Below are 112442 nucleotides of genomic sequence, written 5' to 3'. Positions count from 1 at the left end.
GATCACCTCCTCGGTCACGGTGATCAAGTCGAGCAGGTCACCGCCGCTGCCGCCGACCGACTCGGGAAAGCCGATGCCGAGCAGGCCGAGCTTCGCGGCGGTCGCGTGCAGGGCCCGGGGGACCTCGCCGGCGCGCTCCCAGTCGTCCAGGTGCGGCAGCACCTCCCGGGTGACAAAGGACCGGGTCAACTCGCGCAGCTGCCGCCGCTCCGGAGTGTCCACGATGCTCACGGGTGCACTCCCGCGGGAAGGTCGACGACCCGGGCGCGCAGCAGCTCACCGAGGGCCTTGGCCTGCGGATCGAACCGGGTGGACGCGGCCACCCCGGCCCCGAGCAGGCCCTCGATCACGAAGTTGACCGCGCGCAGGTTCGGCAGCTCGTAGCGCCGCACCGACAGCGACGCCGTCTCCGGCAGCAGCTCGGCCAGCCGCTCGACTGTCAACCAGGCGCGCAGCCACGCGTACCCGGCCTCCGACCGCGCCCAGACACCGAGGTTGGCGTCGCCGCCCTTGTCACCCGAGCGCGCGCCGACCAGTTCGCCGAGTGGGCCGCGCCGGGTCGGGCCCTCGACCGCAGCGTCGCCGCCCGGGGCGCTTTCGTGCTCGGCGGTGGGGGCGGTCCGGATCGGCGGGGGGATCGGCACCCGCTCGCCGCCGGGCAGCACCGCGACGTGCGCCACCGCGTCCTGCGGCACCGCGCCGGCGGTGAAGACGCCATACGGTGTCGCGTCCCCCGGGAGGGTGGTCAGCGTGCAGCCCGGGTACGAGGCCAGCGCCAGCTCCACCGCGGCGGCCGAGAACGCCCGCCCGGCCCGCACCCGGTCGCTGTCGCGCAGGTGTACGTGCAGCAGAGCGCTGGCCGCCTCGGTGTCGGCGGCGTCCGGATGGTCGGTGCGCGCCAGGGTGAACTCGAGTCCGTCCTTGCCCACCGCCTCCTCGATCTGCCCGCGCACCAGCGCCGCCTTCGCCTCGATGTCCAGCCCGCAGAGGACGAACGTCATCGAGTTCCGGAAGCCCCCGAGATTGTTGACGCCCACCTTCAGCGTCGACGGCGGCGGTGTGCCCCGGACGCCGGAGATCCGAACCCGGTCCGGACCGTCGGGACGAAGCGTCACCGAGTCCAGCCGGGTGACCACGTCCGGCCCCAGGTACGCCGGCCCGCCGATCTCGTAGAGCAGCTGGGCGGTGACGGTCTCCACGGTGACCGCGCCACCGGTACCCGGATGCTTGGTGAGCACGGACGAGCCGTCGGAGTGCACCTCGGCGACCGGGAATCCCGGGCGGTGCCCACGGTCGGGCAGTTCGGTGAAGAAGCTGAAGTTGCCGCCGGTGACCTGCGCGCCGCACTCCAGGAGGTGCCCGGCGACGCTCGCCCCGGCGAGTTCGTCGAGGTCGTCGCGCCCCCACCCGTACCTGGCGATGGCCGGGCCGACCACAAGCGACGCGTCGGTGACCCGGCCGGTCACCACCACGTCCGCACCGGCGTCGAGGCAGGCGGCGATCCCGAACGCACCCAGGTAGGCGTTCGCGGTGAGCGCGTCGGGTCGCTGGAGCGCGTCGCCTTCGACGTACCCCACCCGGGCCGACAGGCCCAGACGGCCGGCGAGCGCCTCGATGGCGGCGGCCAGACCGGCCGGGTTCAATCCGCCGGCGTTTGTCACGATCCGCACCCCCCGGTCGAGGGCCGTACCCAGACACGTCTCCAGTTGGCGCAGGAACGTCTTCGCGTAGCCGAGATCGGGGTCGCGTAGCCGGTCCCGGCCGAGGATCAGCATGGTCAGCTCGGCCAGGTAGTCGCCGGTCAACACATCCAGCTCGCCGCCGTCGAGCATCTCCCGCCAGGCGGTGAACCGGTCGCCGTAGAAGCCTGAGGCGTTGCCGATGCGGATCACGCCGGAACTCCGCCCCGGCCGGCCGGTTCGCGCCCGCTGCCCGGCGGGCCGGCGAACGCCTGCGCCACGTCGAGCCACTCGTCGGCGACGGGACCGGTGGCCAGCAGGGCGAGGTCCGCGCGATGCCGGCGGCGGGTGACGAGCAGACAGAAGTCCAGGAGGGGACCGGTCAGGCGATCGACGGACTCCGCCGGACCCCAGCTCCACGTCTCCCCGCCAGGTCCGGACAGCTCGACCCGGACCGGCGCCGTCGGCACCGGCCGGCCGTGGGCGGCGAAACCGTGCCCGAGAGTACGCACACCGAGGTGCGCCACGTGCCGGAGGCGATCGGTGGCAGGGCGGACGACACCGAGCGCGTCGGCCACGTCCTCACCATGCGCCCAGGTCTCCATGATCCGGGCGGTCGCCATCGAGGTGGCCGACATGCGGGTGCCGTACCAGGGCAGCTTCTCGCCGGCCGGGACCGCGACGAGCGCCTCGCTGAGCGCCGCCCGTCCGGCCCGCCAGCGAGCGAGCAGGTCGACGGGCGGGGCGAGGAACGCCTCGGCGCCGGCGTCGACCATCCGGGTCGGGTCCGGTGCGGCCGTCACCGTCGCGTAGAACGCCTCGGCGTCGGTAGCGGCCAGCAGCGCCACGTGATCGGTCCAGGCGAGGTGGGCGATCTGGTGCCCGATGCTCCAGCCCGCCGCCGGTGTCGGGCGGGCCCAGTCGGCCGCCGACAGCGGCGCCACCAACGCGTCCAGGCCGGCGGACTCGTCGGCCAGATCCCTGAGCAGGTCACTGAGGTCGACCATGGTGCCTCCGATCGGTGCTGGGCCGGTGTGGCCGGGGTCAGGGCGTGAGGAGGGTGGCGAGCTGGCGCTTCCAGGTGCCGAGCAGGGCCGCACGGCGGGCCGAGTCGTCGCTGAGCAGGTTGGCCACCCCGAGCCCGCGCAGCAGGTCGAGGGTGGCCTGCACGGCCTCGCGCACGCCGGGACGACGCTCGTCGACCCCGAGCAGGGCAACGGTGAGTCGGTGCATCTCCCGGCCTACCGTCGCCTCCAGCGGCACCAGGGCGTCGCGAAGCTCCCGGTCGGTGCGGGCGGCCACCCACAGTTCGAGCGCGGCAACGAACAGCGGCCCGGTGAACGCCACCCCGAGCAGGTCGATCACCCGATCCAGTCGCTGCGGGCCGGCCGGCAACGCCTCGGCCTCGGTGCGCAGCTCGTTGGCCCGGCGCTCGGCCAGGTGGGCCACGGCGGCCGTCACCAGCGCGGCCTTCGTGGGGTAGTGGTGCAACTGCGCGCCTCGCGAGACACCGGCTCGTGCCGCCACGACCGTGGTCGTGGTGCCGGACCAGCCGTGCTCGATCAGGCAGTCGACCGTCGCCTCCAGCAGGCGGGCCTGGGTGGCGCGACTGCGCTCCTGCTGGGGAACGCGGGTCGATGCGGCGGACGTCGATGCGGCGGACACGGCAACAGCCTGCGGCCTCCGAAACAAACAGTCAAGACTGACTTTTTATGGCTGGTCCGCGATTCGTGCCCAGGTCGGGCTGACCTCGACTGCCCTCCCTGGCCCCTGTAGACCTGCCCCACGAGTGGGGCGGCGGCGATGCCGTCTGCGCTCTCCTCCTCGGCGGCCGCCGTCTCCGCGGCCGCCGTCTCCGCGGCCGCCGTCTCCGCGGCCTCCGTCTCCGCGGCCTCCGTAGAACCTGCCTCCAGGACCGGGCCAACCAGCGGCGGCGCTTCGTCTGCCCCAGATCTGGGGCAGCTCTACAGGCAGCAGGGGAGGTCCTCCGGCCGCAGCTGGTTGGCCCGGCGCCGGCTCTCGGCAGCCAGCCGAGGCCGTGCCCAAACGGCGAGGCCGCGCGCAGTGTCGAGGCCGTGCGCAGTGTCGAGGCCGCCCGCTGCCTCGAGGCGCTGAAGGTCAGCGGCCGTCGCGGGGGCCGAAGACGGCGAGGGCGTCGGCGTCGCTGTGCTGGGAGCGCAGGTACTCGTCGGCCCAGGCGGCGGCGTCGGGGTAGGTCGACTCCGCGGCCACCCGGGCGCAGGCCGCGTCCACGTCGAATGCGGTGCGGCGCAGCTGTACGCCCGGCCCGAGCAGTGCCCACCACGCGCCCGCGCCCCCGTACGGCATGCCGATGCTCCCCGGGTTGACCACCAGGCGCCGGTCGACCAGCCGGGTGAAGGGCATGTGGGTGTGGCCGCAGACCACGGTCGCGACCTCGGCCGGCAGGCCCGCGAACACCTCCGCCCAGCGTGCCATCCGGGAGTCGACGAGCACCACCTCCTCGTCGTCCCGAGGCGTCGCGTGGCAGAACAGCGTCGGGCCGAGGCCGTCGATCTCCAACCTCACGGTCGCCGGCAGCGCGGCGAGTCGGGCCACCTGATCGTCGCGGAGTTGCCCCGCGGCCCAGTTCGACACCTCGATCGACGCCGGCTTGCCGGCCCGCGCCTCAACCAGCTCCCGTTCGCAGTTGCCGCCCACCCAGCAGACGCGCTCACCCAGCTGGGCGAGCAGATCCAGCACCTCGACCGGCTGCGGGCCCGTCGCGATGTCGCCGGTCAGCACGATCAGATCGGCGGCGGCGACGTCCGGCTCGGCCAGAACGGCCTCCAGCGCGGGGAGTACGCCATGGATGTCGGAGAGCACGGCAACGCGGTTCGGCATTGCCCCACCCTCACCCCAGCGGCGTCCACGCACCAGCGATTCTGCGCCGGGCAGACGGAAACGCCGGACAGACGGAAACGCCTGGTAGACGAAAACGTCCCCGCCTGCCGTCGGTGACGGCAGGCGGGGACGGGACGTACCACTCAGACGCGGGCGCGGCGGGCGAGGCGCTCCGGGTCCAGGATGATGATGCTCTTGCCGTCCAGTCGCAGCCAACCGCGCGAGGCGAAGTCGGCCAGCGCCTTGTTGACCGTCTCCCGGGAGGCGCCGACGAGTTGGGCGATCTCCTCCTGCGTGAGGTCGTGGGTCACGCGCAGCACGCCGCCGTCGCGCGTGCCGAACCGGCCGGCCATCTGGAGCAGGTTCTTCGCGACCCGGCCCGGCACGTCCGTGAAGATCAGGTCGGCGAGCGAGTCGTTGGTCCGGCGCAGCCGCCGGGCGAGCACCCGGAGCAGCTGTTCGGCGATCTCCGGGCGGTTGTTGAGCCACGGCCGCAGGGCCTGCTTGCGCAGCCGCACCAGCCGGGTGTCGGTCACCGCGGTGGCGGTCGCCGTACGCGGACCCGGGTCGAAGAGCGACAGCTCACCGACCATGTCCGACGGCCCCATCACCGCGATCAGGTTCTGCCGGCCGTCCGCTGCCCGACGGCCGACCTTGATCTTCCCGGACAGCAGGATATAGAGACTGTCGCCGGGCTCGCCCTCATTGAAGACGATCTCGCCCTTGCGGACCTCGATCGTCTCCATCTCCTTGGCGAGCGCCTCGGCAGCTTCCGGGTCGACACCCTGGAAGATCCCGCTGCGGGCCAGTACCTCATCCATCGCGCACCTCCGGTTGCGCGTGCCGTCCGTCGGCCGGGGCCGCCGTCCGCTGATCCCCTCGCGCGCCGCCAAGTCTAGGCGCACGTGAGCACGAATCAGAGGTCGCCCCTGGAATCTTGATCGGTGGGCGTAACCTGCCCGACGTGCTGAGCGACCCGACTCTGACCAGCCGCGCCGAGAATGGGCGGCGCATCCCGCTGCTCGTCTGGCGGGCCGACGGGCCCCTGCGGGCGGTCAGCAGCGGCCCGCTCGGCGGTGGCGTCGGCGTCCGGCACTGGGTGCTGAATGCGACAGTGTCGATGTCGTACGACCGGGACGACCCCGCCGCCCACCTGACCGCGCTCGCCGCGAGCCTGGCCCTCGACGGGCCCGGGGTGGGCCTGCTGACCGGCGTCGACGTGACCGAGGTGGTCGCCCGGACCGACACCGGGGTGCGGGCCTGGGCGACGGTCGGGCTCGGCACCCCGGTGCCCGCCGCCGCACCGGAAACGGCGGCGCTCACCCAGCGGGTGGGCACGGTCAACATCGTGGTGTACGTGCCGGCCCGACTCTCCGACTCGGCGCTCGTCAACGCCGTCGCCACCGCCACCGAGGCGAAGACCCAGGCGATCGCCGAGCTGGGGTTGCCGGGCACCGGCACCCCCACCGACGCGGTCACCGTGCTCTGCCCGGTGGACGGGCCGGAGGCCGCGTACGGTGGGCCGCGCTCCACCTGGGGTGCCCCGCTGGCCCGCGCCGTCCACGCCGCGGTGCGCGCAGGCGGCGATCGGCCGGTAGTGCCCTGGTCAGAGCGGCTGGCCGGCTGAACTTCAAGCCGATCGGCTGTCGTCGGGGCGTTTACGGCCCGGTAGGGTCGCGGACGATGTACGCTTCCGCCCCCCTCGCGCCCCGCCCGTTCCGCCGCGTCGCCCTCGGCCTCGCGGCGCTGCTGGCCGCCCTGCTCGTCGCCGGCTGTGCCGACAGCGGGGAGGACCCCGTGTGGCAGCCCGGCGCCGGTGGCGGTGGCACCGGAGCGCCGGTGACCACGTCCGGCCCGAAGGCCAGCGCGGGCGCCTCGGCCTCCGGCGGGGGCGGTGCCATCTCGCTCTCCGCCACCGGCGACATCATCATGGGCAACGCGCCGAGCCGGCTGCCCGCCGCCGGCGGCAAGGGCTTCTTCGACTCGGTCACGCAGGCGCTCAAGGCCGACCTGGTCATGGGCAACCTGGAGGAGCCCCTGACGGTGGACACCGGCACCGGCAAGTGCGGGGCCAACTCCACCCGCTGCTTCCAGTTCCGTGCCCCACCGGAGTACGCCGCGCACCTGCGCGACGCCGGCTTCAAGGTGCTCAACCAGGCCAACAACCACGGCTACGACTACGGGCCGAAGGGCTACACGAACACGCAGAAGGCGCTGGAGAAGTACGACCTGGAGCACACCGGCGCCCCGGACGAGATCACCGTGGTCGACGTCAAGGGTGTCAAGGTCGCCGTGGTGGGTTTCTCGTCGTACGTCTGGTCCAACAGCCTGGTCGACATCGCCGAGGCGAAGACCGTGGTCGCCAAGGCCGCCACCATGGCCGACCTGGTCGTGGTCCAGGTGCACATGGGCGGCGAGGGAGCGGACAAGACCCGGGTGAAGCCCGGCACCGAGATGTTCCTGGGTGAGAACCGGGGCGACCCGGTGAAGTTCTCGCACGCCATGATCGACGCTGGGGCCGACCTGATCGTCGGGCACGGCCCGCACGTGCTGCGGGGGATGGAGTTCTACCAGGGGCGGCTGATCGCTTACAGCCTGGGCAACTTCGCCGGCGGCGGCAACTCGCTGAGCAACACCGGGCGGCTGGGCTGGGGCGGTGTCCTGAAGGTTTCGCTGAAGCCCGACGGGAGCTGGGCCGGCGGCTCGTTCACCTCGACGTACATGAACTCCGCCGGCAAGCCGACGATGGACCCGGACGACCGCGGCCTGGGCCTGGTCACCGAGCTGAGCCGCAGCGACTTCGCGAAGAGCGGCGCCCGGCTCGACGGGCAGGGAAAGATCACCGCGCCGACGGCTGGTTGACCCGCGGAGGAACGTCCGAGCCGCGACGTAGGCTGACCGTCGTGACCAGTAGCCCTCCCGGTGCCAGCGAGACCGACCTCGGGCGCACACGCCGTGCCCGCAGGATCGGCCGGGTGCTGGCCGAGACGCACCCCGACGCGCACTGTGAACTGGACCACTCCAACGCCCTGGAGCTGGCCGTCGCCACCATCCTCTCGGCGCAGTGCACCGACAAGAAGGTCAACGAGGTCACCCCGAAGCTGTTCGCCCGCTATCCGACCGCCGCCGCCTACGCCGGGGCCGACCGGGGCGAGATGGAGGAGCTGATCCGGCCCACCGGCTTCTACCGCAACAAGACCGACTCGCTGCTCAAGCTCGGGCAGGCCCTCCTCGACAGGTACGACGGTAGGGTTCCCGGCCGGCTCGTCGACCTGGTGACGCTCCCCGGGATCGGCCGCAAGACCGCCAACGTCATCCTCGGCAACGCCTTCGACGTCCCCGGCATCACAGTCGACACGCACTTCCAACGGCTGGTCCACCGCTGGAGGCTGACCACCGAGACGGACCCGGTCAAGATCGAGCACGCGGTCGGCGCGCTGTACCCGAAGCGCGACTGGACCATGCTGTCGCACCGGATCATCTTCCACGGTCGACGGGTCTGCCACGCCCGCAAGCCCGCCTGTGGCGCGTGCACGCTCGCCAAGCTCTGCCCCTCGTACGGCACCGGCCCGACCGAGCCGGCCGCCGCCGCCAAGCTGCTCAAGGGCCCTCGGGCACGTGACCTGGCGGTGGCCGCAGGCGTCGACCCGGACCTGGTGCCCGCCCAGGCGATCGCCGCGGAGGTGCCGTGACCAGGCGTCTCGCCCTCGTGGTCCTGCCGCTGCTGCTGGCCCTCACCGGCTGCACCAGCGGCACGGCCGACGACGACCCCGCCCCCCGTCCGGCCGCCGCCGAGCGTCCATCGCCCTTCCGGGACTGCTCCACACTCAGCACAGCGCCCACCGCCACGTCGCCTGGCTCGGCGACCCCCACGCCTACCACCCCCGGCACGCCCGGCCCCGCCGGAGGAGGGCAGGCACTGCCGGAGCTGACGCTGTCCTGCTTCACCGGCGGCGCCCCCGTCGCGCTGCGGGACGTGGCCGGCCCTGCGGTGATCAACGTGTGGGCCTCCTGGTGCGGGCCGTGCCGCAAGGAACTGCCCGCCTTCCAGCGGCTGAGCGAACGGACCGCCGGCCACCTACAGGTGGTCGGGGTCAACACCCAGGACAGCCGGGGCGGCGCCCAGTCCATCGGCGAGGACTTCGGCGTACGGTTCCCGATCCTCGTCGACCAGGGCGACGCGCTGCAACGGGAACTGAAGCGCAAGGCCTTCCCGCTGACCCTCTTCGTCGACGCGCAGGGCCGCATCCGGCACATCGACGCCACCGGCGCGCTCGACGACGCCCAGCTGGCCAAGCTGGTCCGCCAGCACCTCGACCTGGCGGTGCCGGCGTGACCCGCCGACCCCCCGAGTGGATCGAGCCGCTGCTGACCCGGCTGGGCAGCGCCCGCGCCGAGGACTTCACCCGCCTCACCACCCCAGCCGAGGGCGGCCGGGAGAGCGCCGTGCTGGTGCTGCTCGGCGAGCAGCCCGGCGTGGGCCCGGACGTGCTGGTCCTGCAACGGGCCGCCACCCTGCGCAATCACGCCGGCCAGCCGGCCTTCCCCGGTGGCGCTGCCGACCCGGAGGACGCCGACGTCCGCGCCACCGCGCTCCGCGAGGCGAACGAGGAGGTCGGCCTCGACCCGGCCAGCGTGACAGTGCTGGCCGAGCTGCCGAAGCTGTGGATTCCGGTAAGCGACTTCGTGGTCACCCCCGTGCTGGCCTGGTGGCACGATCCGCACCCGGTGCACCCGCGGGAGCCGGCCGAGGTGGCGCACGTGGCGCGACTGCCGGTCCGCGAGCTGGTCGACCCGGCCAACCGACTGCGGGTCCGTCACCCCAGCGGTTGGGTGGGGCCGGCGTTCTCGGCGCGCGGCATGCTCGTCTGGGGCTTCACCGCCGGGGTGCTGGCGACCCTGCTGGAGATGGGTGGCTGGGCCCGTCCGTGGTCGCCCGGCCGGCTGGTCGAACTGCCGCCCACGGGAGCCGCTCCCGCGCCGTCGGCAGGCACCGAAGAGGTCGACGAGACAGTCGTACGCTGACCACGCGGTCACCTTCCGCAAGCGATGGTCATCCGCTGGGCGCGCTGCCCGTACGCTGGACCCCGTGTCCGTCGTGGATCTCGTCCTGCTGCTGCTCATGCTCGTGTTCGCGATCAGCGGATACCGCCAGGGTTTCGTCATCGGCATCACGTCGCTGTCCGGCTTCTTCCTGGGACTGCTGCTCGGCCTGCAACTCGGGCCGCTGTTCGCCAGGCAGTTCGTGGACGCCGGCACCCGGGTGCTGATCTCACTCGTGGCGATCTTCGGGTTGGCCGTCATCGGGCAGGCGCTGGCTGGTTGGCTCGGCTCGCACCTGCGCAAGACGATCACCAGCGACGTGGGTCGGCGGATCGACGACATCGGCGGGGCGTTCGTCTCGCTGTTCGCGGTGCTCCTGCTGGCCTGGCTGGTCGCCGTACCGCTCGGGTCGTCGTCGGTGCCCTGGCTCGCCGCCGCGGTGCGCAACAGTGCGCTGATCACCGTGGTGAACGGGGTGCTGCCGGAGGAGGCGCACCGGCTCTCCACCGCTCTGGAGGACACCGTCGACACCGACGGTTTCCCGGACGTCTTCGGGGGTCTCGCACCCACCCGGGCCCGGCAGGTCGAGCCGCCCGACCCGGCTCTGGCCGGCTCGCAGGTGGTCGTCAACGGCAAGCGGTCGGTGGTCAAGGTGCTCGGGTCCGCGCCCAGCTGCTCGCGCCGCATCGAGGGCTCCGGCTTCGTGTACGCCGACGACCGGGTCATGACCAACGCGCACGTGGTCGCGGGCACCCGCTCGGTGTCGGTGGAGCTGGACGGCGAGCGGTACGACGGTGAGGTGGTGGTCTACGACCCCAACCGCGACCTGGCGGTGCTGCTGGTGCCGGGGCTGCCCGGCCCGTCACTGCGGTTCGCCGCCGGCAACGCGGGCAGCGGCTCGGACGCCATCGTGCTCGGCTTCCCACTGGACGGCCCGTACAACGCGCAGTCGGCGCGGGTCCGCGACGTGGACCGGATCAATGGCCCGGACATCTATGCCTCGTCGAAGGTGACCCGGGAGATCTACACGATCCGGGCCCTGGTGCGCAGCGGCAACTCGGGTGGGCCGCTGCTCTCCGCAAACGGCCTGGTGCTCGGCGTGATCTTCGCGGCGGCGGCGGACGACCCCAACACCGGGTTCGCGGTGACCGCCGCCGAGGCCCGCTCGGTGGCGCTTGCCGGCGCCGAGCGCAACCGGGCCGTCGCCACCGGCGAGTGCACCTGAGCGTCGCGACGGATCAGGTCCGGGCCGGCGCGACGACTGGCAGCTTCGCCCGACCCCAGCGCAGCCCTCGGTCCAGGACCGCCCGCGCCATGATCGCGACGCAGGTGCCACCGTTGAGGAAGGACGCCGCCACGTCGCTCGGGTGGTGCATCCCCCGGTACATGCGGGTCAGCGCCACACCCAACGGCACCATCAGCAGCAGCGTCCACCAGGCGACCTTCGCTCCGGTGCTGCGCGCCCGCAGAGCCAACAGCACGGCGATACCGACGTAGAGCGCCACCGCCGCCGAGGTGTGCCCGGACGGGAAGCTCGACGTGGGCGGTGACGTGTCCATGTGCTCCACCGCCGGCCGCTGCCTGTCGATCACCATCGTGGTCAGCAGGAAGACCAGCGCCTGGGCGGTCACCGCCGCGCACAGGAACAGGGGCTCCCGCCAGCGCTTCAGCCAGAGCCGCAGCGCCAGCGCCACAAGCACGGTGACCACGACGATCATCTGGGTGCTGGCCAGCGTGCTGAACACCAGCGAGACGTTGTTCCAGCCGCCGGTGCGGTCACCGGCGAACTCCCGGTTCACCGCGTCCTCGACGGTGAACGGCCAGGTTCGGGCGAGCACCCGGGTGACAAGCACTCCGAGCAGCACCATGACGCCGAACAGGAGGGACACCGGCAGGAGCACCCGCCGGACGATCTGGACCACGGTGTCGGGCATGAGCCCGCCAGTACCCGTTCGGCGTCGTCGGCACGCCTCAGGTCGCGTCCGGGTGCCGCTCGACCTCCGGCGCGACACCGTCGCGGGCCGGCCGGACCGGCCGGAGACCGGTGTGCGCCCGCCAACTGGTGAACGCGGCGGTGGTCGCCGCGACCACCGCCACGCCGAGCAGCCAACCGCCGAGCACATCGCTTGTGAAGTGCACACCGAGCGCGACCCTGCTCAGCCCGGTGACCACGGTGACCAGCAGCGCGGCGACCCAGAGCGTGACCCGCGAGGCCCAGCGCCCGACGTACGGCAGGAACACCAGCAGCAGCACCCCGGCGGCCAGTGTGGCGTTCAGCGCGTGCCCGGAGGGGAAGGAGTATCCGGCGGCCCGCGCCACCGGGTCGAGCAGCTCCGGCCGGTCCCGGCCGACGAGCAACTTGAGCAGTGGACCCATCAACCCGCCGACCACCATGGTGGTGGCCACCCAGAGGGCCAGCCGCCGAGCCTGGCGGCGCAGCAGCCAGATCACCACGAGCAGAGCCACGACCCGCAGCGGCATCGGCGCGAAAACGGCGCTCCAGACGCGCATCAGCGTGACCCAGGCCGGGTGGTCCACCGCGTGGTCGTGCAGCGCGTCCGTGATCGCCGTGTCCAGCTGGTGCAGCGGCGCCCACGCCCCGAGCACCAGCAACGCGAGCAGGGCGAACGGCACCAGCACCAGGAACGCCGCCGTCGCCGCCAGGGTCAGCCGCAGGCCCAACGAGTGGTCCGGGTCGAGGCGGCGACGCCGCCAGGACGGGTGCCGGGTGGTGTCGAGGGTACGCGCGGCGGGCGTGCTCATGCGGACGGTTCTACCCCACCCACCGGGCAATCAGACCTGTCGCCGCAGGTGTGCGTGCCGGCGCGGGTCGTGGCGGCCGCCGCTCGGTCAGCGAGTGCGCTGGCGGAACCGGCGCACCAGCAACGCCGCACCGGTCACCAGGGCGGCGAAGAGCGCGACCCCGGTCCACAGTTGCTCCGGCGCGGACTCGTCCGGTACGCCCGCCCCCCGGGCCGTCCACCCCGTCTGCTGTCGTGGAGCGGTGAAACCGAGCGGGTCCCCGCCGGCGCCGCTGACCGGGTCACTGTCGCCCGACCCCGGGGCCGGACCGAAGCCGACCACACCCGGCGAGGTCAGATCGTCAAGCGGATTGACGGTGACCGGGGGAACGTCCGCGGTCAGTGCCGCCACCGGGTCGACCACCCCGTACCCGAAGCGGTCGTCCCGGCCGGTCGGGCCGATGTCACGGGCGGTGGCCAGCAACCGGTTGACCACCTCGCCGGCGGGCATGTCCGGGTAGCGGGACCGAACCAGAGCGGCGGTGGCGGCCACCAACGGCGCCGCGAAGCTGGTGCCCTGCACCCGCCAGTACCCGTCGGCCGGGCGGGCGCCGACCAGGCCGGTGGCGGGGGCGGTGAGCACTGTCGCCCGGCCGGTGATCGACCCGGACCACAGGTTGTCGCTGCTGCGCTCCAGCCCGGCGACCGCGATCACGCCCGGCTCGCGGGCCGGGTACCAGACCTTGGAGTCGGGCGACGTGGCCAGGTTGCCGGTGCAGGCGATGACCACCACGTCGCGGGCGAACGCGTAGTCCAGAGCCGCGGCCAGGGCCGGGCTGTCACCGCTGCCGCCCAACGACAGGTTGATCACCCGGGCGCCGTTGTCGACAGCCCAGCGGACGCCCTTCGCGACGATCAGGGCATCGTCGTACTTGTTGCGCTCATCCAGCACGCGGACCGGGAGGATCCGGGAATCCGGCGCCAGGCCGACCACGCCCCGTTTGTCGTCGTTGCGCCCGGCGATCAGGCCGGCGACAGTGGTGCCGTGACCGACCGGATCCGGGCCGGCGCCGCCGGCGGGCCCGACCAGGTCGAGGCCGGGCAGCACCTGGCCGGTCAGGTCGGGATGGTTGGCGTCCACACCGGAGTCGATCACCGCGACCGTCACGCCCCGGCCGGTCGAGCTGCGCCAGGCGGTGTCGGCCCGCAACTCGTCGAGCTGCCACTGCTCGTCGCGGACCTGGTCGGTGCGGGCGACGCTGTCACCGGGGGCCAACGCCGTCGGCGCGCCGGCGAGTTGGCCGCCGCTGCTGGGCGCGGCGACGGGTGCGGCGGTCGGAACCGCGACGGCGAGCATCGCCGCCACACCGAGCAGTGCCCGGCCGGCCCGTCGGGCCACTGCCGGTCCGCTGTCCCGAACCCCTGTCACATCCTCAGCCATTCATCCCGACGGAACCATGACGATCGGAGATTACCGGTTTCCCCACCCGTCACGGGAGGAACCACGGAGACAGGTCACGGTGGCGGCAGATGTGCGAGCTGAACGAGGCGTACCCCCTCCCGTCGGGTGACCAGTCGACCACGGCCCACCGGCAGCGGACCGGGTCGCACCGGACCGACGAGCGCGCCCTCCTCGGGGCTGCCCGCCATCACCAGCCCGGAGGTGGAGAGCTCCCGCAGCCGCTGCACGATCGGCTCGTACTGGGACCGTCCCGCGCCCCCGGAACGGCGGGCCAGCACCAGGTGCAGCCCGACGTCGCGGGCGTGCGGCAGATGCTCCTCCAGCGCCCGCAACGGGTTCGCCGGGCCCGCCGCCACCAGGTCGTAGTCGTCGACAAGCACGAACAGCTCCGGCCCCGACCACCAGGAGCGGTCCCGCAACTGCTGCGGCGTGACCTCCGGCCCCGGGGCCCGCCGCTCCAGGTATCCGGCGGCCGACTCGACCAGGTCGGCGGTGTGCGCGGCGGCGGTGCCGTACCCGATGAGGTGCGGCGTCTCGATGGCGCCGAGCAGGCTGCGCCGGTAGTCCACCAGGATCACCCGGGCCTCCTCCGGCGTGAACCGGGTGGTGATCGAGGTGGCCAGCGCCCGCAGGAACGTCGACTTGCCGCACTCCGCGTCCCCGAAGACCACGAAGTGCGGCTCGCTCGCGAAGTCGAGCAACACCGGCCGCAGGTCCGCCTCGGCGATCCCGATCGGCAGCCGCAGCCCGGTCGTCGCCGCGAGATCCAGATCGGCGTACGGCAGCACCGGCGGGAGGAGCCGGACGCGGGGCGCCACCGGACCGGCCCAGCTGTCGGCGATCCGTTTGACGAGGTCGGCGGTGCCCGCGTTCGGGGTGGCGAGCTGCGGAAGCGCGGTGAGGAAGTGCAGGCTCTCCGCCGTAACCCCCCGACCGGGGCGCTCCGGCACGTTCGCCGCCGCCCGCCGGGCCACCAGGGAGTCGGACGGGTCGCCGAGGCGCAACTCCAGTCGGGAGCCGAACAGGTCTCGGATCGCCGGGCGGAAATCCAGCCAGCGCAGCGCCGTGGCGACCACGTGCAGCCCGTACGACAGGCCCCGGGTGGCCAGGTCGGTGATCAGCGGTTCCAGGTCGTCGTACTCGCCGCGGAGGGTGCTCCAGCCGTCGATCACCAGGAAGACGTCACCGAACGGGTCGGTGCCCGGCTGACTGGTCGTTCCCGCCGCCGCACGACGCTGCCGGTACGCGGCCATCGACTCCACGCCCAGCTCGGCGAAGCGGCGCTCCCGATCGGCCAGCACCGTCGTCATCTCGCCGACCGTGCGCCGCACAGCCGTCGGATCGGCGCGGCCGGCCACCCCGCCCACGTGCGGCAGATCGCGCACCGCCGCGAGGCCACCGCCGCCGAAGTCGAGACAGTAGACCTGCGCCTCGGCCGGGGTGTGGGTGAGCGCCAGCGCGCAGATCAGCGTGCGCAGCGCAGTGGACTTGCCGCTCTGCGGCGCACCGACCACCGCGACGTGCCCGGCCGCGCCGTCCAGAGTCAGCCAGAGCAGGTCCCGGCGCTGCTCCAAGGGCCGGTCCACCACGGCCACCGGCACACCCAGCGCGCCGTGCAGCTCGGGGTTGCCCACGCTGAGCCCGCGCGCCGGGTCCACCTCGACCGGGCCGAACAGCTCGTCCAGGGCAGGCGGCTCACCGAGCGGCGGAAGCCACACCTGGTGGGCGGGCGGGCCCTGCCCGACGAGCCGGTCGACCAGCAGGTCGAGCAGGGTCTCCCGGCTGCTCTCGTCCTCGGCGACCATGGGCAGCGCCGGGGTGGCCGGCTCGGGCAGCGGCACGGCATGGGTGGTGAACGTGAGCAGACGAGCGCCACCGCGGGTCGCCGCACCCGCCGTCGCGGCCCGGCGGCGCACCGCGCCGGAGACGTACGCGGCCTTGAACCGGGCCAGCGGATCGGTGCCGGCGCGCAGGTAGCCGTGGCCCGGCGAGCGGGGCAGCTCGTGCGCGTCGGGCACACCGAGCACCGTCCGCGACTCCAGCGCGGAGAAGGTGCGCAACCCGATCCGGTACGACAGGTGGGTGTCGAGCCCGCGTAGCCGGCCCTCCTCCAGGCGTTGGCTGGCGAGCAGCAGGTGCACGCCGAGTGACCGGCCCAGCCTGCCGATCTGCACGAACAGGTCGATGAAGTCGGGCTTGGCGGAGAGCAGTTCGGAGAACTCGTCGCAGATCAGCAGCAGCGACGGCAGTGGGGCGAGTGGGCTGCCGGCCGCGCGGGCCCGCTCGTAGTCGCGCACGCTGGCGAAGTTGCCGGCGCGGCGCAGCAGCTCCTGCCGGCGGACCAGCTCCCCGTTGATCGCGTCCACCATCCGGTCGACGAGGGGCAGCGCGTCGGCCAGGTTGGTGATCACGGCGGCGGTGTGCGGCAGACGGTCGAACGGCGCGAAGGTGGCACCGCCCTTGAAGTCGACGAGGACGAAGTTGAGCTGCTCGGAGCTGTGCGTCGCCGCCAACCCCAGCACCAGCGTGCGGAGCAGCTCGGACTTGCCGGAGCCGGTGGCCCCGATGAGCAGGCCGTGCGGGCCCATCCCGTCCTGGGCGGACTCCTTGAGGTCCAGCTCGATGGCCCCACCGTCGACACCCACCCCGATCGGCACCCGCAGCCGGTCCCGGGCCGAGCGTGGCGCCCAGCCCTGCTCGGCGGTGAAGCTCTCCGGGTCGCCGAGGCCGAGCAGCTCCGGCAGGCCCAACTCGACCTGGAGTGGGGCGTCCGGGCCACGGGCCGCGCCGGCCAGCCGCAGCGGCGCCAACCGCCGGGCGACCGCCTCGGCGTCGGCGAGGTCGAGGCGGTCGGCGGTGCCCACCTCCGCGTGCCCCTCAGCCGACCACGAGTGCAGCCGCCGGCCGCGCAGCTCCAACAGCAGCGCGTACCGGTCGAGCACGCGGGGCGGCGGGGTGTCCAGGTCCAGCACGGTGACCGCGTCGATGCCGCCGTCACCGGTCAGGTCGGAGGCGCCGGTCAGGTCACCGCCGTCGAGGACCACCACCACGTGCGGACCGTCGGTTGCCGGCCCCGCCGGGCTGAACCGGGACCGGCTGGCCAGCACGTCACCGAGCAGCCGTTCCAGCTCCGCAGCCGACGAGGTCACCAGCCGCACCGTCCCGAGCGCGTCCGTGCGGGAGGGGTGGTGCGCGTGGGGGAGCCACTTCACCCACTCCCACTCGGCGCGGCGTTCCGGGCCGGCGCAGACCGCGATCAGCAACTCGTCGGGGGCGTGGAACACGGCCAGCTGGGTCAGCACGGCCCGGGCCAGGGCCTGGGCGGCCGGGTCGCCGGTGGGCGGGCCACCGGTGGTCGGACCGCCGCCGGCAGCGGCCCGCACGTGCACGCGGGCGAAACTGCGCAGCGACAGGGCCACCGGCAGCTCCGGCACCACGGAGTACGCGTCGAGGAAGCGGCGCAGCGCGCCGGCGGTCATCGGCTCCAGCTCCTCCAACGGCCGGGTGACCGGGCCGACGAGCGGGGTGGCCAGGGTCTGCGGGCCGACGGCGACGCGTACCACAGCGAAGTCCGGGTCCCCGGGACGGCGTTCCCAGACCCGGCGGCTGTCCACCGTCGACCACAACCGACCCGGGTCGGGGTGCCGGTAGTAGAGCCCGGCCCGCTGCTGACCAGCCGTCTGCCGGACCCGGCGGCGCAGTGTGGCCAGGTGGCGCAGGTACTCCCGGCGGGCCGCCATCATCTCCGACTTCTTCGGGGTGCCCGAGGCGCTGCCCCACGAGGTGACGAGCATGGCCAGCGACGAGAGCCCGAACATCCCGCCCACCACGTACGAGTACGCGCCGCCGCCCCGTCCGAACATCATCGCCATCGCCACCGTGCCGCCGAGCATGGGCAGCACCATCAGCGCCTGCTGCCACCGGCCACCGGCCACCGCGGGGATCTCCGGCGGCGCCTCGACGGGCAGCTCGCCGACGGGGATCTCCGGCGCTGGCCGGCGCGGCGGGCGCTTGATGACGACTGTGGACACTCGGCCTCCTGACAGCGCTGGGTAACCCGAGCCTGGCTCATCGTAGGTAAAGTCCTGTCGTCCGCGCAGCCTCCGATCCCCCTCGATATGGAGACCACTCGATGACAACCGGGCTGGCCCGCGTCACCATCAGCGCGCCGCAACGGCGGGTCGACGTCGCACTGCCGGAGCAGGTGCCCCTGGCCGAGTTGCTGCCCGACGTGCTGCGCCACGCAGGCGAGGGCCTGGCCGACGACGGCGAGCGGCACGGCGGCTGGGTGCTGCGTCGTACCGACGGGGCGCTGTTGGCTACGGCGCAGGCGCTGCTGCCGCAGGGGGTCCGCGACGGTGAGGTGCTGCACCTGGTGCCGGCCCACGCCCACTGGCCCGAGCTGGAGTACGACGACGTGGTGGAGGCGATCGCCGACGGTGCCCGCCGACGGGGTGGGGCCTGGTCCTCCGCCGCCACCCGGGCCGCCGGTCTGGCCGGTGCCGCCGTGCCGCTCGCCGTCGGGCTGCTCGCCCTGCTCGCCGGCGGTCCGACGCTACGCAGCGGCTGGTTCGCGGCGGCGGTGGTGGCGCTGCTGCTCACCGTGGCCGGCGCGGTCGCCTCCCGCGCCAACGGCGACGGCGCCGCCGGGGCGACGCTCGGCGGCTACGCCCTGCCGTACGCCTTCGTGGCCGGTGCCCTGGCGGTCGGCTCCGGCGATCCGGTCGGGCCGTTCGGGCCGCTGCGCTGGGTCGGCGCGCCCGAACTGCTGACCGGCTCGGTGGCGTTGCTGCTGGTGGCGCTGCTCGGGCTGCTCGGGGTGGCCAGCCGACTGCGGGTCTTCGTGGCCGGCGTCACGGTCGGTCTGCTCGGTGCCGGCGCGGCGCTCGGCGCGCTGCTGTTGAGCCCGGCGAGCACGGCGGCGGTGCTGCTCAGCGGGCTGGTCTTCGCCCTCGGGGTGATCCCGCTACTGGCCATCCGGTTGGGCAAGCTGCCGCTGCCCCCGATCACCCTCCCGGCCACCGCGTCCGGCCCCGAGCCGGAGCGTCCCCGGGACCTGCCGGACCGGGGTCGGGTGCACGCGGCCGTCACCCGCACCGAGGAGGTGCTGACCGGGATGCTGCTCGGGCACGCCGTGCTGGCGGTGGGCGCGGCGGTCGTCCTCGGGCTGGCCGGTGGGACACCCGGCGTGGTGCTGGTGGCGGTCGTGTCGGCCGTGCTGCTGCTGCGGTCGCGACTTTTCGTGGCTCTGCGGCACCGGGTGCCGACGGTGCTCGCCGGGCTGGTGGGCTACGCGGTGCTGGGCGCGGTGCTCATCGACCGGGCCGACGACACCGGCCGGCTGGCGCTGGTCCTCGGCGGGGCGGCGCTGGGCCTGGTGACCGTGACCGCCGGCACCGGGTACGCCAGGCGAGCGGTGTCGCCGTACCTCGGTAGGGTCGCCGACCTCACCGACACGGCCCTGGTGGTCGCCGTGGTGCCGGTCGCCTGCGCGGTGCTCGACCTGTACGACAGGGCCCGGGGGCTGCTCGGTTGAGCGGCTCCCGGGCCCGGCCGGTGAACGTTCGTCAGTGGGTGGACTCGCCGCGCGCCTCGGCGTCGCGTGCCCGCTGGTAGGAGGCCCGGATCTCGGCCTCGGCCTCGGTGCGGCCGACCCAGGTCGCGCCCTCGACCGACTTGCCGGGCTCCAGGTCCTTGTACACCTCGAAGAAGTGCTGGATCTCCAGGCGGTCGAACTCGCCCAGGTGGTGGATGTCGCGCAGGTGCTCCTGGCGGGGGTCCTCGTAGGGCACGCAGAGGACCTTGTCGTCGCCGCCCTTCTCGTCCGTCATCCGGAACATGCCGATGGTCCGGCAGCGGATGAGGCAACCCGGGAAGGTCGGCTCCGGGACCAGCACCAGCGCGTCCAGCGGGTCGCCGTCCTCGCCCAGCGTCTCCTCGATGAACCCGTAGTCGGCCGGGTACTGGGTGGACGTGAACAGGGTGCGGTCCAGCCGGATCCGGCCGGTCTTGTGGTCCACCTCGTACTTGTTCCGGTGACCCTTGGGGATCTCAACCGTCACGTCGAAATCCATCTGCACGCTCCCTCGTCTGCCCACGCTGGCTAACGGAACCACTGGCGGCCCTCCGGACAGGTGAATGCCCACCCGCCGACTCCGGCCGCCGCATAGTCTTCGGACCGAAGTAGTGTCACCCAAGCCGATTTTCGCTGGGGGAGGAGGGGGTCGTGGGGAGGGAAGATTCACACTACCGCCCGGACGGGGGCACCGCGCGTGGTACCGGACGATCCGGCTCCGGCGGCGCCACCGGGCGGGTGCCGGTGCCCGACGCCCACCTTCCCCGGGCGCCCGACATGCCCACCTCGACCGGCCACGCCCCGGTCGGAGCCGCCCCGACCAGTCCCGCCCGGGGTGGCACGCCGTCCGGTGACGGCCCGACTGTCCGCTTTCCGACCGGCGTACCCCCGCTCGGCCCGCCCGTCTCCGCGCTGCCGTCGTCGGCCGACGACGAACCGCCCTCCGCACCGCCGACCCCGCCGCGCCGCCGGGGGCGGCTGACGGCCGTGCTGGCCGTGGTGGTGCTGCTGGTGTTGACCGGTGTCGGTGTCGTGGTGATCCGACCGGGCCCGGTCGCCGCCTGGTTCGGCGAGGATGCCGCGTCCACGCCGACCGCGGGCGCCCCCGCCGCGGAACCCGACCCGGCGGACGTGTTGAACGGGCCCGACCCGAACGCCCCGCTGCCCGCGCCCGACGGGGTGCGAGCCGCGCTGGACCCGCTTGTCGGTGTGCCCGCCCTGGGCGACCGGGTGAACGTCTCGGTGGCAGACGTGAGCACCGGTCAGACCCTGTTCGCCAAGGGGGCGGACGACGGGACGGTGCCCGCCTCGGTGACCAAGTTGGCGACCGCGGTGACCGTGCTGGCCGCCCGTGGCCCCGGGTACCGGATCCCCACCCGGGCGGTGGCCGGCACCAATCCCGGCGAGGTGGTGATCGTCGGTGGCGGCGACCCCACGCTCGCGGTGGACAAGAAGGGCTACTACCCCGGCGCGGCACGCCTGGACGACCTGGCCGCGCAGGTGCGTACCGCGCTCGGCGGCACCGCCCCGACCAGCGTCACCGTCGACGGAACGATCTACTCCGGCCCCGTGTACGGCCCCGGCTGGGACGACGACATCCCGACCGGCGGGTACGGCGGCGCGGTGACCGCTCTGATGACCGACGGCGCGCGCAAGGACCCGAAGGCCGAGGCCGGCGGCGCCGAGCGGGTCGCCGATCCGGACCTCGCCGCAGGCCGGTCCTTCGCCCGGCTGCTCGGCCTGCCGGCCAGCGCCGTCAAGCGGGGCACGGCACCCGCGCTGGCGACCGCCGCCGGTGGCACGCCGCCTCCCGGTACGGAGTTGGGCGCGGTGCAGTCACCGCCGATGATCCGGCTGGTCGACATCATGATCAGCGAGAGTGACAACCTGCTGGCCGAGGCGTTGGCCCGCCAGGTGGCGCTGGCCCGCAGCCAGAAGGCCTCGTTCGGCGGCGCCGCCGCCGCGATGGACGCCGAGGTGGCAGAGCTGGGCCTGCCCGCCGACGAGATCACCCTCTCCGACGGCAGCGGGCTGTCGCGTCTCAACCGGATCAGCCCGTCCCTGCTCACCGACCTGATCCGGCTGGCCGCGAGCCCGGACCACCCGGAGCTGGCCGGCGTCTTCGGCGGCCTGCCCGTGGGCGGCTGGTCGGGCACGCTGGGCGAGCGTTACCGAGGTGCCCCGGGCACCGCCGCGGGGGCGGGCGCGGTCCGGGCCAAGACCGGCACCCTGACCGGGGTGCACGCCATCGCGGGCCTGGTCACCACGGCCGACGGCCGGCTGCTCACGTTCGCGGTGCTCACCGACAAGGTGCCCGGTGGGACGGACACGGCCCAACCGGCGCTGGACCGCATCGCCGCCGCGCTGGCCGGCTGCGGGTGCCGCTGACGGCCGTCGAGGCGGAGGGCTCCGGCCCGCGACCGACGTCGATCGCCGACGCGAGCCCGGGCCGGGGTGTCGCGACGCGGGTACGGTGGGTTCATGGCGCAGTTCGTGGACTGGGATCTGGCCGCCGCCACCGCGGGGGCGTTGAGCAAGTCGGGCCCCCGGGTGTCGTACTCCGAGGCCACCGACGTGGTCGGTGACCTGCGTCGGCTCACCGACGAGGCGGCCGGGCACGTGGCCGACTACACGGGGCTGCGGGCGCAGGTGGCGCACCCGCCGGTGCGGGTCGTCGACCGCCGGGACTGGGCGGCCACCAACATCGCCGGCCTGCGTGAGGTGATCACCCCGCTGGTGAGTCGGCTGTCCGGCGACAAGCAGCCCGGAGCGCTCACCGAGGCGATCGGGTCCCGGCTGACCGGTGTGCAGGCCGGCACCGTGCTGGCCTACCTCTCCGGCCGGGTGCTCGGCCAGTACGAGGTCTTCTCCGCCGACCCGGGCCAACTGTTGCTGGTGGCGCCGAACATCGTCGAGGTGGAGCGCAAGCTCGGCGCCGATCCCCGGGACTTCCGGCTGTGGGTCTGCCTGCACGAGGTCACCCACCTGACCCAGTTCACCGCCGTGCCGTGGATGCGGGCCTACTTCCTCGGCGAGGTGCAGGCGTTCGTGGACGCCTCGTCCAGCGGGAGCGAGCATCTCGTCGAGCGGCTGCGGCGCGGGGTGGCCACGCTGTCCGAGGCGGTCCGTGACCCGGAGAGCCGCACCAGCGTGCTGGACATCGTGCAGACCCCGGCGCAGCGTGCGGTGCTCGACCGGCTCACCGCGCTGATGACCCTGCTGGAGGGGCACGCCGAGTTCGTGATGGACGGTGTCGGCCCGCAGGTGATCCCGAGCGTCGAGCGGATCCGGGCGTCGTTCAACAGGCGCCGTGAGGCGGGCAACCCGCTGGAGAAGGCGATCCGCCGGCTGCTCGGGGTGGACGTCAAGATGCGCCAGTACGCCGAGGGCCGCAAGTTCGTGCACGGTGTGGTCGAACGGGTCGGCATGGACGGCTTCAACTCGATCTTCAAGTCGCCGCTCACTCTGCCCCGGCTCAGCGAGTTGGGCGACCCGGACGCCTGGGTGGCCCGGGTGCACGGCCCGGCCGGCACCGTACCGGCCGCCGGCTGATCACCCGCCGGTGGCCGCGCTCGCCCCGCCGGTGGCCGCGATCCGGGTGGCGGTCCGCCGCGCGCTGACCGGCCTGCCGTCCGGCGGCCCGGTGCTTGTCGCCTGCTCCGGTGGGGCCGACTCGCTGGCCCTGGCGGCGGCGACCGTGTTCGTGGCGCCCCGGCTGGGTCGGCCCACCGGCCTGGTGACAGTCGACCACGGCCTGCAGTCCGGCTCGGAGCGGCGCGCGGAGGCGGTGGCCGCGTGGGCCCGCGAGGCCGGGTTCGCGCCGGTGCTGGCGGTGCGGGTGCGGGTGGCCGGGCGTCCGGGCGGCCCGGAGGCGGCGGCCCGGGAGGCCCGCTACGAGGCGTTGACCGAGGCGGCTCGGCAGCACCAAGCGGTCGCGGTGCTCACCGGGCACACCCGCGACGACCAGGCCGAGACCGTACTGCTCGCACTCGCCCGGGGCGCCGGCCCACGTGGGCTGGCCGGGATGCCCGACCGGCGGGACCTGGGCGGGGTGCCACTGCTGCGTCCGCTGCTGGAGATCGGTCGGGAGCAGACCCGCGCCGCCTGTGCCGCGCTCGGGCTCGACCCGTGGCAGGACCCGCACAACACCGACCCGTCGTACGCCCGCTCGCGGGTGCGGGCCGATCTGCTGCCGGCGCTGGTACGGGCGCTCGGGCCGGGCGTGGTGGACAACCTCGCGCGGACCGCCCGACTGGTGGCCGCGGACAACGCCGCGCTCGACGAGTTGGCGGGTACGGCGCTGGCGGCGGCCCGGTGCCCCGACGGAGGGCTCTCCGTGCCCGTGCTGGCCGACCTTCCGCCCGCCGTGCGCGGTCGGGTGCTGCACTCCTGGGCGCGTGAGCTGGGGGCGCTGCCGGGCGCGCTGTCGCACCGGCACGTCGTCGCTCTGGACGCGCTGGTGACGGGCTGGCACGGTCAGGGCCCGACCGACCTGCCGGGTGGTCGCCGGGTGCTCCGCCGCGCCGACCGGCTGGCGCCTGCCGATTCCGACTGATGGAACCCATCAACTGATGCCTCGCGTCAGGGGGTGTGCGCCCGGTCCCGGAAGGTGGTCCGGTAGCTGTGCGGGGTGGCGCCGACGCGGCGGCTGAAGTGGTGGCGCAGCGCGGCCGCGTCGCCGAAGCCGGCCTGGTCGGCGACGGCCTCCACGCTCAACGGGGTCTCCTCGAGCAGCCTCCGGGCGAGCAGCACCCGCTGGTTGGTGAGCCAGTCGTGCGGCGTGGTGCCGGTCTCGGCGCGGAACCGGCGGGCGAACGTGCGCGGGGCCATGCCGGCGCGGGCGGCCAGCTCCTCCACCGTGATCGTCCGGTCCAGGTGGCCCATCAGCCACTCCAGCACCGGCTCCAGGGTCGGCGCCTCGGGGGCCCGGGGGATGGGTGCCTCGACGTACTGCGACTGGCCGCCGTCGCGGTGCGGTGGGACCACCATCCGCCGCGCCAGGCGGGTAGCGGTGGCCGAGCCGTGCACCTGGCGGATCAGGTGCAGGCAGGCGTCGATGCCGGCCGCCGTGCCGGCGCTGGTGAGCAGCCGGCCGTCCTGCACGTACAGCGAGTTGCAGCGCACGCGGGCGCGGGGGTGCCGGTGTTGCAGCTCGTCGACGTAGCGCCAGTGGGTGGTGCACTCCCGGTCGTCCAGCAGGCCCGCTGCGCCGAGCAGGAAGGCGCCGGAGCAGACGCTGAACAGGTACGCACCTCGCGCGTCGGCGCGGCGCAGCGCGTCGAGCACCGGGTCGGGAACGACAGTGCCCTGACCGTGCGCGGGGACGGCCACCAGGTCGGCCTCCTCCAGCGGGCCGAGGTCGGCGTTCGGGGTGAGGCGGAAGCCGGAGGACGTGCGTACGGCGGCACCGTCGGGGCTGCACACGTCGAAGCGGTACGCGGGGAAGCCGTCTGCCGTCCGGTCGGTGCCGAACACCTCGGCCAGCACGCCGAGCTCGAAGGGAGCGACCTGGTCGAGGGCGAGGACCGCGACGGATCGGAGCATGTGACGAGGGTAACCCGAGGGATGGCAGTAAATCGATGCCCAGTGGCATTCCTGCCACTGTCCGAGCGGCGGGAGCCGGCGCAGACTGGTCTCAGTCCGGTGCGCGCCGGCGGCGAAACCGACAGCAACCATGCGAAAGTGAGCGCCGCCATGGAGTTCCTGCTCTTCCTCCTGTTCCTCATCCTGCTCGTCGCCGCCTCGGCGGCTGGCCTCACCGTTGACAGCCGAGACTCGGCCGACTGGAAGCCCAGCGAGGATGGCCGCCGCTGGCGGTCTCGTACCAGCTGATGCGTTTGGCCTCTTTTGGACCGAAAATCTCCGGCGGGACCGTGCCGAAAGGTGCGGCCCCGCCGACGAAGGCCATCCGACGTACGGCAGGCTAGGAGTCATGGCTGACGGCTCCTGGTACGACGCCGACATCGACCACGTGATCATTTCCGAGGCGCAGATCCGCGAGAAGACAGCGGAGCTGGCCAAGCAGGTCTCCGCCGACTACGCCCACGTGGGCGACGGACTGCTGCTGGTCTGCGTGCTCAAGGGCGCGGTGATGTTCATGGCGGACTTCGCCCGGGCGTTGGGTCGCAACGGCCCCCCGGCCGAACTCGACTTCATGGCCATCTCCTCCTACGGCCAGGGCACCACCTCCTCCGGGGTGGTCCGCATCCTCAAGGACCTCGACCGGGACATCGCCGGCCGGCACGTCGTGGTCGTCGAGGACATCGTCGACTCCGGGCTGACGCTCTCCTGGCTGCTGCGCTACCTGGAGTCGCGCTCGGCGGCGAGCGTCGAGGTGGTCGCGCTCTTCCGCAAGCCGGACGCGGTGAAGGTGCCGGTCCCGGTCAAGTACGTCGGCTTCGACATCCCCACCGAGTTCGTGGTCGGGTACGGCCTCGACTTCGGTGAGCGGTACCGGGAGCTGCCCTACGTCGGGGTGCTCAAGCCCGAGGTCTACGCCCGGTCCTGACGCCGGACCCCGCCCGTGGGTGCGGTGACGCGCCGACTCGAATCGGCGTTCATCAAGCCGACGTTCAGCGGGCTCTCAGTTCTTCCGGTTACCGTGGAGCCCGGTGGCGCGGAGGCAACTCCGCGCCCGGCCCCTCGACCGCGTGACCGGCGTGCGGGTGGCCGGGCCGGATTCCCCGCCACGCCGGTTCTTGCCCGAACCCGCCGTACGTCTAGCGCGGGGCCGGCGAGGCCGTCCACGGAGCCCGTCGTCAATGGCGATGGAGAGCCGGGGGCGGGGCTCGCAGGCTCGCTCGTCGCGTACACGGGCTTTTGATTGGTACACGACTGCGGGGCTCGCAAGCTCACTCCTCGCGTACACGGTGTACCGTCGAATGACCGCGGCGCGGCAGTTTTCGCGCCTCGGGGTCGAGGCCGGCCCGCACGGCGGCTCCGACGCCGCCCAGGGCGGCGACACCATCAGACGGTCAGGACGTCGATCAGGAGGATGCGGGCGCTCCGGCGCTCGACAACAGTATGGAACGTACGCGTTTCTTCCGCCGACCGGTGGTCTGGATCATCCTGGTCATCCTCGGCGCCGTTGTGCTCAGTCAGCTGTTCACCGCTGGTCCCAGCTACCACCGCGTGGACACTTCCGTTGCGCTCGACCAGCTCCACACCGCCCAGATCAACAAGGTCGTCTTCCAGGACAAGGAGCAGACGCTCCAGCTGGACCTGAAGAACAAGACCAAGTTCGGTGACACCAACACCAACCGGATCGAGGCCCAGTTCCCGTACCAGGCTGGGGACGAGATCTGGAACCAGGTGCTGGACGCCAAGGCGGCCAACCGGGTCACCGGCCCGGCCGACGCCAAGGTCTCGTCGGACAGCATCTGGGTGAGCCTGCTGGTCAACCTGCTGCCGATCGCGCTGCTCGTGCTCCTGCTGCTGTTCTTCATGTCGCAGATGCAGGGCGGCGGCTCCCGGGTGCTCAACTTCGGCAAGTCCAAGGCGAAGATGATCACCAAGGACACTCCGAAGACGACTTTCGCGGACGTCGCGGGTGCCGAGGAGGCCGTCGAAGAGCTGTACGAGATCAAGGACTTCCTGCAGAACCCGGCGAAGTACCAGGCACTGGGCGCCAAGATCCCGAAGGGCGTGCTGCTGTTCGGCCCGCCCGGCACCGGCAAGACGCTGCTGGCCCGCGCGGTCGCCGGCGAGGCCGGGGTGCCCTTCTACTCGATCTCCGGTTCCGACTTCGTGGAGATGTTCGTCGGCGTCGGCGCCAGCCGGGTCCGTGACCTGTTCGAGCAGGCCAAGACGAACGCCCCGGCTATCGTCTTCGTCGACGAGATCGACGCCGTCGGCCGGCACCGTGGCGCCGGCATGGGCGGCGGCCACGACGAGCGGGAGCAGACGCTCAACCAGCTGCTCGTCGAGATGGACGGCTTCGACACCAAGGGTGGGGTCATCCTCATCGCGGCCACCAACCGGCCGGACATCCTCGACCCGGCGCTGCTGCGCCCGGGCCGGTTCGACAGGCAGATCCCGGTGGACGCCCCCGACATGGAGGGCCGCAAGGCAATCCTGCGGGTGCACGCCAAGGGCAAGCCGTTCACCCCCGACGTCGACCTCGACGCGGTGGCCCGTCGCACGCCCGGCTTCAGCGGCGCTGACCTGGCCAACGTGATCAACGAGTCGGCCCTGCTCACCGCCCGTAAGGAGCAGCGGGCGATCAGCAACGACTCGCTCGAGGAGTCGATCGACCGGGTGGTCGCGGGTCCGCAGCGACGGACCCGGGTGATGAGCGACAACGAAAAGAAGATCACCGCGTACCACGAGGGTGGCCACGCGCTTGTCGCCTGGGCGTTGCCGCACGCCGCGCCGGTGCACAAGGTGACGATCCTGTCCCGTGGCCGCTCGCTGGGCCATACCCTGGTGCTGCCGACCGAAGACAAGTACACCCAGACCCGCGCCGAAATGATCGACACCCTGGCGTACGCGCTGGGCGGCCGGGCCGCTGAGGAACTGGTCTTCCACGAGCCGACCACCGGCGCCGGCAACGACATCGAGAAGGCCACCCAGCTGGCCCGCGCGATGATCACGCAGTACGGCATGAGCTCGAAGCTCGGCGCGATCAAGTACGGCACCAGCGGGGACGAGCCGTTCCTCGGCCGCAACATGGGCCACGAGCGGGACTACTCGGACTCGGTGGCCGCCGAGATCGACGGCGAGATGCGGGCACTTGTCGAGCTGGCGCACGACGAGGCCTGGGAGATCCTGGTGGAGTACCGGGATGTCCTGGACAGCATCGTGCTCGAGCTGATGGAGAAGGAGACTCTCTCCACTGCCGACATGGCGCGGATCTGCGCGCGGGTGGTCAAGCGTCCGCCGCTGGCTCCGTACAACGGCTTCGGCAAGCGCCAGCCGTCCACCGAGCCGCCCGTGCTCACCCCCGCGGAGAAGGACAAGCTCAAGGCGCAGGCCCAGGCCGACGGCGCGCAGGCGTCGGTCGGCGGCGGGACGCCGTCCAACAACTCGGACGGCACGCACTGAGCAACGACCCGACGGCCAGCTCCCCGCACCGGGAGCTGGCCGTCTCCGCGACCGAACCCGACGGCGACGACGAGCTGGACTACGTGGCCGCGCGGCTGATCAGCGGCAAGCTGACCGGCCGTCCGGTCGAGGACGCGGTAGACCTCGGCCGGATCGAGAAAGCCGTCCGGGAGATCCTGATCGCCGTCGGCGAGGATCCGGACCGCGACGGACTCCAGCAGACCCCGGCCCGGGTCGCCCGCGCGTACGCCGAGCTCTTCGCCGGCCTGCGCGTCGACCCGGCCCAGGTGCTCAGCACCACCTTCGAGGCCAACCACGAAGAGCTGGTGATCGTCCGCGACATCGACGTGATGAGTCTCTGCGAGCACCACCTGCTGCCGTTCCGCGGCAGCGCGCACATCGGCTACATCCCCGGCCCGGACGGGCGGATCACCGGCCTGTCCAAGCTGGCCCGCCTCGTGGAGGTCTTCGCCCGGCGACCCCAGGTGCAGGAGCGGCTCACCTCACAGGTCGCCGACCTGCTGATGAGCAAGCTCGCCCCGCGCGGCGTCGTCGTCGTGCTCGAATGCGAGCACATGTGCATGGCGATGCGCGGGATCCAGAAGTCCGGTGCCAAGACCATCACCTCGGCGGTGCGCGGCATCCTCCAGTCGGACTCCAAGTCGCGGTCCGAGGCGATGGCGTTGATCATCCCCCGCTGACCTCCCGAACGCCACGACGGCCGGTCGGCCCTTGCAGGGACGGCCGGCCGTCGCGTCTGCGGTGCTTTTCTGGGCCGGGACGTCTTCGGCCCGGCCCGCTCGTCAGCCCGCCAGCAGGGCCAGCAGCAGGCCGGCCGTGACCAGCACCGCCGGCACCAGGCAGACCAGCGCGCCGAAGCGCGTCGTGCGGTCCACCCGCTCGTCGGGGCTGCCGCGGAACGCCCGCCCGACACCCACCCAGCCGACGCCGAAGGCGACCGCAGGCATCGGCAACCCGGCGATCAGGGCCGTCACGCTGGCCGGGCCCGTACCGGTCGCCGCGTACACCACCACCTGGATCAGCGGCACCAGCAGCGCCAGCGGCCCGTACACCAGGAGGTTGCGCGCCCGCGCGGGCCAGGACGCCGTCCGGAGGCCGCGACGAGCAGCCAACGCGGCGTCCGCCGCCTCGGCCCGACCCCGCGCGGCCCGCAGCGCCGCCAGCACGGCGGCCGGGCCGCCGGTCATCGACCGGGCCGCCTCCGTCAGCTCCGGCGGCGACGGCGCCAGCGAGATCGCGGGTACGCCACGCTCCCGCAGCCGCTCCTGCTGACTCGCCAGCCCGGCACGGACGACAGTCAGTTCCTCCCGGGCGGCCTCCGCCGAACGGGCCTGCTCGCCGGCGGCCGCAGCCGCCCCGCGACGGATCGCGTCCAGCTGGCGCGCCGCCGCCAGGTAGTCGGCCCAGCCGACGACGGGCTCCGCGGCGGGCACCGTGCTCTCGCCGTCCGAGCCGGCGGTCCGCTGCCGCCCCGGCCCCGTCACCGTCGCGTTCGACCCCACCTCGACACCTCCCGCCCGCACCGTCCGCTCACCCCATCCCGTCGGCGAACGGCACCAGGACGGTGCCCCGCTCGTCCGGACCGTCCCACAGCGCCGCCCGGTCCGGGTGCGCCCGCCACTCCACCGCTCGGCCGAAGACAGCTGTGAGTTGCGCGGCCGGTACGTCCAGCACCACGACGGCGGCGAGCTTGTCGACCTCGCCGTCCGGCTCGAGCAGCGCGGCGAACGGCGGCACCGCCCGCCACCAGCCCAGGAGGTGCCGGCCCGTCGGTGGCCCGTCCCGCAGCAGCGCGCGCAACCGGTCCGCCGGCAGCTCCCGTGGCCCCGGCCGATCCAACCCGAAGACCACCAGGTACGTCGGCAGCTCCCCGTCGGTGTCCGCGAGAAGCGTCGGCACGTCCACCAGACGGGCCGGATGGCGGGCGGCCAGCTCGGCCGTCAACGCCTCCGCCAGCGGGCGTGCCCCCTGGTCCGGCGCGGCCACCAGGAACCGGGCGGTGCCCGGCGCATGGTGGGCCGCGGTGCTTCGGGCCGCCGTCGCCAAGAGGCCACCCGCCATCGGCCCCGAGCCCAGCACCGCGAGGTTGCGCCCGGCCGCCGGCCCCAGCGGAACGGCAACAGTCGTACGGGCCACGTCCACCGCCCGGCCGAGCAGAGCGGCCGGCCCGTGTGCCTGGCCCGCGAGAGCCGCCCGGTGACGCGGGTCGTTGTTCAGCAGCGGGCGAGCGTACCCGGCGAACACCACCGGCGGCGTCGACCCGGCCGGCCGGGCCGCCCACAGCTCGTGCCGCAGCTGCTCGACGACCTCCGGATGGTCCAGCGGATCCGGATGCCGGATCAACCGCTCGTGGCCACGGATCGCGCCCCGGGGACCACCGAGCCCTCCTGCGGTGTTCACCACCGCGCTGCCCACCGGTAGCCCCGCGGCCGAGTCGTTTGTCGGCTCCAGCACCGGGCTGCCGCCCGGCAACGCCACCCGCACCGGGAACTGCCCGAGCACCGAATCCCGGTGCCCCGCATCCGCGCGGGCACTCAACCCCAGCTCACCCGCGCCGGCCAGCACCAGGTGCACGCCGTACGCCCGGCCGGCGCGCGCCAGCCCGTCCACCTGCACGGTCAACTCGGCGGCCAGCCGATCCCGCTCGGCGAAGAGCAGCGGCGCATTGTCCACCACACAGACGATGCGAGGCATGGAGCGGTGCTGGCGCAGCTCCGCGAAGCGCTGCCCACCGGCCCGCTCGGCAGCCTCCGCGCGGCGCTGCACCTCGGCCGTCAACTCGTCGAGCAGGTCCCGGACATACTCCCGGTCGGCAGCCATGGCCGCGGCCCGCACCTGCGGGATCCAGGAGCGGTCCCGCTCGGTCTGCAGGAACTCCACGAACGACTCACCGTCGCCCAGATCCGCCAGGTAGAGCGCCAGGTCGTCCGGGCCGTAGCGGGCGGCCAGCCCGAGCAGCGCGGTGGTCAGGAACGCCGCTCGACCCGCCCCGGACCGGCCGCTGACCAGCCAGTGCGGGGTCAACTCGGTGAAGCCCAGCGGCACCGGACGGCCCCCGGCGTCACCCACCATCGTGGTCAGACTGTCCGTGGAGTCCGCCTCCCAGAGCCGCTCACCCGTCGCCGGCAGCAGATCCGCCAACGCCAACCGGGAGCCCGCCTCCACCTGGGCGGCGAGCCGACGACAGACCGCGTCGACGAGATCCGCAGGCGGGTCCGCCTCCACGAAGACCGGTGAGTTCAACCCGCCCGGTGGCTCTGCCCCGGGGTTCGCGAACGACGCCCCCGGCGGGTCGCCGAGCAGCGCGTACGCGTTGCGCAGCACCAACGACGTGGCCTGCGGCAACGGCGGCCGGGACGCGTACGGGCCCGGCGGCGGCCAGCCGGCCACCACCAGGTGCAAGCCGGCCGACGGCCCCTGCTCGGCCAGCGCCTCGATCCGCGCCAGCTCGGTCGGGCCTGTCGACTCCGGCAGTGCGGCGACCACCAGCAAAAGGGTGCGATCGTGGCGACGACGCCCGCTCGCACCCGGGGTCACCCACTGCTCCGCCTCCGTCAACACCGCCCGCAGGCCCTCGACGTCCACCGCCGGTGGCGGCAACAGCCCGGCATCGGCCAGCGCGCCGAACGGTGTAAGCACGGCACCTGTGGCATCCACCGCCCGCACCAGCAGCGAACCCGCAGGCGTCCCGCCCAGCAGTCGCAGCAGCACCGCCCGCAGCAGCCCCGCCACCCGGGGCTCCCGCGCGTCGGCATCGACACTCAGGTGCCCGGTCCCGATCAACGGTACGAGCGCGGGAAAGCGAGCGTCATCCAACGGCGTCGCCGTACCCACCCGCACAAAGGGCGGCGGGCCATCACCCGCCGGAGAATCCACGGTGAGCGAGTCCAGACTGTCACCCGACCAGCCCGGAGCCAGCCGCGCGGCAACCCCCCGCAGTCGGTCGGCCAACTCGTACTGGCGGCGCTGATCCGCGGGGGCCGGTCGCGTCTCGTCGAGGATGCCGGCGGCGGCTGTCACGACCGCTGCCGCCCGCCTGTGCAGCGCCGCAGCGCGGTTCGTGCGTGCCTTCGGACCGGCCACCGTGTCCACCCCCTCACCCGAGGTCGGCAACCCCTCCCCGAGCAGTGACGGTATCCCAGCCAGGGCCGCTCCTCCGGGAGGTACCGCGGCGGTGCGCCGGTGTTGTCGCGGATCTCACCGGTGGGGAGGGATCCGTCACGATCCGCTGGATCTGAGGCATTGGCTCCGGGCCCTCCAGCGGTTAACTTCAGGAGGTGGAATCAGTGCAGCCCCCCGCCGGTTCCCAGGTCTCCCGCGTACCGGCCCAACGGACCCCGTCCGAGCAACTGCCGCCGGCCCCACCAGCGCCGGGGCCACCACCACCGCGCCGCCGCCGACTGCGAACCGTGCTCACGGTGATCGCTGGGGTGCTCGCCCTGCTCTGCCTCGGTGCGGTGGCGACGGGGTACGTGCTGTACAACCGCGCGGCCGCCCCGGACCGCAGCGCGCCCGACGTGGTCGTGGTCAACTACCTACAGGCGGCGCTTGTGTCTCGCGATCTTCAGAGGGCCAAGTTATTCACCTGTGAAGGTGCAGTTCCGACGGTCGATGAGTTTGGCGCACAAGTGGCCCAACGGCAACGAGAACTGAATGTATCGTTCTCGATCAACATCGAAGGCGTGGCTGTTTCCAAGGTCAGTCCGAGTGAAGCCTCAGTCGTAGCTATTATTCGTCGTAGTGCATCAATCGATGGAGTTCATCAAAGTTTGGCTGACACCTGGCGGTTCGACGTTGAGGACAGAGATGGCTGGCGGGTATGTGGGGGCACGAGAGTCAGCTAGACGTCACTCGATCCACAGCAGATGGACCGGGACTTCCAGAGTGGTGGGTGACTGGCCCCGCCAGGCCCAGCGATACCACTCCACCTCGGGCGTGATCCGCACGCAGATGTCGCCCTCGGCGCCGGAGTAGGTCTCGGTGACGGCCCGCATGTCCCGGTGTTCCACTCCACCATCGATGTGCACCACCCGGCGTCCGGTGACCGCGTCCGCCTCGAAGACGGGTGTGGGGGACCGGTGGGACGGCCCGTCCAGCGAGACCAGCCGGATGCCGGTGTCCCGCTCACCGTCCGATCCGGGCCGTTCACCGACCGTCTCCACCCAGACCCGCTCCACCGGCACCAGCGGCGCGAACACCTCGACCTGGTCGGCCTCGGCTCGGTACCACTCGTGTTCGGGGATGACCGGCACGTAGGTACGGGCGCTCTGCACGACCCGGTCGTCCGCGCGCAGGTCCCCTCGCCAGCCCAGCCCAGGCAGACCGACAAGCACCCGCTGCCCACGTAACTCCACGCGCCCGGTGGCGGGCACGATGGCGAGTGGGCGCGGTGGCCGGGGCGCCCAGTCGGGCTGGTCGGCGAACGGGTCCGGCAGCGGTCCGGTCATGCCGGTGACAGCCTCACTCCGCGGCGCGCAGCGGGGCACCCCGCTCGCGCATGAACGGAATCGGGTCGACCGCGCCCCGGCTCGACCGGTCGTTGCGCAGGTGCACCTCGAAGTGCAGGTGCGGTCCGGACGAGTTGCCGCTGCTGCCGACCTGCCCGATCACCTCGCCGGCCGGCACGATCTGATCGGGTGCGACCCGTGGATGGACCACCATGTGGCAGTACCGGGTGATGTAGCCGCCAGCGTGCAGCACGTCGACGAACCATCCGCAGCCGCCCTTGCCGGGGTACCCGTCCACGTCGCAGTTCCGCCGTCCGCGGTTGTCCGGGTCACAGCGGGCGACAAGCACCCGACCGGCAGCCGCGACACGGATCTCGGTGCCCTTGGCGGCCCCGATGTCGACCCCGTTGTGGCTGGGGCGGTCGGCCGTCCGGAAGCCCGAGCCGACGTCCCCGGAGATGGGCGCCGTCCAACCCGAGGCGGCGATCTCGCCGCGCTCCGCGGCGTCGCACACGGCCTTGCCGTTGATCTCGACGGTGCGGGCCGCGCCTCCGGCCAACGCGTCCACGATCTTGCTGGCCAACTCCTCGTGCTTGGCGTACGCGTCCGGATAGGCGCTGACCTGGACCTGCTGGGCCACGACGGTCAGCGGTCGGCGCTGCCAACTGCGGACCTTCACGAGCTTCTCGTAGAACTTCCGAGCCGTGTACGCGGGGGTCATCCGCTCGGCGACCGAGCCCCATCCCGGCCGCTGCTGGAACAGACCCAATGAGTCGTGGTCCGCGCCGACACCCTCGTGCGGCAGGGCCAGAGAGGCGGGCACGCCTGTGTTCGCCAGGTTACGCAGCGCGGACTCCTGCATCGCGGTGGCGAGGGCGATCACCCAGCCACGCGAGGGCACCCCCATGTCCTGACCGACCTTGATGATGATCGCGGCGTTGCGGATCTGAGCGTCGCCGTACTCGCTGAATCGGGGCAGGTCGCCGACGATGTCCACCGGACGCACAGGTCCGCAGCCCCAGCCGGCCATGGTGTCCCCGTTCTCGGTGTCGCCGCCGAGACCGCTGAGAAAGAACGCCGCAGTGCCCCCGGTGCAGCAGAGCAGGAGCAGCACGCCGGTGAGCACGGAGGCGATGACGCCGACGCGGATCGGCCGGCGAAGAGCACGCCCTGCGCGCCCGGTCGTCACTGTCGCTCCCAGTCGACCACGTCGACCAGCCAACCCTCGTCGGCCACCACCAACTCCATCCGGAGCCGTCCGGTGTCGAGCGGCAGCAGCACCTCGACGAACGTGTCGGTGCGCGACCGCACCGACGGTGGGCCGGTCACCTTCTCGGCGGGTACTCCGCCCGGTTCGGCGCCGGCCAGCTTCTCGGTCAGCGCCGGGGTCGACAACGGACGCAGGCCGGCCTGCCACTGGTCGGCGGCCATCCCTGGTCGGCCGAGCCAGGCCGAGGCGAACCGGCCGGCGGTCTGCTCCGGTGTGCGGGCACCGGGCCGGGTCACCGGCGACGGCGGGGCCTCCGTCGAGGTCACTCCGTCGTCACCGGCCGTCGGGTCGACGGTGGTGATCGGGCGGTCCGGCCGGCTGCTCAACCCATCCGCCGGGTTCATCGGCCCGGACGCCAGGCGTGCCGCACCAATCACACCGAAGACGAGCACCGCGATCACCACCGCCACTCCCAGCCGGGACCGCAGCGCCCGGGTGAAGAGAAATTCCAGGACCCGTCGCATCGCCGTCACCGAGCCTCGGAGCGCACCCGCGGTCCGGTGCGGTCCGGCGCACGTTCGCTGGAGCCCGGTCGGTAGACCACGAACGACGGGTTCTCCGACGGCACGTCCGGTTCGGTCCAGGTTGCCGGCTGCCGTCGACGGGGCTGCGGCGGCACCGGGCGACCCCGGTTGCCGGTCTCCGTCGTCGGCGCCTCGTCGGCGCGTTCCTGCCCGTCCGGTCGGCCGTCGCCGGCGCGTCGGCTCGCCGCCGGGGTCGGCGTCGGTGCGGGGGCCGGGTCCTCCCGGCGCGCCTCCGGGCGCAACCGGGTCTGCTCGGCGTCCGGCGACCGGCGGCGTCCGCCCACCGGCTCCAGCGTGCCTCCGGGCTCGGCCACGTCGAGCCGGGCCGCCGTTCGCATGTCCCGGAAGAACCGGCGGTGCCAGGACCCTGCTGAGCTCACCGCCTCGCTGCTGTCCTTGCCGCCGAGCTGTGTGATGCGCCGGTACGGCCGTAGTAGCAGCCAGCCGACCACCCCGCACAACCACATCAGCACCACCTGGAGCCAGCCGGGCAGTGTGGGTGTACTCATGATCAGATCGACCGCGAAGAGGTAGATGGCGGCCCCGGTGCCGAAGATGGCGATGTTGAAGATCGCGGCGACCACGGCGTTCGCGAGTCGCCGCAGGCCTGCACTCGCCGGCCGGAGCAATCCCACCGTGCCCAGGATGGGCGCCGCGATCACCGCCCACCGGAAGATCAGGAAGCCCAGCAGGACCAGTAGCGACGCCGTCAGGTCGAACATGGCGAACAGCACCGAGGCCAGCACCGCGATGAATCCGGCGCCCACCCGGTCCATGTCCCGGACACCCTGGAGATACTCGTACGCCTCCGGATCCTCTGTCTGGATCTGCTCGGCCACCCGCGCCCACTGCTGCTGCTTGGCCTTGATCGTCGCCTCCCGGGTAGCCGGGTTGGCGCGCATGGACCGGGCTTCACCCCATGTTAGGGATCGCGCGTCGTACAGCGCCGGCCCGTACTTACGGGCCGTCTCACTGTCCGCCGAGCCGAGCACACCCCGGACCCAGTTCCGGTAGAGCATGGTCTCCGTGGCAGTGTCGCTCGCACGGACGGCCGGGGTTCTAAGGTCCTTGCAGCGATCTGGATCGATGCAACGACCGGGTGCTGGTTCCTTCGCTTGCGGACCCACCGCGTCATGCACCACGCCCAGTGACGTGACCAGAGTGCCGTCCGCGATGTTCGCGGACTTCACCGGCCAGGCGGCGAGCGCGGTGACCGCGACCATCACCAAGAGAGCCCAGCCGGCGGTGGTCATGGCGTTGCTCATGTCCGACTGCCGGGATCGCCAGAGCAGATAGAGCCCCACCACACACAGCGTGATGATCCCGAAGACGCTGAACACCTTCTCGTAGACGGACTTGGTCGCCTTCTCGACCAGCGGGTCGGCCCAGCCCCACATCGAGCCGGGATCCCAGGCACGTTCTCGGAGCGCGTTGGAGGCGCCGACGACCGCGGTGGCCACCATGAACTCTCCGTTCGCCACCGTCGTGGTGAACTTGTAGTCCGGATGGAGGACGCTCGACGCACAGCCGCCGTCGATGTCGTAGGTGTTGTAGCTGTAGCCCGCGTATCCGTAGAGGCTGTACCGACCGGCTACTCCGTTCGCCGCCTCGTCGGGGGGCGCGGCGGCGAACCAGCCGGCCAGGCCGGAGTCAGGTGTGCCTGGGGTTGGCGCGTTACGGCACTTGACCTCGTCCTCGCTGACCGCCTGAAGTTTCCCTACACAGGCCCGGAAGTCGGCCTGCCACTCCGCAGTCGTGCAGAGGTCGGCGCGGGCCTGGGCGACGGGTGGGGCGGCCGCGGCCGCCTCCGCGCCCAGCAACGGCCAGCTGAGGGTGGCCCCGGCCAGCACGCCGAGCGCGAGCAGGAACGACGTGATCCGTGCCCGCGGCCCAGCCATGTCACGCCTCCAGATCCGGCAGGGAAATGCTCGGCAGGACTCCGGCCGCCGCGGCGATCGCGGCAGGCGTCGTGTCGAGGTGGTCCAGTAGACCTTCGACATACGAGACGTCGACGCGGACCTTCTGCACTCGGCCGTCGACGTCGCGCATCACGAACTCGCGGAAGCCGAGGCGGTTGGCCGAGTTGGTGTCGGCGGCCGAGAGTGACGCCAGGGTGGCCTCGTACCCGTCGTTGACCGGCACCCGCAGCAGCCGCAGCGCTTCGGAGGCGATCTCGGCGTCCTCGGCGATCCGGCCGACGAAGACGGTGGAGACCAGGTTCTGCACGTCGAGGCCGAGGATGTCGCGGGGGTTCTGCGAGGCGACCAGCGCGGCGAGGTTCCACTTCCGGGAGTCCCGGGCGAGCCGGACGAGGAACGAGCGGCCCGACCGCCAGCCCTCCATGAAGTGCGCCTCGTCGAGGCCGACGAGCTTGCGCGACGACATGGACCCGCCGTAGCAACGGCGGACGGCGAGCCGGTGCGCGGTGTGCAGCATCGGCAGGGCGAGCGCTTCCTCGGCCGACCAGTACTCTCTTTCGATCTTGAGGTCCGGCAGCCGGAGCCCGGCCATCGTGATCACGGTCAGCGCGGCGTCGGCACCGAGCAGACCCTCCGGCGGCCGACCGAAGAAGAGCATGGCCAGCGGCATCTCGGCGGTGTCCAGAAGGAGGTTCGCCAGTTCCTTACCGGCGTCGTCGTCGAGTCGCCCGAGGCAGCTCACCACGTCGTCCAGGGTGGACGTCTCCTCGGCGGGGACCTGCCGGACGGCGTGCCGGAACAGGGTGGCGGTGGATGCCTCCCGGGCCACCTGCGGCGGCACGAGCATCATGCAGATGTCCTGGACCAGCATGCGCCGCTCAGCACGGGCGTTGGAGACCGCGATCTCGAACTCGCGGTCACCGGCGGCGCCGGTGGCGAACTCGCTGCGCAGCGGCGTGGGGATGAGTGAGTAGGGCGCCAGGGTGCCGTGCTCCGAACCGGTCAGGTTCAACACCCGGGAGTACGGCCGCAGCTCGGGCATGGCGCAGAGTCGGGCCAGCGGCCCGGAAGGGTCGAGCAGGGTCACCTGGACCCCTCGCCGGGCGGCGAGATAGCCCAGCGCGCCGAGCAGGGTCGACTTGCCACCACCCGGCTCGGCCACGAAGACCGCGAGCCCGGAGCGTTCGCGTACCTCCATGGGGAAGTGCAGGTCGAGGAAGACGGGGCGGCGGCAGGTGCCCGCGGTACGCCCGATCAGGTCGCCCCGCCGGTCTCCGACGGTGGAGGCGGCCTGGGGGAGCGCGGCGGCGAGCAGCGGGACCGGCATCCGGCGGACGTAGCCGGTGTTGGCGATCGGCTCACCGGGGATGAACTCGCGGGCCAGCCAGTCCTGGTTCTTCGGGTGCTGCAGGGAGATGCGCAGCTCCCGGGAGTAGAGCTGGATGAGCCGACGGGCCCGCTCCAGGCACTCCTCCCTGGTCCGGCCGCCGACCGCGATGCGGTGCCAGCCGTGGGCGCGGGCCGAGTCGACGGGAAGCCCGGTGGTCATCTCGTCGCCGATCACCAGCGCCCGCTTGGCGAGCCGTTCCAGCTCCGGGGGAGCGTCGATGCCGTGCTCGGCGTAGTCGAGCTGCTGGGACCGGATCATCCGTAGCCGGTGTTCGAGGTTGCGGAACGAGTCGCCCGAACCGAGGATGTCGACCCGAGTGGAGATCTCCATCGGCCAGGGCAGTCGTTCGTGGAAGTGCAGCCAGGGCTCGTGGCGTTCCGGGATCTCCAGCGGTTCCATCCGGCCGACGGCGAGCACGGCCACGTGCCGTTCCTCGCCGGTCATCCGGTTGACAAGCTTCACCGTCGAGCCGTACGGGGTGCGGTAGCGCTCGACCTGCTCCGTCAGTGCGAGCAGGTCACCGCGTTCCCAGCGCCCGTCGGTCACCGGCGAGAGCCGGCCCGGGGGCGCCATGCACAGCGCCACCGAGCGGTAGAGCAGCCACTCCAACTCCTGGGCGGTGACTCGTCGACCACGCATGCCGAACGCCCCGAGAACCTCGTCGAACTGCTCCACGGTGCGGCCCAGTTTGCGGCGCTCGCCGTCGGCGGTGCCCCGGCCGAAGGTGCGGAGCAGTCGTTCGGTCATGGAGTCGCCGAGGGAGCGGCGGGCGAAGGTGACGCCCAGGTAGGTCTGCCCCTCGGCGTGGTTGACGGCCATGAGGTGCCGCTGGGCGGCGACCAGGTGGTCCGCCCAGCCGGTGGTGCCGGCGACGTCGGGCAGCGGCGCCGGGGTGTGCGTGTCGATGGTGCGCGCCCACTCGTCGGCGGGGAAGGGGCGGGTGGTCCGCCGCAGATGGAGCCGGAAACCGGCCAGGCCCGCGTACTGCTCGGAGATCGCCGACAGCAGCGCCTCGCGCTCGGCGTCCGGGCGGAAGGCCCAACGAACCTCGGGCAGCCAGTACCAGGCGGTGACCGTGTGCGGGGTGAAGGTCAGGTGGCCGGCGATCTCGGTGATGGCCAGCTCGACCGACGGATCCCGGTCCCCGAATTTGATCTTCGGGGCGCGGACCCGGGTCGGCTTGATCGGCCGGTCCTGGCGGCTCGCGGCCCGCTGGCGGGGTGGTGCGACCTCTTTCCCGGCCTCCGTGGATCGCTCCGACCCGGGACGGCGGGGTGCCCGCTCCAGGGCCGGTCGGTCGCTCGGAGCGGCGCTGGTCGACAGTTCCGCCGGCGCGGTCGATCGGTCTGCCGGGACCGTCGGGGCGTTCGGTCGCTCCACCGGTGCCGTCGTCTGACCGACGGGTGCGGCGCTGGAAGGGCCGGCGTCGGTGTCCGCGCCCCGCAACCGGCGGTGGGTAGCCGTCGACGTGGACGCATCCGTGGCCGTCGGCTGGGGGTCCGCGGGGTGCCGCATCGGTCGTCGCTCGCCCACCTGGTGCGGCACACGAGAGTCACCGGCCGGGTGGGCGACCGCCCGCCCATCGCCGGTGGGCCGGTCGTCGGGCGTCCACGGTGGCTCCAGCTCGGGAGTCGGACGTTCCGGCGCCGGAACGACCGCGGGTGGCTGCTGCGGGATCGTCGGCTGCTCCCGGGTCGCGGGGCCTGCTGTCACAGCACGCTGACCACCGGGTCGCGCGCCACCGAACAGGTCCAGGAACGGTGAGTCGATGTCCGCGTTCTCGCCGGCCGAGACCGCACTGGGCTCGGCGGCCGGCGCTCGGCGGGTGACCGGGCGAGGCGCCTGGAACACGCCGACCGCGCCGTGGCCGGGCGAGGTCACCAGCGCGGGGTCGAGTGCCACCTCGTCCTCGGCTTCGGGGTAATCGAATGACTGCGCACGGTGACCAGCCGGCGCCGCCGGGCGGCCGGCCGGGGGACCCGGCGTGGAAGAGCGACTCATGCCACCTCACCCGCGTCGTGCGACGGACCGCTCGGCGTACGCCCGGTCATGCCAGCTCCTCCCGGATCCTGATCCGGCTGCCGACCAGGCGCGGGTCGCGCTGCTCGATCGCCGGCTCCCGGGTGCGTCGCCAGTCGGTCAGCGCGGTGCGGATGACCACCCGCGCCGGCCGGTCGGGGTCGACGTGCCGGAAGATGAATGACGTGGTCACGATGGCGAGCGCGATCTCCCAGGCGGGGAACAACTCGACAGTCAACGTGAACAGCCAGTGGATGAACATGTAGAGGGGCACGAGCAGCATGAAGAGCCCGTACTGGGCGTAGGGCAGGTGGACCGGAAGGGTGTAGCCGGGCGGCCCGAGGTAGACCAGGCGTGCCCGGTAGATGTCGTCGTCGGTGCGCAGCCGCATCTGGTGAACGCGCCTATTCGAAGATCAGGTCGATCAGGTAATCGCCGACGAAGAAGAGTGTTGCCGCGCCGGCGATGAACGCCAGCCCGACGATGGCGATCGCGGAGCTGGTCAGGACCTTGGAAATCTCGCCGCGGCTGGCGCGACCGATGAAGATGACGCCCAGGACGGCGAGCAGGATCGGCGCGATCTTGCTGGCGAAGAAGGTGACGACACCGCTGGTGTCGATCCCCTTCGGTGCCGGCTCGGCGAGCGGAGCTGACGCCAGGGTGGAGAGCGCGTGGGCGACGCCGGACGACGCCGTCTCCATGAGCTCGAAGGCGATCACTGGAACCTCCCCATATCGCGGCCGGCGGTGCCGCGGCGGTGCAGTAGGCAAGCCTGGCGGGAAATGTGCGCGCAGGGCGCTGCGTTCTCGACCCTGCGTTCGTTACTCACCACGGAGCGTGGCGAGCTTTGGGCGGTTTTTCCCCGCTTCGGCCCTCCCTCCAGGCTTCGCCATCTCGATGCTGGCCAATTCCAAAGCGTACGGGCCGCCCCGGATTGCGACAAGCCGCGAACGGGCTGCCCGTTACTGCCTGGACGACCGATCGTACACCTGTTCTAACAAGCACGTCAGGGGTGGTGGACCCGGGCCGCCGGGTGCCGCCGCCGCGACCGGTACCGTCTAGAGGTGACCGATCTGGTACGGGCTCCGGGCCCGGTGGTGATGGGCGTCCTCAACGTCACGCCGGACTCCTTCTCCGACGGCGGACGGTACGCCGACCTCGACGCGGCCGTCGGACATGGCGTCCGTCTGCGTGAGGCCGGAGCGCACCTGGTCGACATCGGCGGCGAGTCGACCCGTCCGGGTGCCGAGCGGATCGACGCGGTGACCGAGGCCGAGCGGGTGCTGCCCGTCATCCGCGAGCTGACGGCCGCCGGCGTGCCGGTCAGCATCGACACCAGCCGGGCGCGCGTGGCCGAGGCCGCGGTGGGTGCCGGCGCGGCGGTGGTCAACGACGTCTCCGGCGGGTTGGCCGATCCCGACATGGCGCGAGTCGTCCGGGACGCCGGCTGCCCCTGGGTGCTGATGCACTGGCGTGGCCATTCCCGGCAGATGCGCGACCTGGCCAGCTACACAGACGTGGTGACCGACGTGCGTGGCGAGCTGGCCCAGCGGATCGACGAGGCGTTGGCCGCCGGGGTCGCCCAGGACCGCATCGTCATCGACCCAGGCCTCGGCTTCGCCAAGACCGCCGCCCACAACTGGGAGCTCAGCGCCCGCCTGCCGGAGCTGCTGGACCTCGGGTACCCGCTGCTCTTCGGCGCCAGCCGCAAGTCCTACCTCGGCCGACTGCTCGCCAGCGCCGACGGCGCACCGCGACCCACCGCCCAGCGCGAGGCCGCCACCGTGGCCACCAGCGTGCTGGCCGTCGCGGCGGGCGCCTGGGGCGTACGCGTGCACGACGTGCGGGCCACCGTGGACGCGCTCGCCGTCTGGGCCGCCACCGGCAGCCCGCGCCTGGTCCCGGCCCGCGCCGGCGACAGGCAGCCCGGATGAGCAGCGCACGCGTCACCATCGGGCGCCGGCGACAGGCAGCCCGGATGAGCAGCCCACGCGCCACCACCGCGCGCCGGCGACAGGCAGCCCGGATGAGCAGCCCACGCGCCACCACCGCGCGCCGGCGAGGAGAGGGGGAGCGATGACCGACCGGATCCAGCTGACCGGCCTGCGGGCCCGCGGCCGGCACGGGGTGTACGACTTCGAACGGGCGCAGGGGCAGGACTTCGTGGTCGACGCCGTCCTGGAGTTGGACCTCGCCCCGGCGGCGGCCAGCGACGACGTCACCGCCACGGTCCACTACGGCGAGCTGGCCGAAGGTCTGGTGGCGGTGGTGACCGGCGAGCCGGTCAATCTGATCGAGACCCTCGCCGACCGGCTGCTCGCCGTCTGCCTGGCCGACGAGCGGGTCGTCGCCGCCACTGTCACCGTGCACAAGCCGGAGGCGCCGGTGCCGCACACGTTCACCGACGTGGCCGTCACCATGACCCGGACGCGGACCCGATGACCCGGGCCGTGCTCTCGCTCGGCAGCAACCTCGGCGACCGCCTGGAGCACCTCCGGACGGCCGTCGCCACGTTCGGCGACTCCGTGCTGGTGATCTCCGGGGTGTACGAGACTCCACCGTGGGGTGACGCCGACCAGCCCGCGTACCTCAACGCGGTGCTGCTGGCCCAGGACGCCGCCGCCACGCCGCGCGACTGGCTGGAGCGGGCCTGGGCCGCGGAGCGCGCGGCAGGCCGGATTCGCGACCCGCTGCGACGGTTCGGGCCGCGCACCCTGGACGTGGATGTGATCGCGGTGTGGGGCGATGACGACGAGCCGGTGCTCAGCGACGAGGAGGAGCTGACCCTGCCGCATCCCCGGGCGCACCTGCGCGCGTTCGTGCTGCGACCGTGGATCGACATCCAGCCGTACGGGCGGCTTCCCGGCCACGGCTGGCTTACCGACCTGCTCACCGCGGGCCCGGCCGCCGACGACGCGCTGGAACTGCGTCCCCGGCCGGAACTGGCGTTAGAGTCGACGGCATGACCGAGTGGAGCCGGCCGGCATGACGCAGGCGAAGTCCCCACCACCGGGCGGGCCGGGCCCGGACCGGTCGCGGATGGGCCCCACCCGGATCTCGACCCTGGTCGTGGCCGCCCTGGGTGCGGCGGCGGTGGCCTGGCTGCTGATCAGCACCCTCTACTACAGCGGCATCCCACGGCTGCCGTGGCTGCCGGTGGTGACGCTTGCCGCGCTCGCGGTGCTGGAGGCGTACGCGGCCGTCAACACCCGTGGTCGCATCGAGCGCAAGCCCGGCCGTGATCCGGTGAACCCGCTGATGGTCGCCCGGTTCGTGGTGCTTGCCAAGGCGTCCGCGCTGGCCGGGGCCATCTTCGCCGGTTTCTACGCCGGGCTCGGCGGGTGGCTCTTCGTCGAGACCACCCGGGCCGCCATCGAGGACCGACCGGCCGCCGGGGCCGGGCTGCTGGCGTCGCTGGCGCTGGTCGGGGCCGCGCTGTGGCTGGAGCGTTCCTGCCGGGTCCCGGAGCGCCCGGACGACGAGCACGAGCCCGACCAGCGCCAGAGCCGCCCCGGCCAGCGCTGAGCAGGGGGTTACGCCTGGCTCCGGGCGCGGGTACGGTGCCTCCGATCGGAGAGCAACGGCCGCCCCCGATCCGTCCGTGCGCCGGACCGGGACGGCCGGCCACTGGGGAGGCGGCGCCATGGGGTACGGAGACACGGGCCGGGACCGGTCGGTCGAACCCTCGTCCGGGGTTCCCGCCGCCGTCCTGGAGAACGTCTTCGACGATCCAACCCACGGCGAGCCGGGCCGGGACCGCGTCGGCGTGCACGTGTACTGGGAATTCCTGCTGTTGGTCGGTCTCGTCGCCCTGGGCTGGCTGCTCTGGCGGGCCGACCCGGACGCGCTGCGCGGCACCGGTCTGCGTGCGTTGCTGGTCGGCGCGGTCGGCCTCGGACTGCTCGCTCTCGCCGCCGGGCTGAGCCTGCGCGCCGCCGTGCCCAACCTGGCCGTCGGACCGATCGCGGTCGCCGCCGCGCTGCACTACGCGGAACAGGGCGACAGGGGTCTGGCGGCGTCCGTGGGGTCGGCCGTCGTGGTCGCCGCGGTGGGTGGTCTCGTCTTGGCGCTGGCCGTGGTGGCGCTGCAGGTGCCCGCCTGGGCGGCGAGCCTGGCCGGAGCGGCCGGAGTCGTCGTGTACATCGAACGCCGGTCGACGTCGATCCTGGTGCAGGGGGACTACGACCCGAGGCCCACGGCCGGCTATCTCTTCGCCGGGTTCGCCGCCGTGGCGGTCCTCGGCGGTCTGTTCGGCACGATCAGGTCGATCCGCCGGCTGGTGGGTCGGTACCGACCGGTGGCCGACCCGGCCCGCCGCCGGGGTGCGCTGGCCGCCGTTGTCGCCGCCGTCGCGTTGGTCGGCTCCACGGTGCTGGCCGCGCTCGCCGGTGTCCTGCTCGCGGCCAACGGCCCCGGGGCGGTCACACCCACCTCCGGGCTGGACTGGACCGTACTGGCCATCGGCGTGTCACTGCTCGGCGGCACCAGTGCGTACGGCCGCCGTGGCGGGGTGTTCGGCACGGTGCTGGCTGTCGGCCTGGTCACCGTCTTCCAGGAGTACGCGCCGGAGCGCGACCTGACGGTGAGCCCCTGGACTGTCGGTGGCGTGGCGCTCGGCGTCGGGTTGCTGGTGACCCGTCTGGTCGAGAGGTTCGGGCGGCCCCGGCCGGACAGCGTGGAGAAGCCCGAACCGATCGGTGACGGCACGATCAGCACCGGCTGGAACGTGCCCCAACCGCAGCCGGCCGACAACTGGCCTCCGACGCTGCCGACACCGCCCGCCCCGGAACCGGCCGACCCGTGGCGTGACCCCCGCTGGGAGACCGGCCCACGGCACTGGGACGCCGACGACAGGTGAGCCGTGTCCCGTCCGCCGAGCCGTGGCTGATCTCGACCGTTAGGCTCGCCGCATGACCGACACACCTGCCGCCACCCCCGGCGGAACCTCGTTCGAGGAACTCGACGCGCTGTCCACGGAGGAGCTGCGGGAGCGGGCGTTCGCCCGGGCCCGGGAGCGTCGCGACGTGGGGTTCTACTGGTCGGTGCTGCGGCACCTGCCGAACGCGGACGAGGCCACGGTGCTGGACGGCGCGCCGAACTCGATCGGCCCGACCATCGACGAGGCGAACGCCCTGTGGCGGGAGCTGACCGGGCACGGCTACGAGGAGTCGGCGCCGTTGCTGCGGGCCGCCTTCATCGACTACCTGCTGAAGCACTGAGCCGTTCGGTGCAGCCCAGGTCGACCCGGCCGGCCGGCACGGGACCTGGGCGGATCATGGGGTTCTTCCGTGCCGGCCCGGTCAGCGGCTACGGGACGGCGGCCGGCACCGGCGCGCTCGCGGCACTGCTCCTGGTGGGCATCTGTGGCAGCCCGGCGTACACCGGGTGGGCCGCCGCGACGCTTACCGACCCGGACTCGGCCGGTGGCTTCTACCTGCGCCTGCTGGCCTGGCCGGCCTGGCGGCGGGACGCGGACGGGCAGGCCGGTGGCCTGTTCGCCGCCGACCTGCGGGCCGTCGCGCTGGTGCTCCTCGCGGTGGCCCTGCTCTATCTGCTGCCCGCCGCGCAGGTGGCCCGCGTGCCCGGCCCGGTGAGCCAGTTCTTCTCCGGCTGGGCGGCGTACGTGCTGGCCGGCGGGCTCGCCGCCGTGCTGGCGGCGCTGCTCGGCCCGGACCCGTCGCTGCTGGCGGCGCTGCGGGACGCCAGCAGCGGTGCCGGCTACGGCTTCCTCACCGGCTGGATCATCGGCACCGCGAGCCTCGGCGGGCGCGCCTGACCGGACGCCGTCAGCGGGAACTGCCGCCGCCGGGTCAGGAGCTCAGGGGCCCGGGTCAGCCCGTCGAACGGCCCAGATCGAGCAGGCGCTGGCGGCTGAGCGCGCCCACCGGGCGGCCGTCGTCGGTCACGACGAGCCGGTCCCGTCCCGACGTGAGCAGCACCGCAAGCGCGTCGTACGCCGTGCCGTCCAGCGCCACGGTGGGCAGATCCGCGGGCGCGTCACCGGGCACCGGCTCCAGGGACTCCCGGTCCAGCGGGGTGACCACCAGCCGGCGGATGCCCCGGTCCGCCCCGACGAACTCGCGGACGAACGGGGTCGCCGGGGCGCCGAGCAGGGCGGCCGGCGTGTCGTACTGCTCAAGATGCCCGCCCTGGGAGAGCACGGCGATCCGGTCACCGAGCCGGACGGCCTCGTCGAGGTCGTGGGTGACAAGCACGATCGTCTTGCGGACCTCGGCCTGGAGGCGGAGGAACTCCTCCTGCAGACGGGCCCGGACGATCGGGTCCACGGCCGAGAACGGCTCGTCCATCAGCAGCACCACCGGGTCGGCGGCGAGCGCGCGGGCCACGCCGACCCGCTGTCGCTGCCCACCCGACAGCTCGTGCGGGTAGCGGCGGCCGAACTGGGCCGGGTCCAGGCCGACCAGGTCGAGCAGCTCATCGACGCGGGCCCGGGTGCGGTCCCGGGACCAGCGGAGCAGGCTCGGGACGGTTGCCACGTTCGCCCGGACCGTCTGGTGTGGAAAGAGGCCTACGTTCTGGATCACGTAGCCGATCCGACGGCGTAGTCGCACCGGGTCGACGTCTGTGACGTCCTCGTCGCCGAGCATGATCCGCCCGGCCGTCGGCTCGATCAGCCGGTTGATCATGCGGAGCACTGTCGACTTGCCGCAGCCGGACGGACCGATCAGCACCACCAACTCGCCGGCCTTGACGTCCAGGCTCAGCTCCCGTACGGCCTCGGTGCCGTTCGGGTAGCGCTTCTGGATGCCCTGCAGGGAGATCGACGCCGCGCGAGGGGATTCGGCCACGCCGGCAGCCTCCGGGGTAACGTCCACGTATGTCCTTCCGCCTGAGCTACCGGGCCGACCCGGGTAACCCCTGGTTCTCCTGGCAGTACGTGCGGGACAACTCTGACACGATCCTCGCCGCCGTGCGTGAACACGCCTCCCTCACGGGCCGCGCGGTGTTGATCGCGGTGCTGATCGCCCTGCCGTTGTCCGTGCTCGCGTACTGGGTCCGCCCGCTGGCCGGCCCGATCCTCGGCGTCACCGGTGTGATCTACACCATCCCGTCACTGGCGCTGTTCGCGTTCATCGCGCCGTACCTGGGCACCGGCGCCACCACCGTGCTGGTCGGGTTGGTCCTGTACGCGCTGCTGCTGATCGTCCGCAACGTGGTGGCCGGGCTCAACCAGGTGCCGCCGGAGGTCGGTGAGGCCGCCGAGGGCATGGGCTACGGACGGTGGCGGCGGCTGTTCCGGATCGACCTGCCGCTGGCCATCCCCGGCATTCTGACCGGGCTGCGACTGGCCACCGTGTCGACTGTCGCGCTGGTCACCGTCGGGGTGCTGGTCGGGCATGGCGGCCTCGGCCAACTGATCTTCGCGGGCTTCCAGAACAACCTCTACAAGGCCGAGATCATGACCGGTACGGTGCTCTGCGTGGCGCTCGCGGTGCTGCTGGACCTGCTCCTGGTCCTCGTCGGCCGGCTGGTCACCCCCTGGTCCGCCCGGGGCGCCCGGTGAGCGCCGCGGCGAACCCCGTGCACCAGGCGGTGCTCTGGCTCAACGACCCACTGAACTGGAGCAACCCGGGCGGCATCCTGGACCGGCTCGGCGAGCACCTGACGATCTCCGCCCTGGCGGTGGCGCTGGGCTGCCTGGTGGCCTGGCCGGTCGGGCTGTGGCTCGGGCACGCCGGCCGGGGCGGCGGCCTGGTGGTGCTGGTGTCCAACGCCACCCTGGCCATCCCCACCCTGGCGCTGCTGACCATCCTGCCGCTGACGTTCCTCGGCTTCGGGCGTACGCCGGTCGTGGTGGCGCTCGCCGTCTTCGCCGTCCCACCGCTGCTGGCGAACGCCTACACAGGCGTACGTCAGGCCGACCCGGAGGCGCGCGACGCGGCCCGTGGGATGGGCCTGTCCGGTGGGCAGTTGCTGCGTCGGGTGGAGTTGCCGCTCGCGGTGCCGTACCTGGCGGCCGGCTTCCGGACCGCCGCCGTGCAGGTCATCGCCACGACCGCGCTGGCCTCGTTCGTCAACGGTGGTGGCCTCGGCGAGATCATCCGTACCGGGTTCGGTCTGAGCATCGCCGCCGGTGGTGGGCAGATCGTGGCCGGTGGTGCGCTGGTGGCCGGGCTGGCGCTGCTGGCCGAGCTGCTTCTCGGGCTCGTCGAACGCCTGGTCACTCCCCGTCCCCTGCGACGCGGGCGACAGCGGGCGGGCCGCGTCCGGCCCGCCGACGCCACCGGCCGCGCCTGACGCGCCGTCGACGGGTGGTCCGTCCGGGTGAGTGGCCGCCGAAGCGGCGACCAGCGACGGGCCGGTCGGTGACGATGCGGTGACGAAGCCCATCTCAGGTTGTCGGTCGCTCGCGGACCATGTTGGGTGGAAGTTGCGGGCGGCCGACAGTCAGGATCGCCCGTCGGACACGCGGCCGGCCCGGGACGGGCCGCGCCGGGACACGGAAGGCGGGCGGCATACATGCGCGCACGTACACGTCTGGCGATGGGCGCCATCGGCGCCGTCGCCGGGGCAGCACTCCTCACCGGGTGCGGTGATGCCGGCTCGTCCGGCACCGACGCCCCCCAGACGAGCGCCTCCGGCGCCGGGTGTGCCCCGGTCGCCGGTCAGCAGCTCATCGCCCTGACGGACGACAAGAAGCTCCAGAACTCCGACAACGTCATCCCTGCGGTCAACAGCAAGGTGGCCAACCCGCAGTTGATCGCCGCACTGGACAAGGTCTCCGCCGCGCTCGACACCCCGAAGCTGATCCAGCTCAACAAGGCCGTCAACGAGGACCGCAAGACCGCCAAGGTAGCGGCCGAGGAGTTCGCCAGCGCCAACAACGTCACCGCGGGCATCGCCAAGGGCCCGGGCGGCGACATTACGGTGGGCGCCGGAAACTTCGCCGAGAGCCAGATTCTGGGCGAGCTGTACCGGGTCGCGCTCACCGCCGCCGGTTACCAGGTCAAGGTGCAGCAGATCGGCAACCGCGAGCTGTACGAGCCGGCGCTGGAGAAGGGCGAGATCCAGGTCGTCCCGGAGTACGCGTCGACAATGGCCGAGTTCCTGAACACCAAGGCCAACGGCAAGAACCCCCCGCCGGTCTCCTCGCCCGACATCAACACGACGGTGACCAAGCTCAAGGCCGAGGGCGACAAGGTGGGCATCACCTTCGGCACCCCGGCCGCCGCGCAGGACCAGAACGCGTTCGCGGTCACCAAGGAGTTCGCCGACAAGTACGGCGTGCGGACCCTCTCCGAGTTCGCCGCGAAGTGCTCCGGCAGCGCGACGGTGCTGGGCGGCCCGCCGGAGTGCCAGCAGCGTCCGTTCTGCAAGCCGGGCCTGGAGAAGACGTACGGGCTCTCGGTGGGTTCGTTCTCCTCACTGGACCAGGGTGGGCCGCTGACCAAGAACGGGCTGCGTGAGGGCAAGATCAGCGTGGGTCTGGTCTTCTCCTCGGACGGTGCCTTCGCCACCAGCTGAGCCGCCTTCGGGTGTGTCGTGGATGCCCCCTCTCCCTCGCGGGGAGGGGGCATCCACGCGTCCGGGGACCCGTTCCCTCCCGTAGGGATCGTCGGTAGGCTGCACACCCATGCCAGCCCCGGTCACCCCCGACGCCCGGCGTCAACCGCTGCTACTGACAGTGCTCTTCTGGGGTGGCGTGGCCCTGGCTCCGGTGGCGGCGCTGATCCTGCTGGTAGCTGACGGTAACGGTCCGCTTCGCTTCGCGGCGGTGCTCGCCATCGTGGCGGTGGTCCTGATCGGCCTCTCCATCGCGTTGCGCCCCGACGGTGACGACGCTCGGGCCGACGAGCTGGCCGACGAGATCGAGGAACTGCGCCAGGAGCTGCGCGCCGAGATCGTGGCCGCCGCGCAGCGCGGCAACCAGGCACTCGACCAGGCGCAGCGAGCCCAGGAGGGGATCATCGCGGTCCGCCGCCGCCTCGACGCCACCGGCGCGGCCCTTGCCGGGGCCGCCCCGCCGGTCGAGCCGGCGGGTGCCGGCCGTGCGCGGGTGCCGGCCGCCGAGCCGGTGAACGAGACTCCGGCCTCCCGCAGCCGGGTCCCGGCCGCAGGCGACGCTCCGGCCGCCCGGGTTCGGGACGAGGTCGCCGGACGGTGGGGCCGCGACGAGCGTGCCGACGACGAACCGGCGTACCGCCACCGCGCCGCCGCCGACGCGCCTCCCGAGCCAACCGCCGGCGGCATGTACGGCGCCGCTCCCCGGCCCGGTCAGCACGACCGCCCGCGAGACAACGACCGCCCGCGTGAGAACGATCGCCAGGAGCCGGCGCACCGGCCGGTCGGCGTGGTCCGGCACACCGAGACCGTGCACGTCACCACCCGGCACACAGTCGTCGACGGGGGGCCGGCCGAGCCGGGCGGACACTACGGCGGTGGGTACGCCGGCCAGTGGACCCCGCCCGCCCAGGAGTGGACCCGGGGTGGCGGCACGGAGGGACGTGCCCGAGCGGCGGACCGCTCGTGGGGCGACCCCGCAAACCCGCGGTCCCCGTACGTCGACGACCGGGGCCGCCCCGACGACGACCGGGCTCGGCCCGCCGACGACAGATCCTGGGGCGCGCAGCCGGGTGCCCGAGGTCAGGCCGCGCAGAGGGGTGGACGGGACGGCTCGGACCGGAACAGGCCCGACGAGCAGCCGGGCTGGACGCCTCCCCGCGACGAGCCGGAGTGGACCGGTCAGCGCGACGCGTACGCCCGGGCCGACGAGCCCGCCCGGCGCGGCCGACCGCAGCGCGACGACCGTGGCTGGTCGGAGCGGGCCGAGCCAGACCACGTCGGTGCGCCGCAACCCGGTCCGGCTCTGCGGGCGGACGACACCGGCGAGTACTGGTCGCAGCTACGGGCCGGCGACCGGTGGGCGGCCGTCCGGGACGACGAGAACGGCCGCGAGCTGCACGTCGGGGAGCGCCGGGCCGAGGTGCACGCCGACGCAACGGGCACCGAGTACCGGATGGCGGACCGCTGGGCTTCCGTCCGCCACGAGGACCCACGCCGGCACGAGGACCCACGCCGGCACGAGGACCCACGCCGGCACGAGGACCCACGTCGGCACGAGGACCCACGCCGCCACGAGGAAGCACGCCGCCACGAGGACCCACGCCGGCCGGACGACCGCGAGTCCTATCACCGGTCCGAGCCGGACGGACGGCCGGCATTGCCGGTCGGCGGAGTGCCCGTGCCGGACGAGTGGCGCCCGCCGCGTCAGCGCGGCCACGAGCCGGAGCCCGCCCCCGAGCGGGCCGGCCGCCGCCGTGTCGAGGAACGGTACGGCTACCCGCCGCAGGACGACGCGCCGCGTGCCGGCGGCGCCCCGGTCACCGACCGCTGGCGCTGACCCGCACAACTGCCCCGGTCACTTGTCGATGTCGCCGACCACGAAGAACATCGAGCCGAGGATGGCGATCAGGTCCGGTACGAGGCAGCCGGGGAGCAGGGTGGCCAGGGCCTGCACGTTGGCGTACGAGGCCGTGCGTAGCTTCAACCGCCAGGGCGTCTTCTCGCCCCGCGACACCAGGTAGTAACCGTTGATGCCCAGCGGGTTCTCCGTCCAGGCGTACGTGTGCCCCTCCGGCGCCTTGAGCACCTTCGGCAGGCGGGTGTTGATCGGCCCGGTCAGCCGGTCCACCCGGTCCAGGCACTGCTCGGCGAGATCCAGCGAGACGTACACCTGGTCCAGCAGCACCTCGAAGCGGGCGTGGCAGTCCCCGGCGGTCTTCGTCACCACCGGCACGTCCAGCTCGTCGTACGCCAGGTAGGGGTCGTCGCGGCGGAGGTCCAGGTCGAGCCCGGAGGCCCGGGCCACCGGGCCGGACGCGCCGAACGCGGCGGCGTCGGCCGGGGACAGCACGCCCACGCCCACCGTGCGGGCCAGGAAGATCTCGTTGCGCCGGATCAGGTGGTCCAGGTCGGGCAGCCGCCGGCGTACCTCGCCGATCGCCGCCCGGGCCCGCCCGGTCCAGCCGTACGGCACCTCCTCCTTCAGCCCGCCCACCCGGTTGAACATGTAGTGGATCCGGCCACCGGAGACCTCCTCCATCACCGCCTGGATGGTTTCCCGTTCCCGGAAGGCGTAGAAGACCGGCGTGATCGCGCCGATCTCCAGCGGGTAGGAGCCGAGGAACATCAGGTGGTTGAGCACCCGGTTCAGCTCGGCGAGGGCCATCCGCAGCCAGGTGGCCCGCTCCGGCACCTCCATGCCCATCAGGCGTTCGACGGCGAGCACCACACCCAGCTCGTTCGAGAACGCCGACAGCCAGTCGTGCCTGTTGGCCAGCACGATGATCTGCCGGTAGTCGCGTACCTCGAAGAGCTTCTCCGCGCCCCGGTGCATGTAGCCGACGATCGGTTCGCAGGCGATGACCCGCTCGCCGTCGAGCACCAGCTTCAGGCGCAGCACGCCGTGCGTCGAGGGGTGCTGCGGGCCGATGTTCAGCACCATGTCGGTGCCGAGCTGCTGATCGCCGGTGCCGGCGACCAGGCCGGCCCCGGTGCCGACGGTCAGTTCACGGAGGTCCCCGGCGTCGGTGGTCATGCCCGTCATCGTGCCACGGCCGGCGGGAACGGGATGCCGACCGGTTGGCGCAGCCACAGGTGTCCGCCGAGTCCGGCCGGGTCCGTCAGCTCGGCCACCGCCGACGCGGCGGCCAGCGCCCGCACGTAGCCGGCCGGGTCAACCCCGGCCAGGCTCAGCGGCGGTCGCCCTCCGTCGGCCCCGAGCGCCCGCAGCGCCTCGGCCTGCGAGATCAGGGAGTACGCACACCTGGCGACCGCCGCACCGGCGGAGGCGACGGAGTCCATTGCCACGTGGGCTGTCACGTCACTCGACCCGTCCGGCACCGGAGGCACCTGCCGTCCACCCCGATACCCGGTCAACGTCCCGTCGACGGGCCTCCCCTCCCGCAGATGCCCGTAGTCCACCGCGACCGCCAACCCTCGGCTCATCTTCCGGATCGCGTTCGCCCAGGCTTCGTCTCTCGGTCTGCCGATCTCTGCTCGGTGGTCGCCGTGGGGGGTTTCCGGCTGGCCGCTGTGGGGGGTTTCGGGGCAGCCCGGCCGGCTCCGGGCGGTCAGGCTTGATCCCTGCGCCGGCCGGGCTGCCCCGAAACCCGACTCGCTTCCGCTTGTCGTGGCCGTCTCGGTCAACCCCGAGGTCGAGTCGTAGTCGCCGATGAGAGGGCTCGTGGTGCCCGAGGTCGGGTCACCGTCGGCGGTGGCAGGGCTCGTGGTGCTGGGCCACCAGGTGGTCAGCCAGTCGAGGTCGGCAGCGTCGACCGGCTCACCAACAGACTCGACGCCGCTCTCCGGGTCGACCAGCACATATCGCCAGCCGTCCTCGGTATGCACCGCGACGTCCAGGGGGACGTTGTCCAGCCACTCGGTGGCCAGGAGCACTCCGGTGATCCTGGTTGGGATCTCGGCTGTCCAGTTGATCTCTTCGGGCAGGTTCTCGGGGCGGTGGGCGTACTCGACCGCTGTGAAGCGGACCCGCTCCGCAAGCGGCGGGCGGGCGGCGACCGACGACGGCTCGTTGGGCGACGGGCGGGCGGACGCCGTGGGAGTCGGGGTTTCCGGGGAGCCCGCCCGCGCAGGGATCAAGCCTGACCGCCCGGAGCGGGTGGGCTCCCCGGAAACCCCCACCGCAACCCCGACGGCCTGGTGGATCGCTCGCAGCAGTTCTCCTCGCCCCGCACCCACATCGACCACGTCGAACCGTGGCGGGTGGCCGAGTGTCGAGTCCACCTGCGAGATCAGGCGCAGCAGGGCGCTCGTGAACGCGGGTGAGGCGTGCACGCTGGTGCGGAAGTGGTCGGCCGGCCCGGTGCCGGCGACGAAGAAGCCACCCGGCCCGTAGAGGGCTCTGCTCATGGCGTCCCGCCAGGCGATCGACATCCACCCACTCCGATTCCGGCCCCACGTCACGATCATCCGCGCCCCGCTCGGCAGCGGAGGGCGCGCGGTGATCAGTTGCTGAAAAGTAGGTCAGGAAAGCTCCCGGTACCTACTTTTCATCATTTGATCAAGGTGGGCTCCCCGGAAATGTGTTCAGGCCTGGAAGTAGTGCCCCTCGTTCAGGTCGGCGATCAGGTCGGGGTGGACAGGGGACCAGCCCAGCAGTTCGCGTGTGAGCGCGGATGACGTCGGGTTGTCCATCTGCGCGAACGACCCGAGGAAGCCGAAGAAGTTGTCTGCCTCGTCGGGGCTGATGCTTCGGACCGGGATGTCCAGGTTGCGCCCGATGGCGGTGGCGATCTGCCGGAAGGAGACTCCTTCGTCGGCGGCTGCGTGCAGGCGTGCACCGGCCGGGGCCTTTTCCAGGGCGAGCCGGTAGAGCTCGGCCGCGTCGAGCGTGTGCACGGCCGGCCACCGGTTGGTGCCCTCGCCGACGTATGCGGCGTACCCGTGCTGCCGGGCGGCGGCGATGATGGCGGTGATGAAGCCGTAGTGGTCGAGCGTGCTGTGCACGGTGGGCGCAAGCCGGACGATGGAGGAGCGCACACCGCGGGCGGCGAGGTCGACGACGAAGTTCTCCGCGTCGATCCGGTAGCCGCTCGGGAAGGCGTCGCGCTCGGTGCCGGGGCGACCGACGATGCCGCCCATCGCGAGCATGGCTGTCCCGCTGGTGCCGACCAGGGGTTTACCGGAGCCGTCCAGGCCGTCGGCGAGTGCCCCGAGGGCGGCCAGGTCGGTCTCGGCTGCGCCGGCCATGTCGCCGTTGATCATGAGGTCGTGGCGGAACGCCAGGTGGATCACCCCGTCGGAGGCGGCCGCCTCCTCCCGAAGGACGTCGAGGTCGGACAGGTCGCCGCGGCGTACGTCGGCGCCGAGCTTCTCGATCGCGGCGGCGGACGTGTCGGAGCGGGCCAGACCGACGACGTCGTGTCCGGCGGAGAGCAGGTTCGGCACGACCGCGGAGCCGAGGTGGCCGGAGGCGCCGGTGACGAATACGCGCATTGCGGTTCCTTTGTGAGATGGGCATGTCGCCTTGTGACATCACCGTATCTCGCCATGTCGCGTTGTGACATGGCTCGGCCGGAAAGAATGTCGCAACGTGACATCGGATACCATCGCCGCATGGCCCGCTGGCAACCCGACGCGCGCGGCCGCCTTGCGGCGGCCGCCTTCGAGCTGTTCCGCGAGCGCGGCTTCGAACAGACCACCGTCACCGACATCGCGGCCCGTGCGGGCCTCGACAAGCGCACCTTCTACCGGCTCTTCGGCGACAAGCGCGAGGCGCTCTTCAGCGGCGGCGAGCAGCTGGAGGAGGTGCTGGTCAAGGCGGTGACCGAGACGGCCGCCGGGCCGTTCGAGGCGGTCGTCGCCGCCTTCCGCCGGGTGGCGGACGAGATCTTCGCCGACCGCCTCGAGCTGGTCCGGATGCGTCAGTCGATCATTGCCAGCAGCGCCGAGTTGCAGGAGCGCGAGCTGCGCAAGATGAGTTCGTTGACGGCCGCGGTCGCCGCTGCCCTGCGTGCCAAGGGCCTCAGCGAGACGACCGCCGCCCTGGCGACCGAGTCCGGCGTCACGGTCTTCCGGGTCGCGTACGCCCGCTGGATCGCACCCGACAGCGATGCCTCGCTCGCCGACCTGATCACCGAGGTGGCCACCGAACTACGCGCGATCACCTCGGCCCCGAACTGAGCCTTTCTGCGGTGGTGAACGTTTTCACACCTCCTGTTTCGGCCCCGTGACGCGGGCGCATACTTGCGATCGACCGGTACCCCTTCTCGAGGACTGGATCGTCGTCATGAGCGCACCGCTGCGCCCGCGCCCGGCCGCCCAGTGTGGGCCTGCCACACCGCGGGACCGCGCCGTCACCGGCGCCCCTCCTTCCCGTCTGCTCACCGTCGGCGTCGTCGGCGCTGGCCGGGTCGGTGCCGTCCTGGGCGCCGCGCTCGCCGCCGCCGGGCACCGCGTGGTGGCCGTCGCGGGCGACTCCGGGGCCAGCCGCGCCCGTCTCGCCCTACTGCTGCCCGAGGTGCCGCGCAGCACGGCCGCCTCCGTCGCACGCGTCGCCACCGACCTGCTGCTGATCGCGGTGCCGGACGATGCGCTGGCCGGAGTGGTCGCCGGCCTCGCCGGGCAGGGAGCCCTGCACCCGGGCCAGGTCGTCGCGCACACCTCCGGCGCGCACGGTCTCGCCGTGCTGGCGCCGGCCGCCGCGGTCGGCGCCCGGCCGCTGGCCCTGCACCCCGCCATGACCTTCACCGGTACGCCTGACGACCTGCCCCGGCTGGCCGGCATCTCGTACGGGGTGACCGCCCCGGCGGACCTGCGCCCGCTGGCCGCCCGGCTGGTCACCGACCTCGGTGGCGTGCCGGAGTGGGTGGCCGAGGCGGACCGCCCGCTCTACCACGCCGCGCTCGCGCACGGCGCGAACCACCTGGTGACCCTGGTGAACGAGGCGACCGACCGGCTGCGGGACGCCGGGGTGGCCCGTCCGGAGAAGGTGCTCGCCCCGCTCCTGCGGGCCGCCCTGGAGAACGCGTTGCGCCTCGGCGACGACGCGCTTACCGGTCCGGTGTCCCGGGGCGACGCGGGCACTGTCGAGCGGCACCTGGCCCGGCTGGCCGCCACCGCGCCCGAGTCGGTCCCCGCGTACCTGGCGCTGGCCCGGCGTACCGCCGACCGGGCGATCGCCGCGGGCCGGCTGCGCCCGGTGGACGCGCAGTCGCTGCTCGGTGTGCTCGCCGAGACGAGCCGGGAGGTGGCGGCATGACGCAGGTGGTGCACACGCGCACCGAGCTGGCCGAGGCCCGCGCGGCGCTGAAGGGCACCGTCGGCGTGGTGATGACCATGGGCGCGCTGCACTCCGGGCACGAGACGCTGCTGCGCGCGGCCCGGGAGCAGGCCGACCACGTGCTGGTGACGATCTTCGTAAACCCGTTGCAGTTCGGGCCGAACGAGGACTTCGACAGGTATCCGCGCACCCTCGACGCCGACCTGGAGGTGTGTCGGCGAGCCGGCGCCGACCTCGTCTTCGCGCCGTCGGTCGCCGACATGTACCCCGACGGCCAGCCCCGGGTACGCCTCGACCCGGGTCCGCTCGGCGGGGAGCTGGAGGGCGCGAGCCGCCCCGGCTTCTTCCACGGCGTGCTCACAGTCGTCCTGAAGTTGCTTCAACTCACCCGTCCTGACCTGGCGTTCTTCGGTGAGAAGGACTACCAGCAGCTCACCCTGGTGCGGCGGATGGCCCGCGACCTGGACGTCCCGGTCGAGGTGATCGGGGTTCCTACCGTCCGGGAGCCGGACGGGCTGGCGCTGTCCAGCCGCAACCGCTATCTCAGCGAGCCCGAGCGGGCGGCGGCGCTGAGCCTGTCCGCCGCCTTGCGGGCCGGGGCCCGGGCTGCCGACGACGGCCTGGACGCGGGGGAGGTGCTGTCCGCCGCGCACGCTGCGTTCGGCGCCGGTACGCCCGGCGCTCAGCTCGACTACCTGGTGCTCACCGACCCTGAGCTGGAGCCGGGGCCGGTGTCCGGGCCGGCCCGGCTGGTGATCGCCGCCTGGGTCGGCGCCACCCGGTTGATCGACAACGCCGCGATCCACCTCGCGCCTCGTCCCTGACCCGGCGCCCACCACCATTCTTTTCGCGAAAGGCCAGCCTGATGCTGCGGACCATGCTCAAGTCGAAGATCCACCGAGCCACGGTGACCCAGGCCGACCTGCACTACGTCGGTTCGGTGACCGTGGACGAGGACCTGCTCGACGCCGCCGACCTGATCCCCGGCGAGCAGGTCGCAATCGTGGACATCACCAACGGCGCCCGACTGGAGACGTACGTCATCCCGGGCGAGCGGGGCAGCGGCGTGATCGGCATCAACGGCGCCGCCGCGCACCTCGTGCACCCCGGTGACCTGGTCATCCTGATCTCGTACGCGCAGATGGACGACGCCGAGGCCAGGTCGTACCGGCCGCGTGTGGTGCACGTGGACACCGACAACCGGGTCGTCGAGCTGGGTGCGAACCCGGCGGTGGCGGCCCCGGGCACGGCCGGCGACCCGATGCCCAACCCGTACGCCGTGTCCGGAGTCTGATCTCGCGGGACGCGATTCCGGTCTGTCACCGGAAGGTCATGTGCGGTTACCCTGGGCACGCTGGCGGAAGCCGGTAGGTGGCTGGGGGAGGCCGCGATGCGCCGTGCCATGACGACCCTGTTCGCCACTGCCGTCACGGCAGTGTTGCTTGTCGGCTGCGCCGGGTCCGGTGGTCTGGACGGCGACCTGACCGACGACTGGGCGGCGCTGCCACCGGCCACGGCGTTCACGCCGGCCGTCGGGGTGTGTCAGGCCGCCGACTTCGTCGAGGTGGTCACGCTGGCGGCCTATCAACCGATGGACTGCGCCGGCCCGCACCGGGTGGAGACCGTGCACGTGGGGGCGTTCCCGGCCGAGCGGGCCGCCGCCCCGGCCAACGGTTCGGTGGAGCTGCGCGGCGCGTTCGCCGCGTGCGACACCCGGGCCTCCGCGTACGTGGGTGACGACTGGCGGGCGGGGCGACTGCGGCTGTCGGTGGCGCTGCCCTCGGGGCCGGGCTGGGCGGCTGGTTCCCGCTGGTACCGGTGCGACCTGACCGAGCTGACCACTGTCGAGGCGGCAGCCACTGTGGTGGTCCGGTCGGGCAGCCTGCGGGACGCGCTGAAGGGGGCCTCCGGGCTGCGGTTGGGCTGTCAGCAGACCCGCGCCGGGGCGGGGCGGGGTGTGCAGACGCTGGTCCCGGTGGAGTGCGGCGGTCGGCACGACGCCGAGTTCGTCGGGGTGTGGCGTGCGCCGGACCGGCCGTACCCGACCAGGGACGCCGACTGGGCGCCGCTCTACACCGGCTGCCGCAGCGTCCTCGGCCGCTATGTCGGCGTGCCGGACGACTCCGACCTGCGGTTCCGCAGCGGCGTGGTGGTGCGCCCGCCCGGAGCGGGGCGTTGGCGGGTCGGTGACCGGGGGGTCCGCTGTTACCTGTGGCTGAGCGACCGTACGGTGACGGCGTCGTTGAAGGGCGCGGGCCCGGCCGGCCTGCCGGTGCGGACGAAGTGAGCACGGCCGTCCGGTCGGCGCGGCGCGGTCCGCGCCGGACGGCGTAGCCCAAACCACTCGTCCCGCCCCCGCCGCCCCCGGCGAGGATCGTTCGGGTTGACTGGTGGGATGGACCAACCGACCGTCGACCTGCCGGCCCTGCCCAGACTGCTGGCTGCGCCCGAGCCCGGCTGGGTGGAGACCACTGACGTGATCGTGGTGGGGTCCGGGGTGGCCGGGCTGACCGCCGCGTTGCACCTGCGTGAGGCGGGCCTGCACGTCACGGTCGTCACAAAGGTCAACATCGACGACGGCTCGACCCGGTGGGCGCAGGGCGGCATCGCCGCGGTGCTCGACCCGGCGGACACCCCGGCGGCGCACGCCCGGGACACCGAGATCGCCGGGGTGGGGCTCTGCGACCCGGCCGCGGTCCGGGTGCTCGTCGAGGAGGGGCCCACCCGGCTGCGGGAGCTGATGCGGATCGGCGCCGAGTTCGATCGCCACCCCGACGGTTCGTTGATGCTGACCCGGGAGGGTGGGCACCGCGCGGACCGGATCGTGCACGCCGGCGGGGATGCGACAGGCGCCGAGGTGCAGCGGGCCCTGCACGCCGCCGTGCAGCGCGACCCGTGGATCCGGCTGGTCGAGCACGCCCTGGTGCTGGACCTGCTGCGGGCGCCCGGCGACGGCCCGGACGGGCTCGGTCCGGCCTGCGGGATCACCCTGCACGTGCTCGGTGAGGGCAGCGAGGACGGCGTCGGCGCGCTGCTGGCCCGGGCGGTGGTGCTGGCCACCGGCGGGATGGGCCAGATCTTCGCGGCCACCACCAACCCGGCGGTCTCCACCGGCGACGGGGTGGCGCTGGCGATGCGGGCCGGCGCGGCGGTGACCGACGTGGAGTTCGTCCAGTTCCACCCGACCGCCCTGATCACCCCGCCGGGCGCGGGAGTGCCCGGCGCCGGGCACGCGCAGCAGCCGCTGGTCTCCGAGGCGCTGCGCGGTGAGGGCGCGTACCTGGTGGACTCCGACGGCAAGCGGTTCATGGTGGGCCAGCACGAACTGGCCGAGCTGGCCCCCCGGGACGTGGTGGCCAAGGGCATCCACCGGGTGCTGCTGGCCACCGGCGCGGACCACGTCTTCCTCGACGCGCGGCACCTGGGCGGGGACTTCCTGGCGGGGCGGTTCCCCACCATCGTGGCGTCCTGCCTGGCGATCGGCGTGGACCCGGCGACCGACCTGATTCCGGTGGCGCCGGCCGCCCACTACGCCTCCGGCGGCGTCCGCACCGACCTGCGCGGTCGCACCTCGATCCCCGGCCTGTACGCGTGCGGCGAGGTGGCCTGCACGGGTGTGCACGGCGCGAACCGGCTGGCCAGCAACTCGCTGCTGGAGGGTCTGGTCTTCTCCCGACGGATCGCCGAGGACATCGCAGCCGGCCTGCCCGAGCAGGTTCAGCCGGCGGACACCGGCGCGTGGCGTGGTGGCGCGGGCTGGGTGCTGCCCGCCGAGGTGACGCCGACCCTGCAACGGGCGATGACCCGGGGGGCCGGGGTGCTCCGATCCGCGGCGACGCTGGCCGGGACGGCCGGGACGCTCACCGAGCTGGGCGCGGCCCGGGGCCGACCGCGGACCGCCGACTGGGAGGCGACAAACCTGCTCACGGTGGCGTCGACGCTTGTCGCGGCGGCGTACGCCCGTGGTGAGACCCGCGGCTGCCACTGGCGGGAGGACTTCCCGACGGCCGACGAACGGTGGCTGGGCCACCTGGTCGGGTCGATCGGGGCGCAGGGCCGGGTGACGGAGCAGTGGGAGGGGACATCGTCATGACCGAGTTGACGGAGACGGCGTTGCGGGCGGCCGGGTTGGATCCGGCGCACGTACGGCAGGTGATCGAGGGCGCGCTGGTCGAGGATCTCGGGCCGGACTTCCTCGACGTCACAAGTGTGGCCACCATTCCGGCGGAGCAGACCGACACCGCCGACCTGGTGGCCCGCGCCGACGGGGTGCTGGCCGGGCTGGCCGTGGCCGCCGCCGTGTTCGAGCTGGTGGGCGAGGTGACCGGCTTCGGTCGTACCGTCGAGGTGTCGCAGCTGGCCCGCGACGGTGAGCGGGTGGCCCGCGGCGACGTGCTGGCGACGGTGACCGGCCCGACCCGGCTGCTGCTCACCGCCGAGCGGACGGCGCTCAACCTGCTCTGCCGGATGTCCGGAGTGGCCACCCACACGCGCGCCTGGGCGGACGCCCTGGCCGGCACGAAGGCGATGGTGCTGGACACCCGCAAGACGACGCCGGGCCTGCGGGCGCTGGAGAAGTACGCGGTGCGCGCCGGCGGGGGCACCAACAAGCGGATGGGCCTTTACGACGTGGCCATGATCAAGGACAACCACAAGCTGGCGGCCGGAGGCATCACGGCTGCCTACCGGCGGGTCCGGGAGGCGTTCCCGGAGGTGCCGGTGCAGGTCGAGGTGACCACCGTCGCCGAGGCCGTGGAGGCGGTCGAGGCCGGGGCGGACTTCCTGCTCTGCGACAACATGACCCCGGAGGTGCTGGCCGAGGCGGTGGCCGCCGTGAGCGACCGGGCGGAGCTGGAGGCGACCGGCGGGCTGACCCTGGAGGTGGCCGGCCGGTACGCGGCCACCGGCGTGGACTTCCTCTCGGTGGGCGCGTTGACCCACTCGTCGCCGATCCTGGACATCGCGCTGGACCTGCGCACCGAGTAGTTGTCTAGGCTGCGTGCGTGCTGCTCTGCATCGACATCGGAAACACCAACACCGTGCTGGCGACCTTCGACGGCGACAAGCTGGTGCACAACTGGCGGATCAAGACCGATGCCCGTTCGACGGCGGACGAGCTGGGTCTGATGTTCCGGGGTCTGCTCGCGGGGGACAACGTCGAGATCACCGGCGTGGCCGCCTGCTCCACCGTGCCGGCCGCGTTGCGGTCGCTGCGGACGATGCTCGGCCGGTACTACGCCGACCTGCCGAGCGTGATCGTCGAGCCGGGTGTGCGGACCGGGGTGCAGTTGGCGATCGACAACCCGAAGGAGGTGGGCGCCGACCGGGTGGTGAACACGCTTGCCGCGTACACCCTCTACGGCGGGCCGTCGATCGTTGTCGACTTCGGCACCACCACCAACTTCGACGTGATCAGCGGCCGGGGTGAGTTCCTCGGTGGCGCGTTCGCCCCGGGCATCGAGATCTCGTTCGACGCGCTGGCCGCCCGCGCGGCCCAGCTTCGTAAGGTCGAGGCGACCAAGCCTCGCTCGGTGATCGGCAAGAACACCGTGGAGTGCCTCCAGGCCGGCCTGTACTTCGGTTTCGCCGGGCAGGTGGACCGGATCGTCGAGCGGATGACCGAGGAACTGGGCGAGGTGAAGGCGGTGATCGCCACCGGTGGCCTCGCCTCCCTGGTGATCAACGAGTGCCGCAGCATCACCCACCACGAGCCGATGATCACGCTGATCGGCCTGCGGATGGTCTACGAACGCAACCTCTGACCGGCGGTTCAGCGCCGTCGGGAGCGCAGCACCAAGGTCCGGTACGGCAGCTCGACGGTCTCCCGGCCGGCCAGGGTGGGGTGGGTGGCCAGCAGTTCGGTCAGCTCCTCCTCGACCCGTCGCCGATCTGCCTCGGTGGCGGTGAGCCAGTAGGAGCGGGTGCGGATCATGCCGCGTAGCTCGTCCGGGGTGAGGGTCGTGCGGTGCGTGAACTCGCGCGCCTCGATGACGCCGAACGACGGACCGAAGTCCGCGTCCTTCACGACGGTCTTGCCCGACTTGTCGTCGAGGTGGGCGATCCGGCCCAGTTCCGCCACCCACTCGACGCTGTCGTCCCGGATGTTCCAGATGGGGGCGAACGTGCCGCCGGGGCGCAGCACCCGGGCGATCTCGGCGTGCGCCGGCTCCCGGTCGAACCAGTGGTACGCCGTGCCGACCAGCACCGCGTCCGCCGCCGCGTCGGGCAGCGGCACGGCCTCGGCGCTGCCCGCCAGCGCCGTCGTGCCCGGGGTGCTGCGGGCGAGCTGCGCCCGCATCCCCGGATCGGGCTCGACGGGTACGACCTGGTGGCCCAGGGCCTGGACGTCGCGGGTCAGGATGCCGGTGCCCGCGCCGAGGTCGACGATCCGGGCGTCGTGCAGCCCGTCGAGTGCCCACCGGATGGCGGCCTCGGGATAGCGGGGGCGGAACCGGTCGTAATCGCTCGCCGCGGCACCGAAGGACAGGGCATGAGTGTGATCGACCATGACGGGCAGGTTATCCGGTAACAGCCCCCCGAACGCTTGAGTACGCTCGGGCCTGACCCCCTGTATCTCCCGTGACGAGGAAGCGTGCCGTGAGCGAGCAGAACGCCGTGCCAGTGGACCCCGCCGATGACCTTCCCGAGCAGATGAAGGTCCGCCGGGAGAAGCGGGACCGGATGCTCGCCGAGGGCGTCGAGCCCTACCCGGTGGGCTTCCCCCGCACCACCACCCTGGCCGAGATCCGGGCCCGCTACGCGGACCTGCCCACCGACACCGCCACCGGCGACGAGGTCTCGGTCACCGGCCGGGTGATCTTCGTACGCAACACCGGCAAGCTCTGCTTCGCGACCCTGCGCGACGGTGACGGCACCGAGTTGCAGGCCATGCTCTCCCTGGACCGGGTCGGTCCGGAGCGCCTGGAGGCCTGGAAGCGCCTGGTCGACCTGGGCGACCACGTCGGCGTGACCGGTGAGGTGATCACCAGCCGCCGGGGCGAGCTGTCCGTGCTCGCGCAGCGGTGGGAGATGACCGCCAAGGCCCTGCGGCCGCTGCCGGTCGCCCACAAGCCGCTCTCCGAGGAGGCTCGGGTCCGGCAGCGCTACGTCGACCTGATCGTGCGGCCGCAGGCCCGGCAGATGGTCCGCACCCGGGCGACGGCGGTGCGTAGCCTGCGCGACTCACTGCACGGCCAGGGCTTCATCGAGGTGGAAACTCCGATGCTGCAACTCCTGCACGGCGGCGCGGCGGCCCGACCCTTCGTGACCCACAGCAATGCGTTGAGCACCGATCTGTATCTGCGAATCGCTCCGGAACTGTTTCTGAAGCGCGCGGTCGTCGGCGGCGTGGACCGCGTCTTCGAGATCAACCGCAACTTCCGTAATGAGGGTGTCGACTCCTCGCACTCGCCCGAGTTCGCGATGCTGGAGACGTACCAGGCGTACGGCGACTACGACACGATCGGCGAGCTGACCCGTAATCTCGTGCAACAGGCGGCGATCGCGGTCAGCGGTTCGACGGTGGTGACCCACGCCGACGGGCGGGAGTTCGACCTGGGCGGTGAGTGGCGATCGGTGACCCTGTTCGGGGTCCTTTCCGAGGCGCTCGGCGAGGAGGTCACGGTCCGCACCGAACGTTCCCGGCTGGTGGAGTACGCGGACAAGGTGGGATTGGCCGTGGACCCGAAGTGGGGCCCTGGCAAGCTCGCCGAGGAACTGTTCGAGGAACTGGTCGTCCCCGGCCTGCAGGCGCCCACCTTCGTGCGGGACTACCCGGAGGAGACCAGCCCGCTCACCCGGGGGCACCGCAGTGAGCCGGGGCTGGCCGAGAAGTGGGACCTCTACGTGCTCGGTTTCGAGCTGGGCACCGGGTACTCCGAGCTGGTCGACCCCGTGGTGCAGCGGGAACGGCTGGTGGCCCAGGCGCAGCTCGCGGCCCGTGGCGACGACGAGGCGATGCGTCTCGACGAGGACTTTCTTCGGGCCATGGAGTACGGAATGCCTCCGGCCGGGGGTATGGGAATGGGAATCGACCGGCTCTTGATGGCCCTGACCGGCCTCGGAATTCGGGAAACGATCCTCTTCCCGTTGGTCCGCCCGGAGTAGTCGTCCGCCAACTCCCCGCGAGTCGTAACGGCATCCTATTGACGGGGCGAGCAGCACGGGGGTTATTGTGCTCTCGTTAGCAGGAGCGCCCTGCTCGAAAGGAATGTGGGACGTGGCCAAGCAGATCATTCACAAGCTGGTCGATGACCTGGACGGTGGGGACGCTGACGAGACCGTCAAGTTCGCGCTCGACGGCGTTCAGTACGAGATCGACCTGTCCGGTGCCAACGCCGCGAAATTGCGTGACGTATTTGCCCCGTACATCGGTGCCGGCACCAAGGTGGGTCGCGGGGGCGTGGTGATCGGTGGGCGGGCTGCCCGCGGTCGCGGTGGCGCCACCGCCGACCGGGAGCAGAACAAGGCGATCCGCGAGTGGGCCAAGAAGTCCGGCAAGGACATCTCGGACCGGGGTCGTATCCCGCAGGAGATCGTCGACGAGTACCACGCCAAGCGCTGACCCCGTTCAGCTGACCGGTGGCAGCCGCCACCGCAGGGCGACACCGACGCCGGCCCGGACCTCCTCCGGGCCGGCGTCGCCGTATCCGCGTCCGGACGGAGCTGGATCCCGGGCCGGTTCGGGCGGGGCTCGCGGGCCGGTTCGGGCGGGCTTCGCGGGCCGGTTCGGGCGGGGTTCGCGGGCCGGGGATGTTTTCTGGCCCGACCGGCGTTGTCCACAGGCAGTGGAGTAACTATCCACAACCTGTGGACAACTTCCCGAAAGGGTCGAGGCGCCGCTTCCCGCACGGGTCGGGGGCCGCCGATCGGCCCTCCCGGAGGCGTCGGAGGCCCTTCCCGGGCCCCGTGGAGCCGGCAGAGGGCTTCCGTCGAGTCGGTCGGATTTCGCTCTGCGCGTAGCGCCAGGGGTACCGGAACACCTCCTGAGCGCGGACGGTTGTGCAAAACGACGTGGAACTGACCCAGACCGGAGAGACACGACCTCAGCTGAGTCGGTAAGCGACGATAGAGTAAGGAGGCACGGACGCCCGTCCTGGACGTTCGTGCACCGGCCCCGCCAAGATCTTGACCATCAAGGCGCACGGCACGTGAGGAGCACGAGGGCATGTTCGAGCGGTTCACCGACCGAGCGCGACGGGTTGTCGTCCTGGCCCAAGAAGAGGCCCGGATGCTCAACCACAACTACATCGGTACGGAACACATCCTGCTGGGCCTGATCCACGAAGGTGAAGGCGTCGCGGCAAAGGCCCTGGAGAGCCTCGGCATCTCCCTGGAGGGCGTCCGCCAGCAGGTCGAGGAGATCATCGGCCAGGGCCAGCAGGCGCCGAGCGGGCACATCCCGTTCACGCCGCGGGCCAAGAAGGTGCTGGAGCTGTCGCTGCGCGAGGCGCTGCAGCTCGGCCACAACTACATCGGCACGGAGCACATCCTGCTCGGGCTGATCCGTGAGGGCGAGGGCGTCGCCGCCCAGGTGCTGGTCAAGCTCGGCGCCGACCTCAACCGGGTCCGCCAGCAGGTGATCCAGCTGCTCTCCGGTTACCAGGGCAAGGAGCCCGCCGCCGCGGGCGCCGCGCCGGGTGAGGCCGCGCCGTCGACCAGCCTCGTGCTGGACCAGTTCGGCCGCAACCTGACCCAGGCCGCCCGCGAGGGCAAGCTCGACCCGGTCATCGGGCGCGAGAAGGAAATCGAGCGGGTCATGCAGGTGCTCTCCCGCCGTACCAAGAACAACCCGGTCCTGATCGGTGAGCCCGGCGTCGGTAAGACCGCCGTGGTGGAGGGGCTTTCCCAGAAGATCATCAAGGGCGAGGTGCCCGAGACTCTCAAGGACAAGCAGCTCTACACGCTCGACCTCGGTGCGCTGGTCGCCGGTTCCCGCTACCGCGGTGACTTCGAGGAGCGCCTCAAGAAGGTGCTCAAGGAGATCCGCACCCGCGGCGACATCATCCTGTTCATCGACGAGATCCACACCCTGGTGGGTGCGGGTGCCGCCGAGGGCGCGATCGACGCGGCGAGCATCCTCAAGCCGATGCTGGCCCGTGGTGAGCTGCAGACCATCGGCGCCACCACCCTGGATGAGTACCGCAAGCACCTGGAGAAGGACGCCGCTCTCGAGCGCCGGTTCCAGCCGATCCAGGTGGGTGAGCCGTCGCTGGCGCACACCATCGAGATCCTCAAGGGCCTGCGTGACCGGTACGAGGCCCACCACCGCGTGAGCATCACGGACGCGGCCCTGGTGGCTGCCGCAACTCTGGCCGACCGGTACATCTCCGACCGCTTCCTGCCGGACAAGGCGATCGACCTGATCGACGAGGCCGGCGCCCGGATGCGGATCCGTCGGATGACCGCGCCGCCAGACCTGCGTGACTTCGACGAGCGCATCGCCCAGGTGCGTCGCGACAAGGAGTCCGCGATCGACGCGCAGGACTTCGAGCGTGCCGCCCAGCTGCGCGACAAGGAGAAGCAGCTCCTCGGCCAGAAGGCTCAGCGGGAGAAGGAGTGGAAGGCCGGTGACCTGGACGTCGTCAGCGAGGTCGACGACGAGCAGATCGCCGAGGTGCTCGGCAACTGGACGGGCATCCCGGTCTACAAGCTGACCGAGGAGGAGACCTCGCGCCTGCTGCGCATGGAGGACGAGCTGCACAAGCGCGTCATCGGCCAGGAGGACGCGGTCAAGGCGGTCTCGAAGGCGATCCGGCGTACCCGGGCCGGCCTGAAGGACCCGAAGCGCCCGTCGGGCTCGTTCATCTTCGCCGGCCCGTCCGGTGTCGGTAAGACCGAGCTGTCCAAGGCGCTCGCCGAGTTCCTCTTCGGCAGCGAGGACGCCCTCATCCAGCTGGACATGTCCGAGTTCCACGACCGGTACACGGTGTCCCGCCTCGTGGGTGCCCCTCCCGGCTACGTCGGCTATGACGAGGGCGGGCAGCTGACCGAGAAGGTGCGGCGTCGGCCGTTCTCGGTGGTTCTCTTCGACGAGATCGAGAAGGCCCACCCGGACGTGTTCAACACGCTCCTGCAGATCCTGGAGGACGGTCGGCTCACCGACGGTCAGGGCCGGATCGTGGACTTCAAGAACACGGTCATCATCCTGACCACCAACCTGGGCACCCGTGACGTGGCCAAGGCCGTGTCGCTGGGCTTCCAGCAGTCGGAGGACTCCGAGTCCAACTACGACCGGATGAAGCAGAAGGTCAACGACGAGCTCAAGCAGCACTTCCGGCCTGAGTTCCTCAACCGGATCGACGACACCATCGTCTTCCACCAGCTGCGCCAGAACGAGATCCTCTCGATCGTGGACATCATGATCCGGCGGATCGAGACGCAGCTGCACAACAAGGACATGGGTCTCGAGCTGACCGACAACGCGAAGAAGTACCTGTCCAAGAAGGGCTTCGACCCGGTTCTCGGTGCCCGTCCGCTTCGTCGCACGATCCAGCGTGACATCGAGGACAACCTCTCCGAGCGGATCCTCTTCAACGAGCTGACCCCCGGTCAGATCGTCGTGGTGGACTGCGAGGGCGACCCGGAGGACATCGACAAGTCCAAGCTCGTCTTCCGGGGCGCGGACAAGCCGGTCGAGGTTCCGGACGCCGTGCCCGCCGACCTCGGTGGCACCGCCGCCGGCAGCGCGGCAGCGGCCACGGACGAGGTGGCATAACCAGCAGCAAGGGGGCGGGGCCCCGGTGGCGTGAGCCACCGGGGCCCCGCTTTTCGTCGTACCGCACCCACCCGAGCGACGGTCGACAGCACGTGCCGGGCCGTGCCGGTGGGTGGGCGGGGTCAGGGGGCCAGGGTCGTGGTGGGTAGGGACGGGCCGTCGCCGACGAGGCGGAAGCTGTCGGCTCCGGCCGGTTCGACAAGCCCGTCCTGCACCAGGCCGGCCAGCGCTCGGGCACGCTGGACGTCATCGGTCCAGACCTGGTCCAACCGTTGGTGCGGGACCGGCCCGGTGGTCTCCCGGAGCACCCCGAGCAGGAGCCCACGTACCTGCCGGTCGGTGCCCGCGTACCGCTGGGGTCGCCGGGTTGGCCCCGCCGGCGCCTCCTGGCCGGAGGCCCGCCACGCGCAGACCGACTCGACCGGGCAGGCCGTACAGCGTGGTGACCGGGCTGTGCAGATCACCGCGCCCAGTTCCATGAACGCGGCGCTGGCGAGTGCCGCCGCGGCAGGTTCCACCGGGAGCAGCTCTTCGGTGGCGACCAGGTCGGCGGGTCGGGTGACCGGTCCGGCGTCCGGTTCACCTGCCACGGCTCGGCAGACCACCCGTCGTACGTTCGTGTCGACCACCGGGTGCCGTTGCCCGTAGGCGAACGCGGCCACCGCACGCGCCGTGTAGGTGCCCACGCCGGGCAGGGCCAGCAGTTGCTCCAGCCGGTCCGGCACCTGACCGCCGTGCCGCTCCACCATCGCTACCGCGCACTCCCGCAGCCGTACCGCCCGGCGGGGATAGCCGAGGCGCCCCCACATGCGGATCGCCTCGGCCGGGGTGTCGGCCGCCAGGGCGGCCGGGTCGGGCCAGCGGGCCAGCCAGGCGTGCCAGGCCGGCACCACCCGGACGACAGGGGTCTGCTGGAGCATGACCTCGCTGACCAGGATGGCCCACGGGGTGACCCCGGGTTCCCGCCATGGCAGGTCACGGGCGTGCTGCTGGAACCACCGGCTGACCAGTGTGGCGAAGTCGGGTTGAGTCATGGCGTCGTCGATGATGTCACGCGGTCGGGTCCCGCTGGATGGGCGGCTCGGGCGGGGTGTCGCGGTGACGATGGGCGGATCGGACAGAATGCGCTGATGAACGAGCTCGCGATCACCGTCATCGGTCGGGACCGGCCGGGCATCGTGGCCGACGTCGCCGAGGTGCTGGCCCGACTGGGCGCGAACCTCACCGACAGCACGATGACCCGGCTGCGGGGGCATTTCGCGATGACCCTCATCTGCACCGGGCCGGACGCCGCCGAGGTGGAGGCGGCGCTGGTGCCGCTGGCCGCCGAGGGTCAACTGCTGGCGACCGTACGCGCGGTCACGCCGGACGGTGTGGTGGCCCCGGCCGGTGAGCCGTACGTGCTGGCGGTGCACGGTTCGGACCGGATGGGCATCGTCGCGGCGATGACCCGGGTGCTTGTGGACGCCGGCGGCAACGTGACCGACCTGAGCACCCGGTTGGCGGGTTCGCTCTATGTGGTGTTGGCCGAGGTCGAGTTGCCTGCGGGGGTCGCCGAGACGGTGACCGGACGGTTGCACCGGACGGCCGCCGAGTTGGGGGTCGAGGTCACCCTTCGGCCGGCAGACCCGGACCTGCTGTGAGTGACGGGCGGAGCGGGCCGGACGCCGGCCGGGACGTCGAGGCGTACGCCGGTCTGGGGGACTGGACACCGGAATCGCTGGGCGTGGCCGGCGAGGTGCGGGGCGTCGTTTCGGCCCCGCATCCGGTGTTGAGCCGGGCCGGGGACGAGGTGGATCCGACGACCGAGGAGACGGTCCGGCTGGCCGCCGACCTGGTCGCCACGATGCGGGTCTCGCCGGGCTGCGTGGGGTTGGCGGCACCGCAGGTCGGTGTGGCTGCCCGGGTCTTCGCCGTCGACGTGACAGGGCATCCGAAGGCGGTCACCGTGCACGGCACCTTCGTGCTCTGCAACGCCCGGGTGGTCGAGGCGACCCGCTGGAAGCCGGGTCGGGAGGGGTGCATGTCGGTGCCGGATCTGACCGGCGACGTGAAGCGGGCCAGTCGTCTGGTGGTGGAGGGTGACCTGCCGGGCAGTGGCGCGGCGGTCCGCCTGGTGACGGATGGCTTCGAGGCGCGGGCGTTGCAGCACGAGATCGACCACTGCGCCGGGCTGCTCTTCCTGGATCGGGTGGCCGGCGCGCACGCCGTCTACCAGCGCAAGGTCTACCTCTGAGCGGGCACTCGGAGGTCGGTACGTCCGTCCTTAGTGGAGGCTCGCCGAGCTGCTCCGGTGGCGCTCCGGCGCGTCGTGACGGGCTGGTGGGTGCCGCGCGGCTACGGTGGGGGGCATCATGCGTCTGACGGTCGGCCCCCTGCCACCCGCCGTGTACTGGCGGCGTCGCGCCGTCGTACTCGGAGCGGGGCTTCTTTTCCTGATTGTCCTGCTCTACTCGTGCACCGGTTCGGGTCGCTCCGGCGGTCGACCGAATGCGGGGGCGACCCCGACGTCGACTTCGACGTCCACGGCGAGTCCCGGCCCGGGTGGTCTTGTGTTGACCCCGGCGACGGGGGTGCCACCGGCGTCCGGGTCAGCCGATCCGAACGCTCCGGACCGGTCGGCCGATCCGAATGCCACGGACCCGAGCCCCGAGACCACAAGCAACAACCCGCCGCCCGGCTCGGCCGCCGGATCGGGCGACGACGACGGCACCTGCACCGACGCGGAGATCAGCGTGACCTCGGTGGCACGGCCCACCTCGGTGCAGCGCGGCGCGGTGGTCGACCTGCAACTGAAGATCAAGAACACGTCACAGCGGACGTGCAGCCGCAACGTCGGCGCCGACCTCCAGGAGATCTTCATCAAGGCCGGTGCCGAGAAGGTGTGGTCCTCGGACACCTGCGGCAAGGTCCAGGGTTCGGATGTCCAGTCCTTCACGCCCGGGTTCGAGCGCTCCTACGAGGTGGGCTGGAACGGGCGGGACACCACCCGGTGCGACGGTGCCGGGCTGGCTGCGGGCCCGTTGGCGCCGGCCGGGACGTACCAGGTGTTCGCGCGGGTGGGCACCAAGTACAGCGCAGCCGCGAAGATCACCATCACCGGCTGAACCGGGTCAGACGTACCGCTCCAGGATGGATGCCTCGGCGAGCCGGGACAGGCCCTCGCGGACACCCCGGGCGCGGGCGTCGCCCACGCCCTCCACGGCCTGCAGGTCCTCCACGGTGGCGCCCAGCAGCCGCTGGAGGCTGCCGAAGTGCAGCACCAGGCGGTCGACCACCGCCACCGGCAGACGCGGCACCTTGGCCAGCAGCCGGAAGCCACGCGGGCTGACGGCGGCGTCCAGCGCGTCCGATGCGGCCGGGTAGCCGATGGCCTTGGCGACCGACACCAGGTCGATCAACTCGGTGGCGCCGAGCAGATCCAGCTCGACGAGCGCCTCGTCCAGCGTGCGGGACTTGCGGCCGACCGGGAGGTAGTCCCGGATGACAAGCGTGCGGTCGGCGTCGACGCCGGCCATCAGCTCGTCGAGCTGAAGAGCGAGCAGTCGACCGTCGGTGCCCAGCTCCACGACGTAGCCGGCGATCTCGTCGGCGATCCGGCGAACCATCTCCAGCCGCTGCACCACGGCCACCGCGTCGCGGACGGTGACCAGATCCTCGATCTCGAGTGCGGAGAGCGTGCCGGAGACCTCGTCCAGCCGGAGCTTGTATCGCTCGAGGGTGGCCAGCGCCTGGTTGGCGCGGGAGAGGATCGCCGCCGAGTCGTCGAGGACGTGTCGCTGACCGTTGACGTAGAGGCTGATGATCCGCATGGACTGGCTGACCGAGATCACCGGGTAACCGGTCTGCCGGGCGACCCGCTCGGCGGTGCGGTGCCGGGTGCCCGACTCCTCCGTCGGGATGGACGGGTCGGGCATGAGGTGCACGGCCGCCCGGACGATGCGGGTGCCGTCGCTGGAGAGCACCACAGCGCCGTCCATCTTGCACAGCTCCCGGACCCGGGTCGCGGAGAACTCGACGTCCAGCGGGAAGCCGCCGGTGCAGAGACCCTCGACGACCTTGTCGTAGCCGAGCACGATGAGCGCGCCGGTGCGCCCCCGCAGGATGCGTTCCAACCCGTCCCGCAGCGCGGTGCCGGGTGCCATCAGGGCGAGGTTCGCCCGCAACGGATCGCCGGCGCTCCCGGCAGCGGCGGTCACGCTCACGCTGATCGGGCGGGCTGGCGAGCCCACGGCGCCGGTGCGGGCCTGGGGCGGCGCGCCGGCAGGCTTGGTGGTATCGCGGTCGATCGGCACGGGCACAGTCTACGGACTGCCGTGCGGTGGGTGCTGTCGTGGTTACTGTGATGTGTCACGATGCGGCCCTTCGAACCGTTTCCACTTGCGCCGATGCTGTCCGGTATCGCCGTCCGCGTCGACACGCTGGGTCACTCGGCGGACGCGCGAGCCGCATGATGCAGTGCCGAGCGCACATCAGTGACCTCGGTCACCCGCATCTGCTCGGGCCCGGCGCCGGTGCTGGTCGGGCCGCAACCCGGGGGGACCAGCGCCACCTTGAACCCCAGACGGGCCGCCTCGGCCAGCCGGCGCGGCACCGCCCCGACGCGGCGCACCTCGCCGGTCAGGCCCACCTCGCCGATCGCCACGAGGTGCGGGGCGATCGCCAGGTTGAGCCCGCCGGAGGCGACCGCCAGCGCGACGGCCAGGTCGGCCGCCGGCTCCACCACCCGGATGCCGCCCACGGTGGCCGCGAAGACCTCGCGGTCGTGCAGGGTCAACCGCTCGGTGCGCCGTTGCAGGACCGCGAGCACCATCGCCAGGCGGGCGGAGTCGAGGCCGGAGACCGTACGACGTGGCGAGCCGGCCACCGTCGCGCCGATCAGGGCCTGCACCTCGGTGACCAGGGCTCGCCGCCCCTCCATGGCCACCGTCACACACGTGCCGGGCACGGGTTCCGAGTAGCGGGTGAGGAACAGCCCGGACGGGTCGGCCAGGCTGCTGATGCCGCCCTCGTGCATCTCGAAGCAGCCGACCTCGTCGGCCGCCCCGAACCGGTTCTTGACGCCGCGTACCAGCCGCAGCGAGGAGTGCTTGTCGCCCTCGAAGTGCAGCACCACGTCGACCAGGTGCTCCAGCACCCGGGGCCCGGCCACCTGGCCGTCCTTGGTGACGTGCCCGACCAGCACCGTCGCGATGCCCCGCTCCTTGGCGACCGAGACCAGCGCGGCGGTGACCGCGCGCACCTGCGTCACCCCGCCCGGCACGCCCTCGGTCCCGGTGGTCGAGATGGTCTGCACCGAGTCGAGCACCAGCAGGCCGGGCTTGACCGCGTCGAGGTGCCCGAGCACCGAGGCCAGGTCGCTCTCTGCCGCCAGATAGAGCTTGTCGTGCAGCGTGCCCATCCGCTCGGCACGCAACCGGACCTGGCTGACCGACTCTTCCCCGCTGACCACGAGGGAGGGGCTGGCGGCGCCCACCGCCCAGTGCTGCGCCACGTCGAGCAGGAGGGTGGACTTGCCCACGCCCGGCTCGCCGGCGAGCAGCACCACGGCCCCGGGCACCAGCCCACCGCCGAGCACCCGGTCGAGCTCACTCACGCCGGTGGGCACGGCGCGGGCCGGGGCTGCGCTGATGGTGGCGATGGGCCGGGCCGGCTCGGACGGCAGCCGGGAGCTGACCACTCGACCGGCCACCGTCGGGCCGTTGACAGTGCTCTCGACCACCGCGCCCCACTCGCCGCACTCCGGGCAGCGGCCCACCCACTTGGGCGGCTGGTGCCCGCAGGCGTCGCACTCGTACGCCGGACGCGGCTCGCGGGTGGCGGCCCGGCCGCGGGCGGCACCGGCCGTGCCGGCACGCGGAGAGGTCGATCGGGAGGTGGTCACACCAGGACGCTAGCCCCCTCGTGCGACGAAAACACCCCGGCGTGGTGGTTCCCACGCCGGGGCGTTCGTCGATGTCGGGTCGGGTCAGTCGTGGGTGGTGCCGCCCTCGTCGCCCTCGTGGCCGCCCTCACGCTCGATGATCGGCGAGACGCGCGCGGCCGGGGTGAGCGGCACCGCGATCGGCGCCTGACCGGTGACCGTGTTGCCGTTGCCGAAGTCGAAGGTCACGACGACGCTCTGGCCGGAGCGCAGCGCCTCGGTGAGGCCCACCAGCCGCAGCTGGGTGGTGGCCTCCGAGTTGAGCTGGAGGTAGCTCAGCGGGGCCAGCTCGATCCGGGCGGGCTGACCGGGCGCGGCGGCGCTCGCCGAACCCGACGCCCGCGCCGACTCCGGGGCGGACGGGGTCGCCGAGGACGAACCGGTCTCGGACGGGGTCGCCGACGGGCTGGCCGAGCCGGACTCGGGGGCCGACGGGGTGGCGGAGCCGGACGCGGAGGTCGACGGGGTGGCGGAGGCCGACTCCGAGGCGGACGGCGTCGGGCTCGCCGAGCCGTCCGAGATCACCACGTCGCGGGCGCCCTGGGTGGTGACGGTGACCGTCACGGTGTTCTTCGAGTCGTTGTAGATCACGGCGTTGAGCGGAGCGTCCTGGCCGGCCCGGTAGCCCTCGGTGCCCGGGTAGGTGACCAGCAGGCCACGAACCGAGTAGACGCCGTTGGGGGCCGTGAGGTTGACGCCCTGGACCGACGGCTCCTTCTCGGCCGTCTCGGCGATCTGGCCGGCGCCGCATCCGGACGCGAGCAGGCTGGTAGCAGCCGCCATCCCGGACAGCAGCAGGGCCGCCCGCCGGGATCCCCTGATCGAGCGCGTCACGTCGGTCCTCCTCGTTACGATCCCCACCCGGCCGCACGCCGGGCACGGTGGCCATACCCGCGCAGACCGCGCTCCAGGGTAGTTGGAGCTGATCGAGGCCCGCACGCGGACCCGGCAATGCCACCTCTCCGGGTGCCCCTCACACCACCCGACCGCTCGCGACCAGCAGAACGACGTCGATCAGGGCCACCAGCATCACCGCCCGGAAGGCGGACACCGGCCGCCGGCCCGCCCGGGCCGCCGAGCGCCCGGCGTACCAGCTCAGTGGCGGCACGACGGCGGCCGTGCCGACCGCCGCCAGCCCGAGGGCCGACGGGGGCCCGGGCGGTCCAAGGACGAGGACGGCGGTCGCGGCGAGAAGCAGTCCGGCCGCCGCCGCCCGGCTGCCCGCCGCGCCGAGGCGGTGCGGCAGCCCCCGCACCCCCGTGCGGGCGTCGTCGGCCAGGTCGGGCAGCACGTTCGCGAAGTGCGCGCCGGCGCCCAGGCAGGCCGCCGCCGCCGGCAGCCAGGCCGGCGGGGTCGGCTCACCGGGGAGCGCCAGCACCACGAAGGCGGGCAGCGCGCCGAACGACACGGCGTAGGGCAGCACCGAGAGGACCGTGGCCTTGAGCGGCCAGTCGTAGAGCAGCGCGGAGACCAGGGCGATCGTGAGCCAGAGCGCCGCCACGGGGTTCGTGGTCAGCGCCAGCAGCGGGCAGGCCAGCGCGGCCACCGCCGCGGCCCAGGCCGTGACGCGCCGGCCCACCGCGCCGGCGGCGACCGGCTTGTCGGTACGCCCCACAGTGGCGTCCCGCTCGGCGTCCAACGCGTCGTTGGTCCAGCCGACGGCGAGCTGGCTGGCGAGTACGGCGAGCACCACCGAGACAATTCCCGACGGTTGGTGCCCCACTCCCCAGGCCAGCAGACCGGACACCGTGGTCACTGCGGCGGCCGGTTCCGGATGGCTCGCTCTGACCAGCCCTAACACCCTCGACGACATAAGGGAAGTCTGGTCGTTACCGAGCAGTCGTGCCACGCTCGGTGCCATGCGAGACGTGGCTGCGGCCGCGGCGTCCACCGGTCCCCGGGTGCTGCCGCGCAACGACCCGCGCCAGTACGACGACCTGGCCGGTGAGTGGTGGCGGCCCGATGGCGCGTTCGCGATGCTGCACTGGCTGGCCGCGGCCCGCGCGGCGCTCGTGCCACCGGCGACGCGCCCGGGTGCGGTCCTGGTCGACCTGGGCTGCGGCGCCGGGCTGCTCGCGCCGCATCTCGCCGGTAGGGGATACCGGCATGTCGGTGTCGACCTGACCCGCTCGGCGCTGGTCCAGGCCGCCGGGCACGGGGTGCGCGTGGTCCAGGGTGATGTCACGGCGGTGCCGCTGCCGGACGGCTGTGCCGACGTGGTCTCCGCCGGTGAGCTGCTGGAACATGTGCCCGACTGGCGGCGCGCGGTGGCCGAGGCGTGCCGGCTGCTACGCCCGGGTGGCCTCCTGGTGCTGGACACCCTGAACGACACGGCGCTGGCCCGGCTGGTCGCGGTGCGGATCGCCGAGCGGCTGCCGACGGTGCCACGGGGTATCCACGATCCACGGTTGTTCGTGGACGCCCGTGCCCTCGTGGCGGAGTGTGCCCGGCACGGTGTCGAGCTGCGCCTGCGCGGCATTCGACCGCAGGTCGGTGGCCTGGTCGCCTGGCTGGTACGGCGGGCACGCGCGGCGCGGGCGTCGGGCGCGACGTCCACAGGGCCTGCTCCGCGCATCGTGCCGACCCGGTCCACCGCCGTGCTCTACCAGGGCCAGGGGGTCCGCAGAGGATAGTCGGCTCGTGGCGGGGTATGGGGACGCCGAGAAGGGAGCGATATGACGGTGCACGCGCTTGAGGCGGCCCGCCGGTTGGCGCCGCGATTCGCCGCGCGGGCGGCGGAGCACGACCGGGACGGCTCCTTTCCGGTCGACGACTTCCGTGACCTGCGGGAGGCGGGCCTGTTCGGGTTGATGGTGCCCCGCGCGCTGGGCGGCCTGGGCGCCAGCTTCGCCGAGTACGCCGCGGTGGCCACCGAACTTGCCCGGGGCAACGGCGCGACGGCGCTGGTGTTCAACATGCACGCCTCGGTGACCGGCGCGCTCGGCGCGGTCACCGAGGAGTTGGCCGAGGCACTGGGCGTACCGGACGAGGCGCTGGCCGCCCGGGACCGGCTGCTCACCGCCGCGGCCCAGGGCTCCTGGTACGCCGTCGCGATGAGCGAGCGCGGCGCCGGCGCCCGACTCTCCCAGCTGAACACGGTCTACGAGCCCACCGACGGCGGGTGGCACCTCAAGGGCAGCAAGACCTTCTGCTCCGGGGCGGGGCACGCCGACGGTTACCTGGTGGCCGCGCGCAGCTCGGCCGACCAGTCGGTGGTGTCGCAGTTCCTGGTGCCGGCCGGTGCCGGACTGACCGTCGAGCCGACCTGGGACGCCCTCGGCATGCGTGCCACCTCGTCGCACGACCTGCACCTGGACGTCACGGTGCCGGCCGATCGGCTGCTCGGCGGCGTGGAGGGGCTGGCGCTGGTGGTCGCCCAGCTGATGCCGCACTGGTTGGTGGCCAGTTACGCGGCCGTCTACGTGGGGGTGGCCCGGGCGGCGATCGACGCGGCGGCCGAGCATCTCAACGCCCGTAACCTCGCCGGCCTGCCGGCGGTGCGGGCCCGGCTGGGTCGGGCGGACGCGGCGACGGCCGCGGCCCAACTGGTGGTGGCCGAGGCCGCCCGCCGGGTGGACGACGCCCCGGGCGACGCGGAGACCAACCGCTGGGTGTGGCGGGCGAAGCTGCTCGCGGGCACCACGGCAGCCGAGGTGGCGGCGTCGGTGCTGGAGGCGGCCGGTACGTCGGCGACCCGGCGCGGTCATCCGCTGGAGCGGCTCTACCGGGACGCCCGCTGCGGCTCACTGCACCCGGCCACCTCGGACGTCTGCGCCGACTGGCTGGGCATCGCCGCGCTGGGCGGAGACCCGGACCGCGACGGATCGGCACCGCGTTGGTGAGCCGGCGCTGCGGGACACGTACGGAGGAGAGGCCGGCCGGGGAGGCCGGTGGGACGACCAGGGGGAGGACAGCGTTTGACGAGAGGTGGGGATCGTGTCCGTACCAGTGATCGCGGGGCTCGGGACGGCGCAGCCGCCGTCCGCTTCGCAGGACGAGTTGTGGGAGGGCTTCTTCTCCCGGCACTTCTCCGGCACCACCCGGTCGTTGGCCCAACGCATCTTCGCGAATTCGGGGGTGACCCGACGTCAGGCCGCGGTCAACCCGTTGCTGGAGGACGTCTCGGACTGGCCGACCGAGCGCCGGATGCGGCGCTACCAGGTGGAGGCGTTGCCGCTGGGTAAGGAGGCGGTGGGGCGTGCGCTGACGGCGGCCGGGCTGGACGCCGGCGACGTGGGCCTGTTCATCGTCTGCTCCTGCACCGGGTACGCCACCCCGGGGCTGGACATCCTGCTCGCCCGTGACCTGGGCATGGCACCGGACACCCAGCGGATGTTCGTCGGCCACATGGGCTGCTACGCGGCGCTTCCGGGGCTGGGCGCCGCGAGTGACTTCGTCACCGCCAGGGGTCGTCCGGCGCTGCTGCTGTGCGCGGAGCTGACCAGCCTGCACATCCAGCCGTCCACCGCACGGGTGGACACCCAGCAGATCGTGTCGCACGCGCTCTTCTCGGACGCCGCGGTCGCCGCCGTGGTGGTGCCGGGCGGCCGGGGGTACGCGCTGCGCGAGGTCACGTCGGTCACCGACACCTCGACCGCCGACCACATGACCTGGGACGTCACCGACGCGGGATTCCGGATGGGGTTGTCGCCGAAGGTGCCGCAGGTCCTCTCCCGGCACGTTCGCGCCCTGGTGGACGGCCTGTTGGCCCGGCACGACGGCGTCAGCTCCGACGTGGACGGCTGGGCGGTGCATCCCGGGGGGCCGCGCATCCTCAACGTGGTCGAGCGGGAGTTGGCACTGCCGCCGGAGGCGTTGGCCGCGTCCCGGGCGACGCTCGACGAGCACGGCAACTGCTCCTCGCCGACTGTCCTGTTGATCCTGGACCGGTTGATGCGCTCGACACCGGCGCCCCGACGGGTCCTGATGCTGGCGTTCGGTCCGGGCCTCACCCTGTACGCGGCTCTGCTCGATCGACAGGACTGAGCGTCCGACCGGTACGCTCAGCACATGGATGCGGCGGACGACCGGCTGCGGTCGGCGGTGCTGGCCGGGGTGGCGGTGGCCGCCCTGGCGGTGGGCGGCTGGTGGTGGCGGGCCGCCGCTCCGGAGACGACTGCCGGTTCGGCCCGTCCGGCGGCCACGCCGAGCACGGGGCCGTCGGTCAGCACCGCCCTGGAGCGACTCGTGGCCTCGGGGGTACCCGAGGGGCGGGTGACGTTTCGGGTGGATCCCGAGTCCGGCGACGTCGTCGAATTCGAGCGCCGCCCGGCGATCGACCCGCAGACGCGGGAGACCCTCGGCTCCGAGGACGCTCCGGGCGATCTGCCCGTGTTCCTCTCGACGATCTGGCGGGAGCAGCGGGAAGTCGTCCCGGGCGAGGATGTGACCAGGCAGGCGACCGACGACGGTGGTGCCCACTACGTGCTGCAATACCGTTGCACCCGCCCCGGCATGTTGGCCGTGACCAGCACCGGAGCGGAGATCGCCGGTCCGGCGCGCATCGACTGCGACGGCGCGGTGGCCACCGCCGACGTGCTGCCCGGCAGCGGGCCGTTCCGGGTCTCCCTGTCGGCCGTGGGCGACCAACCCATCGACGTCGAGGCGCAACTCGTCAGCACACCCTGAGGGCGAGCCCGCCTGCGGTGGCCGTCCGGTAGCCCGCCGGCCGGGGCGCGTGGCCCTCGCCCGCTAGCGGAGGTCAGGCGGCGAGGGCGGTCAGGTCCTGCCGGTACGCCTCGACCGGCCCCACCTCGGGCAGCACCCGGGTCACGACGCCCGAGCGGTCGACAAGCAGTGCGGTGAGTGTGCCGGGGCGGGCCGGTTGCCCCAGGAACGAGCGCAGCCCACCGGCGGGGTCGGCAAGTGTTCGCACACCGTTCGCTGGCGGCGGGGTCTCGACCGTCCGTCCGCCGGCCACGGTGATCACGGCGACGCCGGCCGGTGCCGCCGCGGCCGCCTCGACGACGAGTTCCGGGCAGGGGCAGCCGTCCACCAGGATGATCATGGCGGGCAGCAGGCCGCGCAGTGGCACCGGCGCCTGGGAGGCATCGACCAGGTCGAGCGCGGGCAGTGGCCGGCCGGTGAGCGCGACGGGTGGCGTGGCGGGTGCCGGGGTGGGGCGGTCGGTGCTCCGGCCGGTGCGGGGCCAGGTCACGGCGAGCAGGCCGGCCAGGGTGGTGAGCAGCGCCACCAACAGGACCACCAGCGGCAGGGTGAGGGCCTGGTGCCCGGTGTGGCGGCCGGCTGCCCGGCGCAGCTCGCGGCGCACCTGCGCGGCCTCGCCGGCCAGGGCCGAGGCATCGTCGGGAACGACGACGCGACCCCACTCGGGTGGCAGGTCGGGCAGGCCCTCGGGCGGCCCGTGGCCCTCTGCGTCCGGCTTGCCCATCGGACCCCCAGGAAGCGTCTCGAGAGCGGCGTGTGACTCGGCCTCCAGCGTCCCGCACCGGAGGCACCTCCCGCTACACCTGGGCGCACTTCCGCCGGGCGGGATACCATGGGAGGAGCGCATAGCCCTTGATCTCGACGTTCTGTTCACCCGTATCGGGAAGTCATCCGTGCGTTACAGAGCGTGTTCGAACCATCGGTTTGACCGCCTGTCAAGCTGAAGAAAGACCTCTCACAGGGCCCCTGAGCTGCGCCAATGGTCAGGACATCGGTGAGACATCGTTGCCTGACCGTGTTACCCTAGACACAGCGAAAGGGGTTTCGAACCTATGGTTTTCAGTGTCGGCGAGACCGTTGTTTACCCCCACCACGGGGCCGCACTCATCGAGGCAATCGAGACTCGGGTCATCAAGGGCGAGCCTAAGCAATATCTCGTCCTGAGGGTCGCGCAGGGTGACCTGACGGTCCGGGTGCCGGCCGAGAATGCCGAGATCGTGGGCGTCCGTGAGGTGGTCGGCGAAGAGGGCCTCGGTAAGGTCTTCGACGTTCTCCGGGCTCCGCACACCGAGGAGCCGACCAACTGGTCGCGGCGTTACAAGGCAAACCTGGAAAAGCTGGCCTCCGGCAATCCGCTGAAGGTCGCCGAGGTCGTGCGTGACCTGTGGCGCCGGGAGCGGGAGCGGGGCCTCTCCGCAGGCGAGAAGCGGATGCTGGCCAAGGCCCGTGACATTCTCGTCGGCGAGGTCGCGCTGGCTGAGAAGAGCACCAAGGACGAGGCGGAGACGCTGCTCGACAAGGTCCTCACCGAGGCCTAGTCCGCACAGCATCGTCGTACCCACTTCGTAGTGAAGAAACCACCGAGGACCGCGACGTGACCGCGCAGCTCAATCCGCGCGGTGACGTCGCGGTCCTCGTGCCTGCGGCGGGTGCCGGCGTACGGCTCGGTCCCGGCCGGCCGAAGGCGCTGCGCCTGCTCGCGGGCGAGCCGCTGCTGGTGCACGCCGTGCGCCGGCTCGCCGCCGCCGCGTCGGTGCACACGATCGTGGTGGCCGCGCCCGCGGCCGAGGTGGCCGGCGTCCGTGAGCTGTTGGCCCCGGTGGCGCCGGTCATAGTGGTGCCCGGTGGTGCCGAGCGTCAGGCGTCGGTCGCCGCCGCGCTGGCAGCGGTGCCGGCCGGCCCGTCGATCATCCTGGTGCACGACGCCGCCCGCGCGTTGACCCCACCCGAGCTCGTCGAATCGGTCGCTGCCGCGGTCCGGGGCGGCCGAGCCGCGGTGATTCCCGTCCTGCCGGTCGTCGACACGATCAAGGAGGTCGACGTCGACGAGGTGGTGCTGGGCACCGTCGACCGGGCCGCCCTGCGGGCGGTGCAGACCCCCCAGGGCTTCCGCCGGTCCGTTCTGACCGCCGCGCACGCCGCGGCCGGCGACCCGCTCACCGACGACGCCGGCCTGGTCGAGAAGCAGGGCGTCGCGGTGAGTTGCGTGCCCGGCTCGGAGTACGCCCTGAAGATCACCCGTCCGTTCGACCTGGCGTTGGCTGAGCACCTGCTCGCCGCCGGCGGCTGACGCGTAACCTCTGCTCATGATCGTTCCTCGGGTGGCCATCGGCACCGACGTGCACGCGTTCGAGCCGGGCCGGCCCTGCTGGGTGGCCGGGCTGCTCTGGCCCGACCAGGACGGTCTCGCCGGGCACTCGGACGCCGACGTCGCCGCCCATGCCGCGTGCAACGCGCTGCTCTCCGCCGCCGGTCTCGGTGACCTCGGCGCCGCCTTCGGGGTTGGCCAGCCGGAGTGGGCCGGCGCGTCCGGCGTGGCGCTGCTGACCGAGACGGCCCGCCGGGTGCGGGCCGCCGGCCTGGAGATCGGCAACGTGTCCGTGCAGATCGTCGGCAACCGCCCCAAGATCGGCCGCCGTCGGGACGAGGCACAGCAGGTGCTCTCCGGCGCCGTCGGCGCCCCGGTCACCGTCTCCGCCGCGACCACCGACGGGCTCGGTTTCACCGGCCGTGAGGAAGGTCTGGCGGGCATCGCTGTCGCCCTGGTGTACGACGCGCCGGCCGCCTAGGCTCGCCGCGATGTCCACCGAACCCGCCCCCGACCGGTTCGCCGGCGACGGCTATCTCGAACGCGCCCAACTCCTCGCCGAGCTGGGACGCCACGACGAGGCGGCCGGCGAGCTGACCGAAGGGCTCGCACTGAAGCCCGCGGATTCGCAGGCCCTCACCATGCTGGCCCGGGTGCATCTCGCCGCCGACCGGCCGGTCGATGCGCTCGCCGCGGCCGACGCGGCAGTGGCCGCCACGCCGGAGACCCTGCCGGCGCTCGTCGTCCGGGCGATGGCGCTTGTCGACCTGGGGCGCTACGCCGACGCGGCGACCACCGCCGATCGGCTCCTGGCGCTCGGGCCGACCGACGCGTACGCCCAGCGCAGCGCGGCGGCGATCCTGGCCGACTCGCGCAACGGGCAGCCGGCGCTGAACGCGGCCTGGCGTGGGGTGGAGCTGGCCCCGCAGGAGCCGCAGGCGCACCTGGTGCTCAGCCTGGTCGCGGCCCGGTTGGGGCTGTTCGACCTGGCCGAGCGGGCCTACCGGGAGGCCCTGCGGCTCGATCCGCGCCTCACCGACGCCGGGCACGACGTGGGCGTACTGCGCCTGGAGCAGCGCCGCTGGGCGGAGGCGTTGGAGCAGGTGGCGGAGACGGTGACGCTCGGGCCGAGCCGGATCGACTCCCCGCGAACCCTCGCGTACGGGCTGTACCGCCTGGTGCTCTACGGCGCGGGCTGGTCGCTGGTCGCCGCTGTGGTGGTGGCGTTCGCGGCCTCGACGAGCGACGGGTTCTCCCGCGTCCTGGCGGTGCTCGCGGCCGTCACCGGCGGCGTCGTGGTCTGGCAGCTCGCGGCTCGGCTGCCGGGGCTCACCCGGACCGTCCTGCCCGCCATGCTGCGCGCGGACCGCACGATGGCCCTGGCGATCTACGCGGTGGCCGCCGCGCCGCTGCTGCTGCTCGTGTACGCGGTGGTCGGCTCCCCGTGGCCGCTGGTGCTGGCGATCGTCGCCACCGCGATAGCCGAGTTCGCCATCTTCACCAGAACAACCTTCCGCTAACCCCCACCAGGGCAACCCAACTCAGCGCAAAACCCCAACAGCTCAACAAGCGTCTGTCAGCTAGCCCACGTCAGGGTTTTCGCCGGAGCCCGACCCGCGGAGGGATCAAGCCTGACCGCCCGGAGCGGGGCGGGCTCCGGCGAAAACCCCCACAGAGTGACTAGGAACGACGCGCCCAAGTCCAGGCGTACCCCTCGTCCTCGCAGGCGCGCGCCGCGTCGCACAGGTCGAGGGGACGGAAGGTGTCCACCATAACGGCCAGCTCGTCGAAGTAGTCCGCGCCGATGGAACGCTCGGCGGCGCCCGGCTGCGGCCCGTGGGTGAAGCCGGACGGGTGCAGCGAGATCGAGCCCTGCTCGATGCCGGAGCCGCGCCGGGCCTCGTAGTTGCCGCCGGTGTAGAAGAGCATCTCGTCGGAGTCCACGTTGTGGTGGTTGTACGGAACCGGGATCGACTGCGGGTGGTAGTCGACCTTGCGGGGCACGAACGAGCAGATGACGAAGTTGGGGCCCTGGAAGGTCTGGTGCACGGGCGGGGGCTGGTGGATGCGACCGGTGATCGGCTCGAAGTCGTGGATGGAGAACGCCCACGGGTACAGGTGCCCGTCCCAGCCGACCACGTCGAACGGGTGGTTGGCGTACACGTAGCGGGTCCAACCACGGCGGTGGCGGACCAGCACCTCGACCTCCTCGCCGTCGACGAGCAGCGGCGCGTCCGGGCCGCGGACGTCGCGCTCGCAGTACGGCGAGTGCTCCAGGAACTGGCCGCGGACGGAGAGGTAGCGCTTGGGTGGGCCGATGTGCCCGGCCGCCTCGACGGTGAGCAGCCGGACGGGCTGGTCGCCGGTGGGCACCAGCCGGTGGATGGTCGAGGTGGGGATGACGACGTAGTCGCCGGCTACCGCTTCCAGGGCCCCGAAGGGGGACTCGACCCGCAGGGTGCCCGCCTCGACGTAGAGGCAGTGGTCGCCGGTGGCGTCGCGGAACAGCGGCGAGGGTCGGTCGGCGAGCACGTACCCGATGCGGACGTCGTCGTTGGCGAGCAGGTACTGGCGGCCGAGGATCGGGTCGGCGCCGCCCGCGTCGAGCTTGTGGGTGCGCAGGTGACGGGGCTTGAGCGGCAGGTTCGGCGTACGGGTGAACGCCTGCGGGGTGAACTCGTCGGCGGCCAGGATCGCGGTGGGCGCGTACCGGTGGTAGAGCAGGGACGAGTCGGAGGAGAAGCCCTCCTGACCCATCAGCTCCTCGGCGTAGAGGCTGCCGTCGGGCTGGCGGAACTGGGTGTGGCGCTTGCGCGGCACCTCGCCGACGCTGCGGTAGTACGGCATCTCGCCTCCCGATATATCCCGTTCACCGGCCAGAGGCGTCCGATAATCGGACGCTGTTGTCCGTTCCTCGTAGCGTCCCGTACATTCTTGTTCCGTGTCAACGCAGGTGCCCGCGCTCCTCGACGGCCTGGTGGACGACGCCGCCGTCTTCCCACCGGGCAGCGCCGCGCTGCCCGACGCCCTGGCCGCCCACCGCCGGCACCGCGCCTCCTGGTACGCCGACCTGGTGGGCCCGCTGCTCCTCCCCGCCTCGACCGTGGCGGCCGGTGAGCTGAGCGGTCTCGTCGACCCGGCCGAGGGTCTGGTGGTCGGGCTGATCGGGGACACCGGGATCGGTCGGCTGCCCCTCGCGCTCTCGAAGCTGGCACCGAACGGTGTGACCGCGCGTCAGGTCGAGGTGGCGGTCGCCAAGCGCGGCGAGGACCCGCTGCCCGGCATCGCCGAGCTGCTGCGGCTGACCGATGACATGCCGGGCGTCGACGCCGTCTACGCCGAGCTTCCGCTGACCTTCGGGCTGCTCGGCGCGCTGGACGCGCTCGCCGCCGCCCGCGCCGACGGGGTGCCGATCGCCGCCAAGTTCCGCACCGGCGGGCTGGCCGCCGAGCTGTTCCCCACCCCCGCCGAACTGGCCGCCGTCCTCTGCGCCTGCCGGGACCGCGACCTGCCGTTCAAGCTCACCGCCGGGCTGCACCAGGCCGTGCGCCACCTCGACCCGGAGACCGGGTTCACCCACCACGGCTACGCCAACGTGCTGGCCGCGACGCTCGCAGCCGCCGACGGGGACAGCGTGCGGGTGGTCGCCGAGCTGCTGACCGCGCTCGACCCGCGCCCGCTGCTCGAATGCGCCAACGAACGGCTGGACGCGCCGCGCCCGCTCTGGGTCGGCTTCGGCTCGTGCAGCATCCTGGAACCACTTACCGATCTGATCCGGCTGGGGCTGGTGAACGGGGGGCACGACGCATGACCTGGGTGAGCGGCGTTGACGGTTCGCCGTACGGGGTGACGAACCTGCCGTACGGGGTGTTCTCCTCGGGCGGGGGCCGGCCACGGATCGGCGTACGGATCGGGTCGTGGGTGTTCGACCTGGCTGGTGCGGAGACCGCCGAGCTGGTGCTCGCCGCCGGCGCGCTGTGCCGACCCACCCTCAACGACTTCATGGCGCTGGGTCGCCCACAGTGGACGGCGGTGCGCCAGCGGATCGTCGAGCTGTTGACCGACGTGACGCACCGTCCGGCGGTGGAGCCGCTGCTGGTGCCCCTGGCCGACGTGGAGTTGCTGCTCCCGTTCGAGGTGGCCGACTACGTCGACTTCTACTCCTCCGAGCACCACGCGTCGAACGTCGGGCAGATCTTCCGCCCCGGTCAGCCGCCGCTGCTGCCCAACTGGAAGCACCTGCCGATCGGCTACCACGGCCGGGCCGGCACTGTCGTCGTCTCCGGCACGCCGGTGACCCGGCCCACCGGCCAGCGGGCGTCCGCCGAGGGCCCGGTCACCGGCCCGTCGGTACGCCTCGACATCGAGGCCGAGGTCGGGTTCGTGGTCGGTGTGCCCAGCGAGCTGGGCACACGCGTGTCCGTCGACGACTTCGCCGACCATGTCTTCGGGGTGGTGCTGGTGAACGACTGGTCGGCCCGGGACATCCAGGCGTGGGAGTACCAGCCGCTCGGCCCGTTCCTCGGCAAGTCCTTCGCCACCTCGGTCTCGGCCTGGGTGACGCCGCTGGACGCACTGGCCGACGCCTTCGTGCCTGCTCCGGAGCAGGACCCGCCGGTAGTCGACTACCTGCGCGACGTGCCGCACCTGGGGCTCGACCTGCGGCTGGCGGTCGAATGGAACGGCGAGCGGGTAAGCGAACCGCCGTTCGCCGGCATGTACTGGACCCCGGCCCAACAGTTGGCGCACCTCACCGTCAACGGCGCGTCCCTGCGCACCGGCGACCTGTACGCCTCGGGCACCGTCTCCGGCCCGGACCGTTCCCAGGTCGGCTCGTTCCTGGAGCTGACGTGGGGCGGGGCCGAGCCCGCGAAGGTCGGCACCGAGAGCCGTACCTTCCTCGCCGACGGCGACACCGTTACCCTCACCGCCACCGCGCCCGGCCCGGACGGCACCACCATCGCCCTCGGCGAGGTCACCGGAACGGTCCGACCGGCCCGCTGAGCCGCTGGCCGGGAGCGCGCGCCTCCGCTCACGCCTGAGCGCTTCCATCCCATCGATGAGACTCGTGCTCGCACCGTCTGTGCGATCACCAAGCCTGGTTACCCCGTTGGTCATCCGGACCACGTCGCCCCGCCATCCGTACGGCCGGATCTCGCCCGGCTGCGGGTGGTGGGGGGCATCCCGACGCACACGGAGGTAACGACGATGCACGATCTCACCGGAGCGCTCTGGCGCACCAGCAGTCGCTCGAACGACCAGGGACTCTGCGTGGAGGTGGCGGACAACCTGGTCGACGTCCTCGGTCTGGTCGCCCTCCGCGACTCCAAGGACCAGGCCGGCCCCACGCTGGCTGTCAGCCCTCCGGGGTGGACGGCGTTCATCGGCGCGATCAGGGGTGGCCGCTTCGACCGCTGAACGGCGAGTCGGGCACCCGTCGACGACAGGTGCCGGACGATCGCCGGAACGGACAAAGGGGCCTCCGGGTGGTGGAAATTTCGCCCGGGGGCCTCGTCCGGCCCTTACCGCGCGTACCGTCGACGACACGGGAGGGCGGCATGTCGACGGTGGCGGTTACCGGTTTTATCGACGCGAGCGCTGGCGATGTCTGGCGTCTGCTGACCGACCTGCCCGGCCGGGCAGGTCGGCTGACCGCGGCCGGCCCGATCGAGGTGTTGACCCCGGGCCCGTTCGGGCCGGGCACCGCCTGGCGTGAGGACCGCCTCCAGCCGGGCGGCGGCACACTCACCGAGGAGTTCCTGGTGGTGGAAGCCCTCGCGCCGCAGCGGCTGGTGCTCTGTTCCTCCGGTGCGGGTGCGGACTACCGGATCACCTGGAACCTGCGGCCGGTGCGGCGTCGCCGCCGGGCTCGCACGGCGGTCACCGTCGCCCAGGAGGCCGTGCCGACCGATCCGTACGGCCGGGTGGTGGCCCTGCTGCTCGGCGGCCTCGCCGCGCGGGCGGTCGAGGTGGCGCTCCGGCGTGATCTCGCCGACCTGGCCGTCGCGGCCGGCGTCCTCGGCTCGGTCGAGGCGGCCTGACCCGTCCGTCGACACCCCGCGGCCCGTACGACCTGGCCGGGGTCCGGCCGGTTGCGCTGGGTAGGGTGCCGTGCGGAGGTGCGGCATGGGGTTCCCGAGGGGCCGGCGACGGCTCGTGCTGGCGGTGGCGGTGCTGCTCGCCGTGGCGGCCGTCGCGGTCGTCGTCCACCGGGTGCTCGCGCCGGCCGAGGTGAGCACGCCGGCGCGCGGTGCGTATCCGGCCGCGCCCCGACCGGCCGCCGGTGTGGTCGGTCGGCTGCCCGTCGCCCCGTTGATCGTGGACGGGAGGCTGCGGGTGTACGCCGCACACCGTCAGGTCTACGCCGACGTGCCTGTCGACGGGCGCCATCGGACCACTCCCTACTGGTCGTACCGGCGCTGGCCGGCGGAGCTGACCGGGGTGGTGGCGAGCGGCAGCACCGTGATCAGTCGCTGGTCCGACGGCCGGCTCGTCGCGCTCGACGCGTCCACCGGGCGGGTGCGGTGGCGGGCCGACGGCCCGGTGCCGGCCCGGAGTGCGGCTGTGGCCCGGCGGACCGGGGCCGCCACGGTCTGGGACCCGCGCGGGCTCCTCCTCGCCGACCTGGCGGACGGCCGGACGGTGCTGACGGTCACCGGGGACACGCAGGCTCGCGGAGTGGACGTGGCCGGCGGCCGGGAGCTGTGGCGAGCCGACCTGCCCGGCGGCTGCCGCAGCGACCTCGGCACCACGGCGACCGGGCAGTTGATCGGCCTGGACACCTGCGCCGGGCCCGCCACTGTCGAGTTCCGGGACGCCGCGACGGGAGTGGTGGGTGAGCGTTGGCGGCCGCCGGGCGCTCCGGATCGGCTGGTGGTCACCCCGCTCGGCTGTCGTGCCGCCAGGTCGGACTGCCTGGGCCTGCGGACGGCCGGCCCCGGGGACGCCGGTGGTCGTGGTTGGCTGCTGGGCGGTGGCGAGCCGCTGGCCGCGCCCGCGCTGGACCCGGCCGGGGCGACCCTGGCCGGTGACCAGGCCGTCGCCGTCGTCGACGGGGTGGCGGTGGGACGCTCGGCGCGAACGGGCGCGGAGCTGTGGCGTTTCCCCGGCCTGGGCCCGGGGCGGGTGCTCGCGGCGCAGCCCGGCCGGGTGCACCTGCTGACCGAGGCGAACGAGCTGGTGACGCTCGACCCGGCGACCGGTGCGCTGCTCTCCCGCTACACGCTCAACGTCGGCTCGGACGGCACGGGCTGGGCACCCGGGGCGGTAGCCGCCGAGGACGGTTACGTCGCTGTGGAACGGCTGCGCGAGCCGGTCGACCCGGACGGCGATGACCAGCGCTACTACCTGACCTCCGAGGCGGTGATCCTGGCCGCCACCTGATCGGGGCACCGGACCGTGAAACTTTCACCTCATCTGACCAGAAAAGGTACTTTTCTCACGGTTCAGGTTTCCGGTGGAGGGGGTCGGCATGGGCAACAGGACAGCCAGATGGTGGGTCGGTGGCGTGCTCGCGGCCACCACGGGCCTCGTGATCACGGTGTCTCCGACGCTGGCGTCGGAGCTGCCGTCGGCGAGCGCGTTCGCCGCCGTACGGGCCGCGCCGTCGGACGACACGAGTGTCACCTTCGAGGTGGTGCCGGCCTCGCCGACAGTCACCCCGCCCACACCCACACCCACTGCTACGCCAACGCCCCCGCCGACCCGGCACCCGCTCACCCCGACGCCCAGCCACGGCGGAGAGTTGCCTGTCACCGGCTCGGGTGGGTCGGTTCTGCTCCTCGTCGCGCTGGGCCTGACTCTGCTGGCTGTCGGTTGGCTGGCCGCCCGCCGCCGCCGACCCAGCTGACGCACGCCGCCGACCGGCCGCCGATGGGCTTCGGCGGCCGGTCGGCGGCGAGTCTCAGCGTCCGGCCGGGACCCGCTCGCGGGGTGCGGCGGCAGGGGTGCGACGGGAGCGACGGGACCGCCGCAGGAGCACCGCGAGACCGGTGATCAGCAGCAGTGCCGCCACCGTCGCCCCCAGCGTCCAGGGCGACAGCATGCGGGAGACGACAGTGCCCTTGCGGCCGGCCTGGCCCGGGTCGGGGAACCGGATCTGCGCGGTCACGCTCCGCTTCACCAGCCCGCTCTCCAGGTGCACCTCGGCCTTCCAGGGGCCATTCGACAAATCGACGGGAAGCCGGGCCACCACCTGCCCGGCGTCACCCGGGGGCAGGGTGACGCCCTGCCCGACCGGGAACGGGCCGGCCCGGCTGCCGGCCGGTCCGTCGCTCAGGGTGACCGTGCCGGTGAGGTCGATGGCACGGCCGCCCGTGTTGGTCACCTGGACGGCCACCGACGGCACGCCCTCGGGGCTGCGGGCCGGCCGCATGTCGCCGATGGCGAAGTCGGAGGCCGGTTCCCCGCCGGGGCCGATGTCGAGATACATCCGGACGCCGACCCGGTGGATCTGCGTGACCTCGCCGCCGGCCCGGGGCGCGGAGGTGGCGGACGCCCAGACGACCCCGTACCGCTCGCCGCGGGAGGCCTCCGGCGGCACCGTGACTGTCGCCCGGACCCGGGCCTCGCCCCACGGCTCCACCTCCACGGCCTTCTGGTCGAGGGTGATCCACGAGGTCAGCTCGTTCTCGGCGTGACCCTCGCCGAACTTGAAGGCCGAACCCTCCAGGGTCGCCGCCGCCGGGTACACGTCGATGCGGCGGGCTTCGTCGGTGTGGTTGGTGATCAACACTTGTCGCTTGATCGTCGTGCCGGGCGGCAGGTGGTCGACGATGTACCGCAACGCCCGGGGGTCGTCGCGACGATTGTTCGGCGCCTCCAGCAGTCGGATGCCGAGACGGTCGTCGTCGCCCGGCTCGGCCGCGCCGGCCCGGGTCGAGAGACCCGGACCGGCGAGGCAGAACAGGGCGAGCACGACCGCGATGGTCGACCGCCCCCGGCGGCTACGCGACCGAATGTGTCACCGTGCCGGTGTAGATGCCCGCGATGCTGTCCAGCGGGACGTTGACGATCAGGGTGGGGTTCCAGGCGGCGGTGTTGCCACCGGTGCCGCCCGTGTGGGTGAAGGCGGTGAGCGGGGTGACACTGTCCAGTGGCGCCGCGGCGGCCGCGTTGGCCTGGCCCGGCGTGAAGGTGCCGGTGCCGGTTGTCGCGGTGGCCGGGCCCGACCAGTAGTCGATCTCCCCGGGCAGGACGGTTTCGGCGGGAGTGCCGCCGCCGGTCTGGAAGACCGTCGCCGTCACCGACGCGACCCACGAGGCGTCGGCGGCGCCCCGGGAGTCGGTGACCGTGACCGTGCCGAGCTGGCCGGTGATGGTGCCACCGGGTGCGCCGGTGCCCAGGTCGGCGGTCGCCGGCGCGACGATGTCGAGGGTGCCTTCGAGCACCTCGAAGGTGACGGTCGTGTCGTCGAAGGGCGCTGCGGCGGCCGGCGCGGCGAGGAAGCCCACCATCGCGGCGGCAGCCGCTCCGGCGAGACAGATCTTGGCAGTACGCACTGTTCGTTACCCCGTTTTCTCGAAGTGAGCCGGCGCGGGTCCGCGCCGCACCAGCTACTTCGGAAGATAGGGCAAATAACACGCATAACTAGACAAACGGCCCTTATGGCCACGATGGGTGACGTGCGGGACGCTCAGGTGAGCGCCGCCTCCGCAGCCGCGAGGAAAGCGTCGTTCTCGGCCGGGGTGCCGATGGTGACCCGCACGCCGTCCCCGGCGAACGGCCTGACGATCACCCCGCGCGTCTCGCACGCCTTGCCGAACGCCACGGCCCGGTCGCCCAGCGGCAGCCAGACGAAGTTGGCCTGGCTGGTCGGCACGTCGGGCACGAACTTGCGCAGCGCCTCGGTGACCCGATCCCGCTCGGCGACGACAAGCGCGCAACGGCGCTCCATCTCGCCGGCCTGGGTCAGCGCGGCGAGCGCGCCGGCCTGGGCCGCCGTACTCGTGGAGAACGGCGTCACCACCTTGCGGATGGCCGCCGCCACCACCGGCTGGGCGACCAGCCAGCCGATCCGCAGCCCGGCGAGGCCCCACGCCTTGGACAGGGTGCGCAGCACCGCAACGTTCGGCCGGTTCAGGTAGTCGAGACCGTCGGGCACCTCGGCGTCGGTGACGAACTCCCGGTACGCCTCGTCGATGACCACCAGCACGTCGTCCGGCACCGCGTCGAGGAACCGGTCCAGCTCGGCCCGGCGTACGGCAGTGCCGGTGGGGTTGTTCGGGTTGCAGACCAGGATCATCCGTGTCCGGTCGGTCACCGCCGCCGCCATGGCCGCCAGGTCGTGCCCGTGCCCGGCGTCGTTGGGCACCCGCACGCTCGTCGCGCCGCTTGTCGCCGCGATGATGGGGTACGCCTCGAACGACCGCCACGCGTAGAGCACCTCGTCACCGGGCAGGCAGGTGGCCCGGACGAGGTGCTCGGCGAGCGCCACCGACCCGCAGCCGGTGGCGATCCGGTCCGCGTCCACGCCGTAGCGCTGCGCCAACGCGTCGCGCAGCGCGACCACGCCCATGTCCGGGTAGCGGTGCGACGTGGTGACCGCCTCGGTGACCGCCTCGACAACACCCGGCAGCGGCCCGTACGGCACCTCGTTGCTGGCCAGCTTGATGGCCTCCGGCAGGCCCAGTTCGCGCGCCAGGTCGGCGGGGCTGCGCCCCGGCACGTAGTTGGGCAGCGCGTCCAGGTCGGCGCGGGTCAGTCGCAGCGCCGGCTGGTGACGTCCGGAGTCGGTCATGGGGTGTCTCCCGAGGGCTGGGGGTGGTCGTCCGGGGCGGGGGGAGCGGTAGTGGCGGGGACCTCGACGACCACCGTCTGCGCGCGTTTGTCGTGGAATGCCCGGCGCAGCGGGTGATCGAAGAGCGGAGACAGGGAGTCGACGAGTTGCAGCAGCAGGCCGAGCCCGGCGCAGTACCAGAGCAGGGTGGGCAGGCCCAACGTCGTCCAGCGGTTCAGCGCCCGGCCGAAGCCCAACGGCTGGTCGGCGGAGAGCGGGACCGCGCGGATCCGCATCAGCCGCTTGCCGATGGTCTGCCCGCTGGCGGCCATGGCGGGCACCTCGTACGCCAGCCACAGCGCCGTGGCGATCACCACGATCACCACCTGGAGGAGCCCGGTCTGCTCGCTGATCGGCGGCATCCCCTCGCTGGAGGTGTTGCCCTCCATGCCGCGCCGGAACGCCTCTCGCCAGTACGGCATCAGCTCGTCCAGCCACCGCCAGACGAACCAGCCGTTGACAAGCACGTTCAGCGCGAACACGAGGCCGAAGTCGATGAGCCGGGCCACGAGCCGGCGGCCGTAACCGGCCAACCTGAGCCCGTGCGGCCGAGGCTCGGGCGGCCGGCTGAGCCAGCCGGGAGGACCGCCGGGCGGGGCCCAGCCGGGTGGCACCCCCTGCGGTGGCCAGCCGGGCGGCGTGCCCTGCGGCGTGCCCTGCGGCGTGCCCGGTGACGCCCAGCCGGGCGGCGTGCCCTGCGGCGTGCCCGGTGACGCCCAGCCGGGCGGGCCGGCCTGCGGGCCGTACCCCGGGTAAGGGTTGTCCTGCGGGTTCCCCGGCTGCGGGGCCGGACCGGACTGCGGCGGCCAACCAGGCGGGGTGCTCACCGGGTGAGCGGTGGCGGGCGCGGGCGGGGTGACCGGTGTGGGCGGCGGCTCGGGCGGCGGCGGCCCGTCCGGCGGGATGGCGTCGACGGGAATGGGCGCGCCGAGCCAACCCTCGCCGTCCCAGTACCGTCGGGTCTCGGTGTCGGCGGGGTCGACATACCAGCCGGGTTGCACACTCACGCCGACGCTCCGCTTCGCTGCCTGCTGGTTCGCTCGCTGCGCTCGCTCACGAAGCCACCTTAACGACAATCGTTTCGGCGGCCTTGTCGTGGAGGCACTGCTGCCAGGGCTTGTCCCACAGCTGCCACAGCCCGTCGGCGTAACTCAGACCCGGAAGGAGCGAGGACGCCAGGAACTGCACCAGCCACCGCCGGCCGGCCATCCGCCGGTCGAGCGTGCGGGTCGGGTCGAGGGGCACCACGCGGACCTTCATGATCTTCTTGCCGAGCGTCTGACCGTCACGCTTGAGGTACTCCACGTGGTAGAGCCAGTAGAGCCCGAGCAGCACAAGCAGCAGCGCGGCCTCGGCCAGCAGCATCGGCAGGAAGAAGGTGGTGAAGAAGGTGGCCGGGTCGGGTTCCACGAAGGTTCCGTCCGGGTTGGTCCGGGTCATCTCGCTGAACATCCGCCACCACAGGATCAGGAAGACCGGCATGAACAGCACCAGCGAGACGGCGGTGGCGAGTGCCGTGTCGATGAGCCAGGCCAGCAGCCGGTCGGTGAAGCTGGCGAGTGGCTGCCCACCCGGGCTCAGCGTCGGCGGCGGGACCATCGGCCGGGGCGGCCCCGGATACCACGGTGGCCCGGCGTACCCGGGTGGGGCGTACTGCGGCGGCACGGCGTACCCGGGTGGGGCGTGGTGCGGCGGCACGGCGTACCCCTGGGGGTGTGGGCCGGGCGGCGGCGCGAGGCCGCCGGCGGCGGGCGGAGGCCCACCGACCGGCGGCGTCGGGTACGGCGGAGGCTGCGTCACGCTCGACAGTGTTACAGGTTGCCGCGGGCTTCCTGCTCCCGCTCGATGGCCTGGAAGAGGGCCTTGAAGTTGCCCTTGCCGAAGCCCAGCGAGCCGTGCCGCTCGATCAGCTCGAAGAAGACGGTCGGGCGGTCCTGGACCGGCTTGGTGAAGATCTGCAGCAGGTAGCCGTCCTCGTCCCGGTCGACCAGGATCTTGCGGGCCTTGAGCTGCTCGATCGGCACCCGCACGTTGCCGATCCGGGAGCGCAGCTCCGGGTCGTCGTAGTACGAGTCCGGGGTGTCCAGGAACTCCACGCCGGCGGCGCGCATCGCGTCGACGCTTGCCACGATGTCGTTGGTGGCGACGGCGATGTGCTGGGCGCCCGGGCCCTGGTAGAACTCCAGGTACTCGTCGATCTGCGACTTCTTGCGGGCGATGGCCGGCTCGTTGAGCGGGAACTTCACCTTCCGGGTGCCGTTCGCGACGACCTTGCTCATCAGCGCCGAGTAGTCGGTGGCGATGTCGTCGCCGACGAACTCCGCCATGTTGGAGAAGCCCATCACCCGCTTGTAGAACTCGACCCACTCGTCCATCCGGCCCAGCTCCACGTTGCCGACCACGTGGTCGACGGCCTGGAAGAAGCGCTTCGGCTGGATGCCGGCGTCGATCATCGGCTGCCGGTCCACGATCGGGCCGCGGGCCACGAAGCCGGGCAGGAACGGGCCGCGGTAGCGGGACCTGTCGACAAGGGTGTGCCGGGTGTCGCCGTACGCGGCGATGGCGGCCATCCGGACGGTGCCGTTCTCGTCGCTCACCTCGTGGGGCTCGACGACGCCTGCGGCGCCCTGGGCGACGGCGTGGGCGTACGCGGCGTCGACGTCCGGCACCTCGAGCGCGATGTCGCTGATCCCGTCGCTGTGCTTCGCCACGTGCTCGGCGCCGTCGGCGTCCGGGCGGACCGCGCCGGTCAGCACGAACCGGGCCGAGCCGCTGGTAAGCACGTACTGGGCGTGGTCCCGGTAGCCCTGCTCCGGGCCCCGGTACGCCACGCAGGTCATGCCGAAGGCGGTGGAGTAGTAGTGCGCGGCCTGCTTGGCGTTGCCGACCAGGAAGTGCACGTGGTCGAGCCCACGGACGGGGAACGGGTCGTGGCTGATGTCGTGGTCGACAGCGCCGACGAGCCGGTCGACGTCGACGTCCTCGGTCGACTGGGGTCGGTCGATCGCCTGGGTCATGGTGGTCTCCCTCGCGTACCGGCCGGCCTCGTGGGCCGGTTCCTGACCGAAGGATCCCGGGGCGGGCATCGAGTGGGCAACTGTCGGCGTAAATGCTGGTCAGGTTGTGCATTCGGTATGGTGTGAACCCATGAATGGTGAGCAGGCTGTACAGCTCGACGCGCTCGACGTGCGCTTGATCGAACTGCTCGCCGAGGAGCCGCGGATCGGGGTGCTGGAGTGCTCCCGGCGGCTCGGGGTGGCCCGGGGCACCGTGCAGGCCCGGCTGGACAAGCTCGTCGACAGGGGTGTCGTCGGTGGCTTCGGCCCGGAGATCTCGCCGGCCGCGATCGGGTTCGGGGTGACCAGCTTCGTCACCCTGGAGATCAGTCAGCGGCACGGCCACGACCCGGTCACCGCCCACCTCGCGGCGATCCCCGAGGTGCTGGAGGCGCACACCATCACCGGCTCCAGCGACCTGCTCTGCCGGATCGTGGCCCGCTCCAACACCGACCTGCAACGGGTCATCGACCAGATCGTCTCGTCGGCCGGCATCACCCGCGCGTCGACGATCATCGCGCTGGCGGAGCAGATTCCCTACCGCACGCTCCCGCTCGTCCGCAGCGCCGTCCGGGCAGAGGGACGAACACCCACGTAACACCTCTGGGCCCAGAAAGCGCGGCGACACGGCGGCGCGGGGCGTACGGATGATCCGTGAACGTGGCTACGGTGTGCGGGTGGCGAAGGGGAGCGTGCGCGGTGGGCTGCTGCTCGGCCTCGCCGTGGTCGTCGCTCTCGCCGCCACCGGCGTGTGGAATCCGTTCCCCGGCCTGTGGGAGTGGGTGGACCGCAGCGAACCCATCTCCGAGCCGGACGTGGTCTGGCAGCAGCGGGTCGGCGGCACCCCGCGCAGCGTGACCATCGCCGGCGACGCCGTCGTGGTCGAGCAGCGCACCCGCGTGGAGGCCCGCAGCCTGGCCACCGGCACCCAGCTCTGGGAACGCAAGGCGGACTGGTCGGCGGTCGCGGGCGGCGACCGCGACGCGGTCGTCGCCGTGGGCAAACTCCTGGTCAAGGGGTACGAGCTACTCGACCCGACCACCGGGGCGACCCGTCGGCGCGACGACGACGCAGTGGCCGTGTGGACATACCGCAATCTGCTGCTGGACGCCCGCTGCTCGGACGCCACCGACTGCACCCTGAGTGCGTGGGACCCGCGCGGCACCGCCCCACTGTGGACGGCCTTTCTGCCCGGTGTGCACAGCGGCCTGCTCGCCGACAACCCGGGCCTGCGTGGCACCCGCCGGCTCACCTCCACCCGCATCGACGACGGGGTGGCCGGGCCCGAGCCCGTGCCGCCGCTGCTCGGCTTCCCGGTCGACGGCCGGGTGCACGTCGTCGACACCGCCACCGGCCGGGTGCTGCAGAATGTCGAGCCGGGCCGGGACGAGCGGCTCTCCGTGGTGGGCGGTCGGATGCTGCGGATCGCCGCCCGCTCCCAGGACGGCACCTGCTACTTCGCCATCTCGGCCCGGGACCCGGCGACCGGGCAGGAGGCGTGGCAGCGGGCCGGGGTCAACCTGCGTACCGCCGACACCGCCGGCTGCGTCCAGCGCGAGGACCCGCAGGGAGCGCGCAACGTGCTGATCGGCGTCGGCCCGGACGGCCGCGAGGCGGTCATCGACGGGTACGACGGGCGGCTGCTCTGGGTCGGCGAGGCCAGCACCAAGCTCGTCGCGGTCGACGACCGCTACGCGGTGTTCCGCTCCGCGGACAAGCGTTCGGTGGTGTCGCGCGAACTCGGCGCGGACCGGGTGCGGTGGACCCGTCCGGCCAGTGCCAAGGCCGGTGCCGCGCTCACCCCGTACGCGGCGGTGCTCGCCGACGAGAAGCCGTCGCGGTTGGTCGCCGTGGAACCGCGTACCGGCCGGGAGTTGGCCGTCCTGCGGACCCCCGCGAACGCCCTCGCGGTCGGGTCGCAAGGCATGATCATCGGCGAGGGCCGGGAGATCGGGTACGTCCGCTTCGGCGCCACCGGCGGCACCCCCGTCCCGCCGCCCGGCGACGGTGGCAACCCCGGCCCCGGCGGCACCGGCCCCGGATCGGGCAACGACGGCAACGACGGCGACGACGGCTGCGGGCCGAAGAGGGAACTCTGCCCCGATCCCGACGGCGGCAAGGACGGCTGAGCAGGCGGCCACCGGAGCGCTGCGGGGCGGGCGGATGAGAGCGGCGTCCCAGACCCAGCCCGGCGGGTGGGAATGATCGACCGGTCTGCCCTAGGCTTGCCGCTCATGAGCAGTGCCGCCCCATTCTCGTACGCCCCCCTGCTGCCGACCGGTCCCGACCAGACGGACTATCGCCTGGTCACCGACGAGGGCGTGGACGTCGTACACGGCCCGGGGGGCCGTCGTTTCCTCACCGTGGAGCCGGCCGCGCTCACCGCGCTGACCGCCGAGGCGATGCACGACATCGCGCACTTCCTGCGCCCGGCGCACCTGGCCCAGCTCCGGGCGATCATCGACGATCCGGCCGCGTCGCCGAACGACCGGTTCGTCGCGCTGGACCTGCTGCGCAACGCCAACATCGCGGCCGGCGGGGTGCTGCCGATGTGCCAGGACACCGGCACCGCGATCGTGATGGGCAAGCGCGGCCGGCACGTGCTGACCGACGGCGCCGACGCCGAGGCCATCTCCCGGGGCGTCTACCAGGCGTACACCAAGCTCAACCTGCGCTACTCCCAGCTCGCCCCGCTGACCATGTGGGACGAGCGGAACACCGGCAGCAACCTGCCGGCCCAGGTGGAGCTGTACGCCGAGGACCCGGACGGGCACCCGGACGCGTACAAGTTCCTGTTCATGGCCAAGGGGGGCGGCTCGGCCAACAAGTCGTACCTCTACCAGGAGACGAAGGCACTGCTCAACCCGACGCGGATGATGCAGTTCCTGGAGGAGAAGCTGCGGCTGATCGGCACGGCCGCGTGCCCGCCGTACCACCTGGCCATCGTCATCGGCGGCACCTCCGCCGAGTACGCGCTGAAGACCGCGAAGTACGCGAGCGCCAAGTACCTCGACGCGCTGCCCACCTCCGGGTCGATGAGCGCGCACGGCTTCCGGGACCTGGAGCTGGAGGCGGAGGTGCTGGAGCTGACCCGCAACTTCGGCATCGGGGCGCAGTTCGGCGGCAGGTACTTCTGCCACGATGTGCGGGTGGTCCGGCTGCCTCGGCACGGCGCCTCGTGCCCGGTGGCGATCGCCGTCTCCTGCTCGGCCGACCGGCAGGCCGTCGCCAAGATCACCCCGTCGGGCGTCTGGCTGGAGCGACTGGAGACCGACCCGGCGCGGTTCCTGCCCGACGTCACCGACGACGCGCTCGACGCCGAGATGGTCGTCCGGGTCGATCTGAACCGGCCGATGGACGAGATCCGCGCCGAGCTGTCCAAGTACCCGGTGAAGACCCGCCTGTCGCTGTCCGGCCCGCTGGTGGTGGCCCGCGACATCGCCCACGCCAAGATCGCCGAGCGGTTGGACGCGGGCGAGCCGATGCCGCAGTACCTGCGTGACCACGCCGTCTACTACGCCGGCCCGGCGAAGACCCCCGAGGGGTACGCGTCCGGCTCGTTCGGCCCGACCACTGCCGGCCGGATGGACGCGTACGTGGAGAAGTTCCAGGCCGCCGGTGGTTCGCAGGTGATGCTGGCCAAGGGCAACCGGTCGGGTCAGGTGACCCGCTCCTGCCAGCAGCATGGCGGCTTCTACCTCGGTTCGATCGGCGGCCCCGCGGCCCGCCTCGCCCAGGACTGCATCAAGCACGTCGAGGTGCTCGAATATCCGGAGCTGGGCATGGAAGCGGTCTGGAAGATCGAGGTGGAGGATTTCCCCGCCTTCATCGTCGTCGACGACAAGGGCAACGACTTCTTCGCCGAGGTCACCAAGCCGGTGCTCACCGTCGGTCGGCGCTGACTCCACAGCGACGGAAAAAGGGTGCCGGGCGGACTCGCCCGGCACCCTTTCGTCGCCCGTGCTCACCGACATCGGTGCGCCCGCCCCGCTGGGGTGGGCCGGGCGCACCGCCCCCGTCGGATGCCGTCACCGACAACCCGGACTGAGTCTCCGGTGGACCACCCTCGATCCGCTCTCAGATCACTATCACCGCAATGCCGCGATCCGTGACCGCCGGGCTACGCTGCTGGACGTTGGGGCATTGACACGGGGGAGCAGATGCGGTTCGGGATCCTGGGGCCTCTGCGCGTCGGCGGTGGCGAGTCCACCGTCACCGCCGGTCGCGATCGGATCGTGCTCGCCATGCTGCTGCTGCGCTCCGGCCGGCTGGTGCCGGTCGACGAGCTCGTGGACGCGGTGTGGGAGGAACAGCCGCCCGCCACCGCGCGGGCGCAGTTGCACACCTGCGTGTCACGGCTGCGTCGCCGGTTCGCCGAGCTGGGGCTCGCCCCGGACATCATCGTCACCGACCCGGCCGGGTACGGCGTCCGCATCGCCCCGACCGACCTGGACGCCGAGGTCTTCGCCCGTACGGTGGAGACGGCCCGCGCCGCCTTCACGGCCGGGCGACTGGCCGAGGCGGGTGAGCGATTCCGCGCTGCCCTGGCACTGTGGCGGGGACCCGCGCTCGGTGGTGTCCCGAGCCGCAGCGTCCGCCGACGGGCCCAGACGCTCGACGAGCAGCGCCTCAGCGCTCTGGAGGAGTGCGTCGACGTCGAGCTGCGCCTCGGCCGGGCCGCGGAGCTGATCGAGGAGCTGACCGAGAGCGTCGACCAGCATCCGTTGCGGGAGCGTCTGCGCGGCCAACTGATGCTGGCGTTGTCCTCGGTCGGTCGACAGGCCGACGCGCTCGCGGTCTACCGCGAGGGCCGGCGGTTGCACGCCGACGAGCTGGGCATCGAACCAGGTGCCGAGTTGCAGGCGCTGCACCAGCGCGTACTCGCCGGCGACCTGGCCCTGGCCGGCCGGGAGCCGCGGCCGATCGCGCCGGTCCGCTCACTGCCCCGGGCGATCGGCGACTTCACCGGTCGGCACGACACGGTGGCCCGACTGGTCAAGGAGATCGAGGAGGACGGCACCCGGATCCAGGTCATCGACGGCATGGCCGGCAGCGGCAAGACGACGCTCGCGGTGCACGTCGCCACCGCTCTCGCCGACCGTTACCCGGACGCCCAGCTCTTCATCGACCTGCACGGCCACAGTGAGCGTCGGCCCCTGGTGCCGACCACGGCCGTGGCGACCCTGCTGCGCCAGCTGGGCGTGCCGGCCGAGCGGATACCGGAGGACACGGACGACCGGCTGGCGCTCTGGCGCACCGAGCTGGCCGGCCGGCGTGCCCTGCTGGTGCTGGACAACGCGGCCACCGCCGATCAGGTGACACCGCTGCTACCCAACGGTTCGCACTGTCTGGTGTTGATCACCAGTCGTCGCCGACTGGTCGGGCTCGACGAGGGCCGCCCTTCGTCGCTGCCCGTGCTGGACGCCGACGAGGCGATCGAGCTGCTCGGCCGGGTGGCCGGCGCGGAGCGGATCGCCGCCGAACCGGAGGCGGCAGCCGAGGTGGCGCGGCGCTGTGGTCACCTGCCGCTCGCGATCCGGCTGGCCGGCGCCCGTCTGGCGCACCGGCCCCGCTGGCGGGTCGCCGACCTCGCCGAGCGGCTGCTCGCCGGGGCGGGCGCGTTGGCCGAGCTGACCGCCGGTCAGCGCTCGGTGGGGCAGGCGTTCGCGCTGTCGTACGCGCAGGTCTCGCCGCAGGCGCAGCGGCTGTTTCCGCTCCTGGGTCTGCACCCCGGCGGACGGCTGGACAGTCGGGTGGCCGCCGCCTTCGCGGAACTGCCCCTGGCCGACACCCAGGACGTGCTGGACGAGCTGGTCGACGCACATCTGGTGGAGGAGGCGCAGCCCGGCCGGTACCGGTTGCACGATCTGCTGCGCGAGTACGCTCGGCTGCTGCTCGCCGCCCCGGAGCGTCAGGCTGAGCGTCAGGCCGCGCTGGAGCGGCTGCTCGATTACCACCTCTCCGCCACGTTGGCGATCGCCCGGACGACCGAGGCGGCGGGCAGCCGCCGCAACCTCCCCGCGCATACACCCGGCCGGCCCGACCTGCTGGCCGTCCCGGTCGCTGAGGGGCGGGCGTGGTTCGAGGAGAACCTCCCCGGGCTCACCGCTCTGGTCCGGGTCGCCGAGGAGGAGGGCTTCCCGACTCAGTGCTGGCAGCTGGCCCGGGCCTGTTGGCGGCTCAACTTCGACGGCGGGCACCTCGACGAGCTGGTCGAGACCCACACGATCGGCCTCCGAGCGGCCGAACGGCTGGGCGACGAGGCGGCGGTGGCCGCCATGCTCAACTACCTCGCCTCGGCGTACTTCCGGCTGGCCCGCTTCCCGGAGGCGATCAGGGCGATGGAGGTGGCGCTCGACCTGCGCCGCCGGCACGGGCTGCGTGGCGACGTGCTCAGCACGCTGTGGAATCTGGGTCTCTCGTACTCCGCGAACGGCGACTACCGCCAGGGCAAGGCGAAGTTCGACGAGGCTCTCGACATGATCAACGGTCAGGGTGACGGCGACGAACTGACAAACCTGCTGAACAACCTGTGTTGTGGGCTGATCGGGTGGGGCCGGTACACCGAGGCGCTGCCCATCGCCCGGCAGCACCTCGTACTTGCCCGGCAGGCCGGGGACATGGCGCAGACCGCGCACGCGTTCGGGCACCTCGGCATGATTCGTCACCGGCTCGGCGATGTGGGCCCGGCTCGTCGAATTCTGCGGCTTGCGCTGTACCTGAGGCGCAAGGCACGCCATCGATTCGGCGAGGGTGAGGTGCTCAACGAGATCGGTGTGATGGAGCGCAACGCCGGGAAGCCGGAACGTGCCGCGGCTCTGCACCGGGACGCCCTGGTGGCGATGACGGAGGCCGGCGACCGGATCGCTCAGTGCGCTTCCCGTAACCTGCTGGCCCTGGCCGTGCTGGAGCAGGGAGACGCCGCCAGCGCGCTCGACCTGCATCGCCGGGTGCTCGTCGACGCCGGCCGGCTGGGTGCGCGCTACGAGCAGGCGATGGCGCTTCAGGGCATCGCCCGCTGCGTACGAAAGACCGACCCCGCCTCCGCCCGGCTGCACCTGACCCGGGCGTTGTCTCTGCTCCGGCAGCTCGACGTCCCGGACCGGCACGAGGTGGAACGGCTGCTCGCCGAGTTGGGCTGACGGATCATCTGCGAGTCGGCCACTGGCGCGGCAGGATGGTACGCGTGACGACTCCAGAGGCGACCGGTTACCGGATCGAACGCGACTCGATGGGCGAGGTGGAGGTGCCCGCCGAGGCGCTGTGGCGGGCGCAGACCCAGCGCGCGGTGCAGAACTTCCCGATCTCCGGCCGAGGTATCGAACCGGCCCAGATCAAGGCGCTCGCGCAGATCAAGGGCGCGGCGGCAGAGGTCAACGGCGAGCTGGGCGTGATCGACGCCAATGTGGCCGCGGCGATCGCCGCCGCCGCCGCGCACGTGGCCGACGGCGGCTACGACGACCAGTTCCCGGTCGACGTGTTCCAGACCGGTTCCGGCACGTCGTCCAACATGAACGCCAACGAGGTGATCGCGACCCTGGCGAGCCGGGAACTGGGTTCGCCTGTGCACCCGAACGACCACGTCAACGCCTCCCAGTCCAGCAACGACGTCTTCCCGTCCTCGATCCACCTGGCGGCCACCCAGTTCATCGCGGAGGATCTGCTGCCGTCGCTGACCCACCTCGCCGAGGCGCTGGAGGGCAAGGCCGCCGAGTTCGAGACGGTGGTCAAGGCGGGGCGTACCCACCTGATGGACGCCACCCCGGTCACCCTCGGGCAGGAGTTCGGTGGGTACGCCGCCCAGGTCCGCTACGGCATCGAGCGGTTGGAGGGGGCGCTGCCCCGGCTGGCCGAGCTGCCGCTGGGCGGCACGGCCGTGGGCACCGGGATCAACACGCCGCTCGGCTTCGCCGCCGCCGTGATCGGCAGGCTCCGCGAGTCGACCGGGCTGCCGCTGTCCGAGGCCCGCAACCACTTCGAGGCGCAGGGCGCCCGCGACGCGCTGGTGGAGACCTCGGGGCAGCTACGCACCATCGCCGTGGGTCTCTACAAGGTCGCCAACGACATCCGCTGGATGGGCTCCGGCCCCCGTGCCGGCCTGCGGGAGCTGCGCATCCCCGACCTCCAGCCCGGCTCGTCGATCATGCCGGGCAAGGTCAACCCGGTGGTGGCCGAGGCCATGCGGCAGGTCTGCGCGCAGGTGATCGGCAACGACGCGACGGTCGGGTTCGCCGGCTCGCAGGGCGACTTCGAGCTGAACGTCATGCTGCCGGTGATGGGTCGCAACCTGCTGGAGTCGATCCGGCTGCTGGCCGCGGCGAGTCGGCTGTTCGCCGATCGCCTGGTGGCCGGCCTGGTCGCGGACGCCGAGGTCTGCCTGGCGTACGCCGAGGGCTCGCCGTCGATCGTCACCCCGCTGAACCGCTACCTCGGGTACGACGAGGCCGCCTCGATCGCCAAGGAGGCGCTGGCCAAGCAGGCGTCCATCCGGGAGGTCGTGATCTCCCGAGGTCACGTCGACTCGGGCAAGCTCACCGAGGCCCAGCTCGACGAGGTGCTCGACCTGCTCCGGATGACCCACCCCTGACCGGGTGCCGGGCGCTGCTCACGCCCGGCGCAGTGCGGAGCGGCCCGCGAATCGCGCCGAATCGCCCAGCTCCTCCTCGATCCGGATCAGTTGGTTGTACTTCGCCGTCCGGTCGGAGCGCGACAGCGAGCCGGTCTTGAGTTGACCGCAGCCGGTGGCCACTGCCAGATCCGCGATTGTGGTGTCCTCCGTCTCGCCGGAGCGGTGCGACATGACCACTGTCCAGCCCGCCCGGTGGGCCGTGGCCACCGTGGCCAGCGCCTCGGTCAGGGTGCCGATCTGGTTGACCTTGACCAGGACCGAGTTGCCGACGCCGGTGCGGATGCCCTCGCGCAGCAGCGTCTCGTTGGTGCAGAACACGTCGTCACCGGTGAGCTGGCAGCGGTCACCGACGCGGGCGGTCAGCTCGCGCCAGCCGTCCAGGTCGTTCTCCGCCATCGGGTCCTCGATGGAGACGATCGGGTAGGCGTCGATGAGCGTGGTCAGGTAGTCGGCGTGCTCGGCGGGGGTGCGGCGCACTCCCTCGCCCGCGTAGTCGTACACGCCGTCGCGGAAGAACTCCGATGACGCCGGGTCCATCACCAGGCCGATGTCCGTGCCGGGGCGGTAGCCGGCGCCCTCGATGGCGGCCAGCACGAAGTCCAGCGCCTCCTCGGCCGTACGCAGCTGGGGCGCGAACCCACCCTCGTCGCCCACACCTGTGGAGTGCCCGGCGGCCAGCAGGTCGCGGCGCAGGGTGTGGAAGACCTCGCTGCCCATCCGGACGGCTTCGGCGAAGGTGTCCGCGCCCACCGGAACGATCATGAACTCCTGGAAGTCGAGCGGGTTGTCGGCGTGGGCGCCGCCGTTGACGATGTTCATCATCGGCAGCGGCAGCAGGTGGGCGTCGGCACCGCCGAGGTAGCGGTAGAGGGGTTGGCCGTGGGCCGCCGCGGCGGCCTTGGCGACGGCGAGGGAGACGCCGAGGATCGCGTTGGCGCCGAGCCGGGACTTCGTGGCGGTGCCGTCGAGGGCGATCAGCGCGGCGTCCAGACCCGCCTGGTCTGCCGCGTCCCGGCCGCGCACGGCCGTTGCGATCTCCCCGTTGACGTTTGCCACCGCGCGGTCGACGCCCTTGCCGTGCCAGCGCGTGGGGTCTCCGTCGCGCAGTTCGACGGCCTCCCGGGCCCCGGTGGAGGCGCCCGAGGGGACGGCGGCCCGACCCAGCGAGCCGTCCGCCAACCTGACGTCGACCTCGACAGTGGGGTTGCCCCGGCTGTCGAGGATGCGGCGGGCGGTGACGGTCTCGATCGCGGCGGTGACAGTTTCGGCTGCGTGTGCGGCTGTGTGTGCGGACATGGGAGGTCCTTTTCCGTTGCCGTGTGCCGTGGCCCCAGCTGCGACAACGCTGGCGCTGAGCCCGACAGCGGCAAACCCTACAGCAATGCTGCTCAGTCATGCTGAACAGCCCCACTGAACAGTATTGCTGTGCAGGTCAGGTGACCAGCAGCGCTGACGAACGGGGTAAAGTGCCGTGTGCCCACCTCGGAAGCCGCCGCCATCGCCGCCGAACTGCGGACCGCGATGGGCAAGCTCACCCGCCGGGTCAAGCACGAGGACCGCATCCCGCTCGGTCAGATCGCCGTGCTCGGCGCACTCGACCGCGACGGCGCCATGACCACCAGTGACCTCGCCGCCGACCAGCGCGTACGCCCCCAGTCGATGGCTCGGGCGGTGGGCCTGCTCCTGGAACAGGACCTGGTCACGCGCCGGGCGCACCCCACCGACGGCCGCAAGTCGCTTGTCGAGCTGTCGGACGCGGGTCGGGCCGCGCTGGAAGCGGAGCGCAACCGCCGGGCCGGTTGGCTCGCCCAGGCCATCGAGGCCGAACTCACCGACGAGGAGCGGGCGTTGCTGGCCCGCAGCGCCGCCCTGCTGGAACGGCTCGCCATGCGCTGAGCGCTCCCCTCGATGGCGGGGTTGCCCGCGACATCGGCGGCGATGGGGCTGCTCGCGGCGATGGGCTGTCCGCGACGATGCGGCTGCCTGGCGGCGAGCGTCAGGGTTCGGGCAGTGCCGCCCAGCCGAGGAAGCGCACGTAGAGCGCTGCGGGGTCCGGGCCGTCGTGCGGGTTGAGCCGGTACAGGTCCGCCGCCGCGTCGTGCAGGACGGTGCACAGGTAGATGCTCAATGCGATCCGGTCGTGGGCGTACTCCTGCCGAAGGGTGAGCCGCGCGACCGCGCACGGCCAGGGCCCGGCGCAGACCCGGCAGAGCCAGAGCGGACGCAGCGGCAGGTGCGGTCGACGAGGCGTCGTCGCGCGGTCGTCCGGGGCGGTCCGGGACATGGTGTGGGGTTCCTTTCGAGCTGAGTCCTCTGGCGTCATCACCCCGCGAACCGCCTCGCGTCGGCTGCCACGTCGCCGAGATCGTGGCCGATCGCGCCAGAACCGGCCGCAATCCGCCTCAGCCTTCGAGATCTTGGACAGTTTCCGTCAGCCGCTAACGGAAACTGTCCAAGATTTCGAAGAGTTGCCGAGCACGCGCTCGAATGGCGCGTCACCGCCCCGAGATCGCGCCGGATCGGGGTGCGATCGCTGTGGCTGGGCGGTGTGGTCGGGTTGGACGGTGCGGCCCGGGCGGTGTGATGTCGGTGGGTGGGTGGGACCGCCCGGCACGGGGGAGCGGGCGGTCCCGTGCGACTCCGCCGGGCCCGGGGGACGGGGAGCGGCGCCGCGCTTCACAGTCTGGTGATCAGGCGACTACGGTCGGAAGGGTTTGGCTCCGTCGTCGTTGCCACCCTGTTCGCGGGCGGTGACGTCGGTGGCGGCCGGCTGGAGTTGATCGCCGGCGTGGTGGAGGACGGCAGGGCATGGCCGATGGACAGATGACGGCGGCGGCGTTCCTGGTCGCGGAACTGCGCCGGGCACGCGCTCGCCGGGGCTGGAGTCAGGACGAGCTGGCCAAGGCGGTGAACTACTCGCCGTCGATGGTCAGCGCCGTCGAGTTGGGTCAACAGGCGCCCACTGCGAAGTACCTGGAACTCGTCGACCGCGCCCTGGACACCGGCGGCCTCTTCGGCCGCATGTCCACCGAACTGGTCAGCCTGGACCGGGCGCAGCCCTGGCTACGCGGTTGGCAGGCGATCCTTGAGCAGGCGCGCATGGTCCGGTGGTACGAGCATTGCTACGTACCGGGGCTCTTCCAGACGGAGGCTTACGCGCGGGCGGTCTTCGAGGCGGGCGGCCTGCTCGCTCCCGACGAGGTCGACAGGCGACTAACCGCCCGGATGGAGCGTCAGGAGCTGCTGCACAGCGAGCGTCTGCCGCAGATCGTGGCGGTGCTGGACGAGGCGGTGCTGCGGCGGCGAGTGGGCGGTCGGAAGGTGATGCGCGACCAGACGCTGCACCTGGCGAGCATCGCCACGGGGCACCCCCGGGTCCGGCTGCACGTGGTGCCGCGATCCGCCGACGAGTACCCGGGGCTCGGCGGGCAGTTCGCGCTCGCCATCCTGCCCGACGGCACGGAGGTGGCCTATCTTGAGTGCCAGGTTCGCGGCCAGGAGCTGGACCAGCCGAAGGATCTGTTGCGGTTGCAGCGGGTCTGGGAGGCTACCTTGGGCGAAGCCCTGCCCCCACAGGCATCCATCGAGCTGATGAACGAGGTGGCCGAGTCGTGGAGTTGAGCGGCGCTCGCTGGCGCAAGAGCAGCCGCAGCAACCAGGACAACATGTGTGTCGAGGTGGCTACGAATCTTGGGGACGTGGTCGGGGTGCGAGACAGCAAGGACTCGGACGGGCCCGTGCTGGTGGTCGACGCGTACTCCTGGCGGCTCTTCGTGGTCGCGCCCCCGCGCTGACGCGACCGCCTGGCCCGCGACGGCGGTCGGGGGTGGTAAACGGCTCGACGGGGTCAGTGGATGGCGGGATGATCCCGTCATGGGTGGCGATGACCTGGTTCCTCCCGGGACCGAGCGGTTGCGGTTGCGGCGGTTGACGGTGGCCGATGTGGACGCGTTGGTCGAGTTGGACGGCGACCCGGAGGTGATGCGTTTCCTCACCGGCGGCGTCGCCACCCCGCGCGCCACCGTGCGGGACGAGCAGGTGCCGAGGCTGCTGGCGCAGTACGAGCGGCATCCCAGGCTCGGTCGCTGGGCGGCGCTCGACCGGGCGGGCGGTGACTTCCTGGGTTGGTTCGCGCTCGACCCGTCGGAGGACGGCACCGAGGCCGAGCTGGGCTACCGGCTGCGGCGCTCGGCGTGGGGGCGTGGCCTGGCCACCGAGGGGTCGCGGGCGCTGGTCCGGTACGCCTTCGACGTGGTGGGCGTGCGTCGGGTGTGGGCCGAGACGATGGCGGTCAACGAGCGGTCCCGTCGGGTGCTGGCGAAGGCCGGACTGCGGCACGTCCGCACCTTCCACCTTCAGTTCGACGACCCGATCCCGGGGACCGAGCACGGCGAGGTGGAGTACGAGCTGCGGGCCGACGTCGCTCAGGAACGGCCGGCGGCCCTGCGGGCACGGTAGGCGGTCACCGCCGCGCGGTTGCCGCAGCCGGCCTCGCAGAACCGCCGCGACCGGTTTCGGGACAGGTCGACGACCACGTTGTCGCAGTCCGGGTACTCGCAGATCCGCAGCCGGCTCAACTCGCCCGTCCGGACCAGGTCGGCGATGGCCATCGCCGCCTCCACCGCCATGCGGGTGGCCAGCGGCGCGTCGCGGGGCACGGCGTGCAGGTGGTACGGCTCGTCGTCGTGCTCGATGAGCTGCGGTATCGCCCGGTGCTCCAACAGCAGGGCGTTGACGACGGCGACGATCTCGGCCGGTTCGGCGTGCCAGATTCGGCGCAGCCGGGGCCGCAGCTCCCGCACGGCGCGCAGCTCGGCGTCGGTGTGCTCGTGCCGCCCGCTGTAGGCGTGCCTGTCGAAGAAAGCGTCAAGCGCGGCGACGTCGGGCAGCAGCTCGCCGTCGCGGCCCGCGGTGTTGACAAGCGCGGTGGCGGCGATCAACGAACATTCGGTGTCATGAGCGAATAGCAACTTGACTCCTGTCACGGTGGCCGCCTAGCGTCATGAGCACAAGGATAGTTTGCCCATGACACCGTGTCGTCCCGAGGAGTCCGAGATGCAGTCACGACCCGCCGTCGGCGCCGCGCTGGCACTGCTCTCCGCTGTCACGTTCGCCACCTCGGGCACCTTCGCGCGGTCGCTCATCGAGGCCGGCTGGTCGGCCGAGGCCGCAGTGATCGCCCGGGTCGGCGTGGCCGCCCTGGTGCTGGCGATCCCCGCCCTGCTGTCGCTGCGCGGCAGGTGGCACGTGCTACGCAGCAACAGCGCGGCGGTCGTGTTGTTCGGGCTGCTCGGGGTGGCACTGGCGCAGGTGTGCTTCTTCAACGCCGTGCGCTACCTGCCGGTCGGCATCGCGCTCCTACTGGAGTACCTGGGCATCATCCTCGTCGTGGCCTGGATGTGGCTGCGGCACGGCCAGCGTCCCCGGCGGCTCACCGTGGCAGGTTCGGCAGCCGCCCTGTGCGGGCTGGCGTTCGTCCTGGACATCACCGGCACCGCAGGCTTCCACCCCGTCGGCCTGCTGTGGGGGCTCGGCGCCGCGTTCGGCCTGGCCGGCTACTTCGTGCTCGCCGGTCGGGTCGACCCCCGGCTGCCCTCGGTCGCCATGGCCAGCGGCGGCATGGCCGTCGGCGCCGCGGTGCTGCTTCTCATCGGGCTGACCGGTCTGCTGCCCCTGCGTGCCACGTTCGGCCAGGTCAGCTTCGCCGGGCACCGCACCACCTGGCTACTGCCCATCCTCGGGCTCACCCTGGTCGCCGCCGTGATCGCGTACCTGACCGGCATCGCCGGCTCCCGGATCCTCGGCCCCCGGCTGTCGTCGTTCGTCGGGCTGACCGAGGTGCTGTTCGCGGTGCTGATCGCCTGGCTGTTCCTCGACGAACTGCCCACCGCCTGGCAGCTCTTCGGCGGCGTGCTGATCGTCGCCGGGGTCGCCCTGGTGCGCCTCGACGAGCTGCGCGGCACACCCGCGGCCGCCACCCAGGAGCCCACGTTGACGGCCAGCAGCCGGTGAGAGAGTGGACGCCATGCTGACCACAGTGGTGTTCGACGCCGACGAGACCCTGCTGGACCTGCGGCCGGCGGTGACCGGCGGGCTGGTGGCCGTCCTCGACGAGATGCGCCGCCGTACGCCCGCCGCGGCCGGCGTGACGCTCGCCGAGCTGGAATCCGACTGGGACGCGGTGTTCGGCAGGCTGAGCGCGGCCCCGGTGTTGGAGATCCGCCGCGCCGCGCTGGCCCGATCGCTGGCCCGCGCCGGGCTCGCCGGCCACCTGGACGAGATCGCCGCGCTCTTCTTCGCCCGCCGCTTCGCCCTCACCCGGCCCTTCCCGGACGTCCCGCCGACGCTTGCCGCGCTGCGCACCCGGTACGCGCTGGGCTTCGCCACCAACGGCAACAGCCGCGCCGAACGCTGCGGGCTCGCCGGCGAGTTCGCCTTCGAGTTGTACGCGCACGAGAACGGCCTGCCCAAGAAGCCCGACCCGGAGTTCTACGCGGCGGTGGTCGAGGCCGCCGGGGCCCCGGCCGGCCAGATCGTGTACGTCGGTGACTCGTGGGAGCACGACGTGGTGGCGCCCCGGCGGGCCGGCCTGCGATCGGTGTGGCTG

The 112442-nt window shown here is 72.6% G+C and carries 107 protein-coding genes (2 of these 107 only partly in view); 65 read left to right on the top strand and 42 right to left on the bottom strand.

Annotated elements, in window-relative coordinates; genetic code table 11:
• The 6 genes from ACGFIE_RS23535 to ACGFIE_RS23510 form a co-directional block, all read right to left on the bottom strand.
• Positions 1-231, bottom strand: partial view of an acyl-CoA dehydrogenase family protein gene (locus tag ACGFIE_RS23535; protein WP_393297907.1) — the start only. The gene continues 966 nt to the left of window position 1, outside the view; 231 of the gene's 1197 nt are visible here — the first part of the coding sequence; its start codon is at positions 229-231; its stop codon lies off the left edge, out of view.
• Entirely contained in the window at positions 228-1892 is a 1665-nt protein-coding gene (locus tag ACGFIE_RS23530; protein WP_393297904.1) for an acyclic terpene utilization AtuA family protein, read from the bottom strand. Before ACGFIE_RS23530 ends, ACGFIE_RS23535 begins: the two co-directional genes overlap by 4 nt.
• Complete coding sequence (locus ACGFIE_RS23525) at positions 1889-2686, bottom strand: TIGR03084 family metal-binding protein (RefSeq protein ID WP_393297901.1); 798 nt, start codon at positions 2684-2686, stop codon at positions 1889-1891. The genes ACGFIE_RS23530 and ACGFIE_RS23525 overlap by 4 nt, the downstream gene beginning before the upstream one ends.
• 37 nt (positions 2687-2723) lie before the next feature.
• A complete protein-coding gene (locus ACGFIE_RS23520) occupies positions 2724-3344 on the bottom strand; it encodes a helix-turn-helix domain-containing protein (RefSeq protein WP_363686637.1) in 621 nt (206 codons plus the stop codon).
• A 453-nt stretch (positions 3345-3797) separates the two neighbouring features.
• Positions 3798-4541 carry a metallophosphoesterase family protein gene (locus ACGFIE_RS23515; protein WP_393297898.1) on the bottom strand — a complete coding sequence of 248 codons (744 nt, stop codon included), beginning with the start codon at positions 4539-4541 and terminating at the stop codon, positions 3798-3800.
• Between the two features lie 143 nt (positions 4542-4684).
• A complete protein-coding gene (locus ACGFIE_RS23510; protein WP_007466162.1) occupies positions 4685-5362 on the bottom strand; it encodes a Crp/Fnr family transcriptional regulator in 678 nt (225 codons plus the stop codon).
• 143 nt (positions 5363-5505) lie between these two features.
• On the opposite strand from ACGFIE_RS23510, the gene ACGFIE_RS23505 reads away from it, so the two are divergent.
• From ACGFIE_RS23505 to ACGFIE_RS23480, 6 genes are all read left to right on the top strand, one after another.
• Positions 5506-6168: an adenosylcobinamide amidohydrolase gene (locus tag ACGFIE_RS23505; protein WP_363686633.1), complete on the top strand. Its 663-nt coding sequence runs from the start codon at positions 5506-5508 to the stop codon at positions 6166-6168.
• A gap of 56 nt (positions 6169-6224) precedes the next feature.
• A complete protein-coding gene (locus ACGFIE_RS23500) occupies positions 6225-7403 on the top strand; it encodes a CapA family protein (protein ID WP_393297895.1) in 1179 nt (392 codons plus the stop codon).
• A 41-nt stretch (positions 7404-7444) separates the two neighbouring features.
• On the top strand, positions 7445-8233 hold the full coding sequence (gene nth, locus ACGFIE_RS23495) for an endonuclease III (RefSeq protein WP_393297892.1): 789 nt from the start codon (positions 7445-7447) through the stop codon (positions 8231-8233).
• Positions 8230-8877: a TlpA family protein disulfide reductase gene (locus ACGFIE_RS23490; protein ID WP_393297889.1), complete on the top strand. Its 648-nt coding sequence runs from the start codon at positions 8230-8232 to the stop codon at positions 8875-8877. The genes nth and ACGFIE_RS23490 overlap by 4 nt, the downstream gene beginning before the upstream one ends.
• Complete coding sequence (locus ACGFIE_RS23485; protein WP_393297886.1) at positions 8874-9566, top strand: NUDIX hydrolase; 693 nt, start codon at positions 8874-8876, stop codon at positions 9564-9566. Before ACGFIE_RS23490 ends, ACGFIE_RS23485 begins: the two co-directional genes overlap by 4 nt.
• Before the next feature lie 64 nt (positions 9567-9630).
• Positions 9631-10809 carry a MarP family serine protease gene (locus ACGFIE_RS23480; RefSeq protein ID WP_393297883.1) on the top strand — a complete coding sequence of 393 codons (1179 nt, stop codon included), beginning with the start codon at positions 9631-9633 and terminating at the stop codon, positions 10807-10809.
• A gap of 13 nt (positions 10810-10822) precedes the next feature.
• Here ACGFIE_RS23480 and ACGFIE_RS23475 read toward each other — a convergent pair whose 3' ends face one another.
• The 4 genes from ACGFIE_RS23475 to eccCa form a co-directional block, all read right to left on the bottom strand.
• Positions 10823-11518, bottom strand: coding sequence for a phosphatase PAP2 family protein (locus tag ACGFIE_RS23475; RefSeq protein ID WP_393297881.1), 696 nt, complete (start codon positions 11516-11518; stop codon positions 10823-10825).
• 37 nt (positions 11519-11555) lie between these two features.
• A complete protein-coding gene (locus tag ACGFIE_RS23470; RefSeq protein ID WP_393297878.1) occupies positions 11556-12347 on the bottom strand; it encodes a phosphatase PAP2 family protein in 792 nt (263 codons plus the stop codon).
• 87 nt (positions 12348-12434) lie between these two features.
• Entirely contained in the window at positions 12435-13766 is a 1332-nt protein-coding gene (mycP, locus tag ACGFIE_RS23465) for a type VII secretion-associated serine protease mycosin (protein ID WP_393297875.1), read from the bottom strand.
• A 74-nt stretch (positions 13767-13840) separates the two neighbouring features.
• A complete protein-coding gene (gene eccCa, locus ACGFIE_RS23460; RefSeq protein ID WP_393297872.1) occupies positions 13841-17818 on the bottom strand; it encodes a type VII secretion protein EccCa in 3978 nt (1325 codons plus the stop codon).
• A gap of 101 nt (positions 17819-17919) precedes the next feature.
• Here eccCa and eccD point away from each other — a divergent pair, with 101 nt between their 5' ends.
• Positions 17920-19323, top strand: a complete 1404-nt coding sequence (eccD, locus tag ACGFIE_RS23455) for a type VII secretion integral membrane protein EccD (RefSeq protein WP_393297869.1) — start codon at positions 17920-17922, stop codon at positions 19321-19323.
• 31 nt (positions 19324-19354) lie between these two features.
• Here eccD and ACGFIE_RS23450 read toward each other — a convergent pair whose 3' ends face one another.
• On the bottom strand, positions 19355-19861 hold the full coding sequence (locus ACGFIE_RS23450; RefSeq protein ID WP_039907066.1) for an inorganic diphosphatase: 507 nt from the start codon (positions 19859-19861) through the stop codon (positions 19355-19357).
• 152 nt (positions 19862-20013) lie between these two features.
• On the opposite strand from ACGFIE_RS23450, the gene dacB reads away from it, so the two are divergent.
• The 3 genes from dacB (at position 20014) to tilS (ending at position 23917) form a co-directional block, all read left to right on the top strand.
• On the top strand, positions 20014-21750 hold the full coding sequence (gene dacB / locus ACGFIE_RS23445) for a D-alanyl-D-alanine carboxypeptidase/D-alanyl-D-alanine-endopeptidase (protein WP_393297866.1): 1737 nt from the start codon (positions 20014-20016) through the stop codon (positions 21748-21750).
• Positions 21751-21843: 93 nt separating this feature from the next.
• Positions 21844-22914 carry a zinc-dependent metalloprotease gene (locus ACGFIE_RS23440; RefSeq protein WP_363686612.1) on the top strand — a complete coding sequence of 357 codons (1071 nt, stop codon included), beginning with the start codon at positions 21844-21846 and terminating at the stop codon, positions 22912-22914.
• Positions 22915-22924: 10 nt separating this feature from the next.
• Positions 22925-23917 carry a tRNA lysidine(34) synthetase TilS gene (gene tilS / locus ACGFIE_RS23435; RefSeq protein ID WP_393297863.1) on the top strand — a complete coding sequence of 331 codons (993 nt, stop codon included), beginning with the start codon at positions 22925-22927 and terminating at the stop codon, positions 23915-23917.
• A 26-nt stretch (positions 23918-23943) separates the two neighbouring features.
• On the opposite strand, the gene ACGFIE_RS23430 is transcribed toward tilS, so the two are convergent.
• A complete protein-coding gene (locus tag ACGFIE_RS23430) occupies positions 23944-24906 on the bottom strand; it encodes a GlxA family transcriptional regulator (RefSeq protein WP_393297860.1) in 963 nt (320 codons plus the stop codon).
• 138 nt (positions 24907-25044) lie between these two features.
• Between ACGFIE_RS23430 and ACGFIE_RS23425 the strand changes: the two genes are divergently transcribed.
• From ACGFIE_RS23425 to folE, 4 genes are all read left to right on the top strand, one after another.
• Positions 25045-25194, top strand: coding sequence for a hypothetical protein (locus ACGFIE_RS23425; protein ID WP_393298122.1), 150 nt, complete (start codon positions 25045-25047; stop codon positions 25192-25194).
• Positions 25195-25294: 100 nt separating this feature from the next.
• On the top strand, positions 25295-25870 hold the full coding sequence (hpt, locus tag ACGFIE_RS23420; RefSeq protein ID WP_030328005.1) for a hypoxanthine phosphoribosyltransferase: 576 nt from the start codon (positions 25295-25297) through the stop codon (positions 25868-25870).
• A gap of 515 nt (positions 25871-26385) precedes the next feature.
• Positions 26386-28404 (top strand): ATP-dependent zinc metalloprotease FtsH, encoded by a 2019-nt coding sequence (gene ftsH, locus ACGFIE_RS23415; protein WP_363686606.1) that lies wholly within the window; start codon positions 26386-26388, stop codon positions 28402-28404.
• 35 nt (positions 28405-28439) lie between these two features.
• The gene (gene folE / locus ACGFIE_RS23410) at positions 28440-29105 is read left to right on the top strand and encodes a GTP cyclohydrolase I FolE (RefSeq protein ID WP_363686784.1); all 666 of its coding nucleotides are present in this window, start codon (positions 28440-28442) and stop codon (positions 29103-29105) included.
• A 102-nt stretch (positions 29106-29207) separates the two neighbouring features.
• Here the strand turns inward: folE and ACGFIE_RS23405 are convergent, their stop codons facing one another.
• Positions 29208-29927 carry a hypothetical protein gene (locus tag ACGFIE_RS23405; protein ID WP_393297855.1) on the bottom strand — a complete coding sequence of 240 codons (720 nt, stop codon included), beginning with the start codon at positions 29925-29927 and terminating at the stop codon, positions 29208-29210.
• 28 nt (positions 29928-29955) lie between these two features.
• Entirely contained in the window at positions 29956-32517 is a 2562-nt protein-coding gene (locus ACGFIE_RS23400; protein ID WP_393297852.1) for an FtsK/SpoIIIE domain-containing protein, read from the bottom strand.
• Positions 32518-32834: 317 nt separating this feature from the next.
• Between ACGFIE_RS23400 and ACGFIE_RS23395 the strand changes: the two genes are divergently transcribed.
• Entirely contained in the window at positions 32835-33269 is a 435-nt protein-coding gene (locus ACGFIE_RS23395) for a hypothetical protein (RefSeq protein WP_393297849.1), read from the top strand.
• Positions 33270-33272: 3 nt separating this feature from the next.
• On the opposite strand, the gene ACGFIE_RS23390 is transcribed toward ACGFIE_RS23395, so the two are convergent.
• The 7 genes from ACGFIE_RS23390 to ACGFIE_RS23360 are packed head-to-tail and all read right to left on the bottom strand — an operon-like array spanning position 33273 to position 41713.
• On the bottom strand, positions 33273-33872 hold the full coding sequence (locus ACGFIE_RS23390; RefSeq protein ID WP_393297846.1) for a hypothetical protein: 600 nt from the start codon (positions 33870-33872) through the stop codon (positions 33273-33275).
• A 13-nt stretch (positions 33873-33885) separates the two neighbouring features.
• A complete protein-coding gene (locus ACGFIE_RS23385) occupies positions 33886-35061 on the bottom strand; it encodes a M23 family metallopeptidase (protein WP_393297843.1) in 1176 nt (391 codons plus the stop codon).
• On the bottom strand, positions 35058-35615 hold the full coding sequence (locus tag ACGFIE_RS23380) for a hypothetical protein (RefSeq protein ID WP_393297840.1): 558 nt from the start codon (positions 35613-35615) through the stop codon (positions 35058-35060). The genes ACGFIE_RS23385 and ACGFIE_RS23380 overlap by 4 nt, the downstream gene beginning before the upstream one ends.
• Positions 35612-37564 carry an MFS transporter gene (locus ACGFIE_RS23375; protein ID WP_393297837.1) on the bottom strand — a complete coding sequence of 651 codons (1953 nt, stop codon included), beginning with the start codon at positions 37562-37564 and terminating at the stop codon, positions 35612-35614. Before ACGFIE_RS23375 ends, ACGFIE_RS23380 begins: the two co-directional genes overlap by 4 nt.
• Before the next feature lies 1 nt (position 37565).
• Positions 37566-40976 (bottom strand): ATP-binding protein, encoded by a 3411-nt coding sequence (locus ACGFIE_RS23370; RefSeq protein ID WP_393297834.1) that lies wholly within the window; start codon positions 40974-40976, stop codon positions 37566-37568.
• Between the two features lie 46 nt (positions 40977-41022).
• Complete coding sequence (locus tag ACGFIE_RS23365; protein WP_007466101.1) at positions 41023-41385, bottom strand: hypothetical protein; 363 nt, start codon at positions 41383-41385, stop codon at positions 41023-41025.
• A gap of 13 nt (positions 41386-41398) precedes the next feature.
• On the bottom strand, positions 41399-41713 hold the full coding sequence (locus ACGFIE_RS23360) for a hypothetical protein (RefSeq protein ID WP_007466099.1): 315 nt from the start codon (positions 41711-41713) through the stop codon (positions 41399-41401).
• A 345-nt stretch (positions 41714-42058) separates the two neighbouring features.
• Between ACGFIE_RS23360 and folP the strand changes: the two genes are divergently transcribed.
• The 7 genes from folP (at position 42059) to ACGFIE_RS23325 (ending at position 46770) form a co-directional block, all read left to right on the top strand.
• Positions 42059-42928: a dihydropteroate synthase gene (gene folP / locus ACGFIE_RS23355; RefSeq protein WP_393297831.1), complete on the top strand. Its 870-nt coding sequence runs from the start codon at positions 42059-42061 to the stop codon at positions 42926-42928.
• Positions 42929-43070: 142 nt separating this feature from the next.
• Positions 43071-43436, top strand: coding sequence for a dihydroneopterin aldolase (folB, locus tag ACGFIE_RS23350; RefSeq protein ID WP_393297828.1), 366 nt, complete (start codon positions 43071-43073; stop codon positions 43434-43436).
• Positions 43433-43960: a 2-amino-4-hydroxy-6-hydroxymethyldihydropteridine diphosphokinase gene (folK, locus tag ACGFIE_RS23345; protein ID WP_393297825.1), complete on the top strand. Its 528-nt coding sequence runs from the start codon at positions 43433-43435 to the stop codon at positions 43958-43960. The genes folB and folK overlap by 4 nt, the downstream gene beginning before the upstream one ends.
• A 19-nt stretch (positions 43961-43979) precedes the next feature.
• Entirely contained in the window at positions 43980-44519 is a 540-nt protein-coding gene (locus ACGFIE_RS23340) for a DUF3180 domain-containing protein (RefSeq protein WP_393297822.1), read from the top strand.
• 118 nt (positions 44520-44637) lie between these two features.
• Complete coding sequence (locus ACGFIE_RS23335) at positions 44638-45852, top strand: ABC transporter permease (RefSeq protein WP_393297819.1); 1215 nt, start codon at positions 44638-44640, stop codon at positions 45850-45852.
• 52 nt (positions 45853-45904) lie between these two features.
• A complete protein-coding gene (locus tag ACGFIE_RS23330; RefSeq protein ID WP_234587453.1) occupies positions 45905-46213 on the top strand; it encodes a hypothetical protein in 309 nt (102 codons plus the stop codon).
• Between the two features lie 56 nt (positions 46214-46269).
• Complete coding sequence (locus ACGFIE_RS23325; RefSeq protein WP_393297816.1) at positions 46270-46770, top strand: hypothetical protein; 501 nt, start codon at positions 46270-46272, stop codon at positions 46768-46770.
• Positions 46771-46825: 55 nt separating this feature from the next.
• On the opposite strand, the gene ACGFIE_RS23320 is transcribed toward ACGFIE_RS23325, so the two are convergent.
• The gene (locus ACGFIE_RS23320; protein WP_363686583.1) at positions 46826-47830 is read right to left on the bottom strand and encodes an ABC transporter ATP-binding protein; all 1005 of its coding nucleotides are present in this window, start codon (positions 47828-47830) and stop codon (positions 46826-46828) included.
• Positions 47831-47832: 2 nt separating this feature from the next.
• Between ACGFIE_RS23320 and ACGFIE_RS23315 the strand changes: the two genes are divergently transcribed.
• The 4 genes from ACGFIE_RS23315 (at position 47833) to ACGFIE_RS23300 (ending at position 52356) form a co-directional block, all read left to right on the top strand.
• Positions 47833-48519: an ABC transporter permease gene (locus ACGFIE_RS23315; RefSeq protein ID WP_393297813.1), complete on the top strand. Its 687-nt coding sequence runs from the start codon at positions 47833-47835 to the stop codon at positions 48517-48519.
• A complete protein-coding gene (locus ACGFIE_RS23310) occupies positions 48516-49253 on the top strand; it encodes an ABC transporter permease (RefSeq protein ID WP_393297810.1) in 738 nt (245 codons plus the stop codon). Before ACGFIE_RS23315 ends, ACGFIE_RS23310 begins: the two co-directional genes overlap by 4 nt.
• A 222-nt stretch (positions 49254-49475) precedes the next feature.
• Entirely contained in the window at positions 49476-50480 is a 1005-nt protein-coding gene (locus tag ACGFIE_RS23305; protein ID WP_393297807.1) for a glycine betaine ABC transporter substrate-binding protein, read from the top strand.
• Between the two features lie 109 nt (positions 50481-50589).
• Positions 50590-52356: a hypothetical protein gene (locus tag ACGFIE_RS23300; RefSeq protein ID WP_393297805.1), complete on the top strand. Its 1767-nt coding sequence runs from the start codon at positions 50590-50592 to the stop codon at positions 52354-52356.
• An 18-nt stretch (positions 52357-52374) separates the two neighbouring features.
• Here the strand turns inward: ACGFIE_RS23300 and ACGFIE_RS23295 are convergent, their stop codons facing one another.
• From ACGFIE_RS23295 to ACGFIE_RS23285, 3 genes are all read right to left on the bottom strand, one after another.
• Positions 52375-53562 carry an NADH-quinone oxidoreductase subunit D gene (locus ACGFIE_RS23295; protein ID WP_393297802.1) on the bottom strand — a complete coding sequence of 396 codons (1188 nt, stop codon included), beginning with the start codon at positions 53560-53562 and terminating at the stop codon, positions 52375-52377.
• A complete protein-coding gene (locus tag ACGFIE_RS23290; protein ID WP_393297799.1) occupies positions 53559-54911 on the bottom strand; it encodes an SAM-dependent methyltransferase in 1353 nt (450 codons plus the stop codon). Before ACGFIE_RS23290 ends, ACGFIE_RS23295 begins: the two co-directional genes overlap by 4 nt.
• A gap of 153 nt (positions 54912-55064) precedes the next feature.
• Positions 55065-55973 carry an SDR family oxidoreductase gene (locus tag ACGFIE_RS23285; protein ID WP_393297796.1) on the bottom strand — a complete coding sequence of 303 codons (909 nt, stop codon included), beginning with the start codon at positions 55971-55973 and terminating at the stop codon, positions 55065-55067.
• 120 nt (positions 55974-56093) lie between these two features.
• On the opposite strand from ACGFIE_RS23285, the gene ACGFIE_RS23280 reads away from it, so the two are divergent.
• From ACGFIE_RS23280 to ACGFIE_RS23245, 8 genes are all read left to right on the top strand, one after another.
• Positions 56094-56660 carry a TetR family transcriptional regulator gene (locus ACGFIE_RS23280; protein ID WP_393297793.1) on the top strand — a complete coding sequence of 189 codons (567 nt, stop codon included), beginning with the start codon at positions 56094-56096 and terminating at the stop codon, positions 56658-56660.
• Positions 56661-56766: 106 nt separating this feature from the next.
• Positions 56767-57738: a Rossmann-like and DUF2520 domain-containing protein gene (locus ACGFIE_RS23275; protein WP_393297790.1), complete on the top strand. Its 972-nt coding sequence runs from the start codon at positions 56767-56769 to the stop codon at positions 57736-57738.
• Entirely contained in the window at positions 57735-58583 is an 849-nt protein-coding gene (panC, locus tag ACGFIE_RS23270; RefSeq protein ID WP_393297787.1) for a pantoate--beta-alanine ligase, read from the top strand. Before ACGFIE_RS23275 ends, panC begins: the two co-directional genes overlap by 4 nt.
• Before the next feature lie 41 nt (positions 58584-58624).
• Positions 58625-59053: an aspartate 1-decarboxylase gene (panD, locus tag ACGFIE_RS23265; RefSeq protein ID WP_393297784.1), complete on the top strand. Its 429-nt coding sequence runs from the start codon at positions 58625-58627 to the stop codon at positions 59051-59053.
• Positions 59054-59149: 96 nt separating this feature from the next.
• A complete protein-coding gene (locus ACGFIE_RS23260) occupies positions 59150-60046 on the top strand; it encodes a septum formation family protein (RefSeq protein ID WP_393297781.1) in 897 nt (298 codons plus the stop codon).
• Between the two features lie 108 nt (positions 60047-60154).
• Positions 60155-61852, top strand: coding sequence for an L-aspartate oxidase (locus ACGFIE_RS23255; protein WP_393297778.1), 1698 nt, complete (start codon positions 60155-60157; stop codon positions 61850-61852).
• On the top strand, positions 61849-62745 hold the full coding sequence (gene nadC / locus ACGFIE_RS23250; protein ID WP_393297775.1) for a carboxylating nicotinate-nucleotide diphosphorylase: 897 nt from the start codon (positions 61849-61851) through the stop codon (positions 62743-62745). Before ACGFIE_RS23255 ends, nadC begins: the two co-directional genes overlap by 4 nt.
• A 17-nt stretch (positions 62746-62762) precedes the next feature.
• The gene (locus ACGFIE_RS23245) at positions 62763-63521 is read left to right on the top strand and encodes a type III pantothenate kinase (protein ID WP_363686554.1); all 759 of its coding nucleotides are present in this window, start codon (positions 62763-62765) and stop codon (positions 63519-63521) included.
• An 8-nt stretch (positions 63522-63529) separates the two neighbouring features.
• Here ACGFIE_RS23245 and ACGFIE_RS23240 read toward each other — a convergent pair whose 3' ends face one another.
• Positions 63530-64267: a class I SAM-dependent methyltransferase gene (locus tag ACGFIE_RS23240; protein ID WP_393297772.1), complete on the bottom strand. Its 738-nt coding sequence runs from the start codon at positions 64265-64267 to the stop codon at positions 63530-63532.
• Positions 64268-64356: 89 nt separating this feature from the next.
• Here ACGFIE_RS23240 and lysS point away from each other — a divergent pair, with 89 nt between their 5' ends.
• The 3 genes from lysS (at position 64357) to ACGFIE_RS23225 (ending at position 69475) form a co-directional block, all read left to right on the top strand.
• On the top strand, positions 64357-65865 hold the full coding sequence (gene lysS, locus ACGFIE_RS23235) for a lysine--tRNA ligase (protein ID WP_393297769.1): 1509 nt from the start codon (positions 64357-64359) through the stop codon (positions 65863-65865).
• A 112-nt stretch (positions 65866-65977) separates the two neighbouring features.
• Positions 65978-66322, top strand: a complete 345-nt coding sequence (locus ACGFIE_RS23230) for an Lsr2 family protein (protein WP_357498213.1) — start codon at positions 65978-65980, stop codon at positions 66320-66322.
• Between the two features lie 603 nt (positions 66323-66925).
• On the top strand, positions 66926-69475 hold the full coding sequence (locus tag ACGFIE_RS23225; RefSeq protein ID WP_363686548.1) for an ATP-dependent Clp protease ATP-binding subunit: 2550 nt from the start codon (positions 66926-66928) through the stop codon (positions 69473-69475).
• Positions 69476-69597: 122 nt separating this feature from the next.
• On the opposite strand, the gene ACGFIE_RS23220 is transcribed toward ACGFIE_RS23225, so the two are convergent.
• Positions 69598-70509, bottom strand: coding sequence for an A/G-specific adenine glycosylase (locus tag ACGFIE_RS23220; protein WP_393297764.1), 912 nt, complete (start codon positions 70507-70509; stop codon positions 69598-69600).
• Positions 70510-70605: 96 nt separating this feature from the next.
• On the opposite strand from ACGFIE_RS23220, the gene ACGFIE_RS23215 reads away from it, so the two are divergent.
• The 3 genes from ACGFIE_RS23215 (at position 70606) to ACGFIE_RS23205 (ending at position 72582) form a co-directional block, all read left to right on the top strand.
• Positions 70606-71118 carry a glycine cleavage system protein R gene (locus ACGFIE_RS23215; RefSeq protein WP_393297761.1) on the top strand — a complete coding sequence of 171 codons (513 nt, stop codon included), beginning with the start codon at positions 70606-70608 and terminating at the stop codon, positions 71116-71118.
• Positions 71115-71711, top strand: coding sequence for a peptide deformylase (locus ACGFIE_RS23210; protein ID WP_393297758.1), 597 nt, complete (start codon positions 71115-71117; stop codon positions 71709-71711). The genes ACGFIE_RS23215 and ACGFIE_RS23210 overlap by 4 nt, the downstream gene beginning before the upstream one ends.
• A 118-nt stretch (positions 71712-71829) precedes the next feature.
• Entirely contained in the window at positions 71830-72582 is a 753-nt protein-coding gene (locus ACGFIE_RS23205; protein WP_393297755.1) for a hypothetical protein, read from the top strand.
• 6 nt (positions 72583-72588) lie between these two features.
• On the opposite strand, the gene disA is transcribed toward ACGFIE_RS23205, so the two are convergent.
• The 4 genes from disA to ACGFIE_RS23185 form a co-directional block, all read right to left on the bottom strand.
• Positions 72589-73770 (bottom strand): DNA integrity scanning diadenylate cyclase DisA, encoded by a 1182-nt coding sequence (gene disA, locus ACGFIE_RS23200; RefSeq protein WP_007466050.1) that lies wholly within the window; start codon positions 73768-73770, stop codon positions 72589-72591.
• A 131-nt stretch (positions 73771-73901) separates the two neighbouring features.
• Positions 73902-75359 carry a DNA repair protein RadA gene (radA, locus tag ACGFIE_RS23195; RefSeq protein WP_393297752.1) on the bottom strand — a complete coding sequence of 486 codons (1458 nt, stop codon included), beginning with the start codon at positions 75357-75359 and terminating at the stop codon, positions 73902-73904.
• Between the two features lie 84 nt (positions 75360-75443).
• Positions 75444-76232, bottom strand: a complete 789-nt coding sequence (locus ACGFIE_RS23190) for a hypothetical protein (protein ID WP_393297749.1) — start codon at positions 76230-76232, stop codon at positions 75444-75446.
• 139 nt (positions 76233-76371) lie between these two features.
• Complete coding sequence (locus ACGFIE_RS23185; protein ID WP_393297746.1) at positions 76372-77211, bottom strand: UbiA family prenyltransferase; 840 nt, start codon at positions 77209-77211, stop codon at positions 76372-76374.
• A gap of 46 nt (positions 77212-77257) precedes the next feature.
• Here ACGFIE_RS23185 and ACGFIE_RS23180 point away from each other — a divergent pair, with 46 nt between their 5' ends.
• The 4 genes from ACGFIE_RS23180 (at position 77258) to ACGFIE_RS23165 (ending at position 81026) form a co-directional block, all read left to right on the top strand.
• Entirely contained in the window at positions 77258-78031 is a 774-nt protein-coding gene (locus ACGFIE_RS23180) for a class I SAM-dependent methyltransferase (protein ID WP_393297743.1), read from the top strand.
• Positions 78032-78073: 42 nt separating this feature from the next.
• Positions 78074-79240, top strand: a complete 1167-nt coding sequence (locus ACGFIE_RS23175) for an acyl-CoA dehydrogenase family protein (RefSeq protein WP_363686530.1) — start codon at positions 78074-78076, stop codon at positions 79238-79240.
• A gap of 85 nt (positions 79241-79325) precedes the next feature.
• Positions 79326-80384, top strand: a complete 1059-nt coding sequence (locus ACGFIE_RS23170) for a type III polyketide synthase (protein WP_393297739.1) — start codon at positions 79326-79328, stop codon at positions 80382-80384.
• 24 nt (positions 80385-80408) lie between these two features.
• Positions 80409-81026, top strand: coding sequence for a hypothetical protein (locus tag ACGFIE_RS23165; protein ID WP_393297736.1), 618 nt, complete (start codon positions 80409-80411; stop codon positions 81024-81026).
• Positions 81027-81099: 73 nt separating this feature from the next.
• Here ACGFIE_RS23165 and ACGFIE_RS23160 read toward each other — a convergent pair whose 3' ends face one another.
• Complete coding sequence (locus ACGFIE_RS23160) at positions 81100-81789, bottom strand: hypothetical protein (RefSeq protein WP_393297733.1); 690 nt, start codon at positions 81787-81789, stop codon at positions 81100-81102.
• A gap of 328 nt (positions 81790-82117) precedes the next feature.
• Between ACGFIE_RS23160 and ACGFIE_RS23155 the strand changes: the two genes are divergently transcribed.
• Genes ACGFIE_RS23155 through ACGFIE_RS23140 form a run of 4 tightly spaced genes read left to right on the top strand, consistent with a single transcriptional unit; the run spans position 82118 to position 84893 of the window.
• Positions 82118-82603 carry a CarD family transcriptional regulator gene (locus ACGFIE_RS23155; protein WP_007073334.1) on the top strand — a complete coding sequence of 162 codons (486 nt, stop codon included), beginning with the start codon at positions 82118-82120 and terminating at the stop codon, positions 82601-82603.
• 56 nt (positions 82604-82659) lie between these two features.
• The gene (gene ispD / locus ACGFIE_RS23150; RefSeq protein ID WP_393297730.1) at positions 82660-83355 is read left to right on the top strand and encodes a 2-C-methyl-D-erythritol 4-phosphate cytidylyltransferase; all 696 of its coding nucleotides are present in this window, start codon (positions 82660-82662) and stop codon (positions 83353-83355) included.
• 16 nt (positions 83356-83371) lie between these two features.
• On the top strand, positions 83372-83854 hold the full coding sequence (ispF, locus tag ACGFIE_RS23145) for a 2-C-methyl-D-erythritol 2,4-cyclodiphosphate synthase (RefSeq protein WP_393297727.1): 483 nt from the start codon (positions 83372-83374) through the stop codon (positions 83852-83854).
• Positions 83855-83864: 10 nt separating this feature from the next.
• Positions 83865-84893, top strand: coding sequence for a tetratricopeptide repeat protein (locus ACGFIE_RS23140; protein WP_393297724.1), 1029 nt, complete (start codon positions 83865-83867; stop codon positions 84891-84893).
• Between the two features lie 160 nt (positions 84894-85053).
• Here ACGFIE_RS23140 and ACGFIE_RS23135 read toward each other — a convergent pair whose 3' ends face one another.
• Entirely contained in the window at positions 85054-86220 is a 1167-nt protein-coding gene (locus ACGFIE_RS23135) for a homogentisate 1,2-dioxygenase (RefSeq protein ID WP_393297721.1), read from the bottom strand.
• Between the two features lie 94 nt (positions 86221-86314).
• Between ACGFIE_RS23135 and ACGFIE_RS23130 the strand changes: the two genes are divergently transcribed.
• The 6 genes from ACGFIE_RS23130 (at position 86315) to ACGFIE_RS23105 (ending at position 91222) form a co-directional block, all read left to right on the top strand.
• Positions 86315-87184, top strand: coding sequence for a hypothetical protein (locus ACGFIE_RS23130; protein ID WP_393297718.1), 870 nt, complete (start codon positions 86315-86317; stop codon positions 87182-87184).
• Positions 87181-88377 (top strand): fumarylacetoacetase, encoded by a 1197-nt coding sequence (gene fahA, locus ACGFIE_RS23125; protein ID WP_393297715.1) that lies wholly within the window; start codon positions 87181-87183, stop codon positions 88375-88377. Before ACGFIE_RS23130 ends, fahA begins: the two co-directional genes overlap by 4 nt.
• Positions 88378-88581: 204 nt before the next feature.
• Positions 88582-88791, top strand: a complete 210-nt coding sequence (locus tag ACGFIE_RS23120) for a DUF397 domain-containing protein (RefSeq protein WP_007466013.1) — start codon at positions 88582-88584, stop codon at positions 88789-88791.
• A gap of 140 nt (positions 88792-88931) precedes the next feature.
• Positions 88932-89414 (top strand): SRPBCC family protein, encoded by a 483-nt coding sequence (locus ACGFIE_RS23115; protein WP_393297712.1) that lies wholly within the window; start codon positions 88932-88934, stop codon positions 89412-89414.
• Between the two features lie 85 nt (positions 89415-89499).
• Positions 89500-90756, top strand: a complete 1257-nt coding sequence (locus ACGFIE_RS23110) for a PQQ-binding-like beta-propeller repeat protein (RefSeq protein WP_393297709.1) — start codon at positions 89500-89502, stop codon at positions 90754-90756.
• An 88-nt stretch (positions 90757-90844) separates the two neighbouring features.
• Complete coding sequence (locus ACGFIE_RS23105; protein ID WP_393297706.1) at positions 90845-91222, top strand: LPXTG cell wall anchor domain-containing protein; 378 nt, start codon at positions 90845-90847, stop codon at positions 91220-91222.
• Between the two features lie 54 nt (positions 91223-91276).
• Here ACGFIE_RS23105 and ACGFIE_RS23100 read toward each other — a convergent pair whose 3' ends face one another.
• The 6 genes from ACGFIE_RS23100 to hppD form a co-directional block, all read right to left on the bottom strand.
• Positions 91277-92290 (bottom strand): hypothetical protein, encoded by a 1014-nt coding sequence (locus tag ACGFIE_RS23100; protein ID WP_393297703.1) that lies wholly within the window; start codon positions 92288-92290, stop codon positions 91277-91279.
• A 28-nt stretch (positions 92291-92318) separates the two neighbouring features.
• Positions 92319-92873 carry a hypothetical protein gene (locus ACGFIE_RS23095; protein WP_393297700.1) on the bottom strand — a complete coding sequence of 185 codons (555 nt, stop codon included), beginning with the start codon at positions 92871-92873 and terminating at the stop codon, positions 92319-92321.
• Between the two features lie 134 nt (positions 92874-93007).
• On the bottom strand, positions 93008-94111 hold the full coding sequence (gene hisC / locus ACGFIE_RS23090) for a histidinol-phosphate transaminase (protein WP_393297697.1): 1104 nt from the start codon (positions 94109-94111) through the stop codon (positions 93008-93010).
• Positions 94108-95157 carry an RDD family protein gene (locus ACGFIE_RS23085; protein ID WP_393297694.1) on the bottom strand — a complete coding sequence of 350 codons (1050 nt, stop codon included), beginning with the start codon at positions 95155-95157 and terminating at the stop codon, positions 94108-94110. The genes hisC and ACGFIE_RS23085 overlap by 4 nt, the downstream gene beginning before the upstream one ends.
• A 46-nt stretch (positions 95158-95203) precedes the next feature.
• A complete protein-coding gene (locus tag ACGFIE_RS23080; RefSeq protein ID WP_393297691.1) occupies positions 95204-95950 on the bottom strand; it encodes an RDD family protein in 747 nt (248 codons plus the stop codon).
• A gap of 11 nt (positions 95951-95961) precedes the next feature.
• The gene (hppD, locus tag ACGFIE_RS23075) at positions 95962-97167 is read right to left on the bottom strand and encodes a 4-hydroxyphenylpyruvate dioxygenase (protein WP_393297688.1); all 1206 of its coding nucleotides are present in this window, start codon (positions 97165-97167) and stop codon (positions 95962-95964) included.
• Positions 97168-97297: 130 nt separating this feature from the next.
• On the opposite strand from hppD, the gene ACGFIE_RS23070 reads away from it, so the two are divergent.
• The 5 genes from ACGFIE_RS23070 (at position 97298) to ACGFIE_RS23050 (ending at position 105793) form a co-directional block, all read left to right on the top strand.
• Positions 97298-97804 carry an Lrp/AsnC family transcriptional regulator gene (locus tag ACGFIE_RS23070; protein WP_363686496.1) on the top strand — a complete coding sequence of 169 codons (507 nt, stop codon included), beginning with the start codon at positions 97298-97300 and terminating at the stop codon, positions 97802-97804.
• A 49-nt stretch (positions 97805-97853) separates the two neighbouring features.
• Positions 97854-99335, top strand: a complete 1482-nt coding sequence (locus ACGFIE_RS23065) for a PQQ-binding-like beta-propeller repeat protein (RefSeq protein ID WP_393297683.1) — start codon at positions 97854-97856, stop codon at positions 99333-99335.
• A 105-nt stretch (positions 99336-99440) separates the two neighbouring features.
• Positions 99441-101108 (top strand): fumarate hydratase, encoded by a 1668-nt coding sequence (locus ACGFIE_RS23060; RefSeq protein WP_393297680.1) that lies wholly within the window; start codon positions 99441-99443, stop codon positions 101106-101108.
• A 258-nt stretch (positions 101109-101366) separates the two neighbouring features.
• A complete protein-coding gene (locus ACGFIE_RS23055; RefSeq protein ID WP_393297677.1) occupies positions 101367-104348 on the top strand; it encodes a BTAD domain-containing putative transcriptional regulator in 2982 nt (993 codons plus the stop codon).
• 35 nt (positions 104349-104383) lie between these two features.
• Entirely contained in the window at positions 104384-105793 is a 1410-nt protein-coding gene (locus ACGFIE_RS23050; protein ID WP_393297674.1) for a class II fumarate hydratase, read from the top strand.
• Positions 105794-105811: 18 nt separating this feature from the next.
• On the opposite strand, the gene eno is transcribed toward ACGFIE_RS23050, so the two are convergent.
• A complete protein-coding gene (gene eno, locus ACGFIE_RS23045; RefSeq protein WP_393297671.1) occupies positions 105812-107131 on the bottom strand; it encodes a phosphopyruvate hydratase in 1320 nt (439 codons plus the stop codon).
• Positions 107132-107308: 177 nt separating this feature from the next.
• Between eno and ACGFIE_RS23040 the strand changes: the two genes are divergently transcribed.
• Positions 107309-107731 carry a MarR family winged helix-turn-helix transcriptional regulator gene (locus ACGFIE_RS23040; RefSeq protein ID WP_393297668.1) on the top strand — a complete coding sequence of 141 codons (423 nt, stop codon included), beginning with the start codon at positions 107309-107311 and terminating at the stop codon, positions 107729-107731.
• 100 nt (positions 107732-107831) lie between these two features.
• Here ACGFIE_RS23040 and ACGFIE_RS23035 read toward each other — a convergent pair whose 3' ends face one another.
• Entirely contained in the window at positions 107832-108119 is a 288-nt protein-coding gene (locus tag ACGFIE_RS23035; protein ID WP_393297665.1) for a hypothetical protein, read from the bottom strand.
• A 524-nt stretch (positions 108120-108643) separates the two neighbouring features.
• Here ACGFIE_RS23035 and ACGFIE_RS23030 point away from each other — a divergent pair.
• From ACGFIE_RS23030 to ACGFIE_RS23020, 3 genes are all read left to right on the top strand, one after another.
• Complete coding sequence (locus tag ACGFIE_RS23030) at positions 108644-109456, top strand: Scr1 family TA system antitoxin-like transcriptional regulator (RefSeq protein ID WP_393297662.1); 813 nt, start codon at positions 108644-108646, stop codon at positions 109454-109456.
• Positions 109447-109629, top strand: coding sequence for a DUF397 domain-containing protein (locus ACGFIE_RS23025; RefSeq protein WP_393297659.1), 183 nt, complete (start codon positions 109447-109449; stop codon positions 109627-109629). The genes ACGFIE_RS23030 and ACGFIE_RS23025 overlap by 10 nt, the downstream gene beginning before the upstream one ends.
• A 79-nt stretch (positions 109630-109708) precedes the next feature.
• Positions 109709-110293 (top strand): GNAT family N-acetyltransferase, encoded by a 585-nt coding sequence (locus ACGFIE_RS23020; RefSeq protein WP_393297656.1) that lies wholly within the window; start codon positions 109709-109711, stop codon positions 110291-110293.
• Here the strand turns inward: ACGFIE_RS23020 and ACGFIE_RS23015 are convergent.
• Entirely contained in the window at positions 110260-110805 is a 546-nt protein-coding gene (locus ACGFIE_RS23015) for a CGNR zinc finger domain-containing protein (protein ID WP_393297653.1), read from the bottom strand. The two genes, ACGFIE_RS23020 and ACGFIE_RS23015, sit on opposite strands and share 34 nt — an antisense overlap.
• Before the next feature lie 85 nt (positions 110806-110890).
• Here ACGFIE_RS23015 and ACGFIE_RS23010 point away from each other — a divergent pair, with 85 nt between their 5' ends.
• A complete protein-coding gene (locus ACGFIE_RS23010) occupies positions 110891-111847 on the top strand; it encodes a DMT family transporter (protein ID WP_393297650.1) in 957 nt (318 codons plus the stop codon).
• A 13-nt stretch (positions 111848-111860) separates the two neighbouring features.
• Positions 111861-112442, top strand: partial view of an HAD family hydrolase gene (locus ACGFIE_RS23005; RefSeq protein WP_393298106.1) — the 5' portion only. 117 nt of this gene lie beyond the right edge of the window; 582 of the gene's 699 nt are visible here — the first part of the coding sequence; the start codon lies at positions 111861-111863; the stop codon falls past the right edge of the window.

The organism is Micromonospora sp. NPDC049275 (assembly GCF_043197115.1).
Lineage (GTDB): Bacteria > Actinomycetota > Actinomycetes > Mycobacteriales > Micromonosporaceae > Micromonospora.
This window is presented reverse-complemented; position numbering and strand designations above follow the sequence as displayed.

Coding starts and splice junctions, on each gene's coding strand:
- ACGFIE_RS23475 (WP_393297881.1), bottom strand. CDS start 11,518: ATGCCCGACACCGTGGTCCAGATCGTCCGGCGGGTGCTCCTGCCGGTG.
- ACGFIE_RS23215 (WP_393297761.1), top strand. CDS start 70,606: ATGAACGAGCTCGCGATCACCGTCATCGGTCGGGACCGGCCGGGCATC.
- ACGFIE_RS23070 (WP_363686496.1), top strand. CDS start 97,298: ATGAATGGTGAGCAGGCTGTACAGCTCGACGCGCTCGACGTGCGCTTG.
- ACGFIE_RS23155 (WP_007073334.1), top strand. CDS start 82,118: ATGGTTTTCAGTGTCGGCGAGACCGTTGTTTACCCCCACCACGGGGCC.
- ACGFIE_RS23525 (WP_393297901.1), bottom strand. CDS start 2,686: ATGGTCGACCTCAGTGACCTGCTCAGGGATCTGGCCGACGAGTCCGCC.
- ACGFIE_RS23300 (WP_393297805.1), top strand. CDS start 50,590: ATGCCAGCCCCGGTCACCCCCGACGCCCGGCGTCAACCGCTGCTACTG.
- ACGFIE_RS23515 (WP_393297898.1), bottom strand. CDS start 4,541: ATGCCGAACCGCGTTGCCGTGCTCTCCGACATCCATGGCGTACTCCCC.
- ACGFIE_RS23050 (WP_393297674.1), top strand. CDS start 104,384: ATGGTACGCGTGACGACTCCAGAGGCGACCGGTTACCGGATCGAACGC.
- folK (WP_393297825.1), top strand. CDS start 43,433: ATGACCCGGGCCGTGCTCTCGCTCGGCAGCAACCTCGGCGACCGCCTG.
- ACGFIE_RS23030 (WP_393297662.1), top strand. CDS start 108,644: ATGGCCGATGGACAGATGACGGCGGCGGCGTTCCTGGTCGCGGAACTG.
- ACGFIE_RS23510 (WP_007466162.1), bottom strand. CDS start 5,362: ATGGATGAGGTACTGGCCCGCAGCGGGATCTTCCAGGGTGTCGACCCG.
- ACGFIE_RS23325 (WP_393297816.1), top strand. CDS start 46,270: ATGGGGTTCTTCCGTGCCGGCCCGGTCAGCGGCTACGGGACGGCGGCC.
- ACGFIE_RS23335 (WP_393297819.1), top strand. CDS start 44,638: ATGGGGTACGGAGACACGGGCCGGGACCGGTCGGTCGAACCCTCGTCC.
- ACGFIE_RS23205 (WP_393297755.1), top strand. CDS start 71,830: ATGCGTCTGACGGTCGGCCCCCTGCCACCCGCCGTGTACTGGCGGCGT.
- ACGFIE_RS23255 (WP_393297778.1), top strand. CDS start 60,155: ATGGACCAACCGACCGTCGACCTGCCGGCCCTGCCCAGACTGCTGGCT.
- ACGFIE_RS23280 (WP_393297793.1), top strand. CDS start 56,094: ATGGCCCGCTGGCAACCCGACGCGCGCGGCCGCCTTGCGGCGGCCGCC.
- ACGFIE_RS23180 (WP_393297743.1), top strand. CDS start 77,258: ATGCGAGACGTGGCTGCGGCCGCGGCGTCCACCGGTCCCCGGGTGCTG.
- panD (WP_393297784.1), top strand. CDS start 58,625: ATGCTGCGGACCATGCTCAAGTCGAAGATCCACCGAGCCACGGTGACC.
- ACGFIE_RS23295 (WP_393297802.1), bottom strand. CDS start 53,562: ATGACGGGCATGACCACCGACGCCGGGGACCTCCGTGAACTGACCGTC.
- panC (WP_393297787.1), top strand. CDS start 57,735: ATGACGCAGGTGGTGCACACGCGCACCGAGCTGGCCGAGGCCCGCGCG.
- folB (WP_393297828.1), top strand. CDS start 43,071: ATGACCGACCGGATCCAGCTGACCGGCCTGCGGGCCCGCGGCCGGCAC.
- ACGFIE_RS23055 (WP_393297677.1), top strand. CDS start 101,367: ATGCGGTTCGGGATCCTGGGGCCTCTGCGCGTCGGCGGTGGCGAGTCC.
- ACGFIE_RS23315 (WP_393297813.1), top strand. CDS start 47,833: ATGTCCTTCCGCCTGAGCTACCGGGCCGACCCGGGTAACCCCTGGTTC.
- ACGFIE_RS23020 (WP_393297656.1), top strand. CDS start 109,709: ATGGGTGGCGATGACCTGGTTCCTCCCGGGACCGAGCGGTTGCGGTTG.
- ACGFIE_RS23140 (WP_393297724.1), top strand. CDS start 83,865: ATGTCCACCGAACCCGCCCCCGACCGGTTCGCCGGCGACGGCTATCTC.
- ACGFIE_RS23260 (WP_393297781.1), top strand. CDS start 59,150: ATGCGCCGTGCCATGACGACCCTGTTCGCCACTGCCGTCACGGCAGTG.
- ACGFIE_RS23275 (WP_393297790.1), top strand. CDS start 56,767: ATGAGCGCACCGCTGCGCCCGCGCCCGGCCGCCCAGTGTGGGCCTGCC.
- ACGFIE_RS23165 (WP_393297736.1), top strand. CDS start 80,409: ATGGATGCGGCGGACGACCGGCTGCGGTCGGCGGTGCTGGCCGGGGTG.
- ACGFIE_RS23120 (WP_007466013.1), top strand. CDS start 88,582: ATGCACGATCTCACCGGAGCGCTCTGGCGCACCAGCAGTCGCTCGAAC.
- ACGFIE_RS23370 (WP_393297834.1), bottom strand. CDS start 40,976: ATGAGTCGCTCTTCCACGCCGGGTCCCCCGGCCGGCCGCCCGGCGGCG.
- ACGFIE_RS23175 (WP_363686530.1), top strand. CDS start 78,074: ATGACGGTGCACGCGCTTGAGGCGGCCCGCCGGTTGGCGCCGCGATTC.
- ftsH (WP_363686606.1), top strand. CDS start 26,386: ATGGAACGTACGCGTTTCTTCCGCCGACCGGTGGTCTGGATCATCCTG.
- ACGFIE_RS23240 (WP_393297772.1), bottom strand. CDS start 64,267: ATGGTCGATCACACTCATGCCCTGTCCTTCGGTGCCGCGGCGAGCGAT.
- fahA (WP_393297715.1), top strand. CDS start 87,181: ATGACCTGGGTGAGCGGCGTTGACGGTTCGCCGTACGGGGTGACGAAC.
- ACGFIE_RS23065 (WP_393297683.1), top strand. CDS start 97,854: ATGATCCGTGAACGTGGCTACGGTGTGCGGGTGGCGAAGGGGAGCGTG.
- ACGFIE_RS23220 (WP_393297764.1), bottom strand. CDS start 70,509: ATGACTCAACCCGACTTCGCCACACTGGTCAGCCGGTGGTTCCAGCAG.
- ACGFIE_RS23330 (WP_234587453.1), top strand. CDS start 45,905: ATGACCGACACACCTGCCGCCACCCCCGGCGGAACCTCGTTCGAGGAA.
- ACGFIE_RS23285 (WP_393297796.1), bottom strand. CDS start 55,973: ATGCGCGTATTCGTCACCGGCGCCTCCGGCCACCTCGGCTCCGCGGTC.
- hisC (WP_393297697.1), bottom strand. CDS start 94,111: ATGACCGACTCCGGACGTCACCAGCCGGCGCTGCGACTGACCCGCGCC.
- ispF (WP_393297727.1), top strand. CDS start 83,372: ATGATCGTTCCTCGGGTGGCCATCGGCACCGACGTGCACGCGTTCGAG.
- ACGFIE_RS23500 (WP_393297895.1), top strand. CDS start 6,225: ATGTACGCTTCCGCCCCCCTCGCGCCCCGCCCGTTCCGCCGCGTCGCC.
- ACGFIE_RS23365 (WP_007466101.1), bottom strand. CDS start 41,385: ATGCGGCTGCGCACCGACGACGACATCTACCGGGCACGCCTGGTCTAC.
- mycP (WP_393297875.1), bottom strand. CDS start 13,766: ATGGCTGAGGATGTGACAGGGGTTCGGGACAGCGGACCGGCAGTGGCC.
- ACGFIE_RS23430 (WP_393297860.1), bottom strand. CDS start 24,906: ATGCTCCGATCCGTCGCGGTCCTCGCCCTCGACCAGGTCGCTCCCTTC.
- ACGFIE_RS23010 (WP_393297650.1), top strand. CDS start 110,891: ATGCAGTCACGACCCGCCGTCGGCGCCGCGCTGGCACTGCTCTCCGCT.
- ACGFIE_RS23440 (WP_363686612.1), top strand. CDS start 21,844: ATGGCGCAGTTCGTGGACTGGGATCTGGCCGCCGCCACCGCGGGGGCG.
- ACGFIE_RS23185 (WP_393297746.1), bottom strand. CDS start 77,211: ATGTCGTCGAGGGTGTTAGGGCTGGTCAGAGCGAGCCATCCGGAACCG.
- ACGFIE_RS23375 (WP_393297837.1), bottom strand. CDS start 37,564: ATGGCTGGGCCGCGGGCACGGATCACGTCGTTCCTGCTCGCGCTCGGC.
- ACGFIE_RS23060 (WP_393297680.1), top strand. CDS start 99,441: ATGAGCAGTGCCGCCCCATTCTCGTACGCCCCCCTGCTGCCGACCGGT.
- hppD (WP_393297688.1), bottom strand. CDS start 97,167: ATGACCCAGGCGATCGACCGACCCCAGTCGACCGAGGACGTCGACGTC.
- nadC (WP_393297775.1), top strand. CDS start 61,849: ATGACCGAGTTGACGGAGACGGCGTTGCGGGCGGCCGGGTTGGATCCG.
- ACGFIE_RS23390 (WP_393297846.1), bottom strand. CDS start 33,872: ATGACCGGACCGCTGCCGGACCCGTTCGCCGACCAGCCCGACTGGGCG.
- ACGFIE_RS23115 (WP_393297712.1), top strand. CDS start 88,932: ATGTCGACGGTGGCGGTTACCGGTTTTATCGACGCGAGCGCTGGCGAT.
- ACGFIE_RS23290 (WP_393297799.1), bottom strand. CDS start 54,911: ATGTCGATCGCCTGGCGGGACGCCATGAGCAGAGCCCTCTACGGGCCG.
- ACGFIE_RS23135 (WP_393297721.1), bottom strand. CDS start 86,220: ATGCCGTACTACCGCAGCGTCGGCGAGGTGCCGCGCAAGCGCCACACC.
- eccD (WP_393297869.1), top strand. CDS start 17,920: ATGACAACCGGGCTGGCCCGCGTCACCATCAGCGCGCCGCAACGGCGG.
- ACGFIE_RS23450 (WP_039907066.1), bottom strand. CDS start 19,861: ATGGATTTCGACGTGACGGTTGAGATCCCCAAGGGTCACCGGAACAAG.
- ACGFIE_RS23305 (WP_393297807.1), top strand. CDS start 49,476: ATGCGCGCACGTACACGTCTGGCGATGGGCGCCATCGGCGCCGTCGCC.
- ACGFIE_RS23110 (WP_393297709.1), top strand. CDS start 89,500: ATGGGGTTCCCGAGGGGCCGGCGACGGCTCGTGCTGGCGGTGGCGGTG.
- ACGFIE_RS23160 (WP_393297733.1), bottom strand. CDS start 81,789: ATGGGCAAGCCGGACGCAGAGGGCCACGGGCCGCCCGAGGGCCTGCCC.
- ACGFIE_RS23470 (WP_393297878.1), bottom strand. CDS start 12,347: ATGAGCACGCCCGCCGCGCGTACCCTCGACACCACCCGGCACCCGTCC.
- eno (WP_393297671.1), bottom strand. CDS start 107,131: ATGTCCGCACACACAGCCGCACACGCAGCCGAAACTGTCACCGCCGCG.
- ACGFIE_RS23035 (WP_393297665.1), bottom strand. CDS start 108,119: ATGTCCCGGACCGCCCCGGACGACCGCGCGACGACGCCTCGTCGACCG.
- ACGFIE_RS23340 (WP_393297822.1), top strand. CDS start 43,980: ATGACGCAGGCGAAGTCCCCACCACCGGGCGGGCCGGGCCCGGACCGG.
- hpt (WP_030328005.1), top strand. CDS start 25,295: ATGGCTGACGGCTCCTGGTACGACGCCGACATCGACCACGTGATCATT.
- ACGFIE_RS23225 (WP_363686548.1), top strand. CDS start 66,926: ATGTTCGAGCGGTTCACCGACCGAGCGCGACGGGTTGTCGTCCTGGCC.
- ACGFIE_RS23105 (WP_393297706.1), top strand. CDS start 90,845: ATGGGCAACAGGACAGCCAGATGGTGGGTCGGTGGCGTGCTCGCGGCC.